The 110,714-nt window shown below is 72.2% G+C and carries 109 protein-coding genes, 1 tRNA gene and 1 pseudogene (2 of these 111 only partly in view); 51 read left to right on the top strand and 60 right to left on the bottom strand.

The window, feature by feature from the left end; genetic code table 11:
- Window positions 1-229: the 3' portion of a ScbA/BarX family gamma-butyrolactone biosynthesis protein gene (locus tag ACLJPL_RS02060; RefSeq protein ID WP_411078894.1), read on the top strand. The gene continues 719 nt to the left of window position 1, outside the view; 229 of the gene's 948 nt are visible here — the last part of the coding sequence; its start codon lies beyond the left edge, outside the window; it ends in the stop codon at window positions 227-229.
- Between the two features lie 155 nt (window positions 230-384).
- On the opposite strand, the gene ACLJPL_RS02055 is transcribed toward ACLJPL_RS02060, so the two are convergent.
- Both ACLJPL_RS02055 and ACLJPL_RS02050 read right to left on the bottom strand, forming a co-directional pair.
- Window positions 385-771: a DMT family transporter gene (locus ACLJPL_RS02055; RefSeq protein ID WP_411079441.1), complete on the bottom strand. Its 387-nt coding sequence runs from the start codon at window positions 769-771 to the stop codon at window positions 385-387.
- 172 nt (window positions 772-943) lie between these two features.
- Window positions 944-1,264 carry a DMT family transporter gene (locus tag ACLJPL_RS02050; protein ID WP_411078893.1) on the bottom strand — a complete coding sequence of 107 codons (321 nt, stop codon included), beginning with the start codon at window positions 1,262-1,264 and terminating at the stop codon, window positions 944-946.
- A 325-nt stretch (window positions 1,265-1,589) separates the two neighbouring features.
- Between ACLJPL_RS02050 and ACLJPL_RS02045 the strand changes: the two genes are divergently transcribed.
- Window positions 1,590-2,186 carry a ScbR family autoregulator-binding transcription factor gene (locus ACLJPL_RS02045; RefSeq protein WP_411078892.1) on the top strand — a complete coding sequence of 199 codons (597 nt, stop codon included), beginning with the start codon at window positions 1,590-1,592 and terminating at the stop codon, window positions 2,184-2,186.
- A 269-nt stretch (window positions 2,187-2,455) separates the two neighbouring features.
- Here ACLJPL_RS02045 and ACLJPL_RS02040 read toward each other — a convergent pair whose 3' ends face one another.
- A complete protein-coding gene (locus ACLJPL_RS02040; RefSeq protein ID WP_411078891.1) occupies window positions 2,456-2,908 on the bottom strand; it encodes a MarR family winged helix-turn-helix transcriptional regulator in 453 nt (150 codons plus the stop codon).
- A 137-nt stretch (window positions 2,909-3,045) separates the two neighbouring features.
- Between ACLJPL_RS02040 and ACLJPL_RS02035 the strand changes: the two genes are divergently transcribed.
- Window positions 3,046-3,540 (top strand): nucleoside deaminase, encoded by a 495-nt coding sequence (locus tag ACLJPL_RS02035; protein WP_411078890.1) that lies wholly within the window; start codon window positions 3,046-3,048, stop codon window positions 3,538-3,540.
- The gene (locus ACLJPL_RS02030; protein WP_411078889.1) at window positions 3,537-4,223 is read left to right on the top strand and encodes a DsbA family protein; all 687 of its coding nucleotides are present in this window, start codon (window positions 3,537-3,539) and stop codon (window positions 4,221-4,223) included. Before ACLJPL_RS02035 ends, ACLJPL_RS02030 begins: the two co-directional genes overlap by 4 nt.
- 136 nt (window positions 4,224-4,359) lie before the next feature.
- Here the strand turns inward: ACLJPL_RS02030 and ACLJPL_RS02025 are convergent, their stop codons facing one another.
- Entirely contained in the window at window positions 4,360-5,100 is a 741-nt protein-coding gene (locus ACLJPL_RS02025; protein ID WP_411078888.1) for an SDR family NAD(P)-dependent oxidoreductase, read from the bottom strand.
- 102 nt (window positions 5,101-5,202) lie between these two features.
- On the opposite strand from ACLJPL_RS02025, the gene ACLJPL_RS02020 reads away from it, so the two are divergent.
- Window positions 5,203-5,817, top strand: a complete 615-nt coding sequence (locus ACLJPL_RS02020) for a TetR/AcrR family transcriptional regulator (protein ID WP_411078887.1) — start codon at window positions 5,203-5,205, stop codon at window positions 5,815-5,817.
- Between the two features lie 150 nt (window positions 5,818-5,967).
- Window positions 5,968-7,275, top strand: coding sequence for an MFS transporter (locus ACLJPL_RS02015; RefSeq protein ID WP_411078886.1), 1,308 nt, complete (start codon window positions 5,968-5,970; stop codon window positions 7,273-7,275).
- A 121-nt stretch (window positions 7,276-7,396) separates the two neighbouring features.
- On the opposite strand, the gene ACLJPL_RS02010 is transcribed toward ACLJPL_RS02015, so the two are convergent.
- From ACLJPL_RS02010 to ACLJPL_RS02000, 3 genes are all read right to left on the bottom strand, one after another.
- Window positions 7,397-8,797, bottom strand: a complete 1,401-nt coding sequence (locus ACLJPL_RS02010; RefSeq protein WP_411079440.1) for a carboxyl transferase domain-containing protein — start codon at window positions 8,795-8,797, stop codon at window positions 7,397-7,399.
- A gap of 91 nt (window positions 8,798-8,888) precedes the next feature.
- Entirely contained in the window at window positions 8,889-10,478 is a 1,590-nt protein-coding gene (locus ACLJPL_RS02005; protein WP_411078885.1) for an acyl-CoA synthetase, read from the bottom strand.
- 236 nt (window positions 10,479-10,714) lie between these two features.
- Window positions 10,715-11,944 (bottom strand): MFS transporter, encoded by a 1,230-nt coding sequence (locus ACLJPL_RS02000; protein ID WP_411078884.1) that lies wholly within the window; start codon window positions 11,942-11,944, stop codon window positions 10,715-10,717.
- A gap of 212 nt (window positions 11,945-12,156) precedes the next feature.
- On the opposite strand from ACLJPL_RS02000, the gene ACLJPL_RS01995 reads away from it, so the two are divergent.
- Window positions 12,157-12,588 (top strand): Lrp/AsnC family transcriptional regulator, encoded by a 432-nt coding sequence (locus ACLJPL_RS01995; protein ID WP_411078883.1) that lies wholly within the window; start codon window positions 12,157-12,159, stop codon window positions 12,586-12,588.
- A gap of 273 nt (window positions 12,589-12,861) precedes the next feature.
- Here the strand turns inward: ACLJPL_RS01995 and ACLJPL_RS01990 are convergent, their stop codons facing one another.
- From ACLJPL_RS01990 to ACLJPL_RS01975, 4 genes are all read right to left on the bottom strand, one after another.
- The gene (locus ACLJPL_RS01990) at window positions 12,862-14,511 is read right to left on the bottom strand and encodes a GAF domain-containing protein (RefSeq protein ID WP_411078882.1); all 1,650 of its coding nucleotides are present in this window, start codon (window positions 14,509-14,511) and stop codon (window positions 12,862-12,864) included.
- Window positions 14,512-14,517: 6 nt separating this feature from the next.
- The gene (locus ACLJPL_RS01985; RefSeq protein WP_411078881.1) at window positions 14,518-15,555 is read right to left on the bottom strand and encodes a rod shape-determining protein; all 1,038 of its coding nucleotides are present in this window, start codon (window positions 15,553-15,555) and stop codon (window positions 14,518-14,520) included.
- A gap of 143 nt (window positions 15,556-15,698) precedes the next feature.
- Window positions 15,699-16,265, bottom strand: coding sequence for a hypothetical protein (locus tag ACLJPL_RS01980; RefSeq protein WP_411078880.1), 567 nt, complete (start codon window positions 16,263-16,265; stop codon window positions 15,699-15,701).
- 158 nt (window positions 16,266-16,423) lie between these two features.
- Complete coding sequence (locus tag ACLJPL_RS01975; RefSeq protein WP_411078879.1) at window positions 16,424-16,843, bottom strand: MarR family winged helix-turn-helix transcriptional regulator; 420 nt, start codon at window positions 16,841-16,843, stop codon at window positions 16,424-16,426.
- 152 nt (window positions 16,844-16,995) lie between these two features.
- On the opposite strand from ACLJPL_RS01975, the gene ACLJPL_RS01970 reads away from it, so the two are divergent.
- From ACLJPL_RS01970 to ACLJPL_RS01960, 3 genes are all read left to right on the top strand, one after another.
- Complete coding sequence (locus ACLJPL_RS01970) at window positions 16,996-18,015, top strand: NADP-dependent oxidoreductase (RefSeq protein WP_411078878.1); 1,020 nt, start codon at window positions 16,996-16,998, stop codon at window positions 18,013-18,015.
- A gap of 143 nt (window positions 18,016-18,158) precedes the next feature.
- Window positions 18,159-18,587: an organic hydroperoxide resistance protein gene (locus tag ACLJPL_RS01965; protein WP_411078877.1), complete on the top strand. Its 429-nt coding sequence runs from the start codon at window positions 18,159-18,161 to the stop codon at window positions 18,585-18,587.
- A 94-nt stretch (window positions 18,588-18,681) separates the two neighbouring features.
- Window positions 18,682-19,461, top strand: coding sequence for an EI24 domain-containing protein (locus ACLJPL_RS01960; RefSeq protein WP_411078876.1), 780 nt, complete (start codon window positions 18,682-18,684; stop codon window positions 19,459-19,461).
- On the opposite strand, the gene ACLJPL_RS01955 is transcribed toward ACLJPL_RS01960, so the two are convergent.
- Window positions 19,449-20,651 (bottom strand): amidinotransferase, encoded by a 1,203-nt coding sequence (locus ACLJPL_RS01955; protein WP_411079439.1) that lies wholly within the window; start codon window positions 20,649-20,651, stop codon window positions 19,449-19,451. The two genes, ACLJPL_RS01960 and ACLJPL_RS01955, sit on opposite strands and share 13 nt — an antisense overlap.
- A 164-nt stretch (window positions 20,652-20,815) precedes the next feature.
- Window positions 20,816-21,718 carry an SGNH/GDSL hydrolase family protein gene (locus ACLJPL_RS01950; RefSeq protein ID WP_411078875.1) on the bottom strand — a complete coding sequence of 301 codons (903 nt, stop codon included), beginning with the start codon at window positions 21,716-21,718 and terminating at the stop codon, window positions 20,816-20,818.
- Between the two features lie 401 nt (window positions 21,719-22,119).
- On the opposite strand from ACLJPL_RS01950, the gene ACLJPL_RS01945 reads away from it, so the two are divergent.
- Window positions 22,120-22,614, top strand: coding sequence for a DUF3145 domain-containing protein (locus tag ACLJPL_RS01945; protein WP_084745747.1), 495 nt, complete (start codon window positions 22,120-22,122; stop codon window positions 22,612-22,614).
- 203 nt (window positions 22,615-22,817) lie between these two features.
- Here the strand turns inward: ACLJPL_RS01945 and fabF are convergent, their stop codons facing one another.
- The 5 genes from fabF to ACLJPL_RS01920 form a co-directional block, all read right to left on the bottom strand.
- Window positions 22,818-24,080 (bottom strand): beta-ketoacyl-ACP synthase II, encoded by a 1,263-nt coding sequence (gene fabF, locus ACLJPL_RS01940; RefSeq protein ID WP_411078874.1) that lies wholly within the window; start codon window positions 24,078-24,080, stop codon window positions 22,818-22,820.
- Between the two features lie 76 nt (window positions 24,081-24,156).
- On the bottom strand, window positions 24,157-24,405 hold the full coding sequence (locus tag ACLJPL_RS01935) for an acyl carrier protein (protein ID WP_384632412.1): 249 nt from the start codon (window positions 24,403-24,405) through the stop codon (window positions 24,157-24,159).
- A 63-nt stretch (window positions 24,406-24,468) separates the two neighbouring features.
- Window positions 24,469-25,500 carry a ketoacyl-ACP synthase III gene (locus tag ACLJPL_RS01930; protein ID WP_411078873.1) on the bottom strand — a complete coding sequence of 344 codons (1,032 nt, stop codon included), beginning with the start codon at window positions 25,498-25,500 and terminating at the stop codon, window positions 24,469-24,471.
- Between the two features lie 13 nt (window positions 25,501-25,513).
- A complete protein-coding gene (locus ACLJPL_RS01925; protein WP_411079438.1) occupies window positions 25,514-26,431 on the bottom strand; it encodes an ACP S-malonyltransferase in 918 nt (305 codons plus the stop codon).
- Window positions 26,432-26,520: 89 nt separating this feature from the next.
- On the bottom strand, window positions 26,521-27,720 hold the full coding sequence (locus ACLJPL_RS01920; RefSeq protein WP_411078872.1) for a PucR family transcriptional regulator: 1,200 nt from the start codon (window positions 27,718-27,720) through the stop codon (window positions 26,521-26,523).
- A gap of 166 nt (window positions 27,721-27,886) precedes the next feature.
- Here ACLJPL_RS01920 and ACLJPL_RS01915 point away from each other — a divergent pair, with 166 nt between their 5' ends.
- Window positions 27,887-28,582 carry a pirin family protein gene (locus tag ACLJPL_RS01915; protein ID WP_411078871.1) on the top strand — a complete coding sequence of 232 codons (696 nt, stop codon included), beginning with the start codon at window positions 27,887-27,889 and terminating at the stop codon, window positions 28,580-28,582.
- 181 nt (window positions 28,583-28,763) lie between these two features.
- On the opposite strand, the gene ACLJPL_RS01910 is transcribed toward ACLJPL_RS01915, so the two are convergent.
- Window positions 28,764-28,895, bottom strand: a complete 132-nt coding sequence (locus tag ACLJPL_RS01910) for a hypothetical protein (RefSeq protein ID WP_411078870.1) — start codon at window positions 28,893-28,895, stop codon at window positions 28,764-28,766.
- 467 nt (window positions 28,896-29,362) lie between these two features.
- On the opposite strand from ACLJPL_RS01910, the gene ACLJPL_RS01905 reads away from it, so the two are divergent.
- Both ACLJPL_RS01905 and ACLJPL_RS01900 read left to right on the top strand, forming a co-directional pair.
- Complete coding sequence (locus tag ACLJPL_RS01905) at window positions 29,363-29,746, top strand: hypothetical protein (RefSeq protein ID WP_411078869.1); 384 nt, start codon at window positions 29,363-29,365, stop codon at window positions 29,744-29,746.
- Window positions 29,743-29,925, top strand: a complete 183-nt coding sequence (locus tag ACLJPL_RS01900) for a hypothetical protein (protein ID WP_411078868.1) — start codon at window positions 29,743-29,745, stop codon at window positions 29,923-29,925. Before ACLJPL_RS01905 ends, ACLJPL_RS01900 begins: the two co-directional genes overlap by 4 nt.
- A gap of 28 nt (window positions 29,926-29,953) precedes the next feature.
- Here the strand turns inward: ACLJPL_RS01900 and ACLJPL_RS01895 are convergent, their stop codons facing one another.
- Window positions 29,954-31,450, bottom strand: coding sequence for an MFS transporter (locus tag ACLJPL_RS01895; RefSeq protein WP_411078867.1), 1,497 nt, complete (start codon window positions 31,448-31,450; stop codon window positions 29,954-29,956).
- A 190-nt stretch (window positions 31,451-31,640) separates the two neighbouring features.
- On the opposite strand from ACLJPL_RS01895, the gene ACLJPL_RS01890 reads away from it, so the two are divergent.
- Complete coding sequence (locus ACLJPL_RS01890) at window positions 31,641-31,832, top strand: hypothetical protein (protein ID WP_411078866.1); 192 nt, start codon at window positions 31,641-31,643, stop codon at window positions 31,830-31,832.
- Between the two features lie 98 nt (window positions 31,833-31,930).
- On the opposite strand, the gene ACLJPL_RS01885 is transcribed toward ACLJPL_RS01890, so the two are convergent.
- Both ACLJPL_RS01885 and ACLJPL_RS01880 read right to left on the bottom strand, forming a co-directional pair.
- Window positions 31,931-32,125, bottom strand: coding sequence for a DUF397 domain-containing protein (locus ACLJPL_RS01885; protein WP_411078865.1), 195 nt, complete (start codon window positions 32,123-32,125; stop codon window positions 31,931-31,933).
- Window positions 32,109-32,913: pseudogene (locus ACLJPL_RS01880) on the bottom strand (helix-turn-helix domain-containing protein). The gene ACLJPL_RS01885 and the pseudogene ACLJPL_RS01880 overlap by 17 nt, the downstream one beginning before the upstream one ends.
- Here ACLJPL_RS01880 and ACLJPL_RS01875 point away from each other — a divergent pair.
- The gene (locus tag ACLJPL_RS01875; RefSeq protein ID WP_411078864.1) at window positions 32,815-33,204 is read left to right on the top strand and encodes an ATP-binding protein; all 390 of its coding nucleotides are present in this window, start codon (window positions 32,815-32,817) and stop codon (window positions 33,202-33,204) included. The pseudogene ACLJPL_RS01880 and the gene ACLJPL_RS01875 overlap by 99 nt on opposite strands.
- On the opposite strand, the gene ACLJPL_RS01870 is transcribed toward ACLJPL_RS01875, so the two are convergent.
- The gene (locus tag ACLJPL_RS01870) at window positions 33,170-33,988 is read right to left on the bottom strand and encodes a serine hydrolase domain-containing protein (RefSeq protein WP_411078863.1); all 819 of its coding nucleotides are present in this window, start codon (window positions 33,986-33,988) and stop codon (window positions 33,170-33,172) included. The genes ACLJPL_RS01875 and ACLJPL_RS01870 overlap by 35 nt on opposite strands.
- Window positions 33,989-34,282: 294 nt before the next feature.
- On the opposite strand from ACLJPL_RS01870, the gene ACLJPL_RS01865 reads away from it, so the two are divergent.
- The 4 genes from ACLJPL_RS01865 to ACLJPL_RS01850 all read left to right on the top strand — a co-directional run bounded on the left by ACLJPL_RS01865 (window position 34,283) and on the right by ACLJPL_RS01850 (window position 37,305).
- Window positions 34,283-34,498, top strand: a complete 216-nt coding sequence (locus tag ACLJPL_RS01865; RefSeq protein ID WP_411078862.1) for a hypothetical protein — start codon at window positions 34,283-34,285, stop codon at window positions 34,496-34,498.
- Between the two features lie 318 nt (window positions 34,499-34,816).
- Window positions 34,817-35,677 (top strand): hypothetical protein, encoded by an 861-nt coding sequence (locus tag ACLJPL_RS01860; protein WP_411078861.1) that lies wholly within the window; start codon window positions 34,817-34,819, stop codon window positions 35,675-35,677.
- 90 nt (window positions 35,678-35,767) lie between these two features.
- Entirely contained in the window at window positions 35,768-36,280 is a 513-nt protein-coding gene (locus tag ACLJPL_RS01855) for a MerR family transcriptional regulator (RefSeq protein WP_411078860.1), read from the top strand.
- Window positions 36,280-37,305: an aldo/keto reductase gene (locus ACLJPL_RS01850; RefSeq protein ID WP_411078859.1), complete on the top strand. Its 1,026-nt coding sequence runs from the start codon at window positions 36,280-36,282 to the stop codon at window positions 37,303-37,305. Before ACLJPL_RS01855 ends, ACLJPL_RS01850 begins: the two co-directional genes overlap by 1 nt.
- A gap of 247 nt (window positions 37,306-37,552) precedes the next feature.
- Here the strand turns inward: ACLJPL_RS01850 and ACLJPL_RS01845 are convergent, their stop codons facing one another.
- Window positions 37,553-38,845 carry an acyltransferase family protein gene (locus tag ACLJPL_RS01845; protein WP_411078858.1) on the bottom strand — a complete coding sequence of 431 codons (1,293 nt, stop codon included), beginning with the start codon at window positions 38,843-38,845 and terminating at the stop codon, window positions 37,553-37,555.
- Window positions 38,842-39,906, bottom strand: coding sequence for an alpha/beta hydrolase (locus ACLJPL_RS01840; protein WP_411078857.1), 1,065 nt, complete (start codon window positions 39,904-39,906; stop codon window positions 38,842-38,844). The genes ACLJPL_RS01845 and ACLJPL_RS01840 overlap by 4 nt, the downstream gene beginning before the upstream one ends.
- 202 nt (window positions 39,907-40,108) lie before the next feature.
- Here ACLJPL_RS01840 and ACLJPL_RS01835 point away from each other — a divergent pair, with 202 nt between their 5' ends.
- A complete protein-coding gene (locus ACLJPL_RS01835) occupies window positions 40,109-41,785 on the top strand; it encodes a serine/threonine-protein kinase (RefSeq protein WP_411078856.1) in 1,677 nt (558 codons plus the stop codon).
- Between the two features lie 30 nt (window positions 41,786-41,815).
- Here ACLJPL_RS01835 and ACLJPL_RS01830 read toward each other — a convergent pair whose 3' ends face one another.
- The 8 genes from ACLJPL_RS01830 to ACLJPL_RS01795 all read right to left on the bottom strand — a co-directional run bounded on the left by ACLJPL_RS01830 (window position 41,816) and on the right by ACLJPL_RS01795 (window position 48,912).
- Window positions 41,816-42,502, bottom strand: a complete 687-nt coding sequence (locus tag ACLJPL_RS01830; RefSeq protein WP_411078855.1) for a response regulator — start codon at window positions 42,500-42,502, stop codon at window positions 41,816-41,818.
- 25 nt (window positions 42,503-42,527) lie between these two features.
- A complete protein-coding gene (locus ACLJPL_RS01825) occupies window positions 42,528-43,874 on the bottom strand; it encodes a sensor histidine kinase (protein ID WP_411078854.1) in 1,347 nt (448 codons plus the stop codon).
- Between the two features lie 124 nt (window positions 43,875-43,998).
- Window positions 43,999-44,973, bottom strand: coding sequence for a DUF4429 domain-containing protein (locus tag ACLJPL_RS01820; RefSeq protein ID WP_411078853.1), 975 nt, complete (start codon window positions 44,971-44,973; stop codon window positions 43,999-44,001).
- A 122-nt stretch (window positions 44,974-45,095) separates the two neighbouring features.
- Entirely contained in the window at window positions 45,096-45,743 is a 648-nt protein-coding gene (locus tag ACLJPL_RS01815; RefSeq protein WP_411078852.1) for a glyoxalase, read from the bottom strand.
- A gap of 5 nt (window positions 45,744-45,748) precedes the next feature.
- Window positions 45,749-46,282, bottom strand: coding sequence for a helix-turn-helix transcriptional regulator (locus tag ACLJPL_RS01810; protein WP_411078851.1), 534 nt, complete (start codon window positions 46,280-46,282; stop codon window positions 45,749-45,751).
- Window positions 46,283-46,380: 98 nt separating this feature from the next.
- The gene (locus ACLJPL_RS01805; protein ID WP_411078850.1) at window positions 46,381-46,791 is read right to left on the bottom strand and encodes a VOC family protein; all 411 of its coding nucleotides are present in this window, start codon (window positions 46,789-46,791) and stop codon (window positions 46,381-46,383) included.
- Window positions 46,792-46,926: 135 nt separating this feature from the next.
- A complete protein-coding gene (locus ACLJPL_RS01800; protein ID WP_411078849.1) occupies window positions 46,927-48,135 on the bottom strand; it encodes an alpha/beta hydrolase in 1,209 nt (402 codons plus the stop codon).
- 96 nt (window positions 48,136-48,231) lie between these two features.
- Window positions 48,232-48,912 (bottom strand): TetR/AcrR family transcriptional regulator, encoded by a 681-nt coding sequence (locus ACLJPL_RS01795; RefSeq protein ID WP_411078848.1) that lies wholly within the window; start codon window positions 48,910-48,912, stop codon window positions 48,232-48,234.
- 116 nt (window positions 48,913-49,028) lie between these two features.
- On the opposite strand from ACLJPL_RS01795, the gene ACLJPL_RS01790 reads away from it, so the two are divergent.
- The gene (locus ACLJPL_RS01790; protein WP_411078847.1) at window positions 49,029-50,648 is read left to right on the top strand and encodes an MFS transporter; all 1,620 of its coding nucleotides are present in this window, start codon (window positions 49,029-49,031) and stop codon (window positions 50,646-50,648) included.
- Window positions 50,649-50,880: 232 nt separating this feature from the next.
- On the top strand, window positions 50,881-51,414 hold the full coding sequence (locus ACLJPL_RS01785) for a peptidase inhibitor family I36 protein (RefSeq protein ID WP_411078846.1): 534 nt from the start codon (window positions 50,881-50,883) through the stop codon (window positions 51,412-51,414).
- Between the two features lie 113 nt (window positions 51,415-51,527).
- Here ACLJPL_RS01785 and aceE read toward each other — a convergent pair whose 3' ends face one another.
- Complete coding sequence (aceE, locus tag ACLJPL_RS01780) at window positions 51,528-54,260, bottom strand: pyruvate dehydrogenase (acetyl-transferring), homodimeric type (protein WP_411078845.1); 2,733 nt, start codon at window positions 54,258-54,260, stop codon at window positions 51,528-51,530.
- A gap of 506 nt (window positions 54,261-54,766) precedes the next feature.
- Between aceE and ACLJPL_RS01775 the strand changes: the two genes are divergently transcribed.
- The 6 genes from ACLJPL_RS01775 to ACLJPL_RS01750 all read left to right on the top strand — a co-directional run bounded on the left by ACLJPL_RS01775 (window position 54,767) and on the right by ACLJPL_RS01750 (window position 59,513).
- Window positions 54,767-55,204: a DUF3052 domain-containing protein gene (locus tag ACLJPL_RS01775; RefSeq protein WP_031122320.1), complete on the top strand. Its 438-nt coding sequence runs from the start codon at window positions 54,767-54,769 to the stop codon at window positions 55,202-55,204.
- A gap of 151 nt (window positions 55,205-55,355) precedes the next feature.
- Window positions 55,356-55,814: a peroxiredoxin gene (locus ACLJPL_RS01770; RefSeq protein WP_411078844.1), complete on the top strand. Its 459-nt coding sequence runs from the start codon at window positions 55,356-55,358 to the stop codon at window positions 55,812-55,814.
- A 222-nt stretch (window positions 55,815-56,036) separates the two neighbouring features.
- Window positions 56,037-56,612 carry a TerD family protein gene (locus tag ACLJPL_RS01765; protein WP_018511706.1) on the top strand — a complete coding sequence of 192 codons (576 nt, stop codon included), beginning with the start codon at window positions 56,037-56,039 and terminating at the stop codon, window positions 56,610-56,612.
- Between the two features lie 199 nt (window positions 56,613-56,811).
- Complete coding sequence (locus ACLJPL_RS01760; protein ID WP_103511683.1) at window positions 56,812-57,387, top strand: TerD family protein; 576 nt, start codon at window positions 56,812-56,814, stop codon at window positions 57,385-57,387.
- A 74-nt stretch (window positions 57,388-57,461) separates the two neighbouring features.
- Window positions 57,462-58,622 (top strand): DUF475 domain-containing protein, encoded by a 1,161-nt coding sequence (locus ACLJPL_RS01755; RefSeq protein ID WP_411078843.1) that lies wholly within the window; start codon window positions 57,462-57,464, stop codon window positions 58,620-58,622.
- A gap of 156 nt (window positions 58,623-58,778) precedes the next feature.
- The gene (locus ACLJPL_RS01750) at window positions 58,779-59,513 is read left to right on the top strand and encodes a Tellurium resistance (protein WP_411078842.1); all 735 of its coding nucleotides are present in this window, start codon (window positions 58,779-58,781) and stop codon (window positions 59,511-59,513) included.
- Window positions 59,514-59,671: 158 nt separating this feature from the next.
- On the opposite strand, the gene ACLJPL_RS01745 is transcribed toward ACLJPL_RS01750, so the two are convergent.
- Window positions 59,672-60,619: a TerD family protein gene (locus ACLJPL_RS01745; RefSeq protein ID WP_411078841.1), complete on the bottom strand. Its 948-nt coding sequence runs from the start codon at window positions 60,617-60,619 to the stop codon at window positions 59,672-59,674.
- Window positions 60,620-60,862: 243 nt separating this feature from the next.
- Here ACLJPL_RS01745 and ACLJPL_RS01740 point away from each other — a divergent pair, with 243 nt between their 5' ends.
- The 4 genes from ACLJPL_RS01740 to ACLJPL_RS01725 all read left to right on the top strand — a co-directional run bounded on the left by ACLJPL_RS01740 (window position 60,863) and on the right by ACLJPL_RS01725 (window position 66,190).
- Entirely contained in the window at window positions 60,863-62,035 is a 1,173-nt protein-coding gene (locus ACLJPL_RS01740; RefSeq protein WP_411078840.1) for an HpcH/HpaI aldolase/citrate lyase family protein, read from the top strand.
- 10 nt (window positions 62,036-62,045) lie between these two features.
- On the top strand, window positions 62,046-64,586 hold the full coding sequence (locus tag ACLJPL_RS01735; RefSeq protein ID WP_411078839.1) for a phosphoribosyltransferase: 2,541 nt from the start codon (window positions 62,046-62,048) through the stop codon (window positions 64,584-64,586).
- Window positions 64,583-65,416, top strand: a complete 834-nt coding sequence (locus ACLJPL_RS01730; protein ID WP_411078838.1) for an HAD family hydrolase — start codon at window positions 64,583-64,585, stop codon at window positions 65,414-65,416. Before ACLJPL_RS01735 ends, ACLJPL_RS01730 begins: the two co-directional genes overlap by 4 nt.
- A gap of 114 nt (window positions 65,417-65,530) precedes the next feature.
- Window positions 65,531-66,190, top strand: a complete 660-nt coding sequence (locus tag ACLJPL_RS01725; RefSeq protein ID WP_411078837.1) for an O-methyltransferase — start codon at window positions 65,531-65,533, stop codon at window positions 66,188-66,190.
- 196 nt (window positions 66,191-66,386) lie between these two features.
- On the opposite strand, the gene ACLJPL_RS01720 is transcribed toward ACLJPL_RS01725, so the two are convergent.
- From ACLJPL_RS01720 to ACLJPL_RS01710, 3 genes are all read right to left on the bottom strand, one after another.
- A complete protein-coding gene (locus tag ACLJPL_RS01720; protein ID WP_093693929.1) occupies window positions 66,387-66,602 on the bottom strand; it encodes an FmdB family zinc ribbon protein in 216 nt (71 codons plus the stop codon).
- Between the two features lie 58 nt (window positions 66,603-66,660).
- The gene (locus tag ACLJPL_RS01715; protein WP_411078836.1) at window positions 66,661-68,118 is read right to left on the bottom strand and encodes a hypothetical protein; all 1,458 of its coding nucleotides are present in this window, start codon (window positions 68,116-68,118) and stop codon (window positions 66,661-66,663) included.
- A 72-nt stretch (window positions 68,119-68,190) separates the two neighbouring features.
- Window positions 68,191-68,991 (bottom strand): DUF4097 family beta strand repeat-containing protein, encoded by an 801-nt coding sequence (locus tag ACLJPL_RS01710; RefSeq protein WP_411078835.1) that lies wholly within the window; start codon window positions 68,989-68,991, stop codon window positions 68,191-68,193.
- Between the two features lie 197 nt (window positions 68,992-69,188).
- On the opposite strand from ACLJPL_RS01710, the gene ACLJPL_RS01705 reads away from it, so the two are divergent.
- The 7 genes from ACLJPL_RS01705 to ACLJPL_RS01675 all read left to right on the top strand — a co-directional run bounded on the left by ACLJPL_RS01705 (window position 69,189) and on the right by ACLJPL_RS01675 (window position 73,048).
- Window positions 69,189-69,263, top strand: a tRNA-Val gene (locus ACLJPL_RS01705).
- A 402-nt stretch (window positions 69,264-69,665) separates the two neighbouring features.
- Window positions 69,666-69,998 (top strand): TraR/DksA family transcriptional regulator, encoded by a 333-nt coding sequence (locus ACLJPL_RS01700; RefSeq protein ID WP_411079437.1) that lies wholly within the window; start codon window positions 69,666-69,668, stop codon window positions 69,996-69,998.
- A 374-nt stretch (window positions 69,999-70,372) separates the two neighbouring features.
- Window positions 70,373-71,014, top strand: a complete 642-nt coding sequence (locus ACLJPL_RS01695; RefSeq protein ID WP_411078834.1) for a GNAT family N-acetyltransferase — start codon at window positions 70,373-70,375, stop codon at window positions 71,012-71,014.
- Between the two features lie 101 nt (window positions 71,015-71,115).
- Window positions 71,116-71,733 carry a hypothetical protein gene (locus tag ACLJPL_RS01690; RefSeq protein WP_411078833.1) on the top strand — a complete coding sequence of 206 codons (618 nt, stop codon included), beginning with the start codon at window positions 71,116-71,118 and terminating at the stop codon, window positions 71,731-71,733.
- A 151-nt stretch (window positions 71,734-71,884) separates the two neighbouring features.
- Window positions 71,885-72,109 carry a hypothetical protein gene (locus ACLJPL_RS01685; protein WP_411078832.1) on the top strand — a complete coding sequence of 75 codons (225 nt, stop codon included), beginning with the start codon at window positions 71,885-71,887 and terminating at the stop codon, window positions 72,107-72,109.
- A 132-nt stretch (window positions 72,110-72,241) separates the two neighbouring features.
- On the top strand, window positions 72,242-72,700 hold the full coding sequence (locus ACLJPL_RS01680; RefSeq protein WP_411078831.1) for a hypothetical protein: 459 nt from the start codon (window positions 72,242-72,244) through the stop codon (window positions 72,698-72,700).
- Between the two features lie 114 nt (window positions 72,701-72,814).
- Window positions 72,815-73,048: a DUF2277 domain-containing protein gene (locus ACLJPL_RS01675; RefSeq protein ID WP_411078830.1), complete on the top strand. Its 234-nt coding sequence runs from the start codon at window positions 72,815-72,817 to the stop codon at window positions 73,046-73,048.
- A 52-nt stretch (window positions 73,049-73,100) separates the two neighbouring features.
- Here ACLJPL_RS01675 and ACLJPL_RS01670 read toward each other — a convergent pair whose 3' ends face one another.
- A complete protein-coding gene (locus tag ACLJPL_RS01670; RefSeq protein WP_411078829.1) occupies window positions 73,101-73,769 on the bottom strand; it encodes a DedA family protein in 669 nt (222 codons plus the stop codon).
- A 196-nt stretch (window positions 73,770-73,965) separates the two neighbouring features.
- On the opposite strand from ACLJPL_RS01670, the gene ACLJPL_RS01665 reads away from it, so the two are divergent.
- A complete protein-coding gene (locus tag ACLJPL_RS01665; protein ID WP_411078828.1) occupies window positions 73,966-74,763 on the top strand; it encodes a superoxide dismutase family protein in 798 nt (265 codons plus the stop codon).
- 209 nt (window positions 74,764-74,972) lie between these two features.
- On the opposite strand, the gene ACLJPL_RS01660 is transcribed toward ACLJPL_RS01665, so the two are convergent.
- The 3 genes from ACLJPL_RS01660 to ACLJPL_RS01650 form a co-directional block, all read right to left on the bottom strand.
- Window positions 74,973-75,422: a DoxX family protein gene (locus tag ACLJPL_RS01660; RefSeq protein ID WP_411078827.1), complete on the bottom strand. Its 450-nt coding sequence runs from the start codon at window positions 75,420-75,422 to the stop codon at window positions 74,973-74,975.
- Window positions 75,423-75,534: 112 nt separating this feature from the next.
- The gene (locus ACLJPL_RS01655; RefSeq protein WP_411078826.1) at window positions 75,535-77,328 is read right to left on the bottom strand and encodes an alkaline phosphatase D family protein; all 1,794 of its coding nucleotides are present in this window, start codon (window positions 77,326-77,328) and stop codon (window positions 75,535-75,537) included.
- Window positions 77,329-77,472: 144 nt separating this feature from the next.
- Complete coding sequence (locus ACLJPL_RS01650) at window positions 77,473-78,117, bottom strand: HNH endonuclease family protein (protein ID WP_411078825.1); 645 nt, start codon at window positions 78,115-78,117, stop codon at window positions 77,473-77,475.
- Between the two features lie 246 nt (window positions 78,118-78,363).
- Between ACLJPL_RS01650 and ACLJPL_RS01645 the strand changes: the two genes are divergently transcribed.
- Window positions 78,364-79,098 carry an ABC transporter permease gene (locus ACLJPL_RS01645; protein WP_411078824.1) on the top strand — a complete coding sequence of 245 codons (735 nt, stop codon included), beginning with the start codon at window positions 78,364-78,366 and terminating at the stop codon, window positions 79,096-79,098.
- Window positions 79,099-79,122: 24 nt separating this feature from the next.
- Here ACLJPL_RS01645 and ACLJPL_RS01640 read toward each other — a convergent pair whose 3' ends face one another.
- Window positions 79,123-79,785, bottom strand: a complete 663-nt coding sequence (locus ACLJPL_RS01640; protein WP_411078823.1) for an HAD-IA family hydrolase — start codon at window positions 79,783-79,785, stop codon at window positions 79,123-79,125.
- Window positions 79,786-80,021: 236 nt separating this feature from the next.
- Window positions 80,022-81,173 (bottom strand): peptidoglycan-binding domain-containing protein, encoded by a 1,152-nt coding sequence (locus tag ACLJPL_RS01635; RefSeq protein ID WP_411078822.1) that lies wholly within the window; start codon window positions 81,171-81,173, stop codon window positions 80,022-80,024.
- 166 nt (window positions 81,174-81,339) lie between these two features.
- Here ACLJPL_RS01635 and ACLJPL_RS01630 point away from each other — a divergent pair, with 166 nt between their 5' ends.
- Window positions 81,340-83,646, top strand: coding sequence for a DHA2 family efflux MFS transporter permease subunit (locus tag ACLJPL_RS01630; protein ID WP_411078821.1), 2,307 nt, complete (start codon window positions 81,340-81,342; stop codon window positions 83,644-83,646).
- An 80-nt stretch (window positions 83,647-83,726) separates the two neighbouring features.
- On the opposite strand, the gene ACLJPL_RS01625 is transcribed toward ACLJPL_RS01630, so the two are convergent.
- A complete protein-coding gene (locus ACLJPL_RS01625) occupies window positions 83,727-84,215 on the bottom strand; it encodes a GNAT family N-acetyltransferase (RefSeq protein ID WP_411078820.1) in 489 nt (162 codons plus the stop codon).
- 266 nt (window positions 84,216-84,481) lie between these two features.
- On the opposite strand from ACLJPL_RS01625, the gene ACLJPL_RS01620 reads away from it, so the two are divergent.
- Window positions 84,482-86,671, top strand: coding sequence for a bifunctional glycosyltransferase 87/phosphatase PAP2 family protein (locus ACLJPL_RS01620; RefSeq protein WP_411078819.1), 2,190 nt, complete (start codon window positions 84,482-84,484; stop codon window positions 86,669-86,671).
- A gap of 35 nt (window positions 86,672-86,706) precedes the next feature.
- Here the strand turns inward: ACLJPL_RS01620 and ACLJPL_RS01615 are convergent, their stop codons facing one another.
- Entirely contained in the window at window positions 86,707-87,960 is a 1,254-nt protein-coding gene (locus ACLJPL_RS01615) for a cytochrome P450 (protein ID WP_411078818.1), read from the bottom strand.
- Window positions 87,961-88,276: 316 nt separating this feature from the next.
- Between ACLJPL_RS01615 and ACLJPL_RS01610 the strand changes: the two genes are divergently transcribed.
- Window positions 88,277-89,455 (top strand): steroid 3-ketoacyl-CoA thiolase, encoded by a 1,179-nt coding sequence (locus ACLJPL_RS01610; protein ID WP_411078817.1) that lies wholly within the window; start codon window positions 88,277-88,279, stop codon window positions 89,453-89,455.
- Window positions 89,456-89,494: 39 nt separating this feature from the next.
- Here ACLJPL_RS01610 and ACLJPL_RS01605 read toward each other — a convergent pair whose 3' ends face one another.
- The 6 genes from ACLJPL_RS01605 to ACLJPL_RS01580 all read right to left on the bottom strand — a co-directional run bounded on the left by ACLJPL_RS01605 (window position 89,495) and on the right by ACLJPL_RS01580 (window position 96,805).
- The gene (locus ACLJPL_RS01605; protein ID WP_411078816.1) at window positions 89,495-90,412 is read right to left on the bottom strand and encodes an ECF transporter S component; all 918 of its coding nucleotides are present in this window, start codon (window positions 90,410-90,412) and stop codon (window positions 89,495-89,497) included.
- Between the two features lie 52 nt (window positions 90,413-90,464).
- Window positions 90,465-92,174, bottom strand: a complete 1,710-nt coding sequence (locus ACLJPL_RS01600) for an ABC transporter ATP-binding protein (protein WP_411078815.1) — start codon at window positions 92,172-92,174, stop codon at window positions 90,465-90,467.
- A complete protein-coding gene (locus ACLJPL_RS01595; RefSeq protein ID WP_411078814.1) occupies window positions 92,171-93,340 on the bottom strand; it encodes an energy-coupling factor transporter transmembrane component T in 1,170 nt (389 codons plus the stop codon). The genes ACLJPL_RS01600 and ACLJPL_RS01595 overlap by 4 nt, the downstream gene beginning before the upstream one ends.
- The gene (locus ACLJPL_RS01590) at window positions 93,337-94,059 is read right to left on the bottom strand and encodes an SCO2322 family protein (protein ID WP_411078813.1); all 723 of its coding nucleotides are present in this window, start codon (window positions 94,057-94,059) and stop codon (window positions 93,337-93,339) included. Before ACLJPL_RS01590 ends, ACLJPL_RS01595 begins: the two co-directional genes overlap by 4 nt.
- Window positions 94,056-95,306, bottom strand: coding sequence for a prenyltransferase/squalene oxidase repeat-containing protein (locus ACLJPL_RS01585; RefSeq protein ID WP_411078812.1), 1,251 nt, complete (start codon window positions 95,304-95,306; stop codon window positions 94,056-94,058). Before ACLJPL_RS01585 ends, ACLJPL_RS01590 begins: the two co-directional genes overlap by 4 nt.
- A gap of 443 nt (window positions 95,307-95,749) precedes the next feature.
- Entirely contained in the window at window positions 95,750-96,805 is a 1,056-nt protein-coding gene (locus tag ACLJPL_RS01580) for an MBL fold metallo-hydrolase (protein WP_411078811.1), read from the bottom strand.
- Window positions 96,806-97,004: 199 nt separating this feature from the next.
- Between ACLJPL_RS01580 and ACLJPL_RS01575 the strand changes: the two genes are divergently transcribed.
- A complete protein-coding gene (locus ACLJPL_RS01575) occupies window positions 97,005-98,474 on the top strand; it encodes an aldehyde dehydrogenase (protein WP_411078810.1) in 1,470 nt (489 codons plus the stop codon).
- Window positions 98,474-98,707 (top strand): ferredoxin, encoded by a 234-nt coding sequence (locus ACLJPL_RS01570; RefSeq protein WP_411078809.1) that lies wholly within the window; start codon window positions 98,474-98,476, stop codon window positions 98,705-98,707. The genes ACLJPL_RS01575 and ACLJPL_RS01570 overlap by 1 nt, the downstream gene beginning before the upstream one ends.
- A gap of 203 nt (window positions 98,708-98,910) precedes the next feature.
- Here ACLJPL_RS01570 and ACLJPL_RS01565 read toward each other — a convergent pair whose 3' ends face one another.
- A complete protein-coding gene (locus ACLJPL_RS01565) occupies window positions 98,911-99,534 on the bottom strand; it encodes a L,D-transpeptidase family protein (protein WP_411078808.1) in 624 nt (207 codons plus the stop codon).
- Window positions 99,535-99,802: 268 nt separating this feature from the next.
- A complete protein-coding gene (locus ACLJPL_RS01560; protein ID WP_411078807.1) occupies window positions 99,803-100,414 on the bottom strand; it encodes a TetR family transcriptional regulator in 612 nt (203 codons plus the stop codon).
- A 348-nt stretch (window positions 100,415-100,762) separates the two neighbouring features.
- On the opposite strand from ACLJPL_RS01560, the gene ACLJPL_RS01555 reads away from it, so the two are divergent.
- The 3 genes from ACLJPL_RS01555 to ACLJPL_RS01545 all read left to right on the top strand — a co-directional run bounded on the left by ACLJPL_RS01555 (window position 100,763) and on the right by ACLJPL_RS01545 (window position 103,942).
- Entirely contained in the window at window positions 100,763-102,079 is a 1,317-nt protein-coding gene (locus ACLJPL_RS01555) for a glycosyltransferase family 4 protein (protein WP_411078806.1), read from the top strand.
- A 61-nt stretch (window positions 102,080-102,140) separates the two neighbouring features.
- Window positions 102,141-102,872: a class I SAM-dependent methyltransferase gene (locus ACLJPL_RS01550; protein WP_403905615.1), complete on the top strand. Its 732-nt coding sequence runs from the start codon at window positions 102,141-102,143 to the stop codon at window positions 102,870-102,872.
- Window positions 102,869-103,942: a prenyltransferase gene (locus ACLJPL_RS01545; protein ID WP_411078805.1), complete on the top strand. Its 1,074-nt coding sequence runs from the start codon at window positions 102,869-102,871 to the stop codon at window positions 103,940-103,942. Before ACLJPL_RS01550 ends, ACLJPL_RS01545 begins: the two co-directional genes overlap by 4 nt.
- A 46-nt stretch (window positions 103,943-103,988) precedes the next feature.
- Here the strand turns inward: ACLJPL_RS01545 and ACLJPL_RS01540 are convergent, their stop codons facing one another.
- Window positions 103,989-104,279: a hypothetical protein gene (locus ACLJPL_RS01540; RefSeq protein ID WP_411078804.1), complete on the bottom strand. Its 291-nt coding sequence runs from the start codon at window positions 104,277-104,279 to the stop codon at window positions 103,989-103,991.
- Between the two features lie 126 nt (window positions 104,280-104,405).
- Here ACLJPL_RS01540 and ACLJPL_RS01535 point away from each other — a divergent pair, with 126 nt between their 5' ends.
- Window positions 104,406-105,185, top strand: coding sequence for a maleylpyruvate isomerase family mycothiol-dependent enzyme (locus tag ACLJPL_RS01535; protein ID WP_411078803.1), 780 nt, complete (start codon window positions 104,406-104,408; stop codon window positions 105,183-105,185).
- Window positions 105,186-105,276: 91 nt separating this feature from the next.
- Here the strand turns inward: ACLJPL_RS01535 and ACLJPL_RS01530 are convergent, their stop codons facing one another.
- The 5 genes from ACLJPL_RS01530 to ACLJPL_RS01510 form a co-directional block, all read right to left on the bottom strand.
- The gene (locus tag ACLJPL_RS01530; RefSeq protein WP_411078802.1) at window positions 105,277-106,287 is read right to left on the bottom strand and encodes an LLM class F420-dependent oxidoreductase; all 1,011 of its coding nucleotides are present in this window, start codon (window positions 106,285-106,287) and stop codon (window positions 105,277-105,279) included.
- Between the two features lie 116 nt (window positions 106,288-106,403).
- Window positions 106,404-107,219, bottom strand: a complete 816-nt coding sequence (locus ACLJPL_RS01525; RefSeq protein WP_411078801.1) for a hypothetical protein — start codon at window positions 107,217-107,219, stop codon at window positions 106,404-106,406.
- A gap of 210 nt (window positions 107,220-107,429) precedes the next feature.
- On the bottom strand, window positions 107,430-108,335 hold the full coding sequence (locus ACLJPL_RS01520; RefSeq protein ID WP_411078800.1) for an N-acetylmuramoyl-L-alanine amidase: 906 nt from the start codon (window positions 108,333-108,335) through the stop codon (window positions 107,430-107,432).
- Window positions 108,336-108,572: 237 nt separating this feature from the next.
- Window positions 108,573-109,265: a class I SAM-dependent methyltransferase gene (locus ACLJPL_RS01515; RefSeq protein ID WP_411078799.1), complete on the bottom strand. Its 693-nt coding sequence runs from the start codon at window positions 109,263-109,265 to the stop codon at window positions 108,573-108,575.
- Window positions 109,249-110,714: the 3' portion of an MFS transporter gene (locus tag ACLJPL_RS01510; RefSeq protein ID WP_411078798.1), read on the bottom strand. Its footprint extends 103 nt past the window's final position; 1,466 of the gene's 1,569 nt are visible here — the last part of the coding sequence; the start codon falls outside the window, past its right edge — the gene reads right to left on this strand; the stop codon is at window positions 109,249-109,251. The genes ACLJPL_RS01515 and ACLJPL_RS01510 overlap by 17 nt, the downstream gene beginning before the upstream one ends.

The raw sequence follows: 110,714 nt of genomic DNA, 5'->3' as shown, positions 1-110,714 counted from the left end.
GGCGGCCTGCGCCACCGCGCACCCCGCGCCCGTGGTCGTCCTGGGCATGGACACCGCGTTCGCCCGGTACGCCGAGTTCGACGCGCCCTGCCGACTGGTGGCCGACCCCCTGCCGACCGACGCCTCCGGGCGGCGGCGCGTGATGGTGACGGCCCAACAGCACGCCCGCCCGGTCGCGTCCACCACCGTGACCCTCGCCGAGGCCCCCGTACTCCGGCCCGCGGGCTGAGCGAGGGCGGACACGCGGCTTGGTCCGGTCCGCTCGTCGACCCGAACGCGTTGACGCGCGACAGGGCCCCCGGCAGCTCGGATGTCATCGACATCCTGAGCTGCCGGGGGCCCTGTCGCCTTGTGCCGATGGGTGGTTGAGATCCGGTGCCGGTGTCACACGGTCTGGGTGGTGTGGGATCGGCTGGTGGTCTCCTGGGTGTTCTGCGGGGTGTGGGTGGTCTTGGGGGTGGTCTTGGGTCGGTCGCTGAGCTTGAGCCAGATGACGCCGCCGATGATGAGGGTGAGCCAGAGGGTTTTGGTGAGGGTGAGGGTTTCGTCGAAGAAGAGGGGGCCGAGGAGTGCTGCGCCGACTGCTCCGATGCCGGCCCATACGGCGTATCCGATGCTGACTTCGATGGTGCGCAGTGCGGCGCTGAGTGAGTAGAGGGTGAGGAGGAAGAAGAGGACGGCGATGATGGACCAGGTGGGGATGGTGAAGCCTTGGCTGCCGCCTACGGCGAGGGCGTAGACGATTTCGAATGCGCCGGCGAGCAGGAGCATGAGCCAGGAGCGGGCGGCGGTGGGGGTGTTGGTCTCGGCGGCGGCGGCGGCGGTGGTGGCGGTGGTGGGGGTGGTGGAAGTCATGTGCGTGGGTCCTTTTCGGAGAGTTCGGAGAGTTTTTTTGGGGCGGGGCGGGGGGTTTCGGGGTGGTGCGGGTGTGGTGTGGGGGTGCTCAGGCTGCGCCGCTGAGCTGGAGGCCGACGACTCCGGCGATGACGATGGTGATGCCGAGGGCCTTGCGCCAGTCGAGGCGTTGTCCGAAGAGGAGGGCTCCGAGGATGGTGATGCCGACTCCGGCGACGGAGGTCCAGAGGGCGTAGCCGACGCCGACGTCGAAGGTGAGGAGGGCCTTGCTGAGGAAGAAGGTGGCGATGGCGCCGCTGATCAGTGTTAGGGCGGTCCACTTGCGGTTCTTGAAGCCTTCGGCCTTGCCGGCGGCGATGGCGACGGCGATCTCGAAGATGACGGCGACGGCGAGGTGCAACCAGTGCATGAGAGGTCCTCTTGTTCTGTGACGGATTGGTCTGTGACGGATGGTGCTCGCGGGGCTCGGGGCGGTGCCAGACACGAAGATTGTTGCTTGTACGTGCAAACATATCTGACAACTTCCCTCCTGGGGAGGGGGTGGTTCGGGGAAAAGATTGCATGGTCATGTATCTAGTTGTCAAACGGGACGGTGAGGTGGCGAGGGGGCTCCGTGCCGGGCCCCGGTCGGGTTTGTCGTCCGCCCCGGTCGCGGCTCGCGGGCGGCGATTAACATAGCGACAATTCTTTTCCTCGGGGAGGCATTCGTGTGGGAAACGCAGGAGCCACGGCGCATGCAGGCACGTGCGGCGCGAACGCGGGAGGTGCTTCTGCGCGCTGCCGCAGAGGTGTTCGACGAGGTCGGATACCCGGGGGCGAGCATCTCCAAGGTCGGTGAGCGCGCCGGGGTGACGGCAGGGGCCATCTACTTCCACTTCCGGTCGAAGGAGGGACTGGCCCGCGCGGTCATCCAGGAGCAGGCCGCCGACCTGGAGTTTCCGGTCAGCGAAACGGGACTTCAGCAACTCCTGGACGTGACCATGTATCTGGCGGAGCAGATGCGGCACAACACCCTGCTGCGGGCAGGGGTGCGCCTCGCGGTGGAGGAGAATGAGGTCGGGCTGCGGGACTATGCGATCTACGAGTGGTGGGCGGACCGCTTCGCCCGGGAGTTGGCGACCGCACGGGGCAAGGGGCAGTTGCTGCCGTCCGTCGACGAGGAGGCGTGTGCGTCGCTGCTGGTGGCCGCCTTCACCGGTACGCAGATCATGTCGCAGATCGCCAACGGCCGGGCCGACCTCACGACGCGGATCGCGAGCATGTGGCGATGCCTCCTGCCCGCGCTGGCCCCTCCTGACGTCATCGAACGATTGACCGTTCCCGCGCCCTGAGGTCCGTGCCGACCGGGGGCCGCCGGGGCCGTTTGTGGCAGGTCAGGGAGGGCGGGGTGATGGCGGTGTCGAGAGCGAAGCTGTCCGGTCGACTGTGTGCTCGGTCAAGCATGTGCTTGCCGAAGGTTACGGCCCGGGTCGTGACGGACGGCGGCTGTCGATGACGTACAGCAACGCTTGATCAAGCAAAGAAAAACCCCGGACGCAGCGAGTGCGTCCGGGGTGTGCGCTCTCATGGCCGTCTCGCGGCGGCCGCCGGTGTGGCCGGGTCAGCTGTGACCGGCGCCGCGAAGGGCCTGCACGGTCGGGCCGAGCTCCGGGTCGGCGGTGAAGGCGTTCAGCGAGGAGGAGAGCACCTCCGCGTAGGTGGCGCGGGCGGCCTGGTAGCGCCGGCGGCCTTCGTCGGTGATGACCGCGTAGACGCCCCGCTTGTCGGCCGGGCAGAGGTCCTTGTAGGCGAACCCGGCCTTTTCGAGCCGCCCCACCAGGCGGGTCACGGTCGATTGGCCGAGGCCCACCCGGTCGGCCAGGTCCTGCATGCGCAACTCGCTCGTCGAGGAGTGGTCGAGGTGTTCCAGGGAGCGGAACTCGGAGAGGCCGAGCCCGTGGCGGCGCTGCATGGCCTGGGTGAGCTCGCGCTCCACGTGTGCGTGGAGCGCGAGTACGCGGTTCCAGACGGCCTGGTCGGAGGTGCGCGAGGGCGCGAGGGGTGTAGTTGCCATGAGCGCGTCCTTAAAGGGGCTGAGGTTTGACAGCAGGATACATGCTCATGCAAGCTACTGGCCTTCCCTGCTTATTCCCCTGCGACCTGCTTGAGCAGTCTATGGTTGCACGTACAAGCAAACACTCTGGAGGTTTCGTGCCTACGAACTCGATCGACAGCCTCGATCACCTCGCCGGCCATATCGAAGAAGCGGTCAGGATCTGTCGCGAACATGTGGCCGAGGGAGGCGTCCCCTTCTCCGGGATCGTCGTCCGCGACGGCCGGATCCTGGGCACCGGCTTCAACCGGGTCCATGAGGACGGCGACCCCACCGCCCACGCCGAAGTCGTCGCCCTGCGCGCCGCCGCGCGCAAGGCGGGCCGCTTCGGCACCGCCGGCTCCACGCTGATCGCCTCGGGCGAACCCTGTGTCCTGTGTTATCTGGCCGCCCTCTACTTCGACGTCGAGCACATCGTGTTCGCGGCCGACCGGAAGACCGCCGGCGCCTACGGCTTCGACTACGGCAGCTCGTACTCCATCTTCTCCACCGACCCCACCACCTGGCCCCTCAAGGTGACCCACGCCCCGATCGACGGGCACGAGGCGCCGTTCCAGGATTTCCTGACCCGCCGGAAGGGTGCGATCCGATGAACGACCGCGCGACGAGCGACCGTGCGACGAGCGATCCCGTGAGGATCAGGGTCTGGTCCGACTATGTCTGCCCCTTCTGCATGCTGGCCGAAGGGCCCCTCGAAGAAGCGGTCAAGGATCTCGGCGTCGACGTCGAGATCGAGTGGATGCCGTTCGAGCTGCGCGCCCACCCGCAGCCCACCCTCCGCCCGGAGGACTCCTACCTGCCCGCCATCTGGGAGCGCGCCGTCTACCCGATGGCCCGCCGGCTGGGCGTCGACATCACCCTGCCCACCGTCTCCCCGCAGCCCTACACCCATCTGGCGTTCGAGGGCTACCAGTACGCGGCCGAGCGCGGCCGGGGCGCGGACTACACCCACCGCATGTTCCGGGCCTTCTTCCAGGAGGACCAGGACCTCGGTCGGATCGACGTCCTGACCACGCTCGCCGGTGAACTGGGCCTGGACGAGGACGAGTTCCGTACCGCCCTGGAGAGTCGCGCCTATCGTGCCAAGCACCAGGACGCCCTGCGCGAGGCCGCGGCCCACCAGGTGCGGGTCGCTCCGACCATCCTCGTCGGGGACACCCGCATCGAAGGCGTCCCGCGCGTGGCCGAGCTGCGCAAGGCGATCCTGGACGCGCATGCCCGGCAGGGCGACACCGACGACATCCAGGGCGCCGCCTGCGGCATCGACGGCTGCTGAGAAGACCGCTGCCGAGGAGGCGGTCCCGCACCCGGTGGACGGTGGGCGGTGGACGGTCAGGTGAAGCTCTTGACCGCTTCGTCCCAGACACGTCAGACAGGCCAGACAGGTCAGGCAGGTCAGACAGGTCAAGCGATCAGGCGGTGTAGCCGCCGTCGACCGCCAGCGAGGTCCCGGTGATCCACTGCGCGTCCGGGCCGGCGAGGAAGGCCACCGCCTTCGCGGTGTCGGCCCCGGCCCCCAGCACCTTCGCGGCAGTCCTCAGCCGCTCCTCCTCCGCCTCGTCCGTGCCGTCCGGGTTCATGTCGGTGACCGTGGGGCCGGGGTCCACGATGTTCGCGGTGATCCCCAGGGGGGCCACATCGTGGGCCAGGCCCTTGGTGAAGCCGATCAGCGCCGACTTGCTCATGGCGTACAGCGTCACGTTCGGCACCGGTACGCGGTTGGCCCAGCAGCTCCCGATGCTGATGACCCGGCCGCCGTGCCCCATATGGGGAACGGCGGCCTGGGAGGCGAGGAAGACGGCCCGCACATGGACGGCGAGCGTGCGGTCGATCTCGGCCAGTGTCACGTCCCCGATCGGGCCGTAGGGGAAGACCCCGGCGTTGTTCACCAGGATGTCGAGGCGGCCGAACGCGGCCGCCGCCAGTTCCACGGACCGGACGACGGCCTCCGGATCCGCGCTGTCGGCCTGGACGGCCACGGCCTTGCGGCCCAACGCCTCGATCGACGCCACGACTTCGCCGGCCCTGTCGGCGGCGCTCACATAGGTCAGCGCCACGTCCGCGCCCTCCTCGGCCAGCCGGAGCGCGGTCGCGGCTCCGATCCCGCGGCTCCCTCCGGTCACCAGCGCCACCTTGCCCGCAAGCTGAGACATTCCGGGTCCCCATCCCTGTTGAGCTATTTTTAGGTCGTACGATCTACAAATACTAAACAGGCAGGATGGGCCGAGGGCAACCCCCGTCCGGAGGAGGCAGACATGGCCGAAAGAGGCCGGCCGCGCGCGTTCGACCGCACAGCGGCGCTGCGGTGCGCGATGGAGACGTTCTGGGAGTACGGGTACGAGGGCACGAAGCTCACCGACCTGACCGCCGCCATGAACATCAACTCCGCCAGCCTGTACAACGCCTTCGGCTCGAAAGAGCGGTTGTTCCGCGAAGCCGTTGCGCTCTACGGCAGCACCACCGGCTCGGCCACCCACCGCGCCCTGCGCGACGCCCCGACCGCCCGGGCCGCCGTCGAGGCCGCGCTGCGCGGGAACATCGACAACTTCGCCGATCCGCACACCCCCAGCGGCTGCATGATCGTCCTGTCGGCCACCGCCTGCTCCGACCAGAACAGGGAAGTCGTCGAGCATCTGGCCCGGTGCCGCCGGGACTCGATCGCGGAGCTGGAGGAGCGACTCGAACGAGCCGTAGCGGAGGGGGAGTTGCCCCCGGGGACGGACACCCGTTCCATCGCCGCCTTCTACGCGACGGTCCTGCACGGGCTGTCGATCGAGGCGCGCGACGGCGTACCCCTGGACCGGCTCCGTTCCGCCGTGGACCACGCCGTCGCCCTCTGGGACACCCTGGTGGCGCAGCCGGCTGCGTAATCGGAACCGGACGACAGCGTCGTACGCACCCTGACCCGCCCGCCCGCCCGCCCGTCCGCCTGCTTGCCTGCCCGCCCGCTTGCCCGTCTGCCTGCCAGGGGCGGACCCAGCCCCGCCACGCACCGCCTGGCCGGCTGACTACCATCCTCTGTGACCGAAACGACCAAGCCGCCCGTACGCCGCCGCCCCCGGATATTCGCCGACCTCACCCCCCTGCGGGCCTCACCCGACTACCGGCGGCTGTGGTTCGGGAACACCGTCTCCTGGATCGGGCAGGGCATGACGGCCCTCGCCGTCTCGCTCCAGGTCTACGACATCACCGGGTCCGCGTTCTCCGTGGGCCTCATCGGGTTCTGCTCGTTCGTGCCGCTCGTCGTCTTCGGGCTGTACGGCGGAGCCGTCGCCGACACCGTCGACCGGCGCAAGCTCGGCCTGTTCAGCGCGGCGGGATCGTTCTCCCTGGCCGTCGTCCTGATGGCCGCCACCTTCGCGGGGATCGAGAACGTCGGCCTGCTGTACGCGATCGTCGCCCTCCAGTCCGTCTGCTTCGCGCTCAACGCACCGGCCCGCTCCTCGATGGTCGCCCGGCTGCTGCCGCCCGAACAGCTGCCCGCCGCCAACGCGTTGAGCTCCATGACCAGTACGACGGGCGCACTCGTCGGCCCGATGCTGGGCGGGCTGATCGTCGGCTGGTGGGGGTACCGCGCCGCGTACACCGTCGACGCCGTCACCTTCACCGCCTCCCTGTACGCGATGTGGCGGCTGCCCTCGATGCTGCCCGACCGGCAGGAGCCGCAGCAGCAGGGGCAGGGGCAGGGGCCGAAGCGGGAGGGCGAGGGCCGGAAACGGGCCTCCGTCCGGGACGGCCTGCGCTTCCTCGGGACCCGGCCCAACCTCCGGATGACCTTCCTCACCGACCTGTGCGCCATGGTGCTCGCCCACCCCCGGGCGCTCTTCCCGGTGGTCGCCGTCCTCTGGTACGGAGGTGACGCCCGCACCACCGGACTGCTCGTCGCCGCACCGGCGTTCGGGGCGCTGCTCGGCGGGGTGTTCTCCGGCTGGCTCGGGCGCATCCGGCGCCACGGCCTCGCCGTACTGCTGGCCGTGGGCAGTTGGGGGGTCGCCATCGCCGTCTTCGGGCTCACCCGGCACTTCTGGCTGGGGCTGCTGTTCCTCGCGCTCGCCGGGTGCGCCGACACCGTGTCCATGGTCTTCCGCAACACCATGCTCCAGGCGGCCGTCCCCGACGACATGCGCGGCCGGCTCCAGGGCGTCTTCATCGTCGTCGTCGCGGGAGGCCCCCGCCTCGGCGACTTCCTGGCGGGCTCGGTGGCCGACCTCACCTCACCCGCCGTGGCCGTCGTCGGCGGCGGCGTCGCGTGCGTGGTCGCGGTGTCCCTGCTCGCCCTGAAGTGGCGCGGCTTCGCCCGCTACGACGCCCGGGACCCGCAGCCGTGAGCGGCTGTACGCGACGGACGCCCGGGACCCGCAGCCGTGGGCGGCTGTACGCCGACACCTGGGGGCCAGCCGTGAACGCCCCTACTCGACTGCTAGCCCGCCCGACTGCTCGCCCGCCCGACTACTCGACGATCGAGCGGGCGAACCCCAGCTCCAGCAGGTCCTGCGGGCGCAGCCGCAGTTGGTCGGCGGTGGAGCCCGTCTCCTCCGGGGGCCGCTTGAGGATGGCCGCCGCCAGTTCCGGGGCGATCACGGAGAAGTAACTGTCCGCCGTGACATGGGTGTTGCCCGGTGCCGCGAGCGCCAGCGCGCCGCCCGAGCCGCCCTCGCCGATCACCAGCGTCGTCACCGGGACCCGGGCCGCCGCGATCGCCGCGAAGGTGTCCGCGATGGCCGCGCCCGCGCCCGTGCGTTCCGCCTCGGCGTCGTTGGCGGCCCCCGGGGTGTCGACCAGGGTGAGGACGGGCACGCCCAGCCGGTCCGCGAGCCGGATCGTCCGGGCCGCCGCACGGTACCCGGCCGGCCGGGTCGCGGTCCCGCACTGGGCGACGTACGCGACCGGCCGCCCGTCCGCGCGCAGCCCGAAGCCGGTCAGCAGCCCCGGGTCGCTGCCGCCGCACCGGTCGCCGTGGAGAGGGAGCCGTACGTCGAAGTAGTCGGCCAGGTACGCCTCCGCGCGCGGTCGCCCCGCCGCCCGGGCCCGCTCCACCGCCTCCCGGCCGGTCCCGGGCAGGGAGCGGCGGCCGGCCGACAACGCGCGCGGCACCGGAGCCGCAGCCACCTCCCGCGCCCCGGCCTCAGCCCCAGCCGCCTCACGCGCCCCTACTCCCGGCCCCCCGGGCGGCCCAGGTTCCCCATGCCGCCCCAGCGCCCGCAGCCACAACCCCACCGTCTGCGGCAGCTCCCCGACCGGGACCACCGCGTCGACCTGGCCCGCCGCGAACTGCCCCTCGGCGCTGTACGCGTACGGGTCCGCGTCCGGCGGTCGCACCCGGGACCCGGCGAAGCCGACCTGCGCGCCCGGCAGGGCCAGCACCACATCCGCACCCGCCCCCACGGTGGCCCAGCCGCCGCCGGTCGTGGGGTCGCGGACCACGGCGATCTGCGGGAGCCCCGCCGCGCGCAGCCGGGTGGAGGCGGCCGCGACCCGCTGGAGCTGGGTGAGCGCGACCATGCCCTCCTGCATCCGGCTGCCGCCCGTGGCGACGAGCGAGATCAGGGGGAGCCGGCGGGCCAGCGCGAGTGCGTACGCGGCCTCCAGCCGGTCGCCGGTGCGCTGCCCCAACGAGCCGCCCAGGAAACCGAATTCGAAGGCGAGCAGGACGCACTCCCGGTCGCCGACGACCCCGGCCCCGTACACGACGGACTCGTCCTCGCCGGTCCGCGTCCCGGCCCGCTCGCGCGCCGCGTCGTACCCCGCCCAGCCCAGCGGGCCGTCCGGGGGCAGGGCGCGCGGCGGCGGGCGGTGCTCGGTGAAGCCCGCCGGTCCGGTGAGCAGAGCGATCGTCTCGCGCGCCGTCATCCGGACGTGCGAGTCACCCGTTGGGGAGTTGACCGCCGGGGAGTCGCCCGCAGGGGAGTCGCCCAACGGGGAGGGGTCGGACGCTGGAAAGTCAGACATGGAGCGACCTCTTTATGATCTTGCCCAGGTCGTTGCGGGGCAGGGCGTCCAGGTAGTGCACCGTGCGCGGGCGCTTGTGCGGGGCCAGTTGGTACGCCACATGATCCGCCAACTCCTCGACGGAGGGTGGAGAGGCGGGGTCGGCCGCGACCACCCACGCCACGACCCGCTCGCCGAGGTCCGGGTCCGCCTCGCCGGTCACGGCCGCCTCCCGGACGCCGGGGTGGGCGAGGAGCACGTTCTCGATCTCGCCCGCGCCGATCTTGTAGCCGCCGCTCTTGATCAGGTCGGTGGCCTTGCGCCCGACGATGGTCACGTATCCGTCGTCGTCCACCGTGCCGACGTCGCCCGTACGGAACCAGCCGTCCGCCGTGTGCGCGGCGGCCGTGGCGTCGGGCCGGTTCAGATAGCCGGTGAACAGGTTCGGGCCGCGCACCTGGATCTCCCCGATCGCCTCCGGCCCCTCCAGCACCGTGCCGTCCTCCTCCACGAGGCGCAGCTCCACCCCGGCGAGGGGCGGGCCGACCGTGCCGGGGCGGGATGCGCCGTCCGCCCGGATCCCCGTGTTCATCAGGGTCTCCGTCATGCCGTACCGCTCGATCACGCGCCGCCCGGTCGCCGCCGCGATGCGTTCGTGGTCGTGCACGGGCAGCGCCGCCGAACCGGAGACCAGCAGCCGGGCCCCCGCCAGCGCCCCGGCCAGCGCGTCCCGCCCGGAGCCGCCCGCCGACCCGTCCTGCCCGGCCCCGCCCGCCGAACGGTCCAGCACCTCGGCCAGCCGGTGGTACATCGTCGGCACGCCGAACAGCATCGTGCCCCCGGACCCCAGCTCACGGGCCACGCCCTCGGGCGAGAACTTCCCCAGGTGGCGCAGGGAACCGCCGCGCCGCAGCGGGCCGAGTACGCCGAGGACCAGCCCGTGCACATGGAACAGCGGCAGCGCGTGGACCAGGACGTCGTCGCCGGTCCACCCCCAGGCGTCCTCCAGCGCGTCCAGGGACGCGGCGACGGCCCGGCGGGGCAGGACGGCACCCTTGGGCGGGCCGGTGGTGCCGGAGGTGTAGACGATCAGGGCGGGGGATTCGGGTGCCAGGGCGAGGAATTCGGATGCCAGGGCGGGGAATTCAGGGATCAAGGAGGGGGACTTGGGGACCAGGGCGGGGGACTCGGGGTCCGCCTCGCCCGCCGCGTAGCCGTCGCCGTCCGTACGCTCGACCGCCCGCGCGTCCACCGTCACCCGCCGCAGCTTCTCCAGCGCCGGGGGCAGTTCGTCGTCCGGGCCCGCCAGTACGGCGGTGGGCTCGCTGTCGGCCAGGATGTGCGCCAACTCGCTTTGTCCTGTACGGGGGTTGAGCGGCACGGCCGGAACCCCGGCCCGCAGTGCCGCCACCACCGCGATCACCGTCTCCGGCGTCGGGGTCGCCCAGACGGCGACCCGGCCCGCGTCCGCGATCCGGGCGGCGAGGGCGGTGGATGCCTCGGCCAGCCGGCCGTAGGTCAGGGACAGGTCACCGAAGCGGACGGCCTCCCGGGAGGCTGCCGGGCCGGTGGGGGACTGGAGCGCGGGAAGAAGGAGGGTCACGCCGGAAGCCTAGGGCGTCGACGCGGACCTCGCCGGGGGCCCGAGAGCGATGAGGGCAGCGTCACCATGGGTCGGCTCCCGAGGGGCCCCGCTTCCTGGCCACGGCCCCCGGACCGCCGCCCCCCGGGGGACTCGCCCCCCGGACCGCCGTCCCCCGGGACTCCCGCCCGGACCGCCGCCCCCCGGGACCCCCGCCCGAACCGCCCCCCGGCGGACCGCCCCCGGACCGTCGCCCTCTAGCCGTCGCGCTGGAGGGTCCGCATCCGCCCGTACGCGTACACGCATCCCGCCAGCGCCAGGTCGGACAGGAGCATGAAGCCGATCGCGTACGAGTCCTTGGCGCTGTAGATCGCCCCCATCACCAGCGGCGGCACGAACCCGCCGAGCCCGCCCATCGCGCCGACGATGCCCGTCACACTGCCCACCTTGGCCTGCGGGGTCACCTGCGAGACCAGGGCGAAGACGCTTCCGCTCGCCGTGCCGAGCCCGGCCGCCATGGCCAGCAGCGCGATCGTGCCGATGGGGTCCAGCGGCGGTTCGAATGCCTGGACGACCGCCATCAGGGCCGCCGCCAGCAGCGCCCCGGAAGTCACCAGCGCCGGGTGGATCCGGTCCGAGAGCCAGCCGCCGATCGGCCGGAAGACGACCGTGACCAGCGCGAACCCGGCCGCCTTGGTGCCCGCCTCGGTCGGCGACATCTCGTACCAGATCTTCAGGTACGTCGGCAGATAGACCCCGAACGCCACGATCCCGCCGAAGCCGATCGCGTACAGCGCCGACAGCTCCCACGTCACCCGCAGCCTCCCGGCCTCGCCCAGCCGGTGCACCAGGGTGTCTGTGGGCACCTTCCGGTCGGGCCGGTCGCTGACCAGGACGGCGGCCAGCAGCGCGTACACCAGCAGGGCCCCCGCGACCACGAGGAAGGGGAGGTTGTCGCCGTGCTTCGCGATGCGCGGGGTGAAGTAGCCCGACAGCGCGACCCCGCCCATGCCCATGCCGAACACGCCCAGCGCGAACCCCCGTTTGGCGGGCGGGAACCACGAGTTGACCAGCGGGACGCCGATCGCGAACGTGGTCCCGCCGAGCCCCAGCAGGAAGCCGACCGCGATCATCGCCCCGTACGAGTTCTTCGCCGGGATCAGCAGCAGCACCGGCACGATCGTCAGCGCCGACACCACGGGGAACATCAGCTTCGCCCCGTACTTGTCGGTCAGCGCGCCCACCGGGATACGGCCCAGCGACCCGACGAGCACCGGCACGGCCACCAGGAACGACTGCTGGAACGAGCTGAGCCCGAGCCGGTCCTTGTAGTCCCCGGACATCGGCGCGATCAGGTTCCACGCCCAGAAGGTGAGCGCGAAGCCGATCGTCGCCATGACGAGATTGCGGTACGCGGCCGGGGACGGCCCGGCCGCCGGGGCGGGGGCGTCGGGGGGCTCGGGGGACTGCTTCACGGCTGTATCCACAGAGCAAGTCAAGGACGCGGGGCCCCGCACGGCCCGCCGGACTGCTCCATGCGGGGGCGGGGGCGGCGCGGCGGCCGTGAGGTGGCTGCGCGGGGGCTGGGCAAGGGCCGTGCGGCGGCCAGGCCGGGGCGGTGGCTCGGCCAGGCCGGGGCGGTGGCTCCGGAGGCGGGCTCCCCTCAGCCGATATCGACACAAGCTGGGACAATCGCGGTATGGACCGGCTGGACAGGGAAATCCTCGGCATCCTCCAGGAGGACGCGCGGATCTCGTACCGGGATCTGGGCCTGCGCGTGGGGCTCAGCGCCAACGCGGCGGGCGACCGGGTGCGCCGTATGCGCCGCGACGGGGTCATTCGCGGCTTCACCGTCATCGTCGACCCGGCCGCCGACACCCGTTCGGGCCTGGTCGTCTTCATCGATGTGACCCTGCGCCTCGACACGACGAACGAGGAGTTCGAGCGCTCGGTGCTGATGCTGCCCGGAATCACCGAGGTGGTGCACGTGACGGGCGGTCACGACTACCTGATCCGCGCGGCGGCGGCCGACCCGGCGGCGCTGGACGCGCTGCTGCGGCGGCTCAAACGGGAGGCGGGCGTCGCCCACTCCACCACCCGGATCGCGCTGCGGGCTGCCCCGAAGCGCTGAGGCCGGCATACGCCTCCTGATTCACGGCGGTCGTAACGCTGGGGCGGGCATGCACCCCCTGGTTCACAGCGGCCGTAGCGCTGAGGCGGGCATGCACACCTGGTTCACAGCGGCCATAGCGCTGAGGCCGGTATGCGCCCCGGTTCACAGCTGCCGTAGCGCTGAGGCCGGCACGCGCCCCCCGGTTCACAGCGGCCGTCCCCCGGCCCGCTACGGCCACCTGGCCCGCTACGGCCGGTTCTCAGCTCACAGCGGCGCTTCCACGGTCACCGGTCACAGCGGCCCTTCCCAGGTCACCGGCGTCGACGCCGTCCCGTCCTCCGCGCGCCCGTCGTCGGCCACCACCAGCCGTACCGCGCTCCGCCCGTCCGGCAGCCGTACCGTCGCGTCGACCGCCACCTCGATGGCCGAGACGCCGGACCTGCGGTGTGCGGCGGCCAGCGCCCCGCGCAGCGCCGCCAGCAGCTCCCGGCCCGCGTCCTCGCCCACCAGCGCGTCCACCGCTCCGGTGAAGTGCACGGACGGCGGGAACCCGAGCACCGCCGACGCCCCGCCGGTCTCCCGCAGCACCCGGCCGCGAAAGGTGCTCGGGGCCTCGGCGGGCGGCTGCTGGAGGGCGAAGATCGCGGTGCGGACCTCCTGGATGGTGGAGTCCAGCTCGTCCACGGCCCGGCCCAGCAGCTCGTCCGCTCCCTCCCGGCCCCCGGCACCGCCCCCGCCGCTGTCCGCATCGGCGTCCCCGCCCCTGGCCCCCTCGCCCTCGCCCGTGGCCCGGCGGCGCGTCGACTCCAGCATCATCTCCGTCGCGAAGAGCCGCTGGACCACCAGATCGTGCAGGTCACGGGCGATCCGGTCGCGGTCCTCGTACACCGCGAGCTGCTCCCGGTCCGCCTGCGCGTCCGCCAGCACCAGCGCCAGCGCCGCCTGCGAGGCGAACTGGGTGGCCAGCAACCGGTCCACGGCCGTGTACGGAGGTTCGCCGCGCCGCCGGGGCAGGGCGAGGGTGCCGATGAGCCGGCCGCCGCTCTGCAACGGCAGCATCATGCTGGGCCCGAACCGCGACCGTACGTCGGTGGTCATCCGGGGATCGGTGGCGGAGTCGTCGATGAACACCGGTTCGCCGCCGAGCAGTTGGACCAGCACGGGGGAGCCGGGCGCGATGGTCGTGCCGACGATGCCGGCCGGGTCGTCCAGCGTGGAGGCGGTGACGATCTCCATCCCGCCCTGCTCGGTCGGCTGGAGGATCACCCCGGCCGAGGCTCCGGCGAGCACCCTGGCCCGTTCGGCCACGGTCCTCAGGGCGTCGGCCGCGTCGGTGCCGGTCAGCAGGGCCGTGGTGACCGCCGCCGCCCCCTCGATCCAGCGCTCGCGCTGCCGGGCGCTCTCGTAGAGCCGGGCGTTGCCGATCGCGATGCCCGCCTGGGCGGCCAGGACGTGCAGCAGGGCCCGGTCCGTGTCGGAGAAGGGGCCTGAACTCTTCTCCGCCAGACAGAGGTGGCCGAAGAGTTCGGTGTGCACCTGGATGGGGGCGGTGAGGAAGGCCGGTGCGGGTGCCCCGCCGGCCGCCCGGCCGCCGCCCTCCGGCGGAAGCCCGTCCTGCGGGAGTCCTTCCTGTCGAAGCCCCTCCCGCGGAAGCCCGTCCTGCCGAAGCCCGTCCTGCGGGAGCCCCTCCTCCCGAACCCCCGCGCGGCGCTCCGGGAGGAGGTCGTCGACGCGCTGCCGCTCCGCCTCGGTCATCCCGGTGGTGTAGAGCGCCTCGGTCCGGTCCTGGTCGGGCTCCAGCACGGCGAGCGCCCCGCAACGGGCCCCGGTGAGGGCGGTCGCGGTGTCCACGATCTGCTGCAGGGTGGCCCGGAGCCCGAGGTCGCTGCCGATGCTGAGGACGGCCTCCAGGAGGAGCGGCAGCCGGCCGGCGGCGGTCAAGGCGCCCTAACCCGCCAGCGGGTTGAGGACCATCGGCTGGATCTTGCCGTCCAGCATCGCGCCGAGGCCGAGCACCGAGCACACGTCGGGCCGCTCCGCGATGTGCACCGGCATGCCGGTCGCGTCCCGGAGCATCTGGTCGAGCCCCGGCAGCAGCGCCGTACCGCCCACCATCATGATCCCGCAGTCCGCGAGGTCGGCCACCAGATCGGGCGGGCACTCGCGCAGCACCTTGCCCACGCCGTCGAGCACGGCGGTGAGCGGGGTGTGGATGGCCTGGCGTACGGCGGCGGTGTCGACCTGCACCGAGCGGGCGAGGCCGGTGGCCACGTCACGGCCGTGGATCTCGGTGAGCGCGGGCCCGGTGAGCTGGAGGCCGTTGCCGTGCAGCGCCAGTTGCAGCGGGCGCACGGACTGGCTCGGGAGCATCAGCTCATGGTGCTGGCGCAGGTGCTGGATGACCGCCTCGTCGATCGCGTTGCCGCCCACCGGGATGCGGACGGCGGTCACGATCGAGCCGAGCGAGAGCACCGCGATCTGGGTGGTGGCCGCACCGCACGCCATGATCATGGTGGCGGTCGGCTGCTCGACCGGCAGCCCGCAGCCCACGGCCGCCGCGATCAGGGTGTCCACCAGCTCGACCCGCCGCGCGCCGAGCCCGACGAGGGTCTCCACGGTGGCGCGCTGGGCCAGCGGATCGGCCTCGTGCGGGGTGCAGGCGGCGGCGCGCAGCCGGGGCTTGCGGCGCAGTTGGCGGCGGAGCTTGTCGCCGAGGAGGTGGCGCAGCATCCGCTGGGCCATCTCGATGTCGACGACGGTGCCGCCGGACACCGGGCGGACCACGCGGATGTACTCGGGGGTGCGGCCGGTCATCTGCTCGGCGAGCACGCCGACCGCGATGAGCGATCCGGTACGGGTGTTGACTGCGGCGACGCTCGGTTCGTCGACGACGAGCCCGAGCCCCTTGACGTACACACGGGTCCTCGCGGCCCCGAGATCGACGGCGATGTGGCAACGCTGCAACTGCTCAAGGCTGACGGTCACGGCAGGTTCTCCCGAGAGCGCGGATGGGGTACCGGCGGCAGCCGGCCTCTCATCGCATCGTCGCGTCCCCCGCCGGGTCGCGCGCGCTGGGATGCGCCGTAAGAGGGGGCAGAAGCTGACGGACCGCCAGCTCCCCCAGGGGCTCAGCCGGGCAGGAGCCGCTGGAACAGCCCCCAGGTGAACTCGGCGACGTGACGCTCCCCGGTCGCCGGGTCGGTGAGGGCCAGCGCCCACCGGGTCGGCGCGCTGCCCTCCATCGGCCGCGCCGGAGGAAAGGCGCGGGCCACCTCGTCCACGGTGCACGACCAGGGACGCAGAGCGGTTACGGAGGTGAGCTCGGGGCCCGCCGTCCCTGGGGCGCGCACCAGCCACTCGTTCCACACGGCCCCGCCCGGCGCGGCCGTCACCTCGAAGCGGAGGTCCGGCCAGAGCGGCACCGGCCACAGCAGCGCATCGCACTCCAGGTCGCCCACGCGGCGCTTCAGCGTCAGCTCCGGCTCACCGAGGACCGAGCGGTAGCGCCGCAGGGAACCCCGCCCCCGGGGCGCGCGGACCATGGCCTGCCAGCGGCGGTTGGCCTCCCGCAGGTCCGCGAGCGAGGCGCTCAGCTCGTGGCGCGCGTCCTCGGCCAGGTCCGGCTGGTGGTCGGCCATCCGGCGGAGCAGGACGAGCTGGAACTCGCGGGGCCCGAAGGGGGCGGGAGCGGTCATGCCGCCCATCCTCCCGCAGGCCGCACGCACCCGACGCCGCGCGACCGCCCTTCGGCCGAGGGGCGACGGGTGACAGCCGGAGGGTGACGGGTGACAGCCGACGGCCGACGGGGACGGGTGACAGCCGAAGGGTGACGACGGCAGTTTGACGACAGGCCCTAGCCCAGCATCCGCCGCAGCAGGTCCCGCAGCACGGTTCGCTCCGCCTCGGACAGCTCGGCCAGCGGCTCCCGGGCGAAGGTCAGCGAGTCCCGCAGCTCCCGGGCCGTGGCCGCGCCCGACTCCGTCGCGGCGGCCAGCTTGACGCGGCGGTCGGCCGGGTCCGGGCGGCGCTCGACCAGGCCGCGGGTCTCCAGGCGGTCGACGATGCCGGTCACGTTCGACGGCTCGCACTTCAGCTTGACGGCGATCTTCCGCATCGGCGTGGGCTCCAGCGCGAGCAGGCCGAGGACCCGCGCCTGCGCCCCGGTGAGGGAGTGCTCGGCGGCGGCACGGTCGTACTCCTCGTGGTAGCGCGCCACGACGGCGCCGATGAGCTCGACGACCTCAAGGGTCAGGGGGTCTGTGCGGGTGGCCATGGCAACCAGCGTACCGATTTACTTGACAATATGAAATATTAAGGCGCATGGTTGTTTCAGGTGATGAAGCTTTCTGTGAGGCTTCCGCGTAAGGCGCACCCCGTAGGACATGTAAGACATTCCCCGTAGGACATTGAGGAGACCCCGAGCCCATGTCTGCTGCACTTCCCACGTCCAGCCGCGAATGGCACCTCGTCGCCCGCCCCCACGGCTGGCCCAAGGCCGAGGACTTCGCGCTGCGTGAGGCCGCCGTGGCCGCTCCGGCCGCAGGCCGCATCCTCGTCCGCAACAAGTACTTCTCCGTCGACCCGTACATGCGCGGCCGGATGAACGACGTGAAGTCGTACACCCCGCCCTTCAAGCTCGACCACCCCATGGACGGCGGCGCGGTCGGCGAGGTCATCGCCTCGAACGCCGAGGGCTTCGCCGTGGGCGACCACGTCCTGCACGGCCTCGGCTGGCGCGAGATCGCCGCCGTCCCCGCGAAGCACGCGGTGAAGGTCGACGCCGGCATCGCCCCGCTCTCCGCCTACCTCGGCGTGCTCGGCATGACCGGACTCACCGCCTACGCGGGCCTGTTCGACGTCGCCTCCTTCAAGGAGGGCGACGCGGTCTTCGTCTCCGGCGCGGCCGGGGCCGTTGGCAGCCAGGTCGGCCAGCTGGCGAAGATCAAGGGCGCGTCCCGGGTCATCGGTTCGGCGGGCTCCGACGAAAAGGTCAAGCTCCTCACCGAGGAGTACGGTTTCGACGCCGCGTTCAACTACAAGAACGGGCCGGTCGGCGAGCAGCTCAAGGCAGCCGCCCCGGACGGCATCGACGTCTACTTCGACAACGTCGGCGGCGACCACCTCGAAGCCGCCATCAGCTCGCTCAACGTGCACGGCCGCGCCACCATCTGCGGCATGATCGCCCAGTACAACGCGACCGAGGCGACCCCCGGCCCGCGCAACATGGCGCTGATCATCGGCAAGCGGCTGCGCCTCCAGGGCATGCTGGTCGGCGACCACGCCGACCTCCAGCCGAAGTTCGTCGAAGAGGTCGCCGGCTGGCTGGCCTCGGGCGAGCTGAAGTACCGCGAGACGAAGATCGAGGGCATCGAGAACGGCTACGACGCGTTTGTCGGTCTGCTGCGCGGTGAGAACACCGGGAAGATGATCGTTTCCCTCGTCTGATCCGGGCGTGCGCCATGAGCGACCGCGCATGACCCGTGCATGGCCCACGCACGGCCGGGGAGGGGCACCCATTAGGCTCATCCACAGGCCGTCGCGATCGTGGGCGCGAGTCGCGGCGCACCAACAGGAGGAATCCTCACATCATGACCATTCAGAAGATCGACGTCGCCTACACCGCTGTCGCCACCGCCGAGAACGGCCGTGACGGCCGCGTCTCCTCCGACGACGGCCAGCTCGACGTCGTCGTCAACCCGCCGAAGGCCCTGGGCGGCAACGGCGCGGGCACCAACCCGGAGCAGCTCTTCGCGGCCGGCTACAGCGCCTGCTTCCAGGGCGCGCTGGGCGTCGTCGCCCGTCAGGAGAAGGCCGACATCTCCGGCTCGACCGTGACGGCCGCCGTCTCCATCGGCAAGACCGAGGCCGGCGGCTTCGGCCTGGAGGTCGCGATCACCGCCTCCATCCCGAACGTCGACGCGGCCACCGCACAGGCGCTCATCGAGAAGGCCCACCAGGTCTGCCCGTACTCGAACGCGACCCGCGGCAACATCAAGGTGGAGCTCGCGGTCGCCTGACCCGCAGCGCCGTCGCGCGAGGGCCGCACCCCTGCTCACCGGGGTGCGGCCCTCGCGGCGTTCCGGCCCCCCGAACGCCAGTACGCTGACGTGCATGAAGGATCTCGGGGCAGGCTTCGGCTACTTGATGAAGGGGCAGCGCTGGGTTGCCCGGCACGGGCGATGGTTCGGGATCGGGCTGCTGCCGGGACTCATCACCCTCGTCCTGTACGTCGGCGCCCTGATCGGACTCGGTTACGGGGCCGACGACTTCGCCGCCTGGGCCACCCCGTTCGCCGACGACTGGTCCTCGCCCTGGCTCGGGCTGCTCCGCAACACGCTGACCGCGTTCGTCTTCGTCTTCGGCCTGTTCCTCGCGGTCATCACCTTCACCGCCGTCACCCTCCTGGTCGGCCAGCCGTTCTACGAGTCGCTCTCCGAGGAGGTCGACCGCAGCGAGGGCGGAAAGGTCCCGGAGTCCGGGCTGCCGCTCTGGCGTGAGCTGTGGATCTCCGGCCGCGACTCCGTACGCGTCCTGCTGCGCGTCGCGTTCTACGGGATCATCCTCTTCGCCTGCGGCTTCATCCCGGTCGTCGGCCAGACCGTCGTCCCCGCTCTCGGCTTCTGCGTCTCCGGCTACTTCCTGGCCGAGGAGCTGACCGGCGTGGCCCTCCAGCGCCGGGGCCTGGTCCTGAAGAAGCGCCTGGTCCTGCTGCGCCGCCGCAGGCTGCTGGTGCTCGGCTTCGGCGTGCCGCTGACCCTGGCCTTCCTCGTCCCGTTCGTCGCGGTGTTCCTGATGCCGGGAGCCGTCGCCGGAGCCACCCTCCTGGCCCGCGACCTGGTGGACCCGGACGCGTCCCGGGGGGAGTCGCGCGCGGGGGCTCAGTCGAAGTAGGACTCCAGCGTCCCGCGCCGCCGCACGTCGAGCGTCGCGCAGTGGAACGAGCCGCCGAACGGCGCGTAGTGCATCAGGTCGCACGGGATGGGCTCGAAGCCCCACCGTTCGAGCGCGCGCAGCATCCCGGTGTGGTGCTGCTCCGCGATGACGCGCTTCTCGTCCACCATCAGGACGTTCATGCTGAGCCACTTGCCGCACAGCGACGTCATCTGGAGCAGCCGGTCGTCGATGGGGTCCGGCTCGGGGGCCACGAGGATGTCCCACGAGTCCAGCACGGCGGGCAGCCGGTCGACGTCGACGTACTCCGGGTTGATCATCGCCTTGCCGGGCGCGAGCACGAGGAACGTCGTGTCGATGTGCATGGGCGTACGGCAGCGGCTCTCGATCTCGTGGACGCGGTAGCCGGGACCCAGGTGGCGGCGCAGCCACTCGATGCCCATGGCGTTGGTGACGTTGGAGCGCGTCACGAACAGGTCCCGCCCGGCCCGTACGAAATCGGCCGCGTCGAACACCGGCTCGAACTCGGTGAGGATGTACCGCATCGGCTCGCCGGCCGTGGGTGTACGGAACTCCTTCTCGAACAGCTCGTCCGTCAGCTGCGGTTTCGGCGCGGCGGTCCAGCGGGCCCCGCGCCGGAAGTAGTCCTTGAGGATCGTGCGGTAGGAGTGCGTCTCGAAGTAGCGGCACGGCCACGCCATCGGGGTCTCGATGATCTCGTCGCCGATCACGAGCATGCTGTCGCGCGGGCAGGTGTTGCAGAACCCCCGCGAGGACCAGCCGGGGGTGGCGAAGCGCCGCCGGTGGTCGACCGCGTCCGGACGGGTGACGGTGACGCCGAGGGACCGCAGGAGCGCGACGAAGCCGTCCAGCTCCCGCTGGGCCGGCTCGATCAGCCGCCGGGGGTACTTGCGACCGGCCGCGAGCCCCTGGAGCCGGGCCGCCCACGGGGGGATGTTGCAGGACACCACCGGGTGGCTGGAGGGGATCGTCGCGTCGTCGAGCCGCCCGACGATGATCTCCTCCAGCGGGTCCCACTCGTTGTGCGAGTTGACCGGCGAGACGAGCGGGGCCGCGACGGGCTCGGCCGGCTTCGGCGCGGCCCGCACGCCAGGACCGCCGCCCACGGCCCGCGCGGCGGCGGGGGAGCCGTCCACCGTGCCGACCGGAGTGCCGGGCCTCCGCTCCACTGGTGCCATGATCAACCGCCCTCGGTCGCTGACTGCGGGAACCACGCTCCCCATGGTGAACGCGGAGGGCGGGCCCCCGCCACCTGTCGGCCCGGCCGAAAGGGCAGGCCGCTCGCACCCCTCGGGCTCCGGGCTCCGGCCGCGGGCGGACAGCGGGCACGCCCCTACGCCGGAGGCCGGGCCGCCGTCACGTTGCGGTAGGCCAGCTCCGCCAGCCGGGCCTGGCCGTCGCGGCTCGGGTGGAACCAGTCCCAGTGGCTCAGCTGCTTGCCGGTGAAGCGGAAGCCGAAGACCGCCCCGCCGTCGTACCGGCAGTAACGATCCTTCGCACAAACGTCCCGCAGCACCTCGTTGTACGCCACCACCCGGTTCCGCACGGCGTCGCGCCGGGCCACGGCCACCGGCGTCAGATCGTCCGGGTCGCCCAGCATGGACGGGCAGATGCCGAGGTTCCAGATCTTCTTGCTCATCTCGTTCGCCCGGCCCGTCGACCAGACGCGCTTCAGGTCCGGCACGCTGGCCACGTACACCTGCGCCTTGGGCGCCCCGGCCCGCAGCTGCCGCATCGACGCCTCCAGCATCGTCCGGAAGTCCGCCACGGGCGTCATCAGCCGCACCGAGTCCCGGCAGGCGTCGTTGGTGCCGACCATCATCGTCACCAGCTCCGGCCGGTGCTTCGCGGCCAGCTTCATCTGCTCCGGCATATGGAGCATGCGGGCCCCGGACACCGCGTGGTTCCAGCTCCGGCCCGCCGCCTTCGGCCCGCCGAGCAGCCGCGTGGTGAGGCTGTGCACCGAACTGTCCGTCCCGGTCGCCCACGACACCTGCGGGCAGTCCGTCAGCGCCGAGCAGGCGTGGAAGCCCCGGGTGATGGAGTCCCCGACCGCCGCGACCGACCTCGGGTGCCGGTTCCAGTCGGGATCGGGCGGCGGGGACGGCGACGCGGACGGCGACGCGCCGGACTCGTCCCGTGACACGCCGTCACCTCCGGCCCCGTCACCGCACCCGGTCAGCACGGCGACGCCCAGGCACGAGAGCGCCGTCAGCGCGGCTCCAGCGGTACGCATTCGACGGCGTGTCGCACGCTCCGGCATTCGCGGTTCCCCTCCGGTCGACTCCTGGTTTATGCCTCTGGTCATGCCCCCGGCAAGGCCGTTCATCCCCAGGTCGGGGGCGTGCGCGCCCTGCCGGGTGAAAGGCGGGCGAATCCGGGGACCGGGACCGACCGTACGTCACACGGACGGCCCCGCCGCACGGTAGCTTTTTCCCGTCGAACCAGTGGCACGGTGCTCACCCCCGTCACGGCGGGTGGCTCCGGTACATTACGTCACGTCACACACTGTCCCTTTTCAGGAGATTAACTCCCGATGATGTTTACTGATGACAACCTCGGGAGCCGGCCGGAAAGAGGCGGTACGGGCGCGAGGCCGCTGGGTAAGGCGTACCTCGTCCCACACGGGAGGTTCCGGTGACGACACGTGGAGTCCTGTACGTTCACTCCGCCCCGCGCGCGCTGTGCCCACACGTCGAGTGGGCAGTGGCGGGCGTCCTCGGCGTGCGGGTCCAGCTGGACTGGATCAGACAGCCGGCCGCGCCCGGCACCTGGCGGTCCGAGTTCTCCTGGAAGGGCCGCGCCGGCACCGCCTCGCAGCTCGCCTCCGCCCTGCGCGGCTGGGACCTGCTGCGCTTCGAGGTGACCGCCGAGCCGTGCCCCACCGCCGAGGGCGAGCGCTACAGCTCCACCCCCGGCCTGGGCATCTTCCACGCCGTCACCGGCATGCACGGCGACATCCTGATCCCCGAGGACCGGCTACGCGCCGCACTGGCCCGCTCGACGCGCGGCGAGAGCGACCTCGAGGCGGAGATCGCCTCCCTCCTGGGCAAGCCCTGGGACGACGAACTGGAGTCCTTCCGCCACGCAGGCGAGGGCGCCCCGGTCCGCTGGCTCCACCAGGTGGTGTGAGCCCCTCCCCGGAGGGGGAAATCAGGCCCCGGCACCCGGCGGTGCGCGCGTTCAAGCTCCCTGCCCTCCGCCCAGCCGGCCCTCGGGGAGCAACTCAAGCCCCTCCGGCGATTGAGGAGCGGGGTCCGGGGCAGCGCCCCGCAACACACGGAAGCCCGCCTCCCGACAACCGGGAAGCGGGCTTCACCCGTAAAAGAACCGGCTCACACCGACCGGAACGCCAGCACCACATTGTGCCCGCCGAACCCGAACGAGTTGTTGATCGCCGCGATCGGCCCCTCAGGCAGCACCCGCGGCTCCCCCCGCACGATGTCCGCGTCGATCGCCTCGTCGAGGTCCTCGACGTTGATCGTCGGCGGCGCGATCCGGTGATGCAGCGCCAGCACGGTCGCCACGGTCTCGATGCCGCCCGCACCGCCCAGCAGATGCCCCGTCATCGACTTCGTCGCCGAGATCGCGACATGGTCCAGGTCGTCGCCCAGCACCTTCCGCAGCGCCTTGATCTCCGCGATGTCACCCTGCGGCGTCGACGTGGCGTGCGCGTTGAGGTGGACCACCTCGGACGGCTTGAGGTCGCTGGAGTCCAGCAGGTTCTGCATCGCGGCCGCGATCCCGCGCCCGGTGGGCTCGGGCTGCGCGATGTGGTGGGCGTCGGCCGACAGGCCCTGGCCCAGCACCTCGCAGTAGACCCGCGCCCCACGCGCCGCCGCGTGCTCGGCCGACTCCAGGATGACGACGCCCGCGCCCTCGCCGAGGACGAAACCGTCACGGCCCGTGTCGTACGGGCGCGAAGCCTTCTCCGGCTCGTCGTTGCTCTTGGACATCGCCATCATGTTGGCGAACGCGGCGATCGGCAGCGGGTGGATCGCCGCCTCCGTGCCGCCGGCCACGACCACGTCGGCACGGCCGGTGCGGATCATCTCGACGGCGTACCCGATGGCCTCCGCACCCGAGGCGCAGGCGGAGACCGGCGTGTGGACGCCGGCCTGGGCGTTGACCTCCAGGCCGACGTTGGCCGCCGGGCCGTTGGGCATGAGCATGGGAACGGTGTGCGGGGAGACGCGGCGTACGCCCTTCTCCTTCAGCACGTCGTACTGGTCGAGCAGGGTGATCACGCCGCCGATGCCGGAGGCGATGACCGAGCCCAGGCGCTCGGGGGCGATGTTCTCGTCCTCGCCCGCCTTGGCGGTGAAGCCCGCGTCCGCCCAGGCTTCGCGGGCCGCGATCAGCGCGAACTGCGCCGAGCGGTCCAGCTTGCGGGCGAGCGGGCGGGGCAGGACGTCGCCCGGGTCGACAGCCGCCAGGGCGGCGATCCGGACGGGCAGTTCGGCGAAGCGCTCGCCTTCGAGAGGCTTGACGCCGGACCGGCCGGCCATCAGACCTTCCCAGGTCGATGCGGAGTCGCCACCCAGCGGAGTGGTTGCGCCGATACCGGTGACGACCACGGTGCGATTGGTCGAGTTCACTGGAAAATCTTCTCCACGTGTAGAGGGTCGTGAATCAGCGGCGCCACCGCCGGGTGGCGACACAGCCGGGCTGGGATCAGCCCTGGTGCTTCAGGATGTAGTCGGCTGCGTCGCCGACCGTCTTGAGGCCCTTGACGTCCTCGTCGGGGATCTTGACGTCGAAGCGCTCCTCGGCGGCGACGACGACCTCGACCATGGACAGCGAGTCGACGTCCAGGTCGTCGGTGAAGGACTTGTCCAGCTGGACGTCCTCGACCGGGATACCGGCGATCTCGTTGACGATCTCGGCGAGACCGGTGACGATCTCTTCCTGCGTGGCGGCCATTTTGGCGCTCCTTCGGTGGGTTTCTTCAGGGTTCGTGGTGACGGACCAAAAGGTCCGGTGTGCCTAGGGGAGGGTAACGACCGTCGCGGCGTAGACGAGACCCGCCCCGAAGCCGATGACGAGCGCGGTGTCGCCGCTCTTCGCCTGACCGGTCGCCAGAAGCCGCTCCATCGCGAGCGGGATCGAGGCGGCGGACGTGTTGCCGGTGGTCTCGATGTCACGGGCGACCGTGACATGCTCCGGCAGCTTGAGGGTCTTCACCATCGAGTCGATGATCCGCATGTTGGCCTGGTGCGGAATGAAGACGTCCAGGTCCTCCGGGGCGATCCCGGCCGCGTCCAGCGCCTGCTGGGCGACCTTCGCCATCTCGTAGACGGCCCAGCGGAAGACCGCCTGGCCCTCCTGCGTGATGGCCGGGAACTTGATCTCGCCCTTCGAGTCGAGCGGCAGCTTGGAGACGTCGCCGACGTGCAGGTCGTTCCAGGGCACCGTCTGCTTGATGGTCTCGGACTTGTCGCCCTCGGAGCCCCACACGGTCGGGCCGATGGCCGGCTCCTGGGAGGGGCCGACGACGACCGCGCCCGCGCCGTCGCCGAACAGGAAGGCCGTCGCGCGGTCCTCCAGGTCGGTCAGGTCGCTGAGCCGCTCCACGCCGATCACGAGCACGTACTCCGCCGAGCCCTCGACGACCATGCCCTTGGCGAGGGTGAGGCCGTAGCCGAAGCCCGCGCAGCCGGCCGAGATGTCGAACGCGGCGGGCTTGCCCGCGCCGATCTTGTGCGCGATCTCGGTGGCGACGGCCGGGGTCTGCTTGAAGTGCGAGACGGTCGAGACGACGACCGCGCCGATCTGCTCGGGCGTGATGCCGGCGTCCGCGATGGCCTTCCCGGACGCCTCGATCGACATCGCGGCCACGGTCTCCTCCTCGGAGGCCCAGTGGCGGGTGACGATGCCGGAGCGGGAGCGGATCCACTCGTCGGACGAGTCGATCGTTTCGAGGATCACCTCGTTCGGCACGACCCGGGTCGGGCGGTAGCCGCCGACCCCGAGGATCCGTGCGTACGGGGCGCCCTTGCTGGGCTTGATCTTCGACATACTCTCGGGCTCCTTAGGCGCCTGCGTGCTCGGAGATGAGCGCGCGGGCGGCGTCGAGGTCGTCGGGGGTCTTCAGCGCGAGCGTCTTGACCCCGGGGAGCGCGCGCTTGGCGAGCCCGGTCAGGGTGCCGCCGGGGCTCAGCTCGACCAGCGCGGTCACGCCGAGCTTCTGGAAGGTCTCCATGCACAGGTCCCAGCGGACCGGGTTCGCGACCTGCCCGACCAGCCGGGCGACGACCTCGGTGCCGGTGGCGACGGTGTGGCCGTCCGCGTTGGACACGTACCGCACGGTCGGGTCGAGGACCGTGAGGTCCCCGACCGCCGCGCGCAGCTTCTCCACGGCCGGGGCCATGTGGTGCGTGTGGAACGCGCCCGCCACCTTCAGCGCCACCACCCGGCGTACGCCTTCGGGCTTGTCGGCCTCCAGCGCGGCGAGCTGGGCCGCGGTGCCGGCGGCGACGATCTGGCCGCCGCCGTTGACGTTGGCGGGGGTCAGGCCGAGCTTCTCCAGGTGCGGGACCGTCACGGCGGGGTCGCCGCCGAGCAGGGCCGCCATGCCGGTCTCGGTGATCGCGGCGGCCTCGGCCATGCCGAGCCCCCGGGTGCGGACGAAGCGGAGCGCCGCCTCCTCCTCGATGACACCGGCGATCGCGGCGGCGGTGATCTCACCGACGCTATGACCGGCGACGACGTCGGGGGAGGGCGCGTCCAGGGCGGCGGCCGAGAGCAGGCCCGCGGCGACCAGGAGCGGTTGGGCCACGGCCGTGTCGCGGATCGCGTCCGCGTCGGCCTGCGTGCCGTAGTGGGCGAGGTCGAGCCCGATGGCGTCGGACCAGGCCGCGATGCGGTCGGCGGCACCGGGGAGGTCGAGCCAGGGAGTCAGGAAGCCGGGCGTCTGAGCGCCTTGGCCGGGAGCGACGAGTACGAGCACACTCACACTCTCTCTTGTGGACGGCCCGGTACGCCCGTGGGGACAGGGACGAAGAACCGTCAGGGGAATTGTTGAAGTCCGACAAAAGTCTAGGACTGAGGATCGGTCGCCGCCAAGCGCCCCAGGATGAGAGCGATCCGCAGGGTGAACGCGGAGCGCACATCGGAGGGTGACCACCCGGTGACGTCGGTCACACGTCGCAGCCGGTAGCGCACGGTGTTGGGGTGGACGAACAGCATCCGCGCCGCCCCCTCCAGACTGCTCGCCTGTTCGAGATAGACGCTCAGCGTCTCCAGCAGAGCCGAACCGGCTTCCTCCAGCGGTCTGTAGATCTCCTCCACCAACTGGTCCCGCGCCGCCGGGTCCCCGGCCATCGCGCGCTCCGGCAGGAGATCGTCCGCCAGAACCGGGCGCGGCGCGTCCTGCCACGCCAGGCACGCCTTCAGCCCGGCCGCCGCCGCCTGCGCGGACCGGGTGGCCGCCAGCAGGTCCGGGACCACGGGTCCGGCGACGACCGGCCCGGCGGCGTACGGCCCGATCAGGCCCTTGGCGACCTGGAGCGGGTTGTCGCTGCCGCCCGCGATGACGACGAGCCGGTTGCCCAGGACGCCGGTGAGGACCTGGAGCTTCGCGTGCCGGGCGGCCCGCCGGATCGCCTCCACGGTCAGCTCGCTGTCCCCGTCCGGCGCGGTGCCGAGGATGACGCAGACGTGCTCGGGCGAGTTCCAGCCGAGCGCGGCGGCCCGGGAGACCGCCCCCTCGTCCGCCTCGCCGGACAGCACCGCGTTCACGACCAGCGACTCCAGCCGCGCGTCCCACGCGCCCCGGGCCTCGGCCGCCTGCGCGTACACCTGGGCGGTCGCGAAGGCGATCTCCCGCGCGTAGACGAGCAGTGCCTCGCGCAGCACCGACTCATCGCCGGGCGCGGCCACTTCCTCGATCGCGGTCTCCATGACCTCGATCGTCGTCCGCACCATCTCCACGGTCTGCCGCAGCGTGATCGCCCGGGTCAGCTCGCGCGGCGCGGTCCCGAACACGTCGGTCGAGATCGCCTGCGGGGTCTCGGGATGCCGGAACCACTCGGTGAACGCCGCGATACCGGCCTGGGCGACCAGGCCGATCCAGGACCGGTTCTCCGGGGGCATCGCCCGGTACCACGGCAGCGATTCGTCCATGCGGGCAATCGCGTTCGCGGCCAGCCGGCCGGAGGACTGCTCCAGCCGTTTGAGGGTCGCGGCATGAAGGTGGGCGTCGTGGGCGGCGGGCTGCTCAGGATCGGGTCGGGGCACGAGGACAAGACTGCCTTATCGGGCCGGGGGATCGGCGGGGCGGGGCGATGGCGCCGCCGCGCGGGTCCGCCCCCGGGCCGCGCGGGGCGGCCCCAGCAGGCCGGTGGGAGGCCGTGCGAAGCCGTGCGGGGCCGCCCGGACGCACCGCCGGGCTACCGTGGGCCGGGTGATTTCCGTACACCGGTCCGAGGACCGCTACCGGGGCGGCGAGCCGGACGCCGGCATCGAGACCCGGCACGCCCTGTCCTTCGGCCCCTTCTACGACCCCGAGAACCTCCGCTTCGGCCCGATCCTGGCCTGCAACGAGGAACGCCTCGCCCCCGGCGCGGGCTTCGACGAGCACCCGCACAGCCATACGGAGATCGTCACCTGGGTCGTGGAGGGCGAGCTGACCCACCGCGACTCGGCCGGCCACTCCACCGTCGTACGCGCCGGAGACCTGGCCCACCTCAGCGCCGCCGCCGGAGTCCGCCACGTCGAACGCAACGACGGCCGGGCCCCGTTGACCTTCCTTCAGATGTGGCTGGCCCCCCTGGAGGCGGGCGGCGAACCCGCGTACACGGTCGTCCCCGGCATCGCGGACTCGACCCCGTACGCCCTGCCGGGAGCCGGCGCGATGCTGCACGTACGGCGGCTGACCGAGGGCGAGCGCACGGCCCTGCCGGACGCGGTGCGCCTGTACGTCCATGTCGTACGCGGCCGGGTCGGCCTGGCCGGCGAGGAACTGGGCCCGGGGGACGCGGCCCGGATCACCGGGGCGGAGGGGCTGGAGGCGGTCGCGCTGGCGGGGGAGGGGCCGGGGACGGAAGCCGGGGCGGCGGAGGGGACGGCGGAGCTGCTGGTCTGGGAGATGGCCGGCTGAGAGCGGGCCCCTGCCTGCGGAGGGCGGAGGGCGGAGGGTGGAGGGAGCCGGGGCAGGATGTGCCCCATGCCCGCCGTCATCGTCGGGATACGCGTACCACTGCTTGCCGACACCGGACCTGCCGGACGGGGCCCACGCGTCCCCGCCGCCGGCCCTCCCTGTCATGCCGCTGCTCCGCCTCTCACCCTTCCTTCTTCGCCTTACGGCTGCGCCAGATGCCGATTCCCACCGTGATGACGGTGATGACAACGATCATGACGGCTCCGGTGGGCCAGAAGCCGGATCTTTCCTGGGCGAGATGGAGCAGTTCCACGGTTTACTCCCCGGTCGAGGTACGTGCCCGTGCAGCGGAAGGGCTGGTCGGCGCCGGTGGCTGTGCCGACTTCGCCGTAGGGCCCGTAGCTGTAGCTGTAGCTGTAGGTGGCGGTGCGCTTGCCGCTCGCGTCGGCGAGGCCGATGACGCTGCCCTGGACGTCCGTGGGGTGGTATCGGCTGCTCCCGCCGGACGTCATGGCCGTGCGTGTGCCCGAGGGCTCGCGGACGAAACCGGTGGTGTTTATTTCCGGCTCGTGCCGATCGCCGCGTTGGTGACGGTCGAACTGCCGCGGGTGTGACGGCCGAGCTCCGTTGAGGTTCGTTCGACCGGTATGGCTTCAGCTCGAACCGCGATGATCGTCAGCATCTCCGCCACTGCGTTCGGCGCTGGTCCGGGAGATGGCCGGCTGAGAGCCGGGGGCCCTGCCTGCGGCGGGCGGAGGGGGCCGGGGCAGGATGTGCCCCATGCCCGCCGTCATCGTTGAGATACACGTACCGCTGCTGCCGACACCGGACCTGCCGGACGGGGCCTACGCGTTCCCCTGGATCGGAGACGTGGAGGACTTCCTCGCCGACCTGGAGGACGAAGGCGTCGTGGAGGTCCACGACGAGGGAGAGGAACACGGGGACGCCTACGTCTTCCTCCTCACCCTCGCCGGGGACGGAGACGGGACCGGGGTCGGAGCCGGGGTGGAAGAACTCCTGGCGGCGGCCTCCCGCGTGGCCGCGCGGGAGGGGGTCCCTGCCGGAGCGTTCGCGGTGGTCAGCGATGATGGGGCCGAGGAATTCGGGCTCGGGCGGCGGATAGCGCTCCCGCTGCCCGAGGGTCATGAGGAGGAGAAGCGATGAAACTGTCCGACGTGGTGATCGTCGTGGCCGTGCTGGGTCTGGCGGGGGCGCTCGCCGTCCTGCTCGGGGACGGCTGGGCGGGGCAGGCGGTCCCGCCCCTCTTCGGCGGAGCGCTCGCGGTGTTCGTGGGCCTGCGCATCAAGGAGCGGCGGCAGCGGCGCGGTGGTGTGAGGAAGTGAAGTCCGGCGGTACGGGGGCGACTTCGGGTCATTCGCTGCGCGCGCGGACCGCCAGGACGGCGACCAGCAGGGTCGGCGCGAGCAGGAGCGAGAAGCTGATCGCGTAGCCGCCGAGCTGACTCGTCCCGGCGGCCAGACCCGCGTTGAGCACGGCGGTGGCGAACGCCAGGACCACGACCTGCCCCAGGTTCATGTTCGTCTGCATGGCGCTGGTGGTGTGGCCCAACCGGTCCGGTGCGCTGTGGGCGAGCGACAGCACCGTGACGCAGGGGTCGAGCATCCCCATCCCGATCGCCGCCAGGGGCATGGCCGTCAGAGCCAGCAGCGGTGACAGCCCCGAGAAGCTGCCCGCCACGGCGAAGGCGACGGACGCCGCCATGATCAGGGCCCCGGCCGTGACGAGCCGGTGCCGGGCCACGTCCTGGAGCAGCTTCCCCTGCACCCACGACGCACCCGCCCACAGCACCGCCGATGCGGTGAACGCCACGCCGACCGTCACCGCCGCGACCCGCCGCTCGGTGATCAGCATCAACGGCACCAGCGCCTCGACGGTGAAGTACGTACCGGAGGTCAGCCCGCGCAACAGCACGGCGGTGGGCAGGCCACGGGCGCTGCGCCAGGTGCCCCGGGGCAGCAGACGCGGCGCGAAGACCACCAGGAGCGCGACCCCGGCGGCCACGAACAGCAGATGGCGCGCATCCCACCCCGACACCCCGTACTGGCCGAGCGCCGCGCCCAGACTGAGCATCGCCGCGACGAACAGCGGCGGCCGGGAGGCGCGTTCCTCGGCGGGTGGAAGGTCGGGCAGGCCGGGGGTGGTGTCGGGGGCGCGGGCCGTGCTGTCCGTCGCCGGGGTCGTGCCGTGTGCTGCCGCCGGGGCCGTACCGTCCGCTGCCGGGGTCATGTCTTGTGCCGCCGGGGCCCGTTGCAGCACCGCGACCAGGGCGATCGCGGGCAGGGCCGTCAGCACGGCCAGGCCGTAGAAGACCGCGCGCCAGGACCACACTTCGGCGACCACCCCGGCGATCGGCGGCCCGATCAGGGACGGAATGATCCAGCTCGCGCTCATCATCGCGAGCATCCTGGGCCGCAGATACTCCGGATACGACTGGCCGATGGCGGTCGTCACCGACACCGCGACCATCCCCGCCGCCAGACCGTCCACGAAACGGCCGACCACCAACTGCCAGATCGACACACTGGACGCCGACACCAGCAGCGTCACCACGGACAGGACCATCCCCAGCGCCAGCGGACGCCGCGCCCCGGAACGATCCGCCCAGTGCCCGCCCAGCACCCCGCCGAGCAGACTGGCGGCGACGAAGCTGCCCGCCACCAGGGGGAACAGGGACACCCCGTCCAGGTCCTGGGCCGCTGTCGGCAGCGTGGGCACGACGGCCAGCGCGGCGAAGCCGGTCAGGAACATCACGGCGGCGAAGGTGAGCGTGGCTGCCGCGTACTGCCGGGAGAAGATCCCCGGCGGCAGGGTGTCGCTCGGCGGTCGGAGGGTCTGTTCCCCGGTCATCGGTGTCCTGTTGTCGGGTACGGGCGAAAGCCGGGTCGCCCACCGGAAGCCCCGAAGCTTGGTCTGGACCACCCGGGGGCAGCTGGGAAGCTACGCGGGGGCCCCGGACTCGATCAACCGAATTACGGTCCAACTCGGCCCGCTGTGAACCCAGAAGGAACCCGCTGTGAACCCAGAAGGAAGAAGAACGATGAAACTGTCCGATGTGCTGATCCTCGTCGGCGTCCTGGGCCTGGGCGCGCTGCTGGCACTTCTGCTCGGAGGCGGGTTCGCGAGCCAGGCCGTGCTGGCGATAGCCAGTGGGGGCGGCGGTTCCTTTGTCGGCATGCGGATCCACGAGCGGCGGAAGGCCGCGAAGCGGCGCGGCGGCGGGGGGAATTGAAGGAGGGCGGTACGGGAGCCGGTTGCTCCGTAGCGCCCTCCTTCACTTCTCGCTGCTGGTCGCCCCGGCGCGGTCGCGTCACCGCCGCCGTCGTCCCGTCAGCGCAGCCCGTCCACGAACGCGCGCCAGGCGGGGGCGGCGATGATGATGCTGGGGCCGGTCGGGTTCTTGCTGTCCCGGACGGGGACGGGGCCGCAGGGGGCGTCGGCCATCTCGACGCAGTCGCCGCCGTTGGGGCCGCTGTACGGCGACTTGCGCCAGACGTCTCCTGCGAGGTCATGACCGTTTCCCATAGCGTTCCCCCATCACATGAGTGATCACCGACGCCGAGCGCGCAGGGGTGAGGGCTGTGGCTTGCAGGCGAGCGTAGCTGACCGAACGCTCCTTGATCACCGATGGGTTGGCGGTCATATGGGCCTGGTCGTAGCTCTCCGCGTAGAACAGGTCCGGGTTGTTGTCGAACCGGGGGAGAGTGAACGACCTCAGCATGGCCGGGTACTGGCCGACAGCGAACGGCAACACCTGGACGTTCACCCACGGGTCGTCCCGGAACTCCAACAGGCGAGCCAGTTGTTCGCGCATCACGTCCCGTCCGCCGACCTCCTGGAACAGCGCGGCCTCGCTGAGCACGACCCACAGGACGGGCGGGTCCTCCCGCTCGAGAACCCGCTGGCGTTCCAGCCTGGCCCGCCACCATCTCGCCCACCTTGTGCGGGTGCTCCATGCTGATCAGAGCCCGCGCGTACGCCTCCGTCTGGAGCAGCCCGTAGACCACCTGCGACTGGAACGTGGAGATGTACGCGGCCTTCGCCTCCATGTCCGCGTACGGGCGAAACGGCTTCGGCAGTTGACTTCGCAGGACCAGGCCCACCAGCCGTGAGAACAGCCCGTCCGTGCCCAGCGCCGCTTCCAGGGCCTCCGAGATCTCGCGGGTGGGGATCTTCTTCGTCCGCTCGATCCGGCAGATCAGCGAGCCCGAGCAGTGGATGAGCTTGCCCAACTGGTCCTGCTTCAGCTTGTGCAGCTCGCGCAGACGGCGGAGCTCGCGCTCACCGAGCTGATCGCCAACGTGGTGCGGCACGTGCCGGGCCGCCGCTGCCAGACCTCCATCTTCCGGCTGCCGACCGGTGACGGCGTACGGGTGGAAGTGGCGGACAGCAGCACGGAGTCGCCCATCGCGATCAAGCGGGACGAGCTCGACGACGGTGGGCGGGGGCTGATCCTGGTCAATGCCGTCACCGACGACTGGGGCGTGGTGAAGCGGTGGGACGGCAAGGGGAAGACCGTGTGGTTCGAGTGCGTCGACCGGAAGAAGGCGACCGGGGACCGCGCCCGGTTCAGCCCGCGACCTCCCGCAGAACCGCGTCCGTGAACGGGGTCCACGCCTCGGCCGCCCACGACCCGAAGGCCCGGTCCGTCAGCGCGACGCAGGCCACGCCGGCCACCGGGTCGATCCACAGGAACGTACCCGACTGGCCGAAGTGTCCGAAGGTCGCCGGGGAGGACGACGTGCCCGTCCAGTGCGGGGACTTGGAGTCGCGGATCTCGAAGCCGAGACCCCAGTCGTTCGGGTTCTGGTGGCCGTAGCCCGGCAGGACGCCCTTGAGGCCCGGGTGGACGACGCTCTGGGCTTCGAGGACCGTACGGGGGTCGAGGAGGCGGGGGGCCTGGACCTCGGCGGCGAAGCGCACCAGGTCGTCGACGGTGGAGACGCCGTCGCGGGCGGGGGAGCCGTCGAGGGACGTGGACGTCATGCCCAGCGGCTCCAGGACGGCCTGGCGCAGGTACTCGGGGAACGGGATGCCGGACGCCTTGGCGATGTGGTCGCCGAGGACTTCGAAGCCCGCGTTGGAGTACAGGCGGCGGTCGCCGGGCGGGGCCGTCACGCGGTGCTCGTCGAAGGCGAGGCCGCTGGTGTGGGCGAGGAGGTGGCGCACGGTCGAGCCCTCGGGCCCGGCCGGTTCGTCGAGCTCGACGGCCCCCTCCTCGTACGCCACCAGCGCCGCGTAGGCCGCGAGCGGCTTGGTGACCGAGGCGAGGGGGAAGCGGTGGGCGGACGCCGGCCCGTGCGTACCGAGGACGGTGCCGTCCGCTCGTACGACGGCGGCTGCCGCAGTCGTGACCGGCCAGGTGTCGATGATCCGCAGGCTCTCCATGCCCCGAGCCTAACGTTCAGAGGCGGAGCCTCATCGCCGGGCCCGGAGTGCGGGCGAAGCCGAGGGAGGCGTACAGCGACTCGGCGTCGTCCGGCGCGCGCGGGTCGACCAGGGGCGCCCCGCGCTCGCGGAACCAGCCGAGCAGCGCCTCCGTACAGGTGCGGGCGTGGCCCCGGCTGAGCGGGGCGGGGCAACGGGGTTACGGGGGTGCGGAGTTACGGGGAGGGCTCAGGGTTCGACTGCAATTCCGGGGGCACGCGCTCATCGAGTCGGCGGAGGAAAGGCAGGGAAGTCATGAGTACGCCTCGTGTGGGATGGACCATGGAACAGAGGGCGCTGGTCAAGCGCTACCTCCAGTTCGCCGCGTTTTTCGTTGTCTTCGGGGTCGCTTTCTCGGTTTTCCTCATCGTGTCGGGTAATTCCGGCGGCTGGTCGCTCCTCGCGATCATCGGCGGTATGTCTGCCGGCGGGTACTACTTCGTCCAGAAGGGCAGGGGCGGGCGGCCCTGAACCTTGCGGGGCCTGTGGCGCTGGTAGGAATCGGAATGAGAGGCAGGGGGCGGACACGGTGATTCTGGGGATTCTGGTGCTGGTGGCGGCAATCGGCCTTCTTTACTGGCGGTACGGCAGGGAAGGGAAGTAGGGAAAGGAAGTAACGGCGGGTCGGGCCGGGGCGGGTCGCGTCAGTCCGGGCCGAGTCGGGTCGGGTCGGGTCGGTGGGAGCTCGACGAGTGCTGCGGTGCTGCGAGTGGTGCGAGCGGGGTTGCGTGGTGAAGTGTGGGCCTCCGGCAACTCCGGTGACTCCGGCAACAAGGAGCGTCTCCTCCGATGACCGCACAGCCCGCACGCCCTGAGCCGATCGCCCGGCCTGCACGCCCTGAGCGCGGCGGTCCTGAGACCGCCTCGGGCGTGGAGGTCTCGCCGTTCAAGCCCGCTCTCATCAGAGCGGTGTTCAGGGACGTGACTTCGATGCGCGTCTCCCGGTCGGCCGTGTGGGCCGCCGCGTCGGTGACGCGGACGGTGCTGACGGAGATCATCGACGGCGCGAGGAGAGCGGCGGCGGAAGAAGCCCGGAAGAAGCTGGTTCCCAGGGACCTTCTTTCGGCGATCGACCGGGACATCGAGCTTGAGGTGGCGGGCGAGTGGTACGACCACAGCCCGACGTTCAAGGGCCTGACCGGTGTCCTGTACGACGCCGAGGGCGTCATCGTGTCACCGCGTGAGCGCAGGGGGGCACGCAAGCCGAGTGCTGTGGCCGGCGCCCACCGGTTCGAGGCCGGGGTCAAGAAGCTGTTGCGGAGCCAGGGGGTGACGGCCGACCCGGCGATGGTCCGCGACCTGGACGGAATCGCGAGCGTGTTCCTGACGGGCCTCGCCCGGGACGCGGCCATGGTCGTCCGCGAGGACGGGCTCAGACGTTTCGGCACGGTCGCCCTCGTGACGTCGGGCGAACCGGCTCCACCCCCGTTCCCCAAGGATTCCCACCGGGCCGTGCCCGGCCGTGGTGCCATGCCCGGCCGTGGTGCCGTGCCCGGGCGGGGTGCCGTGTCCGGTCGTCGTGGGGACGGGCGGACCATCGGCGGGGACGACGTCCTGGACGCCGCCAAGATCCAGTTGTTCGGCGGCAACCTCCGGCAGCGAGCCCTCACCGAGGCACGCGGGGCGACCCGGAACACTCCGACCGGTTGAGTGGGCGCGGCCGGGGATGGGACGCGGGTCGCGAGCCGAGTGAGGGGATTCGCTTGCTTCGAGTGCACTCCAAGGATTTAGCGTGGAGGCATGACGGTGATCGACGGAACTTCCCGGAGCACTCCCGCGACCAGCACACAGCCCGATCCACAGCCCGAACCCCCCTCGGGGGTGAGCGCCTGCGCGGCCGGTCCCCGGGCGCACCCCCGGCCGGTGGGGCGTGACAGCTACACGATCAGCGAGGTCGTCGCCTTCACCGGGCTCACCGCGCACACTCTGCGCTGGTACGAACGGATCGGGCTGATGCCGCACGTCGACCGGTCGCACACCGGTCAGCGCCGCTTCTCCAACCGCGACCTGGACTGGCTGGCCTTCGTCGGCAAGCTGCGGCTGACCGGGATGCCCGTCGCCGACATGGTGCGGTACGCGGAGCTGCTGCGTGAGGGCGAGTGCACCTTCGAGGAGCGGCAGGAGCTGCTGGAGTCGACCCGCCGCGATGTGATCACGCGGATCGCGGAGCTCCACGACACCCTGGCCGTCCTCGACCACAAGATCGAGTTCTACGCGGGCGCCCGCAGTGCGCCGGAAAGGCACAGTGCCTGATGACCGACAAGGACACGAACACGATCGCCGTCGTCCCGCTGGGCGGTGCCGGCGGACCATGGGTCGGGGCCCAGGGCCTCGGCTGCATGGGCATGAGCGAGTTCTACGGCGACACCGACGAGGCTGCCGCCCGGGACACCCTCGAAGCTGCCCTGGAAGCGGGCGTCACGCTCTTCGACACCGCCGACGTCTACGGGCGCGGGGCCAACGAGGAGTTCCTCGCCCCGTTCGTGAACGCTCACCGGGACGAGATCACGCTCGCCACCAAGTTCGCGCTGGTGCGCTCCGACAGCCCTGGGTACCGGGCCGTGAGCAACGACCCCGCGTACATCCGCACCTCCGTCGAAGCGAGCCTCCGCCGGCTGAACACGGACGTCATTGACCTCTACTACATGCACCGCCACGACCCGGCCGTCCCCTTCGACGAATCGATCGGCGCGATGGCGGAGCTGGTCCAGCAGGGCAAGGTCAGGCAGCTCGGGCTGAGCGAGGTGACCGGGCCCGAACTGCGCGCCGCGCACGCCGTGCACCCGATCGCCGCCCTCCAGTCGGAGTGGTCCCTCTTCAGCCGGGACGTGGAGAAGAGCGCGGTCGGCGCGGCGGTGGAGCTGGGCGTCACGCTCGTGCCGTACTCGCCGCTCGGCCGGGGCTTCCTCACCGGGGCGTTCACCGACGCGGGCAAGGACCTGTCCGAGGGCGACTTCCGTAAGCGCCAGCCCCGCTTCACCGGGGACAACGCCCGTACGAACGCGGCCCTGTTGGAGCCCGTCCACAAGATCGCCGCCGCTCACGGGGCGACGGCCGCGCAGGTGGCGCTGGCCTGGGTGCAGCAGCGGGCGCAGGTGCACGGCCTGACGGTGGTCCTGATCCCCGGCACCCGTAAGCGCAGCCGCCTGCTGGAGAACCTGGCGGCCACCCGGCTGACACTGACGGCGGAGGAACTGGCCCTGCTGGAGCCGATCGCGGGCCAGGTGGCGGGGGACCGCTACCCGGACATGAGCCTGACGTCGGAGGCTCGGGAGTAGTCCTTGCGGCGAGGGGACCGGGCCCAGCGTCGCAGCCATCGCTTGGTCCATGAAGGCCATCACGACCATTGGTCCGTGAAGGCCACCACGACCAAGCGCACCCGCCCCCTCACGCCCTCTGCTCACGGGCCCTCTGCTCACGCGCACCCCCTCATGCTCTCTGCTCACGGGCCTCCTCCTCATGGGCACCCCCCTCACGCCCTCTGCTCACGGGCCCCCTCCTCGTGGCCCCTCCTCACGCGCCCCCTCACGCCAGCCCCAGCGCGAACACCGCGAACCCCGCCGCCAGCAACCCCGCCAGTGCGCGGCGGGCGTTCGCGGCGCGGGTGCCGGCCTTCCAAGGGGCGTCGAAGCGGCGCGTGTACCGGGCGATCAGCACCAGCAGCCCCGCGAACACCGGCAGCCACACCATCCGGGCCAGGATCCAGCCCACCGTGTCCGGCCCGGTCGTCAGCCCCGCCACCGCCGCCGTGCCGTCACCCAGCAGCGAGGCCGGTATCGCGGCGGCCAGCATCGCGCTCTGATGCCAGCACAGGATGGTCATCGCGGACAGGTTGACCACCACGACCGGCGCCCACAGCAGCGGCCTGCGCAGCAACCGCCCGAGCCGGTCCCGTACCAGGATCGCCGCCCCGCTCTGGGCCGCCGCCAGCGCCACCACCAGCAGCGACGGCGGGTGCGAGTTGGTCCGCGCCTCGCCCGGCACGCCGACCATCGACATCGGGTACTGGAAGGCCAGCAGCAGTCCGGCGAAGAGCACCCCGCCCCCGACGAGCAGCAGCCGCGCCCCCCGCTTCCCGATCCGCCCCTCGCCCCACGAGACGCCGAGCTGATAGGCGAACAGCCAGCCGGGCAGGACGTTCAGCACGCTCAGCCAGGACGGCACCGCGTCCGCGAAAGGCCCGTAGCGCAGGAAGTCCACCACCGCGACCGACCCCAGCAGCGGCAGCGCCGCCCACCCGCCGAGCCTTCGCGCGAGGCGGACGCAGAGCGGGGTCAGCGCGGTGACCACGGTGTACACCCCGACGAACCAGAGCGGCTGGATCACCAGCGTCGACCCCGTACGCAGGGTGTCGCCCGGCACGCCGAGCCAGGAGAGCGCGGCCAGCAGCACCGCCCACACGGCGGCCACGCCCAGCACGGGCCTGCCGAGCCTGACCAGCCGGCCGCGCAGCCAGGCGGCCGTGGTCGAGGGCCGGCGGCGGTAGGAGAGGACGGAGGCGTACCCGCCGACCAGGAAGAAGATCCCGAGCATCTGGAGGACCCAGGTGAACGGCGCGAGGCCCCCGAACGTCGAGAGCGGGCTCGCGTTGTGCAGGCCGTCCCCGTCGAGCCGGAAGCCGCCGACCATCCAGTGACCGGCGGGCACGGCCAGCAGCGCGAGGGCGCGCAGGCCGTCGATGGCCCGGTCCCGGTGGGCGGGGGTCGCGGCCTCGACACGGGCGGCGAGCTGATGCGTACGGGTGCGGGCGCTGGTGTGTGCACGGGTGTGTGTACCGGTCCGTGGCTGCGTCCGGGCGAGCGCAGGGGTCGTCGTCATCGGGCCGCACCTTCCACGTCGTCGGCGGCTCCCCGGGCTATCGCCGCGAAGGCCCGCAGTGAGTCCGTGCCCGGGGCGAAGTAACCGGTGTGCCCCTGGGCGTCGTTCGCCGGGATGCGGCGCGCCCCGAACGCCGGGTCGGTGGGGTCCGCGCCGTGCCCGAGGCCCGCGAACCGCACGCTCGGCACGTCGTCTATCCAGTCGGTCGGGTCCTTCGCCGCCCACACCCTCGCCCGGGTCCGCAACGCCTCCACGTCGTCCGCCCGCATACCGGGGGAGCCGAGGACCACCAGGTCGCTGGCGGGCAGGCGGGAGGCGGCGAGCCCGCAGACGACGGAGCCGTAACTGTGGCAGAAGACGGCGGGCTCGGGCAGCCCGTCAGCGATCAGCCCCCGCGCGAGCCGGGTCAGCCGCCCGGCGCCCGCCTCCGCGAGCCGCCCGGTCGCCGCGTCGACGCCGACGCCCACGGGGGTGGTGTACCCGGCCCAGGCGATGACGGCGGTGCCCGGACCGGCGGCGGTGTGCAGGGTCCTGGCCATACCGGGCGGGGCCCCGTGGGCGGCGACCTCCCGGTCGAAGGTCCCCGCGTCGTTGTCCGAGCCGGGAACCACCACGGAGACCCGGTGCGCCGAGCGCAGGTCCCCGAAGACCTCGGCGACCTGGCCGCGCCCGCGCGGGTCGAACGCCAGGATCTGGCGGCCGGGGGCGGCGAGCGAGCGGTAGCGGGGGTCGTCGTCGGCGGCGAGGGCGAGGGAGTTGGCGCGGTATCGCAGCTCAAGGGGCGCGCCGTCGAGATTGCCGACGACGGACGGATGGCGCACGAGGAGGAGTTGCCGCTCTCTCTCGGTCAACCCGTCGAAGAAAGCGGCCACTTCGGCGGGGGTGGTGCGCTCCGGGTCGGGCAGCTCCTCGCCCAGCGCCCGGTCCGCCCGCCACGACGCACTGCCGGGCGGCGGCCCGGTCACCGCCTGCTGCGCATCCCCCGAGACCCAGCCGGCGGTCCCCGTCACCATGCTGGTGGCCAGAGCGAACGTGACCAAGGTCCTTGCGTATCGGCGCATGCGCCCCTCCCCTTCTGCCGCCGCACCGATCGGCGCGACGGGAGGAAGGTAGGAAGACGATGGCTGAGGGGGCGTCACACCGGGGGGCCAAGTGCGGGGTGCTACTGGGGTAGGGGGTGGGCTGGACGCTTGGTGAAGGAATCCGGGGTCAACAGGGCGAAGTCGTGCCAGACTGCTCGCACTCTGGAGGGGAGGGGCCGCAATGGAGGGGACGCTCCTGGCGGGCCGCTACCGGCTCGGCCGGCGCATCGGGTCCGGCGGTATGGGGACGGTTTGGGACGCGACGGACGAGCGTCTGGGACGGTCCGTGGCGGTCAAGACGCTGAATCCACCGGACGGGGCCGGCGAAGCCGACCGGGACGTCTCGGTGCGGCGGTTCAAGCGGGAGGCCATGGCGGCGGCCCGGCTGTCCAGTCGCCACATCGTCACCGTCCACGACTACGGCGAGGAGGCGGGCGACGAGCAGGTCATGTTCCTGGTCATGGAGAAGCTTCCCGGCCGGTCGCTGGACAAGCTGCTCGCCGGCGCGGGCACGGACGTCGCGCTGGTCCGGAACTGGGCGCGTGACATCTGCCGGGCCCTGGAGGCCGCGCACGCGGCCGGAATCGTGCACCGCGACCTGAAGCCGGCGAACGTCATGATCGACGGGGACGGCCGGGCGGTCGTTCTGGACTTCGGCATCGCCCGGTTCACCGGTGGCACGGACCTGACGACTCTGACCAGGGTGGACGGAACGGTCGGCACACCCGCCTACATGTCCCCCGAACAGGCCCGCGGAGACCGCGTCCTGGACGCCCGCAGCGATCTGTACGCGCTCGGCTGCGTGATCTACGCCCTGCTGACCGGGCGGCCGCCCTTCACCGGCACCGCCTGGCACGTGGTGCTGCTGGGGCATCTTCAGGAGCAGCCGGCGCCGCCCAGCACGCACCGGCCCGGTCTGCGGCCCGAGTGGGACGCGCTGGTCATGGACCTGCTGGCCAAGGAACCGGGGCGCAGGCCCGCCGACGCCGCGGCGGTGGCCGCCAGGCTCGCCCTGATCCCGGTCACGGCCCCGCCCCCTTCACCAGGGCGACCGGCCGGTGGCCCGCCCCCTTCACCAGGGCGACCGAGCGGTGGCCCGTCCGGGACGGACCGGGCGCGGCGACTGGCCCGGGCGACCACGGTCACGGCCACCGTGAAGGACGCCGCTCGGCCCGCTGTACCGGAGGCGCGAAAGGCCGCCCGCCCCGCCGTGCCGGAGGCGCGGAAGGCCGCCCGCCCCGCCGTGCCGGAGGCGCGGAAGGCCGACAGCTCCGAGCCGCCGGAAAATGGAGCGATTCCGGTAGCCCTGGCTGTGGGGGTCGTGGCCCTGGTCGACGGTCTGCTCGCCTGGCAGTTGGCGGCCGGGTTCACGGACCTGGGCGTGGGCCGGTCCCTCCCGATCGGGGTGGCGGTCGCCGGGGTCGTGGTCCTTCTGTGCCGGGGCCTGGCGAGGGTGGGAGAGGAAAATCGCAGCCTGCTTTTCGCGATGTCGGCTGTGTGCATTCCTCTGACCGCCGCTGTGGCGGTCGCTGTCTGGTCGGAACTTCCCTGGTGGACGGCTCTGTTGGGGATACCCGCCGCATTCGTGTCCTTCTGGGCGGTGATCTTCTCCGGCGTGCACGCGGCATCTTGGGATCTGCCCCACGAAGTGGCGATGGGCTGCGCGGTCTTCGCTCTGGCGATCGCGGCCACAGCCATCGTGCTGACGACCGCCCACGGCTGGGTCTGGCACCAGGTGCTGCTCGAAACGTCGTTCAACTGGGTCGTGGGTGCGTTGGCCCCGGCCGTCATGAGCTGGTCGTTTCTCTTCGTCACGCGTCGGCTCCGGCGTCGCTCCGCCGTGCGGTCCGGGCGTTGAGGCCCCTCCGGCCCCTGGTCGGCCCACGGCTCAGGCCGCGTCCCCCGGCGTCACGAGCCCCGACTCGTACGCGAAGATCACCGCCTGCGCCCGGTCCCGCAGGTCCAGCTTGGCCAGCACCCGTCCGATGTGCGTCTTGACGGTCTGCTCGGCCAGCACCAGCCGCCCCGCGATCTCCTGGTTCGACAGGCCCCGGGCGATCAGCTCCAGCACCTCGCTCTCGCGCGGGGTGAGCCCGTTCAGCCGCAGGGCCTGGCCGCCGCGCGTCGCGCCCGCGGGGCGCTGGGCCGCGAAGTCCGCGATCAGCCGCCGCGTCACGGAGGGGGCCAGCAGGGCGTCGCCCGCCGCCACCACCCGTACCGCCGCGATCAGATCGGCGGGCGGGGCGTCCTTCAGGAGGAACCCGGAGGCCCCGGCGCGGAGCGCCTCGTACACGTAGTCGTCGACGTCGAACGTGGTCAGCATCAGCACCTTCGGCCGGTGCACCACCCCGATCGGGGGGTTCAGCAGCTCGCGGGCGGCGGCCAGTCCGTCCATCTCCGGCATCCGGACGTCCATCAGGACCACATCCGGGTGCTGGTGGCGGCTGACCTCCACCCCCTTCCGGCCGTCTGCCGCCTCGCCCACCACGTCGATGTCGCTCTGCGCCGCCAGCAGCGCCGCGAATCCCGCCCGCACCATGGCCTGGTCGTCGACGATGATCACGCGGATGGTCACAGGTCCTCCGGAGGCGCGGGGTGGGTTATGCGGGTGATGTGGGTGGTGCGACGGGCGCGGTGGGCGGCGGCAGCGGCATCCGGGCGGCGACCCGGAACCCGCCGTCCGGCAGCGGGCCGGTGTCCAGCGTGCCGCCGGTCAACCGTACGCGCTCCCGCATCCCGACCAGCCCGTGCCCGGTCCCGCTCGTCTCCAGCGGCGAAGCGCGGGTGGCGGCGGGCCCGTTGACGACCAGCACGAGGAGGTGACCCTTGTCCGGCGCGACGAGGATCTGGGTGCGGGCCCCCGGCGCGTGCCGCACCACGTTGGCCAGGGCCTCCTGCACGATCCGGTACGCCGACAGGTCCACCGCCGGGGGCACCCCGCCCGGCCACGAGCGCAGCTCTGTGCTCAGCGCCAGTTGTGCCGGGAGCCCGGCCCGCACCGTCGCCTCCACCAACTGCTGGAGCCGGTCCAGCCCGGGCTGCGGGGCCCGGTCGCCCTCGGTGCCGTCGCTGCGCAGCACCGACAGCAGCCGCCGCATCTCGCCCAGCGACTCCCGCGCCGCCGCCGCGATGGCCGTGAACTCCTCCTCGGCGGCCTTCGGCAGCCCGCTGATGCGGTACGGGGCGGAGTCGGCCTGCACGGTGATCACCGACATGTGGTGGGCGACCACGTCGTGCAACTCGCGCGCGATCCGCGTCCGTTCCTCCAGCAGCGTGCGGTGGGACCGCTCGGCCTCGCTGATCGTCTCCTGCTCGGCCAGCCGGCGCTGCGCCACGCCCCTCTCCCGCACCGCCCCGCCGATCACCAGCACGACCGCGCCGAGGATGGTCAGGAGCAGGGCGCTGCCGTCGCTGCGATCCGGTGAGATCAGGTGCAGCAGCGCGCCCGCCGCGCCCGTCACCAGCCATACGCCGATCACGGTCCGCCGGGTCTCGCGCAGCCCGACCGCCAGCAGCAGGAAGAGGTAGGCGACGATCACCGGCGGGGTCCACGGCCAGACGCCGTGCTGAGCGGCGGGCCGCCCCAGCAGCACCAGCGCGCCCGCGACGTCGGCGGGAAAGATGATCCACCATGCCTGGAGGGGCCGGTGGGCCAGCATCAGCAGCGGCGCCGCCTGCGCCACGCCGAGTGCTCCCGCCAGCGCGCCGGACACGCCGTAATCATCGGCCAGGACGGTGATGGTGACGGGGATGAAGGTGGCCGCGAGGGCGAGGACCACGACGTACGGGAGCAGGCGCTGCCACAGCTTCGGCGCGCCGGCCAGCAACGGCGTGGACGGATGGGACACGTGGGACAGCTCGTGGGCGAGCTCGCGCAGATTGCGGCGGGCGGCGCTCAGCAGGCCGTCGGCGGGCGGCAGGGGCCCGGCGGGGGAGGAAGTGGGCATGACCGGTTCAGCGTAGGCAGGCGAACGGGTCCCTGGCGTCATACCGGGGTTCCGAACCGCCGCCGCCCGCCTGATACTCCAGTACGGGGTGCCCTCCGGCCGGGCTCACCGGCTGGGCGGGCCCTCACAGCTCGGCGAGCAACTGCGCCTTCTTCGCGCTGTACTCGTCGTCCGTGACCAGCCCCGCCTGATGCAGCTCGCCGAGGTGATGTATCCGCTCGGCGATGTCCGCGGGGTCGCGCCGCCCGGCGCCCACCAGGACCGGGGTCGAGGCGACGGGCGCGGTCTGGGTCCGGCGGACGGATTCCAGTACGGCGGCGGCGAAGGGCAGCGACTGGTGCACCGGCCCGTATCCCAGGCCGAAAACAACCGCCGCCGGATCCTGGTCGGCCGGAGCGCGGCTCGCGGCGGCCGGGGCCCCGTTCACGGACGCGTCTTCCGCCTCCACCTGCCCGGAAGCGCCGCCGGGGCCGTGCAGGTCGCCCAGGCTGCCGCCCGTACGACAGTCGGAGGGGGCGGCCGCGCGGGGCACCAGACGCAGATAGCCGTCCAGGGCCTCGGGGGAGCGCCACTCGATTCCGGCCAACTCGCTCACCCGGTAGGTCTGGTCGCCCGCCTTCCACTTGGCGCTGGAGGCTCCGGTCCAGAACCACCGGAAGGAGACCCGCTCCCCGTCGAAAGCGGCCCGCCCGTCGTACGCCTTGAACTGCATCGGCGCTTCGGGGGCGGCGATCAGGAAACGGTCGGCGGGCTCGTCGCACTCAGGGCCGAGACGGGCGCGCAGCTCGTCCGCGTAGTACTCGGCGAGCAGCTCGCGCTCCGCCGGAAGCACCAGGCGGTAGGGGTCGCACCCCTCCTTGAGCTGCCCCGCGGCAGCCTCCAGGAGCGGGTCGGCACCCGGTCTCGGCACGACACGCAGGACCACCGTGTCCCGCTTGCCCGGGGTCAGCGTCACCGACGACAGCGCACCATGCGGGATGCGGCGCTCCCGCAGGCTCTGCAGAAGCTTCGGCGTGCGGATACCCCGTTCGAAGCGGATGAGCACGGAGTCGGTGTCGAACTCCCAGGTGGCATGAATTCCGGCCAGCACATCACCCATGTGCCTCATCGTATGCGGCGCGGGCTCACACGTCCCCCCTCGGTGTGCGTCCTCGTCGACCCGGCGCCCCTCGCGCGTCCGGCCGGCCGCTCACGCGTCTCTACGCGCGTCAGCCCTTCCGGTCACGGCGCGGGGGCGAGTGCCCCGGTGGCCTCCCAGACGAATCCGTCCAGATCGGCGAAGGGGCCGGCGGTGCCGCCGAGGACGACGCGGTGCGAGCCGGCGCCTTCGGCGGGGACGCCGAGGTCCTTGGCGAGCCCGCCGCGCTTGTACAGCGCCAGCTTGGCGGAGCCGGACTCGTCGGAGGCGAACTCGGCGTACTTGCCGCCGAAGCTCCTGGCCACGGTCAGGCCCCGGCCGACGTAGAACTGTTTGGCGGCCTTCACGTCCTCGACGCCGAGCAGGAGCACGATCGCGTCGATCTCACGGGTGGCCGGCCCGGTGTCCTTCTTCGCCGATGTGGCGACCTTCCAGATCGTGCCGTCCGGGGCCTGGACGACGCCGCCGTAGCCCCACAGCGACTTCACGGCGGGCTTCAGCACCGTGGCGCCGGCGTCCAGGGCGGCGCCGACGAAGCCGTCGACGGTGGCCGGCTGGGACACCGTGAGCGCCAGGGTGAAACCACGGAATCCGGCGGTGGGCGCCTCGGACGCCCGCAGGCGGATGTACGCGTCCACGCCGAAGGCGGTGTAGAAACGGCGGGCGGCCTCGGGGTCGGCCACCTCGAGGGTGACGGATGCGAGGGACGTGTCGGATGCGGTGGTTGCCATGACCATCACGCTAGGGGCTGCTCGGCAGCGGTGACTTCTCGATTCCTGACGGGTCTCGTCACCTGCTTCGCCACACACGCCGGCATGCCCTCCACCCTGATCGCCGGCCCCGCGCCGCGCATCGTGCCCGTGACATCGCCGTGGTCATCCGCCGCCTCCGCCCCCGCCTCCGCGGCCTGTCGCCGGAAGGCCCCCGGCGACATTCCGACGAGCTCGGTGAAGCGGGTGGTGAACGTGCCCAGCGACGCGCAGCCGACCGCGAAGCACACCTCGGTGACGCTGAGGTCGCCCCGCCGCAGCAGCGCCGTCGCGCGCTCGATGCGCCGCGTCATCAGGTACGCGTACGGCGACTCGCCGTAGGCGGATCTGAACTGACGGCTGAGGTGCCCGGCGGACATGTTCACACCAAGGGCGAGCGCCTCGACGTTCAGCGGCCGCGCGTACTCCCTGTCCATCCGGTCGCGGACGCGGCGCAGCCGCGCGAGATCAGCCAGACGCTGTGCCTGGACGCGCGCATGCCGCCATTCGGGCTGACACATGGGAACCCTCCCCTTCTCCGACGAGACCCGTTTCTCTCACGAGAGCCGTTTCTCTCGCGAGTCCCGTTTCTCTCACGAGACCCGTCAGGATCATCAGATCAGCGAAGCTCCTGGATGCGGACCAGGTTGCCCGCCGGGTCGCGGAACGCGCAGTCGCGAATGCCGTACGGCTGCTCGGTCGGCTCCTGGACGACCTCGGTGTCACCGGCCTGCGCCTTCTCGAATGCGGCATCGAGGTCCGGGGTGGCCAGCAGGATCCAGCCGTAGGTGCCCTTGGCCATCATCTCCGCGATGGTGCGGCGCTCGTCCTCGGTGACCCCCGGGTCGGCGGCCGGCGGCGCCAGGAGAATCGACGTGTCGGGCTGACCCGGCGGGCCGACCGTGATCCACCGCATCCTGCCCTGCCCGACATCGCTGCGGACCTCGAAGCCGAGGACGTCGCGGTAGAAGGCGAGCGACGCGTCCGGGTCGTCGTGGGGGAGGGAGCTCATGTGAATGGTGATGTCCATGACGGGCAGGCTAGGGGCGGTCCGCGAAGCACGCATCTCGATTCCTGATCAATTCCCGCATACCCGCACATTCAGGGACTCGCCCCGGGAGCGCACATGCTTCCCCCGCGCCCGTCAGCCGCCCCGGTCCGCCCGTCAGCTGTCCCGGTCACCGGGAATGCCGCTGTGGCAGCCGCTGTCGGCGGACGCGCAGCGGACCGACCCGTACGCGCCGACGCCGATCGCCGCGAAGTTGCCGAGGCTCTCGGTGCCGGGTGCGAAGTAGCCGCTGTGCCCGGCGGCTCCGGACGCCGAGACGAGCCGGGCGCCGAAGGCCGGGTCGACCGGGTCGGCCCCGTGGCCGATGCCCCCGAACTCCAGGTGCGGTACGTCCCCGATCCAGTCGTCCGCGTCCCGCATCGCCCAGATCCGGGCGTCGGTCTCCAGCCGCGCGGCGCTCCCGGCCCGCATGCCGGGGCTGCCCGCCACCGCGATGTCGGCCACCCGGTCGGGGGCGTCATGGGCGGCCATCCCGCACACCACGGAGCCGTAACTGTGGCAGAACAGCGAGACCTTCGACGCCCCGGGCAACGCGCCGACCAGCGCGTTCAGCCGCAGGGCACCCTGCGCCGCGAGCCCGCCGAGCGCCGCGTCCATGCCGAGACCGGCCGGGGCGGTGTAGTCGGCCCAGGCGATGACGGCGGTACGGGTGCCGGGGGCGGCCGCGCGCTCCGCCCCGTACAGGGCCTTCGCCATGCCGACCGGTGCGGCGTACGCGCGGCTGCTCCGCTCCAGCGTCAGGAGATGGGTGTCGACGCCGGGGACGACCACGGACACCCGGGCGGCGCGGTCGAGGTCGCCGAAGACCTCGGCGGCGCGGCCCCTCCCGGACGGATCGAAGGACAGGATCTGGCGGTCCTCGGCGAGCATCGACCGGAAGCGGTGCATCCGTTGCACCGCTTCGCTGCGGCCGTCCGGCGAGAGCGACGGGTCGTGCGAGCGCAGCTTCTCCGCTGCCGCCGCCTGTCCGATGGCCAGACGGTTGGCGTGGTAGCGCAGGGTGACCGGGACGCCGTTGAGATTCCCCACGACCGATGGGTGCTTGTCGGCCAGCGCGACCTGCTGCCCCGAGGTGAGCGTGGCGAAGAAGTGGGCCAGCCGGTAGGCCGGAGCATCGGCCTCCGGCAGCGAACGGCCCGCTATGCGGTCCCGCGCCCAGGAGGCGAGCGCGATCTCGCGGGGCCCGTCAGCGTGCTGATGCCGTACGGCGGACCAGCCCGTGGTCGCCAGCATCACGAACACCACCGCGACGGCGAGCAGCGCGCGCCATGCGGTCAACGTGGGGGAGGAGTCGAAAGAAGTCACTGCGCCACACCCTAGGAGACGGGCGAGGGCGTCCGTGACCCAGGTGGCACACGTCACCCGGCTGCGAAGGATTCAACCGAGATTCTTCACACAGGGTTATGGTCGGCGGCTGTCCGACGCCCGCGCATCCTGCCGCCAGTCGCCCGCGAGTGCCGGGACGAGCTGGTCGAGATACTCCTCCGTCAGATCGCGCAGCGTCTCCACGCTCGAATCCGGCCCCTGGCCCCACAGCTGGCCGGTCACCCGCATCACCCCGGAGAACGCGGCGACGGCCACCCGCGGCCGTGGGTCCCTCGACACGTCGAGCCCCTCGCGCTCCGCGATCAGGAGGGCGATCTCGTTCTCCAGGGCGACGCCGCGCCGCATATGGGCGGCGAGCAGGGAAGGGGTCGATTCGATCATCTGGTACGTCCGCATATGGAGGTCCACCGGGATGACCTCCTCGATCGCCTCGCCGATGCTGTTCCAGGCGCTGAGCACGGCGCGCCGCATGGCCTCGAACGGGGCCTCGCCGGCCGGGCGGCGGCGCAGCTCCGCGATGAAGCGGGACTCGACCATCTCCTGTACGGCGAAGGTGATGTCCTCCTTGCTCGCGAAGTAGCGGAAAAAGGTGCGCTGGGAGACGTCGACCGCCTCGACGATCTCGTCGACGGTGGTGCGCTCGTATCCCTGGGTGGTGAACAGTTCGAGGGCCGCGCGCAACAGGGCGTCGCGGGTGCGCTGTTTCTTGCGCTCGCGCAGTCCGGGCGGGGTTTCCACTCTCTGCCCGTGGGTCACGTACCGGTCCTCTTTCCCCTTGTTCTTCCAGGTCAGCTTACCTGTGAGCCACCTGACAGCTACTGACTGGTGAATGCGTTTGTCAACTGTCAGTGGCTGTCACTAGTCTCCGCCGTATGACTAGTCAGACCACCGTTGAGAAGGCGCAGCGGGAGCCGGAAGACGGCCCCGTACCCGCCGCTGCCAAGGGTCTTCGCGGCCACCCCTGGCTGACCCTGTTCGCCGTCGCCATCGGCGTGATGATGGTCGCGCTCGACGGCACGATCGTCGCCATCGCGAACCCGGCGATCCAGAAGGACCTCGGCGCGACCCTCGCCGACGTCCAGTGGATCACCAACGGCTATCTGCTCGCCCTCGCCGTCGCCCTGATCACCGCGGGCAAGCTCGGTGACCGCTTCGGCCACCGCCAGACCTTCCTGATCGGCATCGCGGGCTTCGCGGTCTCCTCCGCCGCGATCGGCTTCTCCAAGGAGATCGGCCTGGTCGTCCTCTTCCGGGTGCTCCAGGGCCTCTTCGGCGCGCTGCTGATGCCCGCCGCGCTCGGCCTGCTGCGGGCCACCTTCCCCGCCGAGAAGCTGAACATGGCGATCGGCATCTGGGGCATGGTCATCGGCGCGTCCACCGCGGGCGGCCCCATCGTCGGCGGTCTGCTCGTCGAGCACGTCAGCTGGCAGTCGGTCTTCTTCATCAACGTGCCGGTCGGCGTCCTCGCGCTCGTCTTCGGCCTGGTGATCCTCAAGGACCACCGCGCCGCCAACGCGCCGCGCTCCTTCGACGTGTTCGGCATCGTGCTGCTCTCGGGCGCGATGTTCTCCCTCATCTGGGGCATCATCAAGGCCGGTGAGTCCTGGGGCTGGGGCGGCGCTCTGACCTGGGTCTTCCTCGGCCTCGCGATCGTGCTCTTCCTCGCCTTCGGCCTCTGGCAGACCCGGGTGCGCGAGCCGCTCGTCCCGCTGGCGATGTTCCGCTCCATCCCGTTGACGGCCGGCGCCATCCTCATGGTGCTGATGGCGTTCGCCTTCATGGGCGGCCTGTTCTTCGTGACGTTCTTCCTCCAGGGCGTCCACGGCCTCAGCCCGGTCGACAGCGGTCTGCACCTGCTGCCGTTGACGGCCATGATGATCGTCTCCTCGCCGGTCGCCGGTCTGCTGATCACCAAGTTCGGCCCCCGCGTCCCGCTGGTCGGCGGCATGGTCTGCACGGCCACCGCCATGTTCGGCATGACGACGCTCAGCGAGTCCACCGGCACCTTCACGATGTCCCTCTGGTTCGCGCTGCTCGGCTGCGGGCTCGCCCCGGTCATGGTCGGCGCCACCGAGGTCATCGTCGGCAACGCGCCCCTGGAGCTCTCCGGAGTGGCCGGCGGCCTCCAGCAGGCGGCCATGCAGGTCGGCGGCGCACTCGGCACCGCCGTGCTCGGCGCGGTCATGTCCTCCAAGGTCAGCTCCGACTTCGCGGGCAACTGGACGGCCGCGGGCCTGCCCGGCACGCCCGACCCGAAGCTGGAGGAGGCCGCCGAGTTCGGCATGGTCCCGGTTGACGCGCTCTCCAAGGTCCCCGACATGACGCCGGACACCATCGACCTCATCGGAGGCGTCATCCACGACACCTTCATGTCCGGCATGGGCCTGGCCTTCACCGTGGCGGGCTGTGTCGCCGTGGTCGCGGCCCTGGTCGCCACCCTCACGAAGCGCGGCGAGAACGCGGAGGCGGGCGCGGGGGTCGGGCACATCTGACACCCGGTCCGCTTCCCCCGCAGAGGGGATGAGACCTCCCGCACCCGGGGGAGGGCACGTCAACCCAGCGCACGTCACAGCCCCGCCGAACCCTTTCGGCGGGGCTGTCGCCTATCAGGGTGGCGTGGCCCCTTCGCCTCTTCCCCGGGCGCTGCCGTGCTGGTCAGGCTGGTCGGGACAGCGCCACGCGCCACCACCCGGCGCGGCGCACGACCACGGGGGTTCATCCATCATGCGTACGACCGTTCTCGCCGCGGCCCTGACCGCGACCGCACTCACCGTGCTCATCCCGTCGACACTCATCCCGCCGGCGCTCGCCCAGGGCCGCGCGGAGCCGCCCGCGCTCGCTCAGGGCCGGGCGGAGCCGTCGGCACCCGCTCAGGGCCGGGCGGAGCCGCCCACAGTCGCCCAGGACCGGGCGGAGCCGCCCGCACCCGCCCAGGACTGGGCGCTTCCCGCCGCGAACACGCCCTCGGACGTCCGGCTCGGAGCCTGCGAGGCGGGCCGGCTCTGCCTCTGGAAGAAGCCCGACTTCGCCGGGGCCCGGCAGACCTTCGAACTCTCCACCGTCGACATCGAGAGCTGCACCCCGCTCCCCAAGGGCGGCGACGCCCAGTCCCTCGCCAACCGCACCGGGCGGCCCGTCACCACGTACCAGTCGGCCGAGTGCCAGGAGACGGGCGAGTTCGAGACGTACCCGGGCGGTGGGACCTGGCTGCCCCGGTCCCCGTACCAGGTCAGAGCCTTCAAGATCTGGGAGAACTGACTCCGCGGCCCTTCGACTCCCCAGCTCCCTGACCGCGTGGCCCCGGATACGCCCGAGGGGCGGCGACGCACGCGCGCCACCGCCCCTCGGGACCCTGCGAACCGGCTCTACGGCTACGCGTCGCCGCCCGCCGCGCCCGGATCGGCCGCGGCCACATCCAGGAGGTCGTAACGGTCCAGCGCCGTCTTCAGGGCCGACCGGTCGATCTTGCCCTCCTTCGCGAGCTCGGTGAGCACCGCGAGGACGATCGACTGCGCGTCGATGTGGAAGAACCGGCGGGCCGCACCCCGCGTGTCCGCGAAGCCGAAACCGTCCGCGCCCAGCGACTGGTACGCACCGGGCACCCAGCGCGCGATCTGGTCCGGCACCGAACGCATCCAGTCCGAGACCGCCACGAACGGGCCCTCGGCCCCGTCCAGCTTCCGCGTCACATACGGGACGCGCTGCTCCTCCTCCGGGTGGAGCAGGTTGTACCGCTCCACGTCCACGGCCTCGCGCCGCAGCTCGTTCCAGGAGGTCGCCGACCAGACATCCGCCTTGACGTTCCACTCCTCGGCAAGGATCCGCTGAGCCTCGACGGCCCACGGGACCGCCACACCGGACGCCAGGATCTGCGCCGGGACCTCGCCCGCCTCGCCCCGCTTGAAGCGGTAGACACCCTTGAGGATGCCGTCCACGTCCACGTTCTCGGGCTCGGCCGGGTGCTGGATCGGCTCGTTGTAGACGGTGAGGTAGTAGAAGACGTCCTCGTTGGCCTCGCCGTACATCCGGCGCAGCCCGTCCTGCATGATGTGCGCGATCTCGTACCCGAAGGCCGGGTCGTAGGCGACACAGCCCGGGTTGGTCGAGGCGAGCAGCTGCGAGTGGCCGTCCGCGTGCTGGAGGCCCTCGCCGGTCAGCGTCGTACGCCCGGCGGTCGCGCCGAGCACGAAACCGCGCGAGAGCTGGTCGGCCATCTGCCAGAACTGGTCACCGGTGCGCTGGAACCCGAACATCGAGTAGAAGACGTACACCGGGATCAGCGGCTCGCCGTGCGTCGCGTACGCCGAACCGGCGGCGATCAGCGAGGCCGTACAGCCCGCCTCGGAGATGCCGTCGTGCAGCATCTGGCCCGTGGGCGACTCCTTGTACGCGAGCAGCAGATCGCGGTCGACCGCCTCGTACTGCTGGCCAAGCGGGTTGTAGATCTTCGCACTCGGGAAGAAAGCGTCCATGCCGAACGTGCGGTACTCGTCGGGGGCGATCAGCACGAACCGCTTGCCGATCTCCTTGTCCCGCATGAGGTCCTTCAGGATGCGGACGAACGCCATGGTGGTGGCGATCGACTGCGAACCCGAACCCTTCTTCGCAGCCGCGTACGTCTTGTCCTCGGGCTGCGGCAGGGGCTTCGCACGCACCACCCGGGTCGGCACATAGCCGCCCAGGCTGTTGCGGCGATCGTGCATGTACTGGATCTCCTCCGAGTCGCGGCCCGGGTGGTAGTAGGGCGGGTAGCCCTCGTCCAGCTGCTTGTCGGTGATCGGGATGTGCAGCCGGTCGCGGAACCGCTTGAGGTCCTCGACCGTGAGCTTTTTCATCTGGTGGGTCGCGTTGCGGCCCTCGAAGTTCGGCCCCAGCGTCCAGCCCTTGACCGTCTGCGCGAGGATCACGGTCGGCTGGCCCTTGTGCGCCTTGGCCGCCGCATAGGCCGCGTAGACCTTCTTGTGGTCGTGGCCGCCGCGCCCGAGGTGCAGGATCTGCTGGTCGGACATGTCCTTGACCATGTCCCGCAGCCGCGGGTCGTCGCCGAAGAAGTGCTCGCGGATGTACGAGCCGGTCTCGGTGGCGTACGTCTGGAACTGGCCGTCAGGCGTCGTGTTCAGCTTGTTGACCAGGATGCCCGTGCGGTCCTGCGCCAGCAGCGGGTCCCAGGAGCGGTCCCAGACCAGCTTGATGACGTTCCAGCCGGCGCCCCGGAACTGCGACTCCAGCTCCTGGATGATCTTGCCGTTGCCGCGCACCGGGCCGTCGAGCCGCTGGAGGTTGCAGTTGACGACGAAGGTCAGGTTGTCCAGGCCCTCACGGGCGGCGATGGACAGCTGGCCCAGCGACTCGGGCTCGTCCATCTCGCCGTCGCCCAGATAGGCCCAGACGTGCGACTTGGAGGTGTCGGCGATGCCGCGCGCCTCCATGTAGCGGTTCATCCGCGCCTGGTAGATCGCGCCGAGCGGGCCGAGGCCCATCGAGACGGTCGGGAACTCCCAGAAGTCCGGCATCAGCCGCGGGTGCGGGTAGCTGGACAGCCCGTTCGGCGCCTTCGACTTCTCCTGGCGGAACGCGTCGAGCTGGGCCTCGCTCAGCCGGTCGAGCAGGAACGCGCGGGCGTAGATCCCGGGGGAGGCGTGCCCCTGGAAGAAGATCTGGTCGCCGCCGTCGCCCTGGTCCTTGCCGCGGAAGAAGTGGTTGAAGCCCACGTCGTACAGCGAGGCGGAGGAGGCGAAGGTGGCGATGTGGCCGCCGACGCCGATCCCGGGGCGCTGCGCCCGGGAGACCATCACGGCCGCGTTCCAGCGGGTCGCGTTGAGGACCTTGCGCTCGATCTCCTCGTCGCCCGGGAAGAACGGCTCGTCCTTCGTGGCGATCGTGTTCACGTAGTCCGTGCTGCGCATCTCCGGCACGGCGACGCGCTTCTCGCGTGCCCGTTCGATGAGGCGGAGCATCAGGTAGCGGGCCCGCTCACGGCCTCGCTCGTCGACGGCGGCGTCGAGGGAGTCGAGCCATTCCTGGGTCTCCTCCGGATCAAAATCCGGGACCTGGCTCGGAAGGCCGCCAATGATGATCGGGTTGCGATCGGATCCGGAAGCCACACTGTTCCTTCGCTGTTCGGTGGTGCTCTGCGGGGTCTGTTACGGGGAACGTACCCCCGGGACAACTGTGTGTGCGCCGCCTCCATCGTGCTACCGCGAGGGCCCGAACGTCATCTCTACCGTGGGGTAACCCCGAGGTTCCGAAATTTCTCCGGCGGGGCACGAGTATGGGCAGTACGCGGCGGGGTACGGGCAAACCGCAACCTTACGCCCAAGGCGTCCAAGTGTTCCCAAAGGCTGTTCGACTCCGATTGGCGGAGCGAAACGGCATAAGCTGAGGAAGGACGTAAACGGATGGGGTGACCTTGCGGAGCCCCGGAGAGACAGCCCCGAGCCCGGGAGAGACTTGCCGGAGCTTGCGGTGACGTGGCAGGGAACGTCACCGTTTAAGGCGGTCTCGTACGCCGGGTACTTGCGCGATTCGCCGGGCCCGTGTGGACTACGGCCTACGCCCCGCGCACGCGCGTGGCCGAGCATTTTCCGAAGACATGATCAGGAGGCAACCCGTGAGCGCGACCGCGGACCACGCGGAGGAGCGGACCAACCCGGCAGCACGCCTGGGGTTCGAGCCCGGACAAGTGGTCCAGGAGATCGGCTACGACGAAGACGTCGAGCTGGAGCTCCGTGAGGGCATTGAGGCCACTACCGGCCAGGAACTCGTCGACGAGGAGTACGACGACGTCGCCGACGTCGTCCTGCTCTGGTTCCGCGACGAGGACGGCGACCTTACGGACGCGCTGGTGGATGCCATTGGTCTGCTCGAGGACGGCGGTACGGTCTGGCTGATGACGCCGAAGACCGGCCGTGACGGATACGTCGAGCCGAGCGACATCAACGAGGCTGCCCAGACAGCCGGTCTCGCCCAGACCAAGAGCATCAGCGCGGGCAAGGACTGGACGGGCAGCCGTCTGGTCACCCCCAAGGGGGCCAAGGCCAAGCGCTGACCACTCGCTGCACCACCCGGGGGCCCCCGATGGCGTTCACGCGCTGCCGGGGGCCTTCGTACGCGGTCTTCCGGCCGTGCGTAGGGTGGGTGCGTCGCCCCCGGACGGACCGAGCCCGGGGGAGCGGAAGCGGCGAAGGGATACGTGTTCCATGGCGATCGAGGTCGGCACCGAGGCCCCGGACTTTGCACTGAAGGACAACCACGGCCGGACCGTGAGGCTCTCGGACCTCCGGGGCGGGAAGAACGTGGTGCTGCTGTTCTACCCGTTCGCCTTCACCGGGGTCTGCACGGGCGAGCTGTGCGCGCTCCGCGACGAGCTGCCGCGCTTCGAGAACGACGACACCCAGCTCCTCGCCGTGTCCAACGACTCCATCCACACCCTGCGCGTCTTCGCCGAGCAGGAGGGCCTGGAATACCCGCTGCTCTCCGACTTCTGGCCGCACGGCGAGACCTCGCGGGCCTACGGCGTCTTCGACGAGGACAAGGGCTGCGCGGTGCGCGGGACCTTCGTCATCGACAAGGCGGGCGTCGTCCGCTGGAGCGTCGTCAACGGCCTGCCCGACGCCCGCGACCTGAACGACTACGTCAAGGCGCTCGAAGCGCTCTGACGCCCAGAGGGCGTGTCCGGCGGATCCTGCCCGGTCCTGATCCGCCTGACATGCCCTGACCCGCCCGGTCCGCGACCGGATCCGGGCGATCTTCCGGCCGTGCCCGGCCAAAAGCCTGTTTTGGCCGGGAACCGGTCACTAGGATCCAATCGTTGATCCGATGCCAACGAACGACGGGGACGCTGGTGTCTGCCGGCCCCTGAGAAAACTACTGGAGGACTCGTGGGAGTCAGCCTCAGCAAGGGCGGCAACGTCTCGCTGACCAAGGCCGCGCCCAACCTGACCGCGGTCATCGTCGGTCTGGGCTGGGACGCCCGCACCACCACCGGCGGCGACTTCGACCTCGACGCCAGCGCGCTGCTGGCGAACGCCGAGGGCAAGGTCGCGGCGGACGGCAATTTCGTCTTCTTCAACAACCTGAAGAGCCCCGACGGTTCCGTCGAGCACACCGGTGACAACCTCACCGGTGAGGGCGAGGGCGACGACGAGGTCATCAAGGTGAACCTCGCCGGCGTCCCGGCCGACGTCGACAAGATCGTCTTCCCGGTCTCGATCTACGAGGCCGAGAGCCGTCAGCAGAGCTTCGGCCAGGTCCGCAACGCGTACATCCGCGTGGTGAACCAGGCCGACAACTCCGAGCTCGCCCGCTACGACCTGAGCGAGGACGCCTCGACGGAGACCGCGATGGTCTTCGGCGAGCTCTACCGCAACGGCGCCGAGTGGAAGTTCCGTGCCATCGGCCAGGGCTACGCCTCGGGTCTGCGCGGCATCGCGCAGGACTTCGGCGTCAACGTCTGAGGACGTCGGGCCCGCAGCGACACCGAGCGCGCAGCGCTCACGCTCCACCCGTCCGGCGCCGCATCCTGTGCGGCGCCGGACGTGCTCAGGGTGTGTCCGGCGGATCATGGCCGGGTCCACCCTGACCGGGCGCTTTCGACGCCCGAGCACGGGCGTCGAAAGCGCCCGTCAGCGTATTCACGACTCGGGGAGGACACACATGGGCGTCACACTCGCCAAGGGAGGCAATGTCTCCCTCTCCAAGGTCGCACCCAACCTCACGCAGGTGCTGGTCGGGCTCGGCTGGGACGCACGCTCCACCACCGGAGCCGACTTCGACCTCGACGCCAGCGCACTGCTGTGCCAGTCGGGCCGGGTGCTCGGCGACGAGTGGTTCGTCTTCTACAACAACCTCACCAGCCCGGACGGCTCCGTCGAGCACACCGGTGACAACCTCACGGGTGAGGGCGAGGGCGACGACGAGTCGGTCATCGTCCGGCTCGACCAGGTCCCCGCCCACTGCGACAAGATCGTCTTCCCGGTCTCGATCCATGACGCCGACAACCGCGGCCAGGCGTTCGGCCAGGTCAGCAACGCCTTCATCCGGGTGGTGAACCAGGCGGACGGCCAGGAGCTGGCGCGCTACGACCTGAGCGAGGACGCCTCCACGGAGACCGCGATGATCTTCGGTGAGCTCTACCGGTACAACGGCGAGTGGAAATTCCGTGCAGTAGGCCAGGGGTACGCGTCGGGGCTGCGCGGCATCGCTCTAGACTTCGGCGTCAACGTTTCATAACGCCGCGTCCGCACGGCGCGGGGGAGCCCCGTACACACCGGGGGAGACCCTTACATAACACGATGGGGTAGCCAGTGGTCATGAAAACCTTCGGCTGGTCGTTCGCGGTCACCGCGCTCGGCCTGGTCGCAGCCTTCTTCTACGGGGGGTGGCAGGCATTCGGCATCGTCGCGATTCTGACGATCCTGGAGATCTCGCTGTCCTTCGACAATGCGGTGATCAACGCCGGAATTCTGAAGAAGATGAACGCCTTCTGGCAAAAGATCTTCCTCACCATCGGCATCCTCATCGCCGTCTTCGGTATGCGGCTGGTGTTCCCCGTCGTCATCGTCGCCGTGAGCGCCCAGCTCGGGCCGATCGAGGCCATCGACCTCTCCTTCAACGACCCCGACAGGTACAAGGAACTGGTGACGGACGCCCATCCGTCGATCGCCGCCTTCGGTGGCATGTTCCTGTTGATGATCTTCCTCGACTTCATCTTCGAGGACCGTGACATCCAGTGGCTGCGCTGGATCGAGCGCCCGCTCGCCAAGCTCGGCAAGGTCGACATGCTGTCGGTCTGCGTCGCGCTGATCATTCTGATGATCACCGCCATGACCTTCGCGACCCAGGCCCACCAGCACGGTGGCGGGCACGTGGACAAGGCGTCGACCGTCATGCTCTCGGGTATCGCGGGTCTGATCACCTACCTCGTCGTCGGCGGGCTCTCCGGGTTCTTCGAGGGCAAGCTCGAAGAGGAGGAGGAGCGCGAGCACGAGGCCGAGGAGAAGGCCAAGAAGGCGGGCAAGCCCGTCACCGGGGTCGCCCTCGCCGGAAAGGCCGCGTTCTTCCTCTTCCTCTACCTGGAAGTCCTCGACGCCTCGTTCTCCTTCGACGGCGTCATCGGCGCCTTCGCCATCACGAATGAGATCGTGCTGATGGCCCTCGGCCTCGGCATCGGCGCCATGTACGTCCGTTCGCTCACCGTCTACCTGGTCCGCCAGGGCACGCTGGACGACTACGTCTACCTGGAGCACGGCGCGCACTACGCGATCGGCGCGCTCTCCGTCATCCTGCTGGTCACCATCCGGTACGAGATCAACGAGATCATCACCGGCCTGATCGGCGTCGTCCTCATCGGCCTCTCCTTCTGGTCCTCGCTCCGCCGCAACAGGGCCATCGCTGCCTCGGGCGGGGCCGGCGGGGACACCGGAGGAAGTCCGGGACCCAAGGCCGAAGTCCACTCCGGGGTGTGACTCGGTAGGGATTGAGGAACGCTCTCTGCGGGGCGGCCCACACGGCGACGGCTCTCCGGGATCCCCCGGATCCGGCCCGGGGGCCGCCCCGCAGCAGTGTGCGGGGCCGGTGGCGACAGCCGACGGCCGGCGACAGGCCGACAGGTGGGGGTTGGGATGGGGTTCTTCGACGGCCTGTGGCCGGCGCGCGCGGCGCAGTTCGACTCGGGCAACGGCACATCGAGCGCGATCGTGCTCTCCAAGCGCAACGCCACGGTCTCGCTCAGCAAACAGGGCGCCCTCTCGGGCAACCTCCGGGTCAACCTGTCCTGGCGGATGCGCAGCTCCGACATCGAGGGCCGCTCGCGCCAGAGCGGCCGGCTGCGCCGCCCGCTGAAGCTCTTCCAGCCCGAGGTGGTCCAGGCGCACACCCAGGGCGTGGTCAACGTCGACCTGGACCTCGGCTGCATGTACGAGCTGACGGACGGCACCAAGGGCGTCGTCCAGCCGCTGGGCAACCTGATGGGCGACCTGAACGGCCCGCCCTACATCCGGCTCAGCGGCGACGACCGCTTCGGCGCGCCCTCCGGGGAGACGGTCTACGTCAACCTCGACCAGCGCGACCAGATCAAGCGGCTGCTGTTCTTCGTCTACATCTACGACCGGACGCCCGCCTTCGACCGTACGCACGCCAAGATCACGCTCTACCCGGGCAACGGCCCCCGGATCGAGATCGAGCTGGACGAGCGCGCGCCGCAGGCCCGGTCCTGTGCGGTCTTCACCGTGGAGAACATCAAGGACGAGCTGATCGTGCGGCGCGAGGTGAAGTTCGTCTACGGGTTCCAGTCCGAGCTGGACCGGCTGTACGGCTACGGCATGCAGTGGGGGCGCGGGTACAAGTCACGGACCTGAGGGCCGGCCCCGTAAGACCGCTCGAAACGGACCTGAGGGTTCCGCCGTTCTTCGCGCCGGGCCTCCCGTGCGGGGCTCCCCGTGCCGGGCCTTCCGCGCCGGGCCTCCCGTGCCGGGCCTCCTCGCGCCGGGCTCAGGACCGGATGAACGCTCCAGGTTCAGGACCGGATGAACTGCGGACCTTGCGGAGGCAGGACGAAATGCGGGTCCGGTGCGTGCGCGGCGGCCGCCGCGGGCTGCGGATAGCCGTACGCGGGCGGCGCACCGGCCCCCTGCGGGTAGCCGTACGCCGGCTGATGGCCCACGGCGGGCTGCGGGGCGGGCACAGCGGGCGCGGCGGGAGGCATGGCAGGGGGCGCGACGGGCGGCGGATAGCCGTACGCGGGCTGCTGGTGCAGGACCGTGGCCTGCGAGTCGGGGCCGGAGGCGGGGGCGGCGGCGGGCGGTTGGGCGGGCCCCCGCGCGTTCGACGACTGGGCGTTCGACGGCTGGGCGGACGACGACTGGGCGGCGGTCGGCTGTACGGCTGCCGCCGGTTCCCCGGCCGCCCCGCCCCCGGTCTCCGAATCGTCGACCGAGATCCCGAAGGCGGTGGCCAGCCCGATCAGTCCGGTCGGATACCCCTGGCCGACCGCCCGGAACTTCCACCCCTCACCGCGCCGGTAGAGCTCCCCGCAGATGATCGCGGTCTCTTCCCCGGTCTCGGGCCGCACATCGAAGACGGCCAGCGGCTCGGCGTCGGCGAGCGCGGCGTCGAAGAGAAGTATCCGCAGGTCCGGCACCTGCTGGAAGGCGGCCCCATCGGACGACGCGGCGATGACCACCTGGTCCACCGACGCGTCCAGCGCGGTGAGGTCCGCCTCGATGGTGTCCGTGAGCCCCTCGGCGATGCTGCGCTTGGGGAGCCGCCGGACCAGCCCGGAGGGGTGGCGCGGCTGGTTGTAGAAGACGAAGTCCTCGTCGGAGCGCACACGGCCCAGGGCGCCGAGCAGCAGGGCGGAGGCGTCCACGTCGGGGACGTCGGCCCCCGGGGTCCAGCGCAGCACGGCCCGTACGGCCATGGCGTCGACCGGGACGTTCGAGCCCTTCAGCATCGTGTGCGTCATGGGCGTCATCCTGCCTGCTGGCGGCCCCGGCGGACAACGTGGGGGCGGCGAAGACCGCACTTCGTTCCCCTGACGCCCGGCCGGAGAGGGGGAAGGAGCAGGGCCGGACGGTAGCGCGAAGGGAGCCCGGGCGAAGGCCGGGTAACCGGAAATTCATGTACATGGGGAACTGTTGACACTCGTCCGTACGTACTATTACCGGCCATACGTTGTCCGGCCGGTCAGGCAGTTCGGGGGAAACTCATGCGTCACTTCGGGCATATATCGCCCGCTGCCCGGGAGGGCCTGTTCTTTCGGGAGCCGTGTGAGTTCAGCGCGGCCTCGTCCGCGAGCCTGCTCTCGGTCGCCCTGGGCGCCACGCTCTACTCCCCGGCCACCCGGCCCACGCTGGCCGACGATGTGCTGAAGCAGGCCGGGCGAGGCGTCGTCTCCATGGTGCTCTGCCTGGAGGATTCGATCGACGACGCCGAGGTGGTCGACGCGGAGGCCAACCTGGTCAGGCAGTTCACGGACCTCGCGGAACGGGACGCGACCGGCGCGGGACTGCCGCTCCTGTTCGTCCGGGTCCGCGAACCGGGCCAGATCACCGACCTGGTGCGGCGGCTCGGCACGTCGATCCGGACGTTGTCCGGTTTTGTACTTCCCAAGTTCACCGAGGAGCGCGGGGCCCTCTTCCTGGAGGCCCTGGCGGAGGCCGAGGCGTCCTGCGGGCAGCGGCTGTTCGCGATGCCGGTCCTCGAATCGCCCGAGCTGCTCCACCTGGAGACCCGGGGCGAAGTGCTCCAGGGCATCGCGCGCTGCGTCGACAAGTACCGGGAGCGGGTGCTCGCCCTGCGGCTCGGCGTCACCGACTTCTGCTCCGCCTACGGGCTGCGCCGAGCGCCCGACATGACGGCGTACGACGTCCAGATCGTCGGCTCCGTCATCGCCGACGTGGTCAACGTGCTGGGCCGCGCGGACGGCACCGGCTTCACGATCACCGGCCCGGTCTGGGAGTACTTCCGCCGCCAGGAGCGCATGTTCAAGCCCCAGCTCCGCCGCAGCCCCTTCCTGGAGGGCAGCGCCGAGGAACTGCGTACGGCCCTCATCGAACACGACCTGGACGGGCTGCTGCGGGAGATCGAGCTCGACCGGGCCAACGGCCTGCTCGGCAAGACCTGCATCCATCCGTCGCACGTGGCCCCCGTGCACGCGCTGTCCGTGGTCAGCCACGAGGAGTTCACCGACGCGCAGGACATCCTGCGGCCGGAGCGCGGGGGCGGCGGGGTGCTGCGCTCGGCGTATACGAACAAGATGAATGAAGTGAAGCCCCACCGGGCCTGGGCCGAGCGCACGCTCCAGCGGGCCGAGGTCTTCGGGGTGGCCGGCGAAGACGTCGGCTTCGTGGACCTGCTGGCCGTCGGCCTGGCGAACTGAGCGCGTATCGATGAGCGAGCGCGCGACGAGAGAAGAGATCGTGGACGTGGTGTGGTCGGGCGACTGGGTGGCCGAGCGGCTGGGAGTGGCCCTGGAGGGCGACGGGGAGCTCCGGGGGCTGCTGGGCCTCGCCCTGCGCCGCAACCCCAAGCGGGCCCACCTGCTCGTCTCCAACGTGCTGGGCAAGCACGTGCCCCAGCACCCTTCCGTCGTGTACGGAGCCGGGTACGGCCTCGGCGAGCGCGTCCGGGCCCTCCTCGGCGCGCGGGAGGCCCGCCGCGCGGTCGTCGTCGGGTACGCGGAGACGGCCACCGGCCTCGGCCACGCCGTCGCGGACGGCCTGCGGGACGCCCCGTACCTCCACTCCACCCGCCGTCCCATCCCGGGCGTCGCACCGGCGGGCGGCTTCGAGGAGTCCCACTCGCACGCCACCTCGCACCTGCTGCTGCCGGAGGACCCCGGGCTGCTGGCGGGGCGCGCGGAGACCGGTGCTTCCGTTCTGGTGCTGGTCGACGACGAGTTCTCCACCGGCAACACGGTGCTCAACACCATCCGCGCGCTGCACGAGTCGCACCCGCGCGAGCGGTACGTCATCGTCGCGCTGGTCGACATGCGCTCGGCGGAGGACCACGACCGGCTGACCGCCTTCGCCGCCGAGATCGGGGCCCGCGTCGACCTGGTGACCCGCAACACGGGCACGGTCACGCTCCCCGAAGGCGTACTGGAGCGGGGCCGGGCCCTGGTCGCCGCGCAGGAGGCCGAGCAGGCGGAGCGGGCGGCAGGTCGGGGCGGGGAGGCCGGGCAGGCGGAGCCGCGTACGACCGCGTCCGGACCCGTCGCCCCCGTCACCCGGGTCGACCTCGGCTGGCCCGCGGGCGTTCCGGACGGCGGCCGGCACGGCTTCACCCCGGCCCACCGGGCGGCGCTCGAAGCGGCGCTCCCGGGCATGGCGGAGCGGATCGCGGCCGCGCTGGGGGACCGGGCCCGCCGGGGCCGGGTGCTCGTCCTCGGCTTCGAGGAGCTGATGTACGCGCCGCTGCGCCTGGGCGCCGCCCTGGAAACGCTGCTGGGCCCCGGCGCCGAGGTCCGCTTCTCCACCACCACCCGCTCCCCGGTCCTCGCCGTCGACGACCCCGGCTACGCGATACGCACCCGGCTCGTCTTCCCCGCCCACGACGACCCGGCGGACGGTCCCGGCGACCGGTACGCGTACAACGTGGCGGGGGCGGGCTTCGACGCGGTGGTCGCCGTCGTCGACTCCACCGCCGACACCGCCGAACTGCATGCCCCGGACGGCCTGTTGGCCCGCCTCGCGGAGCACACCGGCCATGTCCTGCTCGCCGCCGTCCCCTCGTACACCCCTCACCACCACCACACGCTGGAGCCCGCCGTGCTGCCCGAGCCCCTGAGAGGCCCCGCCTTCTCCAGTTACGCCCCCGAGGATGTCGGCTGGCTGCTCCAGGACCTCTCGGACACCGTGCTGGAAGCGCCCACCGAGGAGCGCGAGGAGGCGATCCAGAGCGGCGGGGCGCACTACGCCGAGTCGCTGCCCGTGGAGTACCAGCCGAGCGCCGAGTACCAGGCCCTGTTCACGGCCGCCCTGGACGCCTCCGCCGCGCGCATCGCCCGCGCGGTGGGCACCGTCACCGAGACGGTCCTCGCCGAGCGCGGGCCGCGCCCGGTCCTCGTCTCGCTCGCCCGCGCCGGAACGCCCGTCGGGGTCCTGATGCGCCACTGGGCCCGCCACCGGCACGGCCTGGACCTGCCGCACTACGCCATCTCCATCGTCCGGGGCCGGGGCATCGACGCCACCGCCCTGCGCTGGCTCGCCGCCCATCACGACCCGGCGGACGTGGTGTTCGTCGACGGTTGGACCGGCAAGGGCGCGATCACCCGCGAACTGGCGGCTGCCGTCAGCGAGTTCGAGGCGTCGGGCGGGCCCGCCGGCTTCGACCCGGAGATCGCGGTGCTCGCGGACCCGGGCGGCTGTGTGCGGACGTACGGCACCCGCGAGGACTTCCTCATCCCCTCCGCCTGTCTCAACTCCACGGTCTCCGGCCTCATTTCCCGTACGGTGCTCCGCGCCGACCTGGTCGGCCCCGACGACTTCCACGGCGCGAAGTTCTACCGCGAGCTGGCGGACTCCGACGTCTCCGGCGACTTCCTGGCCGCGGTGACCGCGCGCTTCGACGAGGTGGCGGACCAAGTGGACGCCGATGCCAAGGAGTTGCCGGCCGTCGACCGGGCCCCGACCTGGGAGGGCTGGGCGGCCGTCGAGCGGATCAGCGAGGAGTACGGCATCCACGACGTCAACCTGGTCAAGCCGGGCGTCGGCGAGACCACCCGGGTGCTGCTGCGCCGGGTCCCCTGGAAGATCCTCGCCAAGCGCGGCGCGGGCGCGGACCTGACCCATATCCGGCTGCTGGCGGAACAACGCGGCGTCCCGGTCGAGGAGGTCGAGGACCTCCCGTACAGCTGTGTCGGTCTGATCCACCCCAGGTACACCCGGGGCGCGACGGGCGCGGACGGCAAGGCGGTGACGGGCGCATGAGCACGACCCCACCGGACGCTTCACCGGCCACGCTGGTGGCCAGCGACCTCGACCGTACGCTGATCTACTCGGCCGCCGCGCTCGGCCTGTCGATGCCGGACGCGGAGGCTCCCAGGCTCCTCTGCGTCGAGGTGTACGGCCACAAGCCCCTCTCGTACATGACGGAGACGGCCGCCGCCCTCCTCACCGACGTGGCCGGCTCCACGGTCTTCGTCCCCACCACCACCCGGACCCGCGAGCAGTACCACCGCATCCACCTCCCCGGCCCCGCCCCGAGGTACGCGATCTGCGCCAACGGCGGGCACATCCTGGTCGACGGCGTCTCCGACCACGACTGGCAGACCCAGGTGGAGGCACGGATCGCCGCCGAGTGCGCCCCCCTCACCGAGATCCGCGCCCACCTCGCCGCCACCGCCGACCCGGCCTGGCTCCTCAAGGAGCGGGTGGCCGAGAACCTCTTCGCCTATCTGGTCGTCGAACGCTCCCTCCTCCCCGAGGAATGGGTGAAGGAGCTGGCGGCCTGGGCACAGGAGCGCGGCTGGACCGTCTCCCTCCAGGGCCGCAAGATCTACGCGGTCCCGGTGCCGCTCACCAAGAGCGCCGCCATGAGCGAGGTCGCCCGCCGCTCCGGCGCCACCCGCACGCTCGCCGCGGGGGACTCCCTCCTCGACGCGGACCTGCTGCTCGCCGCCGACCTCGGCTGGCGCCCCGGCCACGGCGAACTGGCCGAGAACGACTGGCGCGCCCCGCACGTCGTGGCGCTGGAGGAGCGGGGCGCGGCGGCGGGGGAGGAGATCCTGCGCCGGTTCCTGGCGGCTTCGACCGCGTGAGTTCCCGTGCGTGCGGGCGGTCGTTGCGCGAGGCTGGGGGGGCGGGGCGCGGAGTCTGTACGCCGCGCGCTCGTACGACATCGCCGTTCCACGAAACCGAGGGAAGCGCACCGGATGACCAAGGGCAACGAGACCACGATCACGGACGAGCTGTACGCGTACGCGCTGGCCCACAACCCGCCGCTGGACCCGGTCCAGCGGGAGCTGGTGGAGACCACGAACGCCCGGTTCCCCGACCGCGCGGGCATGCTGTCGGCCGAGGAGCAGGCCCCGCTGCTCGCCTTCCTCGTCCGGCTGGTGGGCGCGCGGCACGTGGTGGAGGTCGGCACGTTCACCGGGTTCAGCGCCCTGGCGATGGCGCAGGCGCTGCCCGCGGACGGCACGCTGATCGCCTGCGACATCTCGGAGGAGTGGACGGCGTACGGCCGTGAGGCATGGGAGAAGGCGGGCGTCGCGGACCGGATCGACCTGCGCATCGCCCCGGCCCTGGACACCCTGCGGGCGATGCCCGCCGAGCCGCACATCGACTTCGCCTACCTGGACGCGGACAAGGGCGGGTACATCGCGTACTGGGAGCAGTTGGTGCCCCGGATGCGGCAGGGCGGTGTCATCGCCGTGGACAACGTGCTCTTCCACGGCGGTGTCACGGACCCGGAGGCGACGGGATCGACGGCGGCGATCAAGGAGTTCAACGACCACGTGAGCGCCGACGACCGGATGGACAGCGTGCTGCTGACGGTCGCGGACGGACTGACGCTCGCGCGGAAGAAGTAGCGCGCCGCGCTTTTTCGCATACGTGGCCGGGTCCAGCCGCAACGCAAGAGCTGCACGGCCGGGCCCAGCCACAGCGCGTACGTGGTCGGGCTCAGCCGCGACGACTATGCGACCGGGCCCAGCCGCAACAATGACGTGGCGGGTTCAGCCGCAACAACGACGTGGCGGGTTCAGCCGCAGCAACGACGTGGCGGGTTCAGCCGCAGCAACCCCCGCCGCAGCAGCCACCGCCCCCGCCGCCGGACGGCGCGGGGGCGGACGCGGCGGCGCCGCCCACGGCCACGGCGGACAGCAGCTTCACCGTGTCGTCGTGGCCTGCGGGGCAGGAGGCCGGGTCCGAGGACTGGGCCATGGGGCGGCTGAGTTCGAACGTGTCGCCGCAGGTGCGGCAGCGGAATTCATAGCGAGGCATGGCCTCAGGCTAGAGCCATTGCCGCCCGGCGGCTACGGCCGCCCGGGACGGCGCGGACTCAGGCCCCGCCGCCGCGCTCCTCGCGGATGTCGGAGACGACCCGGGCGGCGGTCTGGCGTACGGCCTCGGTCTCGGTCAGGAAGTGCCAGTAGTCGGGGTGGCGGCCCTCCAGACCGGTGATGGCCCGCTCCAGCCGGGCCACGGAGTCGTCCAGCGGCCGGGCGTGCCGGGGGTCGGGCGTGTGCCGGCCGGCCATGGCGAGGCGCTGTGCGTCCCGTACGGCGAACCGGGTCCGCTCGATCTCCTGCTGCGGGTCCTTCGCCACGGCGTCCAGCCGCTGCAACCGGTCCCCGGCGGCGGAGACCGCGTCGTCGGTCGCGTTGAGCAGGGCGCGGACCGTGGACAGCCGGGACGTGGCGTCCGCCCAGCGCTGTTCCTCGCGTGCCTTCGCCGCCTCGGCGATCTTCGCCTCGGCCTGCCGTACGTTGACGGAAGCCTGCTCCGGGACCTGCTGGAGGTCCTGCCAGCAGGCGGCCGAGAAACGTCGCCGCAGCTCGCTGAGGACCGGCTCGACCGATCCCGCCCGCGTCGTCAGGGCCTGGGCACGGGTCCGCAGCGACACCAGACGCCGGTCGATCTCGGCGGCCCGCTCCGGCAGCCGCTCCGCCTCGGCGCGCAGCGCCTCCGCATCGCGCAGGACCACATCCGCGCGCTGGAGCGTCTCGGCGACACCGTGCTTCCCCGCGCCCTGGTTCAGCTTGGTCAGCTCCGGGGCGAGGGCGGCGAGCCGGGCCGCGAGCTCGTCGGCGCGCAGCCCCGCCGCCCGTACGGCGTCGAGCGCGTTGCTCGCCCCGAGCAGCGCCTGCCGGGCCCGCTCCACGGCGGGCGCGAGGCGGGCGAGCTGGGTCTCCGCACTGCCCAGCAGGGTCCCGAGCCCCTGCCCGAACCGGTCCAGCTCGCCCTTGACCCGGACGAGATCGTCCTTGGCCCGGGTCAGCTCGGTGCGGGCACGGGAGGCGACGGAGGGCTCCAGATCGTCCCGGTCCAGGTCGTGGGCGTCGACGGCGGTGATGTAGGCGTGGCTGACCTCGTCGATCCGGCGTCCCAGCGCGGCGAAGTCCTCCGACGCCTTGCGGCCGCGCGGGGAGCTGTCCACGGCGTTGATCGTCTCGATGGAGATCCGCAGGTCACGCTGGGCGGTGTCCAGCTCGTAGAAGGCTTCGGCCGCCGCGTCCCTGGCCGCCTGGGCCTCGGCACGCTGGCTCTCCCCGCGCCCGCCGAACCACCGCCGCGTACCGCCGCCGGCGAAGGCGGCGGGCAGGGCGGCGAGGAGCAGGGGCACAGGCAGCAGGAGGAGCGCCAGAACATCCCGGCCCCCCTGCCCCACGCCGACGACCCCACTGCGGGCGCCATCCCCGCTCCGGGCCGCAGCGGTCTCCTTCCGGGCACCGGAAACGCTCTCGACGGCGGAACCCCCACCCGCTCCTGCCTCTGGCCGCGTGTGTGTCGCCGTCACATCCCTCTCCCGTGCTGTTCCGCCCCTGCCCGGTACATTCTCCCACCAGGTAAGGACGAACACACGGGTCGGTTAGTTCGCGCTTTGGACCTTCACTTCCCCGTTGTCGCTGCGGGCCTTCACCACATGGGTGCTGCTCTCGCTCCGCGGCACCCCGACGCTGACCTCGCCGTTGTCGGCGCTCGCGTTCACGGCGTACTTCTGTCCGCCCTGCGGCAGATCGATGACGATGCTCCCGTTGTCGCTGACGGTGTCCACCAGATCGGGCACGCCGCTGAATCCCAGCCGGATCTCCCCGTTGTCCGCACGGGCGACCACGGACTTGGCGCCTACCTGCTCGGCGAGGACCGACCCGTTGGCGCTCCTGAGGTCCAGCGGCCCGCCGGAATCCCGTACGACGATGTCGCCGTTGGCGGCGGAGAGCCACAGCGGGGTGTCGAACCCGGTCGCAGTGACCTGCCCGTTTTCCGCGTCGGCCTTCACGGTCACCCCGCGGGGCACCTTCACCTCGTGCCGTGCGCCGCAGTCGTTGATCACGCCGGTGCACTTCACCCGCAGCGTCAGGGTGTCGTCCTTCATCGTCCAGACGGGATCGGGCCCGCTGCCCAGCACGACCCACCCGTCGACCCGACGCTCCACCTCGACCTGGTCCACATCGGCCGGGATGAGGGACACGGTCGAGTCCTCGGCGTCGATGGTCAGCGTCTTTCCCCCCAACGCGAACGACTTGCGCTCCACGGGCGCGTCATCGACGTCGGCGCTCCCGCACCCGCTGAGAGCGAGGGCGAGCACCATGGCCCCGCCCCCCACGGCGAGCACTCGGCCGGAAACCCTGCGGTGCGTGCGGGTCGGTGCGCTGGTACGGATGTCCACGATGATCGGTCCCCCAGGAAGTACGGCCGGACGGTGCCACCGGCCGTCGCCGCCGGTGTACGGCAAACCGTATGCACCGGGACCCCTGCCCGGGTATCCGGACGGCTACCGTCTCCGGGGTGGGGTTATCCCCCCACCCCGCCCTTATCTGTTTATGACCAGGGGGTCCGGTCCATGTACGCTGTTGCCTCATCCACGGGTGCGTAGCTCAGGGGTAGAGCGCTGCTCTTACAAAGCAGATGTCGGCGGTTCGAAACCGTCCGCGCCCACCAGAACGAAGACCCCCGGCCGATCATGGCCGGGGGTCTTCGGCGTCTGCGTGCGGCATCGGCGTCGAAGTTCTCATGCCGGACCATGCACGACGGCGCATGGTGAACGGGGTGTGGTGAACGGGGTGTCCGACCGGGGAGGAACTCACCGACGCGCAGCGTCTCGACCGGTTCGCGCTCAAGTACGCGCATGACGGTTGCCGGGTCAGAGAGGTCCGGCGGGTCCCGCACGGCACCTTGAGCGGTTACGCCTGGTCGGTCCGCTTCAGCGAGGGTTCGTAGCGGATCCGCTGTCGAACCAGTTGGAATGGGCGCTCCCCGTACGGCGTTGTGGAGTGGGTGACCGAGAACACCCGTGGTGACCGGTACGGCCCGCCCGAGCACGAAGCGGTACGGCGGCGGCTCATGGCCGAACACGCCGACACGGGCGAGCGGATGGCGTCGCTCCGCCGTGACTTCGAGGCGATCGTCGAGGCGAACGCCCTGGTGGCCGTCGATGACGAGCATGACCCCGAGGGGTCGAGCACCGCTTTCGAGCGGGCGCACGTCGCCGCCCTGCTGGCCCAGGCGCGCGAGCACCTGACTGAGCTGGACCTGGCCGTGGCACGGCTGGAGGCCGGCGACTACGGGCGCTGCGAGAAGTGCGGCGAGCCCATTCCGGCCGCCCGGCTGGAGGTGCGGCCGGCGGCCACCACGTGCGTCGGCTGCGCGGGCGGGGGCGCGGGGCGTCGCCGTTGAGCGTGCCGGTCGGGTGCGGTGTCCGGCCGGCAGTGCCTGCCGGAACACCTCGGGAGTCGCCCCGGAGGGGTCCGATTCGCACCAGGCGTTGGGGCAGGCGGTGCAGGAACCGTCCGCACCCCACCACAACTGCCCCTGGTCGACGCGCTGTCCGACGTTCCGTAACAGCACCCCGCCGCATTCGTCGCAGCGTTCCGTGATCTCGACCCCTTGAGCAATCACCGGCCGCCCTCCTTTCGTCGGCGGCGGAAGCAGGTTGCGTACGCCCCCGTCACCCGTCGCGAGCCGTAGGGGCGGGACGTACCCCATCATGGACGGTGGCGGCGCACCGGCAGGTGCGGGACGGGGATGCGGGACGGGGAGAGGGACAGCCGATGAGGCAGACGCTTGCGGAGATCCTGGACGGGGCCGCGCGCGGCCGGTTTCCGGCGCCAGACGGGAGTACGACCGTGGTGGAGGCGCCGAGCGGGCGGGACAGCGGCGTGATCGCCTTCACCGCGCACTCGGTGGTGTTCACCGACGAGGACCCCGCGTGGGTCCACGCGACCCTGGCCTCCGTGGACTGCGACGCGCTGGCGGCCACCATGCATCCGCGCTTCCTGCTGGCGTTCCTCGAACGGACCGGCCGGACCACCGACACGATCGACCTCCTCACGGTCGCGCCCGCGCTCCCCGGCGATCCTCCGCTGGACCTGCGGGAGGTCACCGATCCGGTGCATCCCCAGGGCGTGAGCGCGCGCAGGTATCGGGACGAGGTGCGGATGTGGGCGGTCGACGGTGGGGTGCTGGTCCTCGGACGTGGGGTGGCGGGCCGCTGGGAGGTGGCAGTGGAGCTGGACGAGGACGCCCGGCACCGCGGTCTCGGGCGCGCCCTGGCCACCGCCGCCCGCCATCTGGTGCCCGAGGGCGAGCCGCTCTGGTCGCAGCAGGCCGCGGGCAACGCGCGCAGCATCAGGGCGTTCCAGGCCGCCGGGTTCCGGCCGGTGGGCTCGGAGGCGTTGCTGCTCGGCCGGTAGGGCGCGCGTCGTCCCAGGTTTCCGCCCTGGGCCTTCGCGTACGTCCGGAAGCGGGGGTACGGGGTTGGGGATCGGGGGACCCGCACCCGTACCTTCACTCCATGGGGCTGGATATCAGTGTGATGATCGCGGACTGGGAGTGGCTGGGCGGCGTTCCGCCCCGCGAGCGCCTGGCGCGGCTGAGGAATGCCTGGTACGCCGATGAGACCGGGCTCTGGGACATCGACGCGCCCCCGCCCGCCGGCGACTGGGAGTGGCCGCAGGGGCCCGACGCCGCCTGCTTCGCCGTCTACGACTTTCCGCGCACCGCGGGTTCGTACAAGGCGCACTTCTGGGCCGGGGAGCGGTGGGAGCGCCTCCGCCCACACGCCGATCCGCGGTCGCGGACCGATCTGGACGCCTTGTTGCTCGGGTTGATCTGGGGCGGGTTCGACGGCGAGGCGCAGCACATCGACCCGGGCTTCTTCAGCGAAGACCCCGAGGTCTCCCACGGCTTGCTGGTCGCGCGGTCTCCGGGCAGTGTGCGGGAACTGGCCCTGGTGTGGGAGCGGGCCGGACCCCGCCTCGGCGGGCTGCGCGCCGCCTTCACCGAACATGCCGCCGCCCCCGGGGGCTGGGTCGGTGAGTTCGACGAGTTCGTCGACCTGCTGGAGGGCTGGGGCCGCGTCCTGGCCGAAGCTTCCCGGCGGGGCTGGGGCATCGTCGGGGTGAGCGGGTAGGGAGCGCTGGGGGCGTGTTCGGGGGCGTACGGGTCGGAGACCTGCGCACGCGTGATGGGCCACGGCTCGGCGGTGAGACGCCGCGCGGTACCGGGTCCTCGGGTCCTCGTCCCGGGATGCGCTCCGTGACCCCCCGATGCACCGTGGAGTCATGGCCGCGCATCCTCCCGTGATCGTGTACCCGCCCTCCGCGTCCGGAGCGCGGCGGGTCACCGTGCACGGGCAGATCGTGGGGCTGGCGCACGGGCGGGGCGAGGTGGCCGCCATGTTGCGGGTCGCCGGGTTCGCGCCGGGGCCGGACGCGGTCGTCGAGCTGGACCGGCCCGGGCTGATCGAGTGGCGCGGCGGCGACCTCGACACCTGGGACGCCCCGTGATCCGTCACCCGAACGGGTGCTTCCCAGTGGCTGGCCGGGTGGGCCGAAGGAAACGTCGGAGCTGACCCGCGCGCATGTGCAGCGCAGGTCAGGACAGCAGGCGCCCGCGCCTGTCCCGGCCAAGGAGTCCCCATGTCCCAGCCCACCGCACCGACGCCCGGCACCTCCCGTCCCGCCGCATCCGGCGCCGACACCGGCAACCCCTGGGCCGGCGGCGGAACGCTGTTCGCCGGCTTCCTGCTCCTCGTCGACGGTGTCCTCGGAGTGATCAAGGGCATCGCGGGGATCGCGACCAACGACGTGTACACGGCCGTCAACAACTACGTCTTCAAGTTCAACGTCACCGCGTGGGGCTGGATCCACCTCGTCCTCGGCGTGCTCCTGATCTTCGTCGGCTGGGGCATCCTCAAGGGCGCGACCTGGGCCCGCGCCGTGGGCATCGCCCTCGTCTCCCTGAACCTGATCGCCAACTTCATGTGGCTCCCGTACACGCCGGTCTGGGCCATCGTCACCATCGCCATCGACGTCTTCATCATCTGGGCGCTGAGCACCTACCGGTCCGACCGGGAGGGTTCCTACCTGGCCGGGTGATGGGGTGACGGGGTGAGGGGGAGAGGAGGGGTGACGGATGGCGCGTGACGGATGGCGCGTGACGGGCCGGAGCCGCGGATGCCCGTTGTCAGTGGTGCGGTCCACACTGGAGTCATGTGCCGCAGCATCAAGACCCTTCGTCCGCCCGCCCTCCCCGAAGAGGCCACCGAGGAGGACATGCGGGCCGCCGCCCTTCAGTACGTACGCAAGGTGTCCGGCTTCCGTGCGCCCGCCGCGCACAACCGGGAGGTGTTCGACCGTGCCGTCGACGAGATCACCGCTGCCACGATGAAGCTGCTGGACGGCCTGGAGATACGGGGCTCCGCCCGGAGCGCCGCCGAGGGCTGAGCCCGGCCGGGGGCGGGCGCTCAGGAGCAGGGGTGCTCGGGGCGCGGGACGCTCAGGGGGAGGCCGGGGCCGGTGACGGCACCGACGCCTCCGTCTTCGCCGCGCGTGCTGCGCCCGGGCGCTTGACGACGAACGCGGCGAGCGCGCCCGCCATGAACAGGGCCAGTACCGACACGGCCGTCCCGAACCAGGTCGAACCGAGCCACCGGCCCCCGAAGTAGCCGAGCCCCACGCTGTAGCCCGCCCAGGCCAGGCCCGCCAGGGCCGACCACGGCAGGAAGTCCCGCACCCTGCGGTGCGCGGCGCCCGCGCCGAGGGAGACCACCGAGCGGCCCGCGGGGGCGAACCGGGCGATGACGACGAGCGCGCCGCCGCCCCGGCTGAGGGCAGCGCCGAGACGTTCCTGCGCCCGGGTGAGACGGCGCGAGCGGGCGATCGCCCGGTCCAGCCGGTCGCCGCCGCGCCAGGCGAGCCGGTACGCGACGAGGTCGCCGAGCACCGACGCGGTGGCGGCGCAGAGGACCAGCACGAGCAGCGACGGCACCTCGCCCGCCGCCTCGCCGCCGTTGACGCCGGTGGAACCCGCGGCGGCCGCCGTGGCGGCGGTGATCACCAGGACCCCGCTGGGCAACAGGGGCAGAAAGACGTCCAGGAGCACCGAGAGGGCGACCACCGCGTAGATCCATGGGCTGCTGGTCAGCGCGCCCACACTCTCAAGCACCGTCTACTCCCCGATCATGTCAACGCCGCGACGTCGCAGGGGAGCGGCATGGGCGGCAGGTTCAGCTGTACAGCGTACGCGTGAGGGTGGTCGGCCCCTTGGCCAGGGTCGGGTGATATCGAGCGGGGCACGTACACCCCACGGGCGATACGCGCGTTAGGGAGGGGAAACGACCGACTCGATCAGGGAGCAGCGCATGACGGCACGGGTGGAACAGCGAGCGGGGCAACGGGCGGGCCGGACGACGGGTGCGGTACGGAGGCGGCGGCGGGCTCTGGCCGGAGCTGCGGCGGTCCTGCTGATGCTTGCCGGCGGCACCGGAGCCGGCGTCGCCCAGGGGGCGGACAGCGCAGGCACAGGAGCAGGCGCGGGCACCGGCGGTGCGGACAGCTCGCCCGCCCCGGAGGGCGACGGGCACGCGGCCCACGGCACCGGCACGGCGGGCGGCACCGGAACGGCGGGCAGCGCGGCGGGCGGCACCGGCGCGGCGGGCAGCGCGGCGGGCGGCACCGGGGAGGCGGGGCTCGTGGGTGGCGCTTCGCGAAGCGGGGGGCTCTGGATGCGGGTCGACGGGGTCTTCTCGCCGCCCGGCTCCTTCGTACCGTCCGACGCCCTGACGTACGACACCCGGCTGGTCCCGGCCGCCGCGCGGATCGAGGTCACGCAGTACACGGACCGGTCCGGCAACCGCGTCGGCACCAGGCTGCACGGGCTCCTCCCGAACCGTCCGTACGGGATGCATGTGCACACCGAGCCCTGTGGAGCGGATCCCTCGGCGGCGGGGCCGCACTACCAGCACCGCGCCTTGCCGACCGCGGACCCGGTCAACGAGGTGTGGCTCGACTTCCGGACCGACGGCGACGGCGACGGCGCGGCGGAGGCCCGGCACGACTGGGGGTTCCGGGAGGGTGACGCCCGCTCGGTGATCGTGCACGACGAACAGGGCGGCGCGGGGAAGCGGGTGGCCTGCTTCACGGTGCCGTTCGCGCCCTAGCGGGAAACGGCCCGGTGGGAAGCGACCTGGCGGGAAACGGCCCGGCGGGGAGCGACCTGGCGGGAAACGGCCCGGCGGGGAGCGACCTGGCGGGAAACGGCCCGGGCGGGAAGCGACCTGGTCTGGTGAGGGGATGCGGCGGTGCCCCGCCTCTCCGCGGTCGTCGCGCGGGGGAGCGGGGCACCGCCCTTTCGTCCGGGGTCGGCCTGTCAGGCCGATACGGTCGAGCTCCGCTCCTGGCGGGAGGCGTCCTCGGAGGCGACGCGCGTCTCCCGTCCCGCGAAGAACCGGTCCAGCGCCAGCGCGCCAGGACCGGTGAAGATCAGCAGCAGGAACGCCCAGCAGAAGAGCGCCGACAGCTCGCCGTTGTTCTGGAGCGGCAGGAGCGCGTCGGGCTGGTGCACCTTGAAGTACGCGTACGCCATGGAGCCCGAGGCCAGGAAGGCGGCGGCGCGGGTGCCGAGGCCGAGGGCGACCAGGGCCCCGCACACCAGCTGGATCAGCGCGGCGTACCAGCCGGGCCAGGCTCCGGTCTCCGGCTGGTTGCCGCCGAAGAGTCCGAAGAGCGAGGCGGCTCCGTGGAAGGCGAAGAGCAGGCCGATGACGAAGCGGAAGAGGCCGAGCGCGTAGGGCTGGGCCTGGTTCAGGCGGCTGAGCATGGGGGAGGGCTCCTTCGGTCGGGTGGGGACGTAAACCGATTGGGCGCCTCAGGTTAGGGATACCTGACCAGTGCTTGCAACTTCAACATTCCGCCGAGTGGCTGAAAAGCGACTACCTCTCACGGGTGAGTGAACGCTCAAAAACTGCCTCTAGCTGCGCTCCTTCCGCGCTCGAGTTGGCCTGTACCAATGTCAGCACAGAGTTTCGGCCACTCAACACGAGCGTCATCAGTTGGTTACCGAACCAGGGTCCGCCCGCCTTGGACCAGGTCACCGGCGTCGGTTCCGTCCGTCCGTGGCGTGCCAGCACCCGGCCCAGCCGCAGGCCCGCCCGGCTCCAGCCGAACCGGAAGCCCGAACGGATCGACCGGGGGATCGAGTTGTGCACGGGCGAGCAGGTCAGCTGGAGGATGCGGGCCTCCGGAGCGCCCTCGGCGTCGAGGGCCGGCCACTGCGGCTCGGCGATATACGCGTGGTGCACATCGCCCGAGAGGACGCAAATCGTCGCGGGGGCGTCCCGGCCGCTCCCCGCCTCCCGCAGGAGCTCCGTGAACCGGTCGAAGGAATCGGGGAAGGCGGCCCAATGTTCCAGGTCGGACGCCCGGCGCAGCTTCTCGCCGAAGCGCGCCCACCGGCTCCCGCGCGCGCCCGCGCACAGAGCCGCGTTCCAGCGCTCGGCGTCGTGGACGAGCGGGGGCAGGAGCCACGGCAGGGAGCTGCCGATCAGCAGGTGATCGTATGAGGCCGGGTCGTCGAGGACCTCCTCCCGCAACCAGCGGGCCTCGTCGGCGTCGAGCATCGACCGCTCCTGCTCGGCCAGGACCCGGGCCGCGCGGGTGTCCACCATCAGCAGTCGTACTCGGCCGAAAACACGTCGGTAGCTCCAGCGGGTGCGGGCGGGGTCCGCGTCGGTCTCGGCTGCGAAGCGGCGCAGCGCCTCGGTGCCGTCCGGTGCGGCGCGGACCGCCGCGTACACGGGGTCGGCGGCCAGTTCGGCGGGCGAGAGGTTGCCCAGATGCTGGTGGACCCAGTACGACATCAGCCCGCTGACGATCCGCTCGTGCCACCACGGGGTGGCGCGGATGTCCTCCTGCCAGGCGGCGCTGGTGTTCCAGTCGTCGATGACGTCGTGGTCGTCGAAGATCATGCAGCTCGGGACCGTGGAGAGCAGCCAGCGCACCTCGGGGTCGCGCCACGATTCGTCGTAGAGGTAGGTGTACTCCTCGTAGTCCGCGACCTCCGTGCCCGGCGGTTCGCGCAGGTCGCGGCGGGTGGCGAGCCTGCGCTGCGTCGCCCGGGAGGTCTCGTCCGCGTACACCTGGTCGCCGAGGAGCAGCAGGACGTCGGGGCGCTCGGCCGCCGGGTCGGCGGCGAGGCGGGCGGCCAGGGTGACCAGCGCGTCCGGGCCCGCCGGGTCGTGCCCGCCGCCGGGGGACGCCGCCCAGCGGCACGAGCCGAACGAGATCCGGACGTCGCGCCGGGCCTCCCCAGCCGCCGGTCCCTCTCGCGGTTCCTCCGCCGGTCCCTCCCGCGGCCCCTCCGCCGGGGCCGGTCCCGAAGGCCCTTCCCCCGAGTGCCCTTCCCCCGAAGGCCCTTTCGTCGCCCGGGCAGCCGCCGGGGGCGTGGTGATGGTGCTCGGCGGGAGGCGGGAGTCCTCGGGCGGCCAGACGCGCCGGCTCCCGATCCGTACCTCGTACGCCGTCGTGGAGCCGGGCGTCAGCCCCGTGACGACCACCAGGGCGTAGTGGTGCCCGGCCACCGCGAACGTCGGGGACGCCCCCGACGCGCCGTCCGCGCACCGCACCTCCACGGTGCACGGGCGGCTCGCCTCGACCCAGACGGTCGCGGTGGAACCGGACTCCCAGTCGACGTACCGCAGCAGTGGCCCCAGACGCAGCCCGGCCATGTCATGTCCTCCTCGCACCGTCGTCGTCACGGGTGATCCCGTACCCCGTAGCTCGTACGGGCCGACTCCTTGCGAGCCGACTCCGTACGAACGGTACGACGGGGGAGGGCGGGGAGGGCCGCCTGTTTCCTGCCGTTCGGGGGGTCAGCAGCCGTTGAGGGCGGTTTGCAGGGCGCTCTTCTCGGCGGAGTCCACGCTCAGGCCGTAGTGGTGCTTGACGTGCACCCACGCGCGGACGTAGGTGCACTTGTACGCCGCGCGCGGCGGCATCCACTTGGCCGGGTCCTTGTCGCCCTTGGCCTGGTTGACGTTGTCGGTGACCGCGATGAGCTGCGGGCGGGCCAGGTCGTTGGCGAAGGACTGCCGTTGGGCGTTGGTCCAACTGCTCGCACCGGAGCGCCACGCCTCGGCGAGCGGGACCATGTGGTCGATGTCGACGTCGGACGCCGCACTCCAGGTCGCGCCGTCGTACGGGGAGTACCAACTGCCGCTGACAGCGGCACAGGAGGCGTCCTGCTGGACGTTCGTGCCGTCGCGCTTGAGGACCACTTCACGGGTGTTGCAGGTCCCCGACTGGGTGCTCCAGTGCGGGAACTTGTCGCGGCTGTACCCGCTGGACGAGCCCTCCGCGCCCACGGTGAGCTGGCCGAGGTAGGTGCGTGCGGTCGCCGCGCTGACCGGGGTGGGGAGGGCGGCCTGCGCGGTCGGGGCGGTGAGCAGGACGGAGGTGGCGGCGAAGGCGGCGGTTGCAGCGGCGACGGCTGTGCGACGCGCGTAGACACCGGACATGCGAACTCCCTTGGTGTGGGGGGTGCGTGGGCAGGCGGCTGTGGAGCCCGCCCATCGTGGCGGCGCCAGGTTTCTGTGGGGTGGGCGCCAGGTAACAGAGTGACGACATGTGCACGTCACATCAAGGGGTGTGAAGGGGCGCGTGGGGGCGAAGTATCCGCCGGGCGCGTTGAAGTGTGAGATTTGACGAAGCGTCAGGGATGTGGTCCGGCGCGGTCTTCGGGAGCGGCTTCTACTCTTTGCCGTGTGCTGCTTCCGGTCTCACCGGCCCTCGGGGTCGTCCTCGCCGTCCTGTTGGTCCTCGCGGCCGCCGTCGCCGCGTGGGCCCGGCTGGGCCGCTCGCGCGAGATCCTCGTGGCCGGGGTGCGGGCCGCGGCCCAACTCGCCGCGGTGTCCCTGCTGATCGGCTGGGTCGTCCGGTATCTGGCGCCGCTGCTCGGCTTCGTGGCGCTGATGTTCGCCGTGGCCGCCTGGACGGCGGGGCGTCGCGTCACCCGTAACCGCACCTGGTGGTGGGCGGCCGTGCCGATCGCGGCGGGCGCGCTGCCCGTGGTGGGGCTGCTGCTGGTCACGGGGCTCGTGCCGGTGAGGGGCCTGGCGCTCATCCCCGTGGCGGGCATCCTCATCGGCGGGGCGCTCACCGCGACCGTACTCGGCGGGCGGCGCGCCCTGGACGAACTCGCCACCCGTTACGGGGAGGTGGAGGCGGGGATGGCCCTCGGGCTGCCCGACCGGGATGCCCGGCTGGAGATCGTACGGCCCGCCGCCTCGGACGCGTTGCTGCCGGGGCTCGACCAGACCCGGACGGTGGGGCTCGTCACGCTGCCGGGGGCGTTCGTGGGCATGCTGCTGGGCGGGGCCTCGCCGGTGGAGGCGGGTGCGGTGCAACTGTTCGTGCTGGTGGCCCTGATGGCGGTTCAGGCGGTGGCCGTCGCGGTGGTGCTGGAACTGGTCGCGCGCGGGCTGCTGCACCGGGGGTGAGAGCGCCCGGGGCGGGGCAGGGGCTCAGGCCGCGCTGATGTGCAGGCGGATCGAGCCGTCCTCGGCCGCCTCCACCCGAACCTGCGTCAGGTCCTCGACATGGGCGTCCGGCGACAGGGCCGCGGCGCGCGGGCCGACGCCGACGACGCGCATGCCGGCGGCCCGGCCGGCCGCGATGCCCGCCTCGGAGTCCTCGAACACGATGCAGTCCGCCGCCCCGAAACCGAGCTCCGCCGCGCCCTTGAGGAAGCCCTCGGGGTCCGGCTTGCTGGCGCCGACCTGCTCGGCCGTGACGCGTACGGCGGGCATCGGCAGCGCGGCCGCCGTCATCCGGGCCGTCGCGAGCGCGCTGTCGGCCGAGGTCACCAGTGCGTGCGGGAGGCCGGCGATCGCGGCCATGAACGCGGGGGCCCCGCCGATCGGCACCACGCCGTCGACGTCGGCGGTCTCCTCGGCGAGCATCACCCGGTTGTCCGCGTAGTTCTCCTCCACGGGGCGGTCCGGGAGCAGGACGGCCATCGTGGCGTACCCCTGGCGGCCGTGGACCACCTTGAGTGCGGCCTCGGGGTCCAGTCCGTGCCGGACGGCCCACCGACGCCAGCAGCGCTCGACCACCGCGTCGGAGTTCACGAGGGTGCCGTCCATGTCCAGCAGGAGGGCGCTTGCAGTGAGGACGGTGGCCGGCATCGGCTGACTCCAGAACGGGGTAGTGCGGGGCGCGCGGGGTGGTGGCGCGGTACAAGAGCAGCCCCGCCCGCCGGTCAGGGAGAGCGGGCGGGAGCTACTTTGTTCCACGAACATACAAAAACCTGGGCCGGAAAGCCAATCCCGCAGGTCCGCCCGTGCTCCCGTCCGCCCGTGCTCAGGTGCGTCCGCCATGCTCACGTCCGCCGGGCCCGGGTCCGCGTGCTCGCCGCGGCCCGTCAGTCGCGGCCCCGGCCGGTCGTCTCCGCCTCCAGCGCGCGCCGGGTGTTCGGCCCGTACACGCCGGCCGGGTCGCCCTGGATCGCCTTGTACGACTGGTAGACCCGTACGGCGTTCTCCACCCGGTCGTTGAAGTTCGCGTCTGAGGGGCCGTGGTAGAGCCACACCTCCTTGAGCCGGTTCTGCAACTCGGCCACCTGCGGCCCCTGGTCGCCGTGCCGCAGCGCGGAGGGGGCCGGCTCGGCGGGCGGGGCGGCGGACGGCGGGACCTGGTCCGGGGCCGGGCTGCCGGTCGCCGGGGCGCTCGGGGCCTCGGCGACCGGCGTGGCCGGGGCGGAGGCGGACGGGGTCGGCGTGGCGCTCTGCGTCGGCGAGGCGGAGGCGGACGCGGACGCCGAGGGGGTGGGCGAGGCCGACGCCGTACGGGACGGGGCGGCCGAGGGGGAGGGGGACGGGGCGACGGATGCCGCCGGTTCGTCCTCGGCGTCCGGGACGCTCGTGGTCGCCTCCGGCAACGCCCCGCTCGGGCCGCCGTCCCGGTCGAACAGCCCGCCGGCGAAGGCCGCCGTGCCGACCACCGCCGCCACGGCCGCCCCCACGGCCAGGATCGCGAAGGGCCGCCTGCGGCGCGGCTGCACGGGGTCGTCGCCGGGGGCGGGGGTGTGGAAGGGGGTGGTCGTGGAGTCGTGGGCGAGGGTGGGGCCCGAGCCGTGGAAGGGCGAGCCGGGGGAGCCCGCCGGGACGCCCCCGCCCGGCGACGGCGACGGCGACAGCGACAGCGGCATGGTGGTGTCGGCGGCACCGGAAACGTCCTGACCAGGCTCGGCCCCGGACCGGGACTCAGCCCCGGACCCGGCCCCGACTCCAGTCCCGGCCCCGACACCGCCCCCAGTGCCGGCCCCCGCCCCCGCGTCGACGTCGTCATCGGACGCCGTGCTCTCCGTCAACGTCACATACGGCCTGATCCGCAGCGGGTCGAAGTCCTCCGCCGCCGCGATCTCCGCCGAGCGGGCGGCGCGCAGCTCCTCGCCCGTGAGCCGTGTCGTGCCCGACGCGCCCGTGTCCGTACCGCACCGGCAGGGCACCCGGTGTTCCGTGCCGGGCTCGCCTGCCGTCCGTCTGCCGCACTCCGGGCATGCGTGTCCGGTCATCGTGGGTCCCCTCCCCTTGAACTGCCTGCGATTATGCAGCCCCCTCCGGCGAAGCCCAATGCCCCTGGGCGGCGCGCAGGGGGCCGCATACCACGCTCGGCAGGCCATAACAGGGCAGAACGGCCAGGATGGGGGTGTAGTGGATCAGCGGATCGAGGAGATGTCCATGGCCCAGCAGCTGAGCCCGCCGCCCATGGCCCCCGGCGAGGGACAGTCCCGCCGAACCGTTCTGGTGGCGATCGGCGCACTGCTCCTCGGCATGCTGCTCGCCGCACTCGATCAGACCATCGTCTCCACGGCGCTGCCGACCATCGTCAGCGAGCTCGGCGGCATGGACCACCTGTCCTGGGTGGTCACCGCCTATCTGCTGGCGGCGACGGCCGCGACACCGCTCTGGGGCAAGCTCGGCGACCAGTACGGCCGCAAGAAGCTGTTCCAGACCGCGATCGTCATCTTCCTGATCGGCTCCGTCCTCTGCGGTCTCGCCCAGAACATGCCCCAGCTCATCGGCTTCCGCGCTCTCCAGGGGCTCGGCGGCGGCGGGCTCATGGTGCTCTCGATGGCGATCGTCGGCGACATCGTCACCCCGCGCGAACGCGGCAAGTACCAGGGCCTGTTCGGCGCGGTCTTCGGGGTGACGAGCGTGCTCGGGCCGCTGCTCGGCGGGTTCTTCACCGAATCCCTCAGCTGGCGCTGGGTGTTCTACATCAACCTGCCGATCGGCGTCGTCGCGCTGCTCGTCATCGCGGCCGTGCTGCACATCCCGGTCCACCGCGAGAAGCACACGATCGACTACCTCGGCACCTTGCTCATCGCCGCCGTCGCCACCTGCCTGATCCTCGTCGCCTCCCTCGGCGGCACGACCTGGGCCTGGGCTTCGGCGCAGATCATCGCGCTCGCGGTGCTGGCCGCCGTGCTGCTGGTCGCGTTCGTCGCGGCGGAGCGGCGGGCGGTGGAACCGGTGCTGCCGCTGAAACTCTTCCGGATCAGGACCTTCAGCCTCGTCGCCGTGATCAGCTTCGTCGTCGGCTTCGCGATGTTCGGCGCGATGACCTATCTGCCCACGTTCCTCCAGGTGGTCCACGACATCACGCCGACCATGTCCGGCGTCCACATGCTGCCGATGGTCCTCGGCATGCTCCTCACCTCGACCGGCTCCGGCCAGCTCGTCAGCCGCACCGGCCGCTGGAAGGTCTTCCCCGTCACCGGCACTGCCCTGACCGCCGCCGGGCTCCTGCTCCTCCACCGGCTCGACGAGTCCAGCTCCACCTGGCAGATGAGCGCCTCGTTCTTCGTCTTCGGGGCCGGGCTCGGCCTCGTCATGCAGGTGCTCGTCCTCGTGGTGCAGAACGCGGTCTCGTACCAGGACCTCGGCGTCGCCACCTCCGGCGCGACGTTCTTCCGCTCCATCGGCGCGTCGTTCGGCGTGGCCATCTTCGGCACCGTCTTCACCAACCGGCTCACCGGCCAGCTCGACAGCGCGCTCGCGGGCCGCACCCTGCCACCGGGCGTCGACGCCGACCGGCTGGCGGCCGACCCCCGGGCCATCCAGATGCTCCCCGCCGACCTGCGGCCCTCGATCCTCGACGCGTACTCCACGTCCATCACGGACGTCTTCCTGTACGCAGCCCCCGTCGTCCTGGTCGCCTTCGTGCTGACCTGGTTCCTCAGGGAGGACAAGCTCCGGGGCTCGGTGACCGCGCCCGACACCAGCCAGACGCTCGCCTCGAACCCGGTGGAGCGCTCCTCCTACGACGAGTGCGCCCGCGCCCTTTCGGTGCTCGCCACCCGGGAGGGCCGCCGGGAGATCTACGAGAAGATCACCGCGCGGGCGGGGTACGACCTGCTGCCCGCCGCCAGCTGGCTGCTGCTGCGGATCAAGCGGCACGGCACCGTGGAGCCCGCCCGGCTCGCGGAGGTGGCCCCCGTACCGCTACGGGTGATCACCGAGGCGGCCCGGCAGGTGGAGGGGCGCGGACTGGCCCGCCGCGAGGGGCTCCAGATGATCCTCACCGACGAAGGGGCCGAAGCCGTCGTGCGGCTCTCGCAGGCCCGGGAGGACTCCCTCGCCGAACTGCTGGGCGACTGGTGGGGACCCGAGCGCCCCACCGACCTGGTCAAGCTCGTCGCCGAGCTGACCCATGAGGTCAGCGGGTCGAGCAAGGAGCGCCCCCATATGCCGGCCCCGCCCCGCGACCACGCGGCGGACTGGCACCACGACCTCGACCACCGCGACCTGGACCGGCACCGGCACCGGCACCACCGAGGCCGCCAGGACGACCTCAGCCGTCCCGATGACCTGAGCCGTCCTGATGACCTGAGCCGTCCCGATGACCTGAGCCGTCAGGGCGACCTGAGCCGTCCCGACCACCGGAGCCGTCCGGACGACCTGAGCCACCCCGACGACCTGAGCCGTCCCGACCGGGACCACCCCGGCCGGAACCTCGGCGACCCCCCGGACCCCCGGCCCTGACACCGGCCCGGACCCCCGCCCGGCACCCCCGGCCCTGACACCTCCCACTCCCCCCCGGACCCCAGCCCCCCCCGCCCGCCTCACAGCTCCTTGGCGAACCAGACCTCCGCGTACGGGTTGCGGCGGTGGAAGGCGGGCACCGCCGCGTAGCCGTGCTTCGCGTACAGCCCGCGCGCCTCGACCAGGTCGAGACGGGTGTCCAGCCGGAGCAGCCGCACCCCGAGCGCCCGCGCCTCCTCCTCGATCGCGGCCAGCAGCAGCCCGCCGCCGCCCGTGCCCCGGAACGCCGGGCGCACGTACACCCGGGTCAGCTCCGCCGAACCTGGCGCGCTCCCCTCGGTGAGCACCAGCCCGGCGCAGCTCGCCGCCTTGCCCTCGTGGCGGCCGACGACGAACTGGCCGGTCGGCGGCAGCAGCAGGTCGGCGCCGTCGTCGGCCAGTCCCTCGGCTATCTCCGCGTCGGTGGCGGGCCGCTGCCAGTAGCGGCCGGCGACCTCGTCGTAGTAGTCGCGGCGCAGCGTCGCGGCGTCGGGCGAGTCGAATCGTTCGGCGGTGACGGTCCAGGTCATGCGGGGCATTCTCGCTCCCGCGCGACCGAAGGTCGACGTGATTCCGCGCGGGCGGGGACAGCGGCCCGACCGACGCCCGACCGATGTCCCACGGACACGCGACCGTCCACCGACCGATGTCCCACGGACACGCGACCGTCCACCGACCGACGCCCCACCCCGGATCACCCGGGATGACAGTCAGGCAAAGAGGGGGTTGATTGTGTCTACCCCCTAGGGCAATGCGAGGCTTCACCCGGCACTGCCCTCACTCGAAGGGGCGGCGCATGGAACGGTGGGAGGGGCGGCGCGGCGTGGCGAATGCGGATCACAGTGTGCGCGGTGACGTGGCGACGGACGCGGAGAGCAGGACCCGGCTGACCCGGGCCCTGCTCTGGCTGGTCGTGGCCGTGCTGGCGGCACGGCAGATGACGGTGGTGCTGAGGCAGCCGCCCGGTGAACGGCTCACCGATCTGGAGACCTGGATCGGGGAGAACGGCGTTCTGCACGTGACGGGCTCGCTGTACGAGAGCGGCCGGTTCACCGGGACCCCCTTCGCGGGACTGGTGCTGAAGCCCCTCGCCGCTTCGGCCCAGCAGTCCCTGGGCGTCGCCTGGACGTTCGGGTCCCTGCTGCTCGTCGTCGCCCTCGGCGTCGTCGCGGCCCGCGCCCTGCCCGCGCCGGTCGGCCGGCGTACGGCGCTGCTCGCGGTCCCCGTGGCGATCAGCCTGCTCATGCTGTCGCTCCCGGTCCGCAACACCCTGCACCTGGGCCAGACCAGCATCCTGCCGGTCCTGCTGGTGCTCCTGGCCTGCTTCGCGGCCCGCGACCACCGGTTGCAGGGCGTCCTCGTCGGCCTCGCGGCGGCTCTGCAACCGGCGCTCCTGCTGTTCGCCGCGCTGCTCTGGCTGACCGGCAGGCGACGGGCCTCGGCGACCGCGGGCGCGGCCTTCGCCCTCTGCACGGTCGCCGCCTGGGCGGTGGCGCCGAAGGACTCGTGGACGTACTGGCTGCACCATGCCGTGGGCGCCGGGCTCGGCGAGCGGCCGGACAGCCTGGCCAACCAGTCCCTGCACGGCGCACTGCTCCGCCTCGGCTTCGAGGGGCCCGCGGAGATCGCCCTGTTCCTCGTGCTGGCCGCCGGGGTCGCCGTCGTCGGCGTGCGGCGCGCGGTCCGCTACGCCCAGGACGGGCAACTGCTCCTGGCCGTCGCCGTGACCGGCTGCGTCGTCGTGGCCGTCTCGCCCACGGCCTGGCAGCACCAGCTGCTGTGGGTGCTCCTCGCGGTCGTCGGCAGGGTCGGCAAGCGGGCCTCCGACCGGCTGGTCTGGCCGGCCGTCGTGGTGCTCGTCGTCACGCTCCCCGGCAGGATGCTGCTGCCGGACGGCGCGCTGCTCGCTCCCGTACGGGACAACGCGCTGCTCCTCGTGGCGCTCGCCGCCGCCTGCGTCGCCCCGTTCCTGCCGCGCACCTCGCCGTACTGGCGGCAGCCGATCCCCACCGACTACGCGAGACCGGTGGCCGCGCGCTTCGGACGCGTGCCGCTCCTGCCGTTCTGGCGCCGGGTGCTCAGCCGCCCCAACCTCCTGCTGGAACTCCTGCTCATCCGGGTCGTCTACTCCGCGTACTCCCAGGTCCGCCTGGCCGCCACCGCCGGCCGGCCCGTCGCGGAGGAGCACGGCCGGCAGATCCACGCCATCGAGCAGTGGCTGCACATCGACATCGAGCTCTGGGTCAACCACACGGTCGTGCAGATCACCTGGCTGCGGGAGTTCTTCGATTACTACTACCAGACCTTCCACTTCATCATCCCGCTGGCGATCCTCGGCGTGCTCTACGCGCGCCGCCCCGCCGACTACCGCTGGGTCCGCTCCTCCATCGGCTTCGCCACGCTGCTGGCGCTCGTCGGGTTCTGGCTCTACCCGCTGGCCCCGCCCCGGCTCATGCCCGGCCTCGGCTTCGTCGACACCATCAACGGGGTGCAGGACTTCTCCCGGCCCGACTTCGGGACGCTGACCACGGTCACCAACCAGTACGCGGCGATGCCGTCACTGCACTTCGGCTGGTCGCTGTGGTGCGGTGTGGTGATCGTGATGCTGGCCCCGAAGATGTGGATGAAGGCGCTCGGCCTGCTGCACCCGCTCTTCACGATCGCCGCGATCGTGGCCACCGCCAACCACTGGGTGCTGGACGCGGCCGGCGGCGGACTGGTCGTCGCGATGGGCTTCGGGCTGACGTATCTGCTGTCGGGGCCGAGGAAGTTGGCGACGGGGCCGGCTGCCGAGAATCAGGGGCCGGCCGGCGAGCGCCTGGAGCGGGCGACCGGATGCCCGGAGCCGGTGACCGGCCGTCCGGAGCGGGCGGCGGAGCCCGGGGGCGGGCGGCCCGCCGTGCCGGCCGCCCGGTCCGTGCCCGCCGTCGAGACCGCCGAGGTGGCCGAGGCCGCGGTGGCCGAGAAGGTGGGCGGCAAGCAGTAGCGGCGCCCCTGCGACATGGCGGGAGGCGGCCGGCGTCAGGCGACCGCGGACGTGCTCACCTGAAGCTGCTTGATGCCGTTGAGCCACGCCGACCGCAGCCGCCGCGGGTCCTCCAGGAGCCGCAGATCGGGCAGCACGTCCGCGATGGCGTTGAAGATCAGGTCGATCTCCATCACGGCCAGCGACTTGCCCAGGCAGAAGTGCGGGCCGCCGCCCCCGAAGCCCAGGTGCGGGTTGGGGTCGCGGGTGATGTCGAAGGCCCCGGGGGAGTCGAACACCTCGGGGTCGTTGTTGGCGGAGGAGTAGAACAGCCCGACCCGCTCGCCCTCCCTGATCCGCTGACCGCCCAGCTCCAGGTCCTGGGTGGCGGTCCGCTGGAAGGAGACCACCGGGGTCGCCCAGCGCACGATCTCCTCGGCCGTCGTCCTCGGGCGCTCCCGCTTGTAGAGCTCCCACTGCTCGGGGTGGGTGAGGAAGGCGTGCATGCCGTGGCTGATGGCGTTACGGGTGGTCTCGTTGCCGGCCACCGCGAGCAGGATCACGAAGAACCCGAACTCGTCGGAGGACAGGTTCCCCTCACCCTCCGCCGCGACGAGCTGGGAGACGATGTCCTGCGCCGGGCACTCCTTGCGGGCCGCCGCCAGGTTCATCGAGTACGCCACGATCTCCATCGCCGCCTCGGCCCCGACCTCCTCGGTGATCGCGTACTCGGGATCGTCGTACGCGGCCATCTTGTTGGACCAGTCGAAGATCTTCGCCCGGTCCTCCTGCGGTACGCCGATGAGTTCGGCGATCGCCTGGAGCGGGAGCTCCACCGCGATGTTCGTGACGAAGTCGAAGGACCCGTCCGCGTCGGCCGAGGCGTGGGCGCTCTCCACGATGGAGCGGGCCCTCGCCCGCAGCGCCTGCTCCAGCGAGCGCACCGCGCGCGGGGTGAAGCCGCGCTGGACGATCTGGCGGACCCGGGTGTGCTCCGGCGGGTCCATGTTGAGCATGATGAGCTTCTGGACCTCGATCTGGTCGCGGCTGATCGTCTCGTTGAAGCGGATGACGGCGGTGTTGGTGTTCGAGGAGAACAACTCGGGGTGCGTGGAGACGTACTTGACGTCCGCGTGGCGGGTGACGGCCCAGTACCCCTCGTCGCCGAAGCCGGAGATGTTGGTGGGCTGGGCGCACCACCAGACCGGCGCGGTCTGCCGCATCAGGGCGAACTCCGGGAGTGGGACGCGGGACTGGAGGAGGTCGGGGTCGGTGAAGTCGAACCCGTCTGGCAGATGGGGGCAGCGCATGGGCACCTCTCCACTCCGGATCTGGCGGCGAACCGTCAGGCAGTCGCAGTTTCTGATGCTCCATCAGAAACTGCCCGCAAGGTAGTAACGAGTTCTACAAGTCGCAAGAGTCCTGGCCGGATCCGTTCCCCGCGACCGGCCCGCGCAGCCGCCCTCCCCGAAGCAGGGGCGCGCGCAAGGGGGGTACGCGGTGGGTGCACGCCCCTTGCGCGGGCGGGCCCGCGTCACGAGACTGCTTGCAGAACTAGAACGCGTACTAGTTACTTCCATGGGCGCCGGGACGCCCCCAGCGGAAGTGCGAGGAGAGGACGAGCTCATGGCCGCGGAACCCGTCATCGTCGAAGCCGTACGCACCCCCATCGGCAAGCGTGGAGGCGCGCTCGCCAATCTGCACCCGGCCTACCTGCTGGGCGAGACCTACCGTGAACTCCTCGGCCGCACCGGCATCCAGGCCGACTGCGTCGAGCAGATCGTCGGCGGCACCGTCACCCACGCCGGGGAGCAGTCCATGAACCCGGCCCGCAACGCCTGGCTGGCCGTGGGCCTGCCGTACGAGACCGCCGCCAGCACCGTGGACTGTCAGTGCGGTTCCTCGCAACAGGCCGCGCACATGGTCGCCAACATGGTCGCCGCCGGAGTCATCGACGTGGGCATCAGCTGCGGCGTCGAGGCGATGTCGCGGGTGCCGCTGGGCAGCGGCTCCAAACACGGGCCGGGCAAGCCCTGGCCCGACGAGTGGAACGTCGACCTGCCCAACCAGTTCGAGGCCGCCGAGCGCATCGCCCGCAAACGCGGCCTGACCCGCGAGAAGGTCGACGCGCTCGGCCTGCTCTCGCAGCAGCGGGCGGCCGCCGCCTGGGCCGAGGAGCGCTTCAAGCGCGAGACGTACGCCGTCCAGGTCCCCACCACCGAGGAGGAGCAGGCGGCGGGCCAGGGCATGTGGCGGCTCGTCGACCGGGACGAAGGGCTGCGGGACACCTCGATGGAGGCGCTCGCCGGGCTGAAAGCGGTCATGCCGAGCGCGATCCACACCGCCGGCAACTCCTCCCAGATATCCGACGGCGCCTGCGCCCTCATGTGGGCCTCCAAACGGATGGCCCGGGCCCTCAAGCTCAGGCCCCGGGCCCGGATCGTGGCCCAGGCGCTGGTCGGCTCCGACCCGCACTTCCACCTGGACGGCCCCGTGGACGCCACCCGGGCGGTGCTCGGCAAGGCGGGCATGTCGCTGAAGGACATCGACCTGGTCGAGATCAACGAGGCGTTCGCGTCGGTGGTGCTGAGCTGGGCCCAGGAGTTCGAGGCGGACCTCGACGGCCTGGAGAAGGTCAACGTCAACGGCGGCGCGATCGCCCTCGGCCACCCGGTCGGCGCGACGGGCGCCCGCCTGATCACCACGGCCCTGCACGAACTGGAGCGCCGCGACAAGGAGTTCGCGCTCATCACGATGTGCGCGGGCGGGGCGCTGGCCACGGGGACGATCATCCAGCGGCTGTAGCCGCACGGCGGCCTGCTCTCCCGGAGCCCAGGGGGCCGTTCACCCCTCGGGCTTCCCGTGCCCGTCGACCCTCGCCCGCCCGTCGACCTCCGCCTGCCCCTCGACCCCCGCCCGCCCCTCGAACCCCGTCCGCCCCTCGAACCCCACCCGCGCGTCGAACGCCGCCCGCCGGGTCGCCCGGCGCAGGGCCTTCAGCAGGGTCGGGCCGATCGTCAGCGTCAGGGCGACCGTGAGCACCGCCCGCCCCAGGTCCCAGCCGAGCGAGGTCGCCGCGCAGTAGGCGAGGAAGCGCACCAGGTTCTCGTGGAGCGGGTCGCCCGCCACGAACGAGATGCCCGAGCCGAGACCGGGGATGATGGTCCAGCCGTACAGATTCATGATCGTGCCGTACGCGAACGCCGCCACGGACCCGTAGACGGCCAGCATCGCCAACTCCGCCCGCCCGCGCAGCCGGTCCGCGCCCGGCAGCAGGCCCGCGCCCATCGTGAACCAGCCCATCGACAGCATCTGGAACGGCATCCACGGCCCCACCCCGCCCGTGAGCAGGGCGGACGCGAACATCGTCACCGAGCCGAGCACGAAGCCGAAGCCGGGGCCCAGCACCCGGCCGCTCAGCACCATCAGGAAGAACATCGGCTCCAGGCCCGCCGTGCCCGCCCCCAGCGGGCGCAGCGCGGCCCCCACCGCCGCCAGCACGCCGAGCATCGCCACGGCCTTGGCGTCCATCCCGGACTCCGAGATCGTCGCCACCACCACCGCGACCAGCAGCGGCAGCAGCGCCGCGAACAGCCACGGCGCGTCCTGCGCGTGCGCGAGCCCGGAGTCGGCTCCGGCCAGCAGCGGCCACCCGAAGGCGACCACGCCGACCGCGCTGACCAGCACCAGCGCGGCGACCGACTTCGGCCCGAGCCGCACGGGCCGGGGGGCCCGCCCCCGTACCGCCGTCGCGTCGCTCATCGGTCCGCCTCCCGCCCCGTGCCCCGCACCCGTACGCCCGCTCCGCCGCCGCTCACGCGCCCGCCTCCAGTGCGCCGCGCACCTGGGAGACGGTCAGCCACTCCTGCGGGGCCAGGATCTTCGCCGTCTGGGGGGCGAAGGCGGGGGAGGAGACCACCACCCGCCCGGTCGGGCCGTCCGCGACGACCTCCCCGTCCGCGAGGATCACCACCCGGTGGGCCAGCTCCGCCGCCAGCTCCACGTCGTGCGTGGCCAGGACGATCGCGTGGCCCTCGGCCGCCAGCGACCGCAGTACGCCGACGAGCCGCCCCTTGGCCGCGTAGTCCAGGCCCCGGGTCGGCTCGTCCAGCAGCAACAGCGGCGGGCGGGCCGTGAGCACCAGGGCGAGGGCCAGGGCGAGCCGCTGCCCCTCGGAGAGGTCGCGCGGGTGGGTCGCGTCCCCGACGCCCGGCAGCAGTTCGGAGACCAGGGCCCGGCAGGCGCCTTCCGCCGCGCCCGCGTCCCGGTCGGCGGCGGCGCACTCGGCGGCCACCGTGTCCGCGTACAGCAGGTCGCGCGGCTCCTGCGGGACGAGGCCGACCCGGCGGATCATGGCGCGCGGATCGGTGAGGGCCGGGGCCAGTCCGCCGACGCGCACGGTGCCGGAGGCGGGCTCGACCATGCCGACGAGCGCGCCGAGCAGCGTGGACTTGCCGGCCCCGTTGCGGCCCATCAGCGCCACCGTCTCGCCCGGGGCCACCGTGAGCGTCACCCGCCGCAACGCCTCGATCCGGCCGCGCCGCACGCCCAGGTTCTCGACCCGGGTGACGGGGTCGGCGGCGGGGGCTTCGACGGTCCTCGTACGACCCAGGAGCCGGGCGATCCGCCCGGGACCGGGGCCGGGGGAGACGGGCGCGGGCGCGACGGACACGTTCACCGAAAGCTCCGGCGGCGCGGGCGGTGAGGTCTCCGCCAGCCGGGCCCGCAGCCCGCCCGCCCCGCGCCGGGCGTCCCGCACCGAGAGCGGCAGCGGGTCCCAGCCCGCCAGCAGCCCGAGCTCCGCGACCGGCGGCCGGACCGGCGAGATCGCCATGATGCCGGCGGGCGGCCCCATCACGGGGGCCGCTCCCGGCGCGGGCAGCAGGACGACCTGGTCCGCGTACTGCACGACCCGCTCCAGCCGGTGCTCGGCCATCAGCACGGTCGTCCCGAGATCGTGCACCAGCCGTTGCAGCACGGCGAGGACCTCCTCGGCCGCCGCCGGGTCCAGCGCGGACGTCGGCTCGTCCAGGACCAGCACCTTGGGGTGCGGGGTCAGCACCGAACCGATCGCCACCCGCTGCTGCTGGCCGCCCGACAGGGTCGCGATCGGCCGGTCGCGCAGCTCGGCCAGGCCCAGCAGATCGAGCGTCTCCTCCACCCGCCGGCGCATGACGTCCGGGGCCAGGCCCAACGACTCCATGCCGTAGGCGAGTTCGTCCTCGACGGTGTCCGTGACGAAGTGCGCCAACGGGTCCTGCCCCACCGTGCCCACCAGATCGGCCAGTTCACGCGGCTTATGGGTGCGGGTGTCGCGCCCGTCCACCGTGACCCGGCCCGAGAGCACCCCGCCCGTGAAGTGCGGGACGAGCCCCGACACCGTACCCAGCAACGTCGACTTGCCGACCCCGGACGGGCCGACGAGCAGCACCAACTCCCCTTCCGGGACAGCGAAATCGACCCCGGACAGGGTGGGCCGGTCCGTCCCGTCGTACCGCACGGAGACCTGCTCGAACCTGATCACGCCTGCTCCTTGCTGGGACGGTCGTGTTCTTCGAAGCGCCGCGCTGTCGGCGGCACGGGCGCGACCAGCGCGGGCAGCAGCCCGACCAGCACGACCGCCGCCGGCCACAGCGGCAGCACGGGCGCGGTCAGCGGTACGACTCCGGGGTGCAGCGCCCCAGGATCGACGGAGCCCGCCCAGATCATCGCGGCCGCCACCACCGCACCCGACCCCGCCACCAGCCAGGCCCGCGGCCCCCACCGGTCGGGGCGGTAGCGGGTGCGCACCGAACGCCGGCCGCCCAGCCGCAGCCCCGCCATCGCCGCGACGAGCCCCGCCAGCAGCAACGGCAGCCCGTACACGGCCCCTTGGGCGGCCAGCAGCCCGTAGGTCCCCGCGCACACCCCGAGCAGCCCGCCCAGGGTGAGCACGTTGGTGGTGTGCCGGACGGCGGGCGGGACCTGGGCGGTACGCCCGTAACCGCGCGCGTCCATCGACGCGGCCACCGCCACCGAACGCTCCAACGCCCCCTCCAGCACCGGCAGTCCGATCTGCGCGACGGCCCCGACCCCACCGGTCGGCCGCCCCCGCAGCCGCCGCGCGGTGCGCAACCGCACCACGTCCGCGACCATGTTGGGCGCGAACGTCATCGCGACGACGACGGCGACCCCGACCTCGTACAGCGCACCGGGCAGCGACTTCAGCAACCGGGCCGGGTTGGCGAGGGAGTTCGCCGCGCCGACGCAGATCAGCAGGGCGGCCAGCTTCATCCCGTCGTAGAGGGAGAAGACCAACTGCTCCGCCGTGACCCGGCCGCCGATCCGCACCCCCTGCGCCCAGTTCGGCAGCGGCACTTCGGGGAGCGTCAGCACGGTGTGCGAGCCGGGGATCTGCGAGCCGAGGAAGACGGAGAACAGCAGGCGCAGCGCCACGACGAAGAGCCCGAGCTTGATGAACGCCCCGTACGAGCGGGCCCACGGCGCGTCCGTGCGCCGGGCCGCCACCACATACCCCGCCACCCCCACCAGCAGCCCGAGCAGCAACGGGTTGGTGGTGCGGGACGCGGCGACGGCCAGCCCCAGCGCCCACAGCCACCACGCCCCGGCGGGCAGCGCGTTGGAGCGGCCCGCCTCGGGCGCGTGCAGGGCGCGCCGGAGCAGCCGGGCCGTGCCGGGGGAGCGCGTCATCGGCGCCGGCGGGCCTGGAACACGGCGGCGACGCCCAGCAGCAGGACGGCCCCGATGCCGACGAGGAGCCCGGCGGAGGGGCCCCCGCCGCTGTCCCCGCCGTCGTCGTCCGCTGCCGGGGCCGAGGCGGTGGGGGTGTCGGTCGGCTTGTCGCTGCCGTCCCCCGACACCTGCTCGCCGCAGCCCGTCCTCGGATAGCCGGAGATCGCGCAGATCATCGCGCTGCTGTCGTACCGCAACGGCTTCGCCACCGCCGCGAGCGCCTCCGCGCTGCTGGCGTCGGGCGCGACCTGGGCGCAGGCGGTGCGCGGCGCGGGCGGCTTCTCGCCGTCCGGGGCGTCCGCCGTCGTACCCGGGTCGATCACCAGGGCGACCCGCTTGGAGCCGTCCTTCGCCGGGGTGCCCGCGCAGATCGCCCCGAAGTCGGGGGCGCGGCGCGGCCGGTCGGCGTCGGCGGAGTCCTCGCTGACGGAGAACCGGAAGCCCTGGACCGTACCGTCGTCGGGGCGCAGGAGGGAGGGGCCCTGGGTGGCGTACTCCCAGTTCTTGCCGTCGCCCAGCCAGAACGACCAGTAGCGGTACCCGGCGGCCTCGGCGCCGCCCGCGCCGAACAGGACCGCCGACGCGGCGAGAAGGGCGGCGAGGAGAGCGGTCAGGAGGGTGGTCGGGGGAGCGGCGACGGGATTCCGGGGCCGTGCCGGAACCGGCCTACGCGTCACGGCTGCTGCTTCTTCCGCCGCATGCTCAGCAGGAACCCGACGCCCGCGCCGAAGGCCAGGCCGATGCCGATCAGCCACCACAGCCCCAGCCCGCCGTCGTCGCTGCTGGTGCCGCTGGTGGGCTGCGCACCGGTCGGCGTCGGCTGGGGGACGGCGGTCGCGGCGGGGGCGGGGCCGGTCGCGTTCAGCTGCCTGACGAGGTCGACCCCGCCGAACTCGCGGGCGTCCGCGCCCGTCGCGTGCGCGGCGAGGACCAGCTGCGCGATGGCGGCGGGCCCGCCCTGCCGCGCCCAGGTCGTGGCGTTCTTCTCCAGCCACCGCACCGAGGCGGCGGCCTTGTCCTTGTGCCCGGAGGCGGCGAGAGCGACGACGGCGTCCGCCGTGTTGCCGAAGTCGGGCTGCGGCTCGCTGTCCTCGGCGCCCGGCATCGGGGGCTGATCGAGGTGGGGGGAGGCGGCCAGGGTCTCGGCGAGGTAGTGGGCCCCGTTCTGGGCGCTCTCCTCGGCGGTGAGGTCGTCGCCCTCGCGGCAGGCGGGATCCTTCACCGCGTTGTCGTCGTTCACGGCCATGCCCTTGCCGAGCAGTCCGAGCACGGCGGCGGCCGACGCGTCGTCGTTGGCGACGAGCTCGCCCTGCTTGCCGGGCTGGTAGGCGAACGCGCCGCCGTCCTTCTTCCCGCACGGGATGGCCAGGGCCTGGAGCGCGGTGTACGGGGTCTTGCCGTCGTCGGTGCTGACCTCGCCGATCGGCACGCCGGTCACGGCGAGGGCGCCGACCACCACGCCGGTGGAGTTGGCGTCGCTGGGGCTGCCCGGGTTGTACCCCCAGCCGCCGTCGTCGTTCTGGACGGACTTCAGCCAGTCGGCCCCGTTGTTCGCCGCCTCGCGGTGCGTGCCCTCCGCGTAGAGGGCCTGGACGGCGGCGGCGGTGGCGTTGGTGTCCATCACGGTCGACGCGTCGCAGGGCTTGGAGGCGTCCCGGTACGACGTGAACGCGCCGCTGTCGCACTGCTGCCCGACCAGCCAGTCCACCGCCTCGGTGGCCGGTGTGACCTGCTCGGTCTTCTGGGCGAGGAAGGCGAGGGACTGCCGCCACACCCCGTCGTACGTGGGGTCCGTGGTGCCGTAGAGCCCGGCCGGCAGCTCGGCCGAGGGGGAAGGGCTCGGCGCGGCGAGAGCGACGGGTGCGGCCGCGCCCAGAAGAACGGCGGTGGTCGCGAGCGCGGCTGCGCTGCGGCGTACGGTCATGGCGGGCTGGGCCTCTCCTGCGAGGGCCGGAACTCCCCGGCGCACGGGGCACCGGGCTCCGGCCCCGTATGCCTCGACGGTGCCGGCCACCGGGGTTCCGGTGACCCTGGGGTCTGTGATCGCACGTCCCCTGGCCGCTCACGCTCCGCGGACAGGGCGTTCCGGCTGCCGCCGGGCGGGCGGTTCACGGCTGGGGTCCAGTGCCGGGTTCGCACCGGCTTCCCCCTGTACGGGCATGATGACGACCTGCCCACTCTACCGGCCCGTAGGGTCCGCCCCCGGGGCGGCAGACCGCTCGCGTCGTCCGGAGGGAGCAGCGCGCGGGGGGCTCTCGGGCACGACGGCGCTGTACGGGAGCAGGGCGAGCGCCGACTCCGTACGCGACCGGGTCCCCCGGCGGGAGTGCGGGCGTCCGGCCCCTGGCGGGCCTGCGCCCGCCCCGGTCACACGGCGACGTACGCCGCCGGGGTGCTGCCCGCCACCGCCTCCGCGCGGCCGAGTTTCACCAGGCGGCGCAGATGCGATTCGGCCTCGGAGACGGCGATCGACCGCGAGCCGTGCGGGATCTGCTCCCAGGGCCGGTTCCACTCCATCCGCTCGGCCAGCTCCCACGGGGTCAGCGGCGAGGAGAGCAGGGCGAGCAGCCCGGCGAGCCGCTCCTCGTGGTGGACCAGCAGCTCCGCCACCCGCCCGCCCGCATCGGTGAACGCGTGCTGGTGCGCGGGCAGCACCTCGGCCACGCCCAGCCGCCCGATCCGCTCCAGCGAGGCGAGGTAGTCCCCCAGGGGATCGGTGACGGCGGTGTCGTCGGGGTCCTCGTACAACCCGATGTGCGGGCTGATCCCGGGCAGCAAATGGTCCCCGGAGAACAGCCGCCCGTGCCCCGGCAGGTTCGCCGGATGGTCCTCCTCCAGATGGAGGCAGACATGGCCGGGGGTGTGGCCGGGGGTCCAGACGGCCCGCAGCCGTCGCCCGGCGAGGTCGAGCAGTTCGCCCGGCACGATCTCGCGGTCCGGCAGGGCGGCGCGCAGCCCCGGCAGGGTGCGCGGCCGGCCGCTGCCACGGGCGGCGAGCAGCGGGGCGAGGTGCTCCTCGGGCGCGCCGACCGCGGCGAGCTTCCGGGTGAGGTAGTCGAGCCAGGCGCCGGGTTCGGCCTCCCGGGTGCGCCGGACGATCGCGGTGTCCGCCTCGTGCATGGCGATCCAGGCCCCGGACGCCTCGCGGACCCGGCCGGAGAGCCCGTGGTGGTCGGGGTGGTGGTGCGTGATGACGATGCCGTGGATCCGGGTGACGTCGGTCCCGAGCGCGGTGAGCCCGGCCGTGAGCGTGTCCCAGGAGGTCGGGTCGTCCCAGCCGGTGTCGACGAGGACGGGGCCCCGGTCGGTGTCGACGAGGTGGACCAAGGTGTGGCCGAGGGCGTTGTCCGGGATGGGGACCTTGATGCTGTGGACGCCTCCGCCGTGGTCGGTCACCTGCGTCGAGTGCGTCACCTGCGTCATGGGCTTCCCATCTCTGCTCGGCGGCGTGCGCTGAGCCCACTGTAACGAGAACTCGTTCCAGTGGTAGCCCGGGTCTACTGCTTTCTCGGTCTTCCCGGGCCCTCGGAACGGTCCGCGCCGTGGACTCCTGGAACAGGAACTGGTATCAGTTCTGACGAACAGTCAGTTACGGTGCGCGGGTTCGCGGGAGGCGACGGCCATGACGGAACTCAACGAGCTGGTGGAACACGGACAGCTGTTCATCGGCGGGGAGTTCACCGACCCGCTCGGCGGCGACGTCATCGAGGTGATCTCCCCGCACACCGAACAGGTCATCGGCCGTGTGCCGCACGCCTCCGAGGCCGATGTCGACCGGGCGGTCGCCGCCGCCCGCCGCGCCTTCGACGAGGGCCCTTGGCCCCGGATGACGCCGGCCGAGCGGATCGCGGTGATCACCCGGATCAAGGACGCCTTCGCCGTACGCCACGAGGAGTTCGCGCGCCTGATCAGCGCCCAGAACGGCACCCCGTACAGCGCGAGCGTCATGGTGCAGGCGCTCGCCGCGATGATGGTCTGGGACTCGGCGATCACGGTGGCGGGTACGTTCCCCTACGAGGAGCGGCGCGACGGAGTCCTCGGCCCGCTGCTGGTGCGCCGCGAACCGGTCGGCGTGGTGGCGGCCGTCGTGCCGTGGAACGTCCCCCAGTTCACGGCCGCCGCCAAACTGGCCCCCGCCCTGCTCGCCGGCTGCACGGCCGTCCTGAAGGTCTCCCCGGAAACCCCCCTGGACGCATACGTGTTGGCGGAGATAGCGGCGGAGGCGGGCCTGCCGCCCGGGGTCCTCTCCATCCTCCCCGCCGACCGCGAGGTCAGCGAGTACCTGGTGGGCCACAAGGACGTCGACAAGGTCTCCTTCACCGGCTCGGTCGCCGCCGGCCGCCGCGTGATGGAGGTCGCCTCCCGCAACCTCACCCGCGTCACCCTCGAACTGGGCGGCAAGTCGGCGGCGGTGATCCTGCCGGACGCGGACCTGGAGGCGGCGGTCGCGGGCATCGTCCCCTTCGCCTGGATGATCAACGGCCAGGCGTGCGTGGCCCAGACGCGCATCCTGGCCCCGCGCTCCCGCTACGACGAGATCGCGGAGGCGTTCGCGGCGGCGGCCGGAGCCCTGCGCGTGGGCGACCCCCTGGACCCGACCACCGAACTGGGCCCCCTGGTGGCCCGCCGCCAGCAACAACGCTCCCTGGACTACATCCGCCTGGGCCAGGAGGAGGGCGCCAAGATCCTCACCGGCGGCAACCGCCCGCCCGCCCAGGAACGCGGCTGGTACGTGGAGCCGACGCTCTTCGGCTCGGTCGACAACTCCATGCGCATCGCCCGCGAGGAGATCTTCGGCCCGGTGATCTGCCTGATCCCGTACGGCGACGAGGCCGAGGCCGTCCGCATCGCCGACGACTCCCCGTACGGCCTCAGCGGCAGCGTCTGGACGGCGGACACCGAACGCGGCATCGACGTCGCCCGCCGCGTCCGCACCGGCACGTACAGCGTGAACACCTTCAGCCTGGACATGCTCGGCCCGTTCGGCGGCTACAAGAACTCCGGCCTGGGCCGCGAGTTCGGCCCCGAGGGCTACGGCGAGTTCTTCGAGCACAAGATGATCCACCTGCCGGCCGGCTACCGGGAGGCGTGATGGGCGACCGCTGGCACGTGGAGGTCGACCGGTCCCTCTGCATCGGCTCCGGCATGTGCGTGAACCACGCCCCGGACGCCTTCCGCCTGGACACCGCCCGCCAGTCCCGCCCCCTGGCCGAGGACCGCGACGCTGCCGAACAGATCCTCACGGCGGCGGAGGGCTGCCCGGTGGAGGCGATCACGCTGACGCTGGCGGAGTCGGGTGAGGTGGTGTTCCCGCCGGAGGAGTAGACGAGGGTTCTCGCCGATTCCGGTCGGCACGGACGCCAGGAGGTCCTTTCGCCGCTTCCGGTCGGCACGGCCGAAGGCGCCGCATCCGGGAGCTGCGGCGCCTTCGACCGGCGGTCGGACCGGCCGCCGGAAGCGGCCGGTGCGACCCGGTCGGCGTGCGGAGCGGTGCGACGGCGTTCCGGCGCACCGGACTTCGGGGACGGTCAGACGACCTTGAGCGTCTTGGGCCAGCTCTTGGAGACCTTGGTGAACAGGCTCTTGATGTGTGCGGGCTTCAGCTTGATGCAGCCCTCGGACTTGTAGTCGTGGTTGCCCTCCCAGCGGTACGGGGAGTCCTTGCCGTCCTTGCGGCCCTGCTTGCCGTTCTTCTTCATCTCGCTATGGATGAAGAGTTCGGTGCGCTTGGTCCCCTTGCTGCACTTCTTGTCCTGGAGCTTGATGACGTAGCCCTTGATCTTCTTGTTGTAGTTCTCCTTGTGGAACTCGATCTTGTACGAGCCGTTGGGGAGCCAACCCGCGTTGGACTTGCAGGAGTTCGTCGAGCCGTTGCCGGAGCCGGCTCGCCACGTGGCGACGGCCTTCTTCTTGCCCACCGGCATCAGGTGGAGCCTGGAGTCGCTGGGGTTCTTCTGGTTCTTCACGAACTTGAGGTAGTACTTGGGCGACTTCGCCTTGCCCTTGGCGGCGAACGACGACGCCGCTTCGGCCGGCTGGGCGGCGGGCCGCGCGGCGGCGGGCGGGGCGGTGGCCACGGTGACGCCCGTGCTCAGCAGTGCGACGGCGAGGGCGGCCGGTACGAAGCGGGTGCGCAAGGTCTGACTGTTCATGGAGCGAGTCCCCGTTCTGCTCAGGCTGATGGGCGGCGCGGTCTGGACGCCGTCCCCTGCTGCCCAGACATTGCCCGTCCCGCCGGCCCGGCGTCCACGGGAATCGGCGGGACGGGAATATGCGGGACGCCGACCGCCCTGACCTGCGGCTGCGCCACTCCCGAAGAAGCCGCGCCGGGACGTCCCGGCCCTGGGACGGGACGCCCGTGAGCCGTACGGCCGTCAGCCTCGCCCCGGCTCCGCCGTCCGCCTCGCCCCGGTTCCGCCGTCAGCCCCGCCCCGGCTCCGCCGTCAGGTCGATCAGGCGGCAGACCGTCTCGATGTCGATCTTCACCTGGGCGATCGAGGCCCGGCCCGACAGCCAGGTGATCAGCGCCGAGTGCCAGGTGTGCTCGATGACCCGGACCGCCGACAGCTGCTTCGGTGTCGGGTGCTCCAGGCCCATCGCGTCCAGGATGATCGTCGTGGTGAGCCGGGAGACCGTGTCCACCTCGGGGCTCACACTGCGGTCCGCGAAGGTCAGGGCGCGGACCATGGCGTCCGCGAGGTGCGGTTCGCGCTGGAGGGCGCGGAAGGCGCGCATCAGGGTCTCCGCGACCCGCCGCGCCGCGTCGTCCCCGGCCGGCGGTCGCTTGCGGAGCGTGGTGTGCAGGTGCTGGAGCTGGTCCTGCATGGTGGCGACCAGCAGATGGATCTTGGAGGGGAAGTAGCGGTAGAGGGTGCCCAGCGCGACCCCGGCCGCCTCGGCCACCTCACGCATCTGCACCGCCTCGAAACCGCCCCGGCTGGCGAGCTGGGCGCTGGCGTGCAGGATGCGGCGGCGACGGGCCTCCTGCCGCTCGGTCAGCGGCGGCGCCGCCGGTCTGGCGTCCGCGGTCATGCTGTCCCCATCCGCGATCGGTGAGTGGTCATGCCGTCCCCGTCCCCGTCACACGAGCCGTGGTCCGTGATCCGCGAGGCGCGGTCCCTGGTCCCCGGTCCGTGATCCGTGGCCTTGATCCCGTACCCGGAGGCGAAGGATCCCGCACCCGGGCAGACGAAGCGATGCGTCCGGGCGCGCACAGCATGCCAGGGCGTCCGTCGTGGCGCGAATCACCTGATCCGGCCGTCACGCCGACGCTACCTGCCGGTAGATTCGATGCACGTTGAACGATCAAGTCTGAAACTTGTTCTAGATTAGCGCGACCGGTTACGCTCCGGCGAACACGCAGTCAGAAGGGGGCCGAGTGTGACCGCTGAGGCCATAGAGACGGGCCCCCGCACGGGCGGCGACAGCTCCTCCGCCGGGGCCGGCGACCGGCCGCTGCGCATCGCGCTCCTCACGTACAAGGGCAACCCGTTCTGCGGTGGCCAGGGCGTCTACGTCCGCCACCTCGGCCGCGAGCTCGCGCGGCTGGGCCACAGCGTCGAAGTGATCGGCGCGCAGCCCTACCCGGTGCTCGACGAGGGCGTTGCGCTCACCGAGCTGCCGAGCCTGGACCTCTACCGGCAGCCCGACCCGTTCCGCACGCCGAAGCGGGGCGAGTACCGGGACTGGATCGACCTGGCCGAGGTCGCCACCATGTGGACCGGCGGCTTCCCCGAACCGCTCACCTTCAGCCTCCGCGCCCGCCGCCATCTCCTGGCCCGGCGCGGCGAGTTCGACGTCGTCCACGACAACCAGACCCTCGGATACGGGCTCCTCGGCGACCTCGGGGCCCCGCTCGTGACGACGATCCACCACCCCATCACCGTGGACCGCAGGCTCGACCTGGAGGCGGCGACGAGCCGCCGTCGGCGTGCCTCCGTACGCCGCTGGTACGCCTTCACCCGGATGCAGAAGCGGGTCGCCCGCAAGCTGCCCGCCGTCCTCACCGTCTCCGGCTCATCCCGCGACGAGATCGTCGAGGACCTCGGCGTACGCGCGGACCGGATCAGCGTCGTCCACATCGGCGCGGACACCGACCTGTGGTCGCCCGACCCCTCCGTCGCCGAGGTGCCCGGCCGCATCGTCACCACCTCCAGCGCCGACGTCCCGCTCAAGGGCCTGGTCCACCTCGTGGAAGCGCTCGCCAAGCTCCGGACGGAGAACCCCGCCGCCCACCTCGTCGTCGTCGGCAGGCGCGCGGAGGACGGGCCGGTCGCCCGGGCCATAGAGCGGTACGGGCTCGTGGACGCCGTCGAGTTCGTCAAGGGCATCAGCGACGCCGAGCTGGTCGACCTCGTGCGCAGCGCCCAGGTCTCCTGCGTGCCGTCGCTGTACGAGGGGTTCTCGCTGCCCGCCGCCGAGGCGATGGCCACCGGCACGCCCCTGGTCGCCACCACCGGCGGAGCGATCCCCGAGGTCTCCGGGCGCGACGGCGAGAGTTGCCTCGCCGTGCAGCCCGGCGATGCGGACGCGCTGGCCGGGGCGCTCGCCCGGCTGCTGGCCGACCCGGAGCTCCGGGCCCGGCTCGGCGCGGCGGGCCGCGAGCGGGTGCTCGCCCGCTTCACCTGGGCCAGGGCGGCCGCCGGAACGGCCGAGCTGTACCGTCAGGCGATCGCCGCCCGCGGAGCCCGCAGGTGACTGCGGCCCCGCTCCCCGGAACCCGTACCTCCGATTCCTCCGACCTCGAAGGCAGGCCCTCGTGCTGACCGTCGACTTCACCCGCTTCCCGCTCGCCGCAGGCGACCGAGTGCTCGACCTGGGCTGCGGTGCCGGCCGGCATGCCTTCGAGTGCTACCGGCGCGGCGCACAGGTGGTCGCCCTCGACCGGAACGCGGAGGAGATCCGCGAGGTCGCCAAGTGGTTCGCCGCGATGAAGGAGGCCGGGGAGGCCCCCGAGGGCGCCACCGCCACCGCGATGGAGGGCGACGCGCTCAACCTGCCGTTCCCCGACGACTCCTTCGACGTCGTGATCATCTCCGAGGTCATGGAGCACATCCCGGACGACAAGGGCGTCCTCGCCGAGATGGTCCGGGTGCTCAGGCCGGGCGGCCGGATCGCCATCACCGTCCCGCGTTACGGCCCCGAGAAGGTCTGCTGGACCCTCTCCGACGCCTACCACGAGGTCGAGGGCGGCCACATCCGCATCTACAAGGCCGACCAGCTCCTGGCCCGCATCCGCGAGGCCGGGCTCAAGCCGTACGGCACCCACCACGCCCACGCGCTGCACTCGCCGTACTGGTGGCTGAAGTGCGCGTTCGGCGTGGACAACGACCGTGCGCTGCCGGTGCGGGCCTACCACAAGCTGCTGGTCTGGGACATCATGAAGAAGCCGCTGGCCACCCGCGTCGCCGAGCAGCTCCTCAACCCGGTCGTCGGCAAGAGCTTCGTCGCCTACGCCACCAAGCCGCACCTTCCGAAGGCCGAGGCGTGAGCACTCCCGAACAGACCGAGCACCTCGTCCTGCCCGGGGTCCTGACCGCGGCCGAGGCCGCCGAGACGGTCGCCGCACTCGCCGCCGTACAGCGCGAGGACGGGGCGCTGCCCTGGTTCCGGGGCCACCACCTGGACCCGTGGGACCACACCGAGGCCGCGATGGCGCTGGACGCGGCCGGCGAGCACGAGGCCGCCGAGCGCGCCTACGACTGGCTGGCCCGCCACCAGAACGGGGACGGTTCCTGGTACGCCGCCTACCACGACGGCGACCCGGGGCAGCCCACCGACCTCAGCCGTGAGACCAACTTCTGCGCCTACGTGGCGGTCGGCGTCTGGCACCACTACCTCGCCACCGGCGACGACGCGTTCGTCGACCGGATGTGGCCCACGGTCTTCGCCGCGATCGAGTTCGTGCTCCGGCTCCAGCAGCCCGGCGGGCAGATCGGCTGGAAGCGGGAGGCGGACGGCACACCGGTGCACGACGCCCTGCTGACCGGCTCCTCCTCCGTCCACCAGGCGCTGCGCTGTGCGCTGGCCATCGCGGAGCGCCGCGAAGAGCCGCAGCCCGACTGGGAGTTGGCGACCGGGTCGCTGGCCCACGCGATCCGCGAGCACCCCGAGCGCTTCCTCGACAAGGACCGCTACTCGATGGACTGGTACTACCCGGTCCTCGGCGGCGCGATCACCGGAGCCGAGGCCACCGCCCGCATCCAGGAGGGCTGGGACCGCTTCGTCGTACCCGGCCTCGGGGTGCGCTGCGTACTGCCCAACCCCTGGGTGACCGGCGGCGAGAGCTGCGAACTCGCCCTCGCCCTCTGGATGACGGGGGAGTCGGACCGGGCCCTGGAGATCCTCCAGTCCATCCAACACCTGCGCGCCGAGGGCGGTTTGTACTGGACGGGGTACGTCTTCGAGGGCAACCGGGCCTTCTGGCCCGAGGAGCTCACCACCTGGACGGCGGGCTCCCTGCTGCTGGCGGTGGCCGCGCTCGGGGGGGACGAGGCGACCACCGCGGTCTTCGGCGGCGAGCGGCTGCCGGTCGGCCTGGAGCCGGACTGCTGCCGCTGAACCGGCCCTGGGGGCGGGCCGGTTCAGCCCCGGAAACGGGTCCGACTCAGCGGCGGACCCGGCCCGCGATCGCGTGCCCGATGAATAGATAGACCAGGGCCGCCAGACCGTATCCGGCCACGACCCGCGCCCACGCCGCGTCGAAGGTGAACAGGTCGTAGGACCAGCCCGCCAGCCAGGTGGCCGCGTCGTGCACCCACTGCACGAAGTCGTTGCCCCGGTTGGCGTCCAGCAGGTACATCAGGATCCAGAGAATGATGATGAAGGCCAGGATGTCGGCCACCACGGCGATGATCCTCGCCGCTGAACTGCTGCCTGAACGGGTTCTGGGAGACATGGACCTCTGGTTGCCGCTTTACGCAGGGTGAAACCCGGAGGGGCTGTGGCGGGTTGCGACTCGGTGGGGGAGGCGGGGAACAAAAAGGATGCGCCCCCCTCCCGCGCCGCGATTAGGGTGCCGCGCATGACGCTTCTTTCTCACGACCGTTACTGCGACGAGATCCTGGCCCAGACCGATGCCCTGCGCGCGGTGGTGAAAGGCGCGGACCTGACCGCGACCGTCCCTTCCTGTCCCGACTGGAATCTGCGGCAGCTCGCCGTGCACGTCGGCGGCGCGCATCGCTGGGTCGGGGAGATCGTCCGGACCCGTTCCGCCGACGACGTCCCCGAGGACAAGGCGCCCGGGGCGGCCGGGCCCGAGGGCGACGATCCCGCCGCGCTGGACGCCTGGCTCGCCGAAGGCGCGGCCGCCACCGTCGCCGCGTTGCGGGAGGCGGGGCCGGACGCCGAGGTGTGGACATGGGCGTGGGAGCGGCGTACCGCGTTCTGGGCGCGGCGCATGACGCACGAGACGGCGGTGCACCGGGCGGACGCGGCGCTCGCCGCGCGGGTTCCGTACACGCTCGCCCCCGAGATGGCCGCCGACACCATCGACGAGTGGCTGCGCATCGTCTCCTTCGCGCAGGAGGGCGGCGATCCGGAGGCGGCCGAACTCCGGGGCGGCGGGCGCTCGTTGCACCTGCACGCCACCGACGTACCCGGGGCGGAGTGGCTGATCGAGTTCGGTGGGGACCGCTTCACCTGGCGGCACGCGCACGGGAAGGCGACGGTCGCCCTGCGCGGCCCGTTGACCGACCTGATGCTCGTCTTCAACCGCCGGCTCGACCCCACCAGCGAGCGGGTGGAGGTGCTGGGCGACGCCGAGCTGCTGGACTTCTGGCTGGACCGGTCGTCCTTCGGCTGAGCGGTGCCCGGCCCGCCTGACCCCGGCCTGCCGGACCCCGGCCTGCCGGACCCCGCCCCGGCGGACCCCGTCAAGGTCCGCCGGAAAGGCCCTAGTTGTTCAGCTCCGCCAGGACCCGCAGCGTGTGCGGGTCCCGGGCGGTGACCAGCAGGTCCGTCACCGGTCCCTTGCGCCACTCCGCCAGCTTCTCCGCGATCCGGGTGCGCGGGCCGACGAGGGAGATCTCGTCGGCGAACGCGTCGGGCACCGCGCGTACCGCCTCCTCCTTGCGGCCCCGGAGGAACAGGTCCTGGATGCGCCGGGCCTCCTCCTCGAACCCCATCCGGGCCATCAGGTCCGCGTGGAAGTTGCGGGCAGCGTGCCCCATCCCGCCGATGTAGAAGCCGAGCATCGCCTTGACCGGCCACAGCCCCTCCGCCACGTCCTCGCAGACCTGGGCCCGGGCCATCGGCGCGACCATGAACCCGTCCCGGAGCCCGGCGAGCGAGTCCTCGTAGACGTGGGTGCGCCTCGGGGACCAGTACAGCGGCAGCCAGCCGTCCGCGATCCGGGTCGTCTGGGCGATGTTCTTCGGCCCCTCCGCACCCAGCAGTACGGGGAGCGAGGACCGCAGCGGGTGGGTGATCGGCTTCAGCGGTCTGCCGAGGCCGGTGGCGTCCGGGCCGGTGTACGGGTGGGAGTGGAAGCGTCCCGCCATCTCCACGGGAGCCTGGCGGGCCAGTACCTGGCGGATCACCTCGACGTACTCGCGGGTCGCCGTCAGCGGGCTCTTCGGGAACGGCCGCCCGTACCACCCCTCCACCACCTGCGGGCCGGACAGGCCGAGGCCGAGGAGCAGCCGGCCGCCCGAGAGGTGGTCCAGGGTCAGCGCGTGCATCGCCGTCGCGGTCGGCGAACGGGCCGCCATCTGCGCGATGCCCGTGCCCAGCCGGATACGGGAGGTGTGCGCGGCGATCCAGGTCAGCGGGGTGAACGCGTCCGAGCCCCACGCCTCCGCCGTCCACACCGAGTCGTAGCCGAGCCGCTCCGCCTCCTGGGCGAGGGCGAGATGGCCGGGGTCCGGGCCGCGGCCCCAGTATCCGAGTGCGAGTCCGAGACGCATTCCGTTGCCTCCGGCCGTATATGACGATCCGTCAGGTGGTTGGGGTGCGCGAGGACTGTACGACAACGGCCCCCCGCCCGGAAGGGCGAGGGGCCGCTGTGCGCGTGAGGTGCGGGTCAGCCGCGCTGGATGCCCGTGGTGTCCTGGAGCACACCGCGACGGCCGTCCTGGGTCTGGGCGATGAGGCCCTCGCCGCGCTGCTCGACCGCGAGGTACCAGGTGCCCGGCGCCAGCTCGGCGATCGGGTTCGGCGCACCGTCCTCGCCGTACAGCGGACGGGCCACCGGCACGGCGAACCAGAACGGGGTGAAGTCGCCCGCCGGAGCCGCGCCGCCCTGCGGGGCGGCCTGCTGGGCCTGGGCGGCCTGCGCCTGAGCGGGGTCGGTCTGACCCGGCTGGCCGGTCTGCGCGCCCGGGTAGCCGTAGCCCTGGCTGGGCTGGGCGCCGTAGGGCTGCTGCTGCGCGCCGGGGTAGCCGTAGCCCTGGCCGGGCTGGCCGCCGTACGGCGGCTGTACGGCCTGCGCCGGGCTCGGTGCGCCGATGAGCGGGGCCTTGAGCGCGGGCACCAGCGGGCTCGCGACCGCGCCGGCGGCGAGCACGATGGTCCCCAGCAGGCCGAGGATCAGGCCCGCGCCGGCGTCACCGCCGTCGATGATCGTCCAGAAGGCGGTCCACAGGGCGAAGACGGTGAGCGCGACCCCGAACTGGCCGACGTCCAGCCCGGCGACCTTGCGGCCGGGCGTCAGACGGCCGACGATCACCAGCGCCGCACCGATGATGCCACCGAGGTAGACGCTCATCAGGAGCCCGAGCAGGTCCCAGGCGTTCGGGCTGTTGAGGCGGGAACAGTCCAGGCCGTTGCTGCCGCAGTCGTAGCTGTAGAGGCTGAGGAAAGAGGCGATGAACAGCACGACCGCTGCTCCGATCACCACGCCGTCGCCTCGAGTGAGGGAGCGGATATTCACGTGAAGGTCCTTAGTCGGTCGTCTCGTCGGTGCGGTCGTCGCTACCGCCGGTGCGGCGGGGTACGGCACGAAGCTCGGGGGTGGCTCCCCATCGTACGGATGAATCTATCGTCTGACCGGGCGGGTTGCGCCCCGGCCCGGGACTTGCACGGTTATCCCCCCAATATCCCCGCAGGTCTACCCCTTCAGGAAGCCGGCGATGCCGTCCGCCATGCCGTGGGCCGCTTTCTGCCGCCAACTCGCGCTGGTGAGCAGGGCCGCGTCCTTCGGATCACGCATATTGCCGCATTCCACGAAGACTTTGGGCACGGTCGACAGATTCAGTCCGCCGAGATCGTCACGGGTGTCCAGCCCGGTGCCGCCGCCGATGTAATCGGCGGGTGCGCTTTGGGTGGCGCGGACGAAGTTTCCCGCGATCCGCGCCCCGAGATCGGCCGAACTCTTCACGATCTTCGAGGTGTCCGCCCCGCCGCCCTTCACCGGGGCGGGCAGGATCACATGGAAGCCCCGGTTGCCCACCGCCGACCCGTCCGCGTGTACGGAGACCACCGCGTCGGCCTTCGCCTCGTTGCCGATCCGGGCCCGCTCGTCGATGCAGGGCCCGAACGGCCGGTCGTCATCGTGCGTCAGCAGGACCCGGGCTCCCTGCGCCTCCAGCAACTTCCGCAGCCGATACGAGACATCGAGGGTGAAAGCAGCCTCCGCATAACCGGCTTCCGTGGACGTACCGGTCGTATCGCACTCCTTGCGCCCGGTGCCGATGTCGACCTGGCGGTTGATCTCCTCGGTGTGCTCGCGGTTACGGGGGTTGTGACCCGGGTCGATCACCACAGTCCGGCCGGTCAGCGGGCCCCGGGGCAGCGGCCCGGTGGGGGAGGGGGCCTCGCTGGGGTCGGCGCCCGGAGCGGGGGGCGTCGCGGAGGCGGTGTCTCCGCGCGGCCGGGGCGAGGCCGCGCCGGCTCCGTCCGTCGTGTCCGGGCCGCCGCCGCATCCGGCGACGGTCAGGCAGAGCGCGGCCAGCGCGGCGGCCACCAGGAGGGGCCGGGCGCGGCGGTTGGGGGGAACGCTGTCGTCGTACGGCACGCGGCGATGCTATCCGGGCGGGTCCGGGACGCCGGTACGCTGCCGGCGCGGGTCAGATCCCCGGGCCGTACGGGACGTCGTCACGCCGCCCGCGCGGGTGAGAGCCCTGGGCCGTACGGGACGTCGTCACGCCGCCCGCGCGGGTGAGAGCCCTGGGCCGTACGGGACGTCGTCACGCTGCCGGTGCGGCTCAGATCCCCGGACCCGTACGGGACGCCGTCACGCCGCCCGCGCGGCTCAGATCCCCGGACCCGTACGCCGCAGGACCCGCAGCGAGTCCGTCGCGGACACCTCGGTGAACGCCCCCGACTCCAGCGCCCGCAGATACACCCGGTACGGGGCCTGCCCGCCGTCCGCCGGGTCCGGGAACACGTCGTGGATCACCAGCAGCCCGCCCCCGGCGACATGCGGGGCCCAGCCCTCGTAGTCGCCGCTCGCGTGCTCGTCGGTGTGCCCGCCGTCGATGAAGACCAGGCCCAGCGGCCCGCCCCACACCGCCGCGACCTGCGGGGAGCGGCCGACGAGCGCCACCACGTGCTCCTCCAGGCCCGCCCGGTGCAGGGTGCGGCGGAACGTCGGCAGGGTGTCCATCAGCCCGACCTCCGGGTCCACCACGCCCGGGTCGTGGTACTCCCACCCGGGCTGCTGCTCCTCGCTGCCCCGGTGGTGGTCCACGGTGAGCGCGGCCACCCCGGCCGCTCGCGCCGCGTCGGCCAGCAGGATCGTGGAGCGCCCGCAGTACGTGCCCACCTCCAGCAGCGGCAGCCCGAGCGCCCCGGCCTCGGCGGCGGCCGCGTACAGGGCGAGCCCTTCGTGGACCGGCATGAAGCCCTTGGCGGCCTCGAACGCGGCGAGCACGTCCGGGGAGGGAGCGGCGGCGGTCACGGGGTTCCTCCAGGCGGGGCGGATCTGCTTACGACGGCGCTCCATCGTGCCGTACGGTCCGGCCCGCGCTCCCGGCGGGGGCCGCCCCCACGGCGACGGCGGCGGGCCCCGGCCCGCCGTCCGTGCTGCTCGCCAGGAGCACCGGGTGCGCCGCCGTCCGCTGCGCGGGCAGGAACGCCGCCAGCACCAGGCCGATCAGCACCGCGCCCGTGGCGATCAGGAACGAGATCCGGAAGCCCTCCATGGACGGCACGTCCACCGAACCCGTCCGCACCGAGGTGCCGGCCAGCACCATGCCGATGACGGCGCTCGACACCGACGTGCCGATGGAGCGCATGAGGGTGTTGAGGCCGTTGGCCGCGCCGGTCTCCGACGGGTCGACGGCCCCGATGATCAGCGCGGGCAGCGAGGAGTACGCGAGGCCGATCCCCGCCCCCAGCACCACCGCGATCACCACGGTCTGCCAGGCGGCGCTCATCAGCCCGAGCCCGGCCCCGTAACCGATCGCGATGACCGTCATGCCGAGCATCAGCGTGGCCTTGGGGCCGCGGCGGGCGGAGATCTTGGCGTAGAGAGGGGAGACGAGCATCATCGCCAGGCCCAGCGGGGCCACGCACAGCCCGGCGACCACCATGGACTGCCCGAGGCCGTAACCGGTGGACGCGGGCAGCTGGAGCAGTTGCGGCAGGACCAGGGAGACCGCGTAGAAGGCGACCCCGAGCATGATCGAGGCGAGGTTGGTGAGCAGCACCTCGCGGCGGGCGGAGGTGCGCAGATCGACCAGGGGGGCCGGGATGCGCAGCTCGTACACGCCCCACAGGAGCAGGGTCAGGAGGGACGCGGCGAGCAGGCCGAGCGTGGGAGCCGAGGTCCAGCCCCAGTCGCCGCCCTTGGTGACGGGCAGGAGGAGGCAGACCAGACCGAGCGAGAGCCCGAGGGCCCCGGCGTGGTCGAAGGAGCCGGGGGCGCGCAGCGGGGGCTCGGGGACGAACGCGTACGTCAGCGTCATGGCGAGCACGCCGAGGCCGGCCGAGCCGAGGAACAGCGCGTGCCAGTCGGCGTGCTGGGCGACCAGGGCCGCGACCGGCAGCGCGAGCCCGCCGCCCACCCCGATCGAGGAGCTCATCAGGCCCATCGCCGAGCCGAGCCGCTCGCGCGGCAGCTCGTCGCGCATGATGCCGATGCCGAGCGGGATGGCGCCCATGGCGAAGCCCTGGAGCGCGCGGCCGGCGATCATCACGACCAGCTCGTCGGTGGACGCGCAGATCAGCGAGCCGACCACCATGACGGCGAGCGAGGCGAGCAGCATCCGGCGCTTGCCGTGGAGGTCTCCGAGCCGGCCCATGATCGGGGTCGACACGGCCCCCGCCAGCAGGGTCGCGGTCATCACCCAGGTCGCGTTGGCCGGATCGGTGCTCAGCAGGACCGGCAGATCCTTGATGACGGGGACCAGCAGGGTCTGCATGACCGCGACGGTGATGCCGGCGAAGGCGA

The sequence above is a fragment of the Streptomyces sp. cmx-18-6 genome (genome assembly GCF_046548915.1).
Lineage (GTDB): Bacteria > Actinomycetota > Actinomycetes > Streptomycetales > Streptomycetaceae > Streptomyces.
The sequence above is the reverse complement of the archived record's forward strand: the minus strand, read 5'-3'. Positions and strand labels throughout refer to the sequence as shown.

Coding starts and splice junctions, on each gene's coding strand:
- ACLJPL_RS02055 (WP_411079441.1), bottom strand. CDS start 771: ATGCTCCTGCTCGCCGGCGCATTCGAAATCGTCTACGCCCTCGCCGTA.
- ACLJPL_RS02050 (WP_411078893.1), bottom strand. CDS start 1,264: ATGCACTGGTTGCACCTCGCCGTCGCCGTCATCTTCGAGATCGCCGTC.
- ACLJPL_RS02045 (WP_411078892.1), top strand. CDS start 1,590: ATGCAGGCACGTGCGGCGCGAACGCGGGAGGTGCTTCTGCGCGCTGCC.
- ACLJPL_RS02040 (WP_411078891.1), bottom strand. CDS start 2,908: ATGGCAACTACACCCCTCGCGCCCTCGCGCACCTCCGACCAGGCCGTC.
- ACLJPL_RS02030 (WP_411078889.1), top strand. CDS start 3,537: ATGAACGACCGCGCGACGAGCGACCGTGCGACGAGCGATCCCGTGAGG.
- ACLJPL_RS02025 (WP_411078888.1), bottom strand. CDS start 5,100: ATGTCTCAGCTTGCGGGCAAGGTGGCGCTGGTGACCGGAGGGAGCCGC.
- ACLJPL_RS02020 (WP_411078887.1), top strand. CDS start 5,203: ATGGCCGAAAGAGGCCGGCCGCGCGCGTTCGACCGCACAGCGGCGCTG.
- ACLJPL_RS02010 (WP_411079440.1), bottom strand. CDS start 8,797: ATGACGGCGCGCGAGACGATCGCTCTGCTCACCGGACCGGCGGGCTTC.
- ACLJPL_RS01995 (WP_411078883.1), top strand. CDS start 12,157: ATGGACCGGCTGGACAGGGAAATCCTCGGCATCCTCCAGGAGGACGCG.
- ACLJPL_RS01980 (WP_411078880.1), bottom strand. CDS start 16,265: ATGACCGCTCCCGCCCCCTTCGGGCCCCGCGAGTTCCAGCTCGTCCTG.
- ACLJPL_RS01975 (WP_411078879.1), bottom strand. CDS start 16,843: ATGGCCACCCGCACAGACCCCCTGACCCTTGAGGTCGTCGAGCTCATC.
- ACLJPL_RS01970 (WP_411078878.1), top strand. CDS start 16,996: ATGTCTGCTGCACTTCCCACGTCCAGCCGCGAATGGCACCTCGTCGCC.
- ACLJPL_RS01965 (WP_411078877.1), top strand. CDS start 18,159: ATGACCATTCAGAAGATCGACGTCGCCTACACCGCTGTCGCCACCGCC.
- ACLJPL_RS01960 (WP_411078876.1), top strand. CDS start 18,682: ATGAAGGATCTCGGGGCAGGCTTCGGCTACTTGATGAAGGGGCAGCGC.
- ACLJPL_RS01950 (WP_411078875.1), bottom strand. CDS start 21,718: ATGCGTACCGCTGGAGCCGCGCTGACGGCGCTCTCGTGCCTGGGCGTC.
- ACLJPL_RS01935 (WP_384632412.1), bottom strand. CDS start 24,405: ATGGCCGCCACGCAGGAAGAGATCGTCACCGGTCTCGCCGAGATCGTC.
- ACLJPL_RS01930 (WP_411078873.1), bottom strand. CDS start 25,500: ATGTCGAAGATCAAGCCCAGCAAGGGCGCCCCGTACGCACGGATCCTC.
- ACLJPL_RS01905 (WP_411078869.1), top strand. CDS start 29,363: ATGCCCGCCGTCATCGTTGAGATACACGTACCGCTGCTGCCGACACCG.
- ACLJPL_RS01900 (WP_411078868.1), top strand. CDS start 29,743: ATGAAACTGTCCGACGTGGTGATCGTCGTGGCCGTGCTGGGTCTGGCG.
- ACLJPL_RS01895 (WP_411078867.1), bottom strand. CDS start 31,450: ATGACCGGGGAACAGACCCTCCGACCGCCGAGCGACACCCTGCCGCCG.
- ACLJPL_RS01890 (WP_411078866.1), top strand. CDS start 31,641: ATGAAACTGTCCGATGTGCTGATCCTCGTCGGCGTCCTGGGCCTGGGC.
- ACLJPL_RS01885 (WP_411078865.1), bottom strand. CDS start 32,125: ATGGGAAACGGTCATGACCTCGCAGGAGACGTCTGGCGCAAGTCGCCG.
- ACLJPL_RS01870 (WP_411078863.1), bottom strand. CDS start 33,988: ATGGAGAGCCTGCGGATCATCGACACCTGGCCGGTCACGACTGCGGCA.
- ACLJPL_RS01865 (WP_411078862.1), top strand. CDS start 34,283: ATGAGTACGCCTCGTGTGGGATGGACCATGGAACAGAGGGCGCTGGTC.
- ACLJPL_RS01860 (WP_411078861.1), top strand. CDS start 34,817: ATGACCGCACAGCCCGCACGCCCTGAGCCGATCGCCCGGCCTGCACGC.
- ACLJPL_RS01855 (WP_411078860.1), top strand. CDS start 35,768: ATGACGGTGATCGACGGAACTTCCCGGAGCACTCCCGCGACCAGCACA.
- ACLJPL_RS01850 (WP_411078859.1), top strand. CDS start 36,280: ATGACCGACAAGGACACGAACACGATCGCCGTCGTCCCGCTGGGCGGT.
- ACLJPL_RS01845 (WP_411078858.1), bottom strand. CDS start 38,845: ATGACGACGACCCCTGCGCTCGCCCGGACGCAGCCACGGACCGGTACA.
- ACLJPL_RS01840 (WP_411078857.1), bottom strand. CDS start 39,906: ATGCGCCGATACGCAAGGACCTTGGTCACGTTCGCTCTGGCCACCAGC.
- ACLJPL_RS01835 (WP_411078856.1), top strand. CDS start 40,109: ATGGAGGGGACGCTCCTGGCGGGCCGCTACCGGCTCGGCCGGCGCATC.
- ACLJPL_RS01825 (WP_411078854.1), bottom strand. CDS start 43,874: ATGCCCACTTCCTCCCCCGCCGGGCCCCTGCCGCCCGCCGACGGCCTG.
- ACLJPL_RS01820 (WP_411078853.1), bottom strand. CDS start 44,973: ATGGGTGATGTGCTGGCCGGAATTCATGCCACCTGGGAGTTCGACACC.
- ACLJPL_RS01815 (WP_411078852.1), bottom strand. CDS start 45,743: ATGGCAACCACCGCATCCGACACGTCCCTCGCATCCGTCACCCTCGAG.
- ACLJPL_RS01810 (WP_411078851.1), bottom strand. CDS start 46,282: ATGTGTCAGCCCGAATGGCGGCATGCGCGCGTCCAGGCACAGCGTCTG.
- ACLJPL_RS01805 (WP_411078850.1), bottom strand. CDS start 46,791: ATGGACATCACCATTCACATGAGCTCCCTCCCCCACGACGACCCGGAC.
- ACLJPL_RS01790 (WP_411078847.1), top strand. CDS start 49,029: ATGACTAGTCAGACCACCGTTGAGAAGGCGCAGCGGGAGCCGGAAGAC.
- ACLJPL_RS01785 (WP_411078846.1), top strand. CDS start 50,881: ATGCGTACGACCGTTCTCGCCGCGGCCCTGACCGCGACCGCACTCACC.
- ACLJPL_RS01770 (WP_411078844.1), top strand. CDS start 55,356: ATGGCGATCGAGGTCGGCACCGAGGCCCCGGACTTTGCACTGAAGGAC.
- ACLJPL_RS01760 (WP_103511683.1), top strand. CDS start 56,812: ATGGGCGTCACACTCGCCAAGGGAGGCAATGTCTCCCTCTCCAAGGTC.
- ACLJPL_RS01750 (WP_411078842.1), top strand. CDS start 58,779: ATGGGGTTCTTCGACGGCCTGTGGCCGGCGCGCGCGGCGCAGTTCGAC.
- ACLJPL_RS01745 (WP_411078841.1), bottom strand. CDS start 60,619: ATGACGCACACGATGCTGAAGGGCTCGAACGTCCCGGTCGACGCCATG.
- ACLJPL_RS01740 (WP_411078840.1), top strand. CDS start 60,863: ATGCGTCACTTCGGGCATATATCGCCCGCTGCCCGGGAGGGCCTGTTC.
- ACLJPL_RS01735 (WP_411078839.1), top strand. CDS start 62,046: ATGAGCGAGCGCGCGACGAGAGAAGAGATCGTGGACGTGGTGTGGTCG.
- ACLJPL_RS01730 (WP_411078838.1), top strand. CDS start 64,583: ATGAGCACGACCCCACCGGACGCTTCACCGGCCACGCTGGTGGCCAGC.
- ACLJPL_RS01725 (WP_411078837.1), top strand. CDS start 65,531: ATGACCAAGGGCAACGAGACCACGATCACGGACGAGCTGTACGCGTAC.
- ACLJPL_RS01720 (WP_093693929.1), bottom strand. CDS start 66,602: ATGCCTCGCTATGAATTCCGCTGCCGCACCTGCGGCGACACGTTCGAA.
- ACLJPL_RS01700 (WP_411079437.1), top strand. CDS start 69,666: ATGGCCGAACACGCCGACACGGGCGAGCGGATGGCGTCGCTCCGCCGT.
- ACLJPL_RS01695 (WP_411078834.1), top strand. CDS start 70,373: ATGAGGCAGACGCTTGCGGAGATCCTGGACGGGGCCGCGCGCGGCCGG.
- ACLJPL_RS01690 (WP_411078833.1), top strand. CDS start 71,116: ATGGGGCTGGATATCAGTGTGATGATCGCGGACTGGGAGTGGCTGGGC.
- ACLJPL_RS01685 (WP_411078832.1), top strand. CDS start 71,885: ATGGCCGCGCATCCTCCCGTGATCGTGTACCCGCCCTCCGCGTCCGGA.
- ACLJPL_RS01680 (WP_411078831.1), top strand. CDS start 72,242: ATGTCCCAGCCCACCGCACCGACGCCCGGCACCTCCCGTCCCGCCGCA.
- ACLJPL_RS01675 (WP_411078830.1), top strand. CDS start 72,815: ATGTGCCGCAGCATCAAGACCCTTCGTCCGCCCGCCCTCCCCGAAGAG.
- ACLJPL_RS01665 (WP_411078828.1), top strand. CDS start 73,966: ATGACGGCACGGGTGGAACAGCGAGCGGGGCAACGGGCGGGCCGGACG.
- ACLJPL_RS01660 (WP_411078827.1), bottom strand. CDS start 75,422: ATGCTCAGCCGCCTGAACCAGGCCCAGCCCTACGCGCTCGGCCTCTTC.
- ACLJPL_RS01655 (WP_411078826.1), bottom strand. CDS start 77,328: ATGGCCGGGCTGCGTCTGGGGCCACTGCTGCGGTACGTCGACTGGGAG.
- ACLJPL_RS01650 (WP_411078825.1), bottom strand. CDS start 78,117: ATGTCCGGTGTCTACGCGCGTCGCACAGCCGTCGCCGCTGCAACCGCC.
- ACLJPL_RS01640 (WP_411078823.1), bottom strand. CDS start 79,785: ATGCCGGCCACCGTCCTCACTGCAAGCGCCCTCCTGCTGGACATGGAC.
- ACLJPL_RS01635 (WP_411078822.1), bottom strand. CDS start 81,173: ATGACCGGACACGCATGCCCGGAGTGCGGCAGACGGACGGCAGGCGAG.
- ACLJPL_RS01630 (WP_411078821.1), top strand. CDS start 81,340: ATGGCCCAGCAGCTGAGCCCGCCGCCCATGGCCCCCGGCGAGGGACAG.
- ACLJPL_RS01625 (WP_411078820.1), bottom strand. CDS start 84,215: ATGACCTGGACCGTCACCGCCGAACGATTCGACTCGCCCGACGCCGCG.
- ACLJPL_RS01620 (WP_411078819.1), top strand. CDS start 84,482: ATGGAACGGTGGGAGGGGCGGCGCGGCGTGGCGAATGCGGATCACAGT.
- ACLJPL_RS01615 (WP_411078818.1), bottom strand. CDS start 87,960: ATGCGCTGCCCCCATCTGCCAGACGGGTTCGACTTCACCGACCCCGAC.
- ACLJPL_RS01610 (WP_411078817.1), top strand. CDS start 88,277: ATGGCCGCGGAACCCGTCATCGTCGAAGCCGTACGCACCCCCATCGGC.
- ACLJPL_RS01605 (WP_411078816.1), bottom strand. CDS start 90,412: ATGAGCGACGCGACGGCGGTACGGGGGCGGGCCCCCCGGCCCGTGCGG.
- ACLJPL_RS01595 (WP_411078814.1), bottom strand. CDS start 93,340: ATGACGCGCTCCCCCGGCACGGCCCGGCTGCTCCGGCGCGCCCTGCAC.
- ACLJPL_RS01585 (WP_411078812.1), bottom strand. CDS start 95,306: ATGACCGTACGCCGCAGCGCAGCCGCGCTCGCGACCACCGCCGTTCTT.
- ACLJPL_RS01580 (WP_411078811.1), bottom strand. CDS start 96,805: ATGACGCAGGTGACGCACTCGACGCAGGTGACCGACCACGGCGGAGGC.
- ACLJPL_RS01575 (WP_411078810.1), top strand. CDS start 97,005: ATGACGGAACTCAACGAGCTGGTGGAACACGGACAGCTGTTCATCGGC.
- ACLJPL_RS01570 (WP_411078809.1), top strand. CDS start 98,474: ATGGGCGACCGCTGGCACGTGGAGGTCGACCGGTCCCTCTGCATCGGC.
- ACLJPL_RS01565 (WP_411078808.1), bottom strand. CDS start 99,534: ATGAACAGTCAGACCTTGCGCACCCGCTTCGTACCGGCCGCCCTCGCC.
- ACLJPL_RS01560 (WP_411078807.1), bottom strand. CDS start 100,414: ATGACCGCGGACGCCAGACCGGCGGCGCCGCCGCTGACCGAGCGGCAG.
- ACLJPL_RS01540 (WP_411078804.1), bottom strand. CDS start 104,279: ATGTCTCCCAGAACCCGTTCAGGCAGCAGTTCAGCGGCGAGGATCATC.
- ACLJPL_RS01535 (WP_411078803.1), top strand. CDS start 104,406: ATGACGCTTCTTTCTCACGACCGTTACTGCGACGAGATCCTGGCCCAG.
- ACLJPL_RS01530 (WP_411078802.1), bottom strand. CDS start 106,287: ATGCGTCTCGGACTCGCACTCGGATACTGGGGCCGCGGCCCGGACCCC.
- ACLJPL_RS01515 (WP_411078799.1), bottom strand. CDS start 109,265: ATGGAGCGCCGTCGTAAGCAGATCCGCCCCGCCTGGAGGAACCCCGTG.